The organism is Streptomyces kryoterrae, from assembly GCF_054072135.1.
This window is the reverse complement of the sequence record NZ_CM133358.1, coordinates 1,487,759-1,603,101: the sequence shown is the minus strand read 5'-3', so window position 1 is coordinate 1,603,101 and position 115,343 is coordinate 1,487,759. Positions and strand designations below refer to the sequence as shown.

The following is a 115,343-nucleotide window of genomic DNA, read 5'->3' as shown; positions in this document are numbered from 1 at the left end:
GCCCTGTTCCATCGAGGTGGCGGCGAGGGCCGGGAAGCCGATGACGTCGCCGACGGCGTAGATGTGCGGTACCTCGGTGCGGTAGTGCTCGTCGACGGTGATCCGGCCGCGCCGGTCGGCGGACAACCCGGCTTTGTCGAGGTCGAGTTCGTCGGTGAGGCCCTGGCGGCCCGCCGAGTACATCACCGCGTCCGCGGGGATCTTCTTGCCGCTCTCCAGGACGGTGAGGGTGCCTCGGGAGTGGCGTTCCACCGCCGCGACCGTCTCGCCGAAGCGGAAGGTGACGGCCAGGTCCCGCAGGTGGTACTTCAGCGACTCGATCACCTCGACGTCGCACATGTCGAGCATCCCGGCACGCTTCTCGACCACGGTGATCTTGCTGCCCAGGGCGGCGAACATGGAGGCGTACTCCATGCCGATCACCCCGGCCCCGACGATGACCATGGAACGCGGTACGCCCTCGAGATTGAGCACGTTGTCGGAGTCCATGATCGTGCGTTCGTCGAACTCGACGGTGTCCGGGCGGGCCGGCCGGGTCCCGGTGGCGATGACGATGTGCTCGGCGGTCAACAGCCGTTCGTTGCCGTTGACTTCGTGTACGGCCACGGTGTGGTCGTCGACGAAGTGGCCGGTGCCGGCGAACAGGGAGACGTGGTTGCGGGACAACTGGCTGCGGATGACGTCGACCTCGCGACTGACCACGTGCTCGGTGCGTGCGGTCAGGTCGGCGACGGTGATGTCCTCCTTGAGGCGGTAGCTCTGGCCGTACAGATCGCGCTGGGTGAGGCCGGTGAGGTAGAGCACCGCCTCGCGCAGGGTCTTGGAGGGGATGGTGCCGGTGTGGATGGAGACCCCACCGACCATGTCGGGGCGGTCGATGACGGCGACCCGGCGGCCGAGCTTGGCCGCCGCGATGGCAGCCTTCTGGCCGCCCGGGCCGGATCCTATGACAAGCATGTCGAAGTCGGGCACCCTGGTGAGTCTGTCAGCCCGAGGCCGCCGCCCGAAAGGGTGAACGGGCAACGTTTGGCGTCCGCTTCGGCCTAGGAAGGCCGCGGAGTGAGGCGTTCGAGGCCCTTACGGTCGTAGTAGCGGGCCATGGCGAAGCCGAAGAGCAGCGCGAGCGCGGTGCCGATCGCGATCATGATCCAGGCGCGGGTCAGTCCGGCGTCCCCGCGGGCGTCGAAGTAGAGGATCGCGCGTGCTCCGTCACCGAGTTGGCGCATGGGCTCGAACACGGACAGGAAGCGGTAGAAGCCCGGGACCGCCTGGAGCGGGACCGTGGCCCCGGACGAGGGCAGGCCCAGGACGATGAACACGAACATCGACACGAGCTGTCCGATCCCGCCGAAGGCCGCGTTGATGGCCTGGACGCCGAGGCCGACCGCGAGGGTGGCGCAGTACGAGTACAGCCACAACAGCGGGAGATGATCGGCGTCCATGTCGAGGACGCCGACGGTGGCGACCATGATCAGGGAGACGCTCAGGAGGGTGATTCCGGCGGTCATGCCCATCTTCAGCAGCAGCGTCTGGGTTCGGCTGATGGGCACGGTGGGGCGGCGCGTGTGCCAGGGGCCGATCTCGTTGTCGGCGTAGCCCAGGGAGGTGTCCACGCCGTTGCTGATGACGTTGGCGCCCAGGAATCCGGCCAGCACGAGCAGCAGCGTGTAGTAGAAGGTGCTGAGGCCCAAGCCGCTGTGGGTGCCGATGGGATGGCCGACCTGAGGGGTGACCGTGACCGGGTCGGCCAGCAGCAGCTTCGTCGTGGCGTTCGCCCCCGTCGCGCTCGCCGTCAACTGCTCGCCGATGGTCTGCGAGGCCCGGTGCGCGGCCAGCGTGGTGATCTGGCTGGCGAGGGAGGAACCGAGGCTGCCCTTGCCGGGGTTGGTCAGCACGGTCAGCGCCGGACGGGCGGTGGCGTCGGTGCCGGTCAGCGCGGCGACCGAGGCGGTGAAGCCGTCGGGTACGACCAGCGCGCCGTAGAGCTTGCCCGAGTCCAGCTCGTCCTGGGCGTGGGCGAGGCTCAGTTGACGCCACTCGGCCTTGTCGCCGCCGGAGGTGTCGGTGGTGATCGCCTTGACGATCTGCGCACCCAGGTTCTCCTTCTGCCCGGGCAGCGGCGCGCCCCGGTCCGAGTTGACGATGCCGATGGGCAGGTCGTGCAGATCGCGGTTGGGGCTCACGATGCCGCCCATGTAGAGCAACGACAGCAGCAGTGCCAGCAGCCCGGTCAGGACGGTGGGCAGCAGCCACAGCTTGGGCCGGCCCAGCAGAGCGGTGGCACGCGCCTGGACTCCGCCGGTGGCGGGGGAGGAGGTGGGGGACGGGGATTCGGACGTGCTGTCCTCGGTTGCCATGGTTCTCCGGTGGCTCTGGAGCGGTTCGGGACCGGGTGGGGAGACGGTCGTCGTATCGGCGTGGGACCGGCGGGTTGCCGCCTGCCGGCCCAGGATCGTGCGTACGGCGGCACAGCCGTGTCAGCGACTCGCCGAGCCGGAGACTACGTCCCCCGGGTGAACACCGATCGTGGCAGGGTCCCGCCTCCGTGGGCCGCGGTCAGCTTGGGCCCGCGTGGGCCGTGAGCGGGCAGAGGAATTGCCCGGCCGGCGCGTTCTGCCCGGGGGCCGGGCTCATCGTGTCGCGGGACCACCAGGGGGATCGTGCGTGCCTGTTCGCGCTTCGCGAGGCCGGTCCGTCCTTCGCCGCCGTCCGGTACCGGGCAGGCGTCGGGCATGACGTGGTGATGCCCAGCGCCCCGCACGAAACCCATGCCGCCGAAGCCGCCGTCATCGGCCGGGCGTTCAGCACCACCCCGTACGGCACTCGCCACCGACTGACGCCCGTGACCCACGGAAGAATGGGGTCACATGGCGTCCAGATAGTCCCGCAGCACCTGGGAGCGGGACGGGTGGCGCAGCTTCGACATCGTCTTGGACTCGATCTGGCGGATCCGTTCGCGCGTCACGCCGTACACCTGGCCGATCTCCTCCAGGGTTCTGGTCCGGCCGCCGGACAGGCCGTAGCGCAGGGAGATGATGCCGGCCTCACGGGGGCTCATCTCCGCGAGGATGGACTGAATGGTCTCCTGGAGCAGTAGGAAGGTGACCATCTCCACGGGCGTGACGCTGTCGCGGTCCTCGATCAGGTCGCCGAGTTCGCCGTCGCCGTCCTCGCCGAGGGCGGTGTGCAGCGAGACGGGCTCCCTGGTGTAGGCGGTGAGTTCCGGCAGCCGCTCCACGGGGACGCCCGCCTTCTCCGCCAGCTCCTCCGGTGTGGGCTCCGTCCCGAAGTCCTGGATCAGCTCGCGGCGGGTGCGCGCCACCCGGTTGATGACCTCCACCAGATGGACGGGGATGCGGATGGTCCGGCCCTGGTCCGCCAGCGCGCGCGAGATCGCCTGCCGGATCCACCAGGTCGCGTACGTCGAGAACTTGAAGCCCTTGGTGTAGTCGAACTTCTCGACGGCCCGGATCAGGCCCGTGTTGCCCTCCTGGACCAGGTCCAGGAACAGCAGTCCGCGGCCCGTGTAGCGCTTGGCGACGGACACGACCAGGCGGAGGTTGGCCTCGATGAGGTGGGACTTGGCGCGTTCCCCGTCCGCGGTGAGGACCTCCAACTCCCGCTGGAGCACGGGGTCCTCGGGTGGGTCCTCCAGCAGCTTGTGCTCGGCGTACAGCCCGGCCTCGATCCGTTTCGCGAGGTCGACCTCCTGCTCGGCGCCGAGGAGCCGGACCCTGGCGATGAGCCGGAGGTAGTCCCGCACCTGGTCGACCGACCCTCCGCCGGTGGCCAGCCGGGGGAGAGGAGCATCGCTCTCGTCCTCGGTGGCCGGGTCGAACACATCGGTCACCTCGGTATCGGTCGCCATCGTGCTCACTTCCTCTCCAGGAGTGCACGCAGGAACGTCCCTGTAGGAGAACGAGGCACCGCCGCCACGTGTTCCGGACTCTCCCGGGCAAACACCTGGCCGCCCTCGGTCCCGCCCTCCGGGCTGATATCGCTCACCCGTTCGACCCTAGGATACAGGGGCTGTGAGGTTTCTGAATCTTCAACGAATTCGGCGGGACGGGAATCCGCGTAAACGGATGCACGCGGATGTACGCGGATATGCGCCATTGTCAATTCCCCGGGGAATCCCAATTCCTCTCCCCCATCCCCGGGGAATTGCCGTCAGGTGCGCCGCCCGGCGTGTCAGCAGTCGCGGAACTCCGGTGACTGGTTCAGGACCTGCGAGCGCGGCGAGGTGAAGCGGGCGTAGGTCGCGCCGTTCTGCGCGCCGGGGCGGAAGGCCGCGACCCGGTGGCAGTTCTGGAAGGCGAGCGCGATGCCGAAGTGCCGCTCCAGGCTGCCCCGGATCGCGTCGCTGGCCAGTGCCCGCAGCAGCTGACCACGCTCCTTCTCGGAGGGTGGCGGGGTCTGGTTGTCGGTGAACTCGGCGATTCCGCCCTGGAGTTCGGAGGCCAGGTCGGCGATGAGGCCGTAGGCGTACGGGAGCGAGGTACGTACGGTTTCGACGAGGTCGTCCTCGCGGATGTCACCCTGCTCGGCTTCGGTGAGGAGCTGGGGGGAGACGTCGAGCGACATGTATGGCTGTCCTCTTCTTTGGTTTTCTTCTTTGGTTTTTCCCGCGTTCTCACGGGTGGCGAGTCCGGGGTTCGGCCGAGGCGGGATCAGGCGAGAGCGGCGGGCCCGTGCACGAACTCCGGATCCACCTGCTCGGCCAGGTCCAGGCCCGTCGCCCGGTCAGCCCAGGCGCGGGCGTTGCGCAGATGGAACTCGACGGCGTGCCGCTGGAAGGTGGCCCAGTCCTTGGGGCGGGCGTCGACGGCTTCCCGGAGCTGGTTCAGCGCGTGCAGGTTCTGCGGTTCCAGCTCGCCCTGGTCGCGTCCCTGTTCGGCGGCGCGCACCCAACCGGACTGGACGAGGTGGGTGAGCAGGTCGTCGCCGGTCTCCTCCTTGAGGAAGAGCAGGTCGTCCTCGCCGGTGACCTTGTTGCCGATCACCGCGAGCGGAATCCCGAACTCGCGGGCGTGGTCGCGGTACTGGCGGTAGACGGACACGCCCTTGCGGGTCGGTTCGGCGACCAGGAACGTCATGTCGAACCGGGTGAACAGCCCGGAGGCGAACGCGTCGGCGCCGGCGGTCATGTCGACGACGACGTACTCACCGGGGCCGTCGACGAGATGGTTGAGGTAGAGCTCCACCGCGCCCAGCTTGGAGTGGTAGCAGCTCACGCCCAGGTCGCTCTCCTCGAAGGCGCCGGTCGCCATCAGCGGTACGCCGCCCACGCGTTCGACGTGCCGGGCGTGGATCTCGTCGTCGCCGAGCGGGCGCAGCAGCCGTGAGCCCCGGCCGGCCGGGGTCGTCTTGACCATGGCCTCGCGCGACTCGATGCGCGGGTTGGTGCCGCGCAGATAGTCCTTGATGTCACCGAGACGGGCGCTGAGCGGCGGCGCGGCGAACGCCTCGCCGCCGACCGGGTCGAGCGCCTCGGCCAGGTGCTGGTTGATGTCGCCGTCGATGGCGACCACGGGTGCGCCGGAGCGGGCGAGATGGCGGGAGAAGAGTGCGGACAGCGTGGTCTTGCCGCTGCCGCCCTTGCCGACGAACGCGACGCGCATTACCGGGCCGCTCCTCGTTCTTCGACGGCCGGCAATGCGCCGGCCGTTTTGAAAATGAATGTCATGTGGCAAGTTTTTATGCGGCGTTCGGGACTCTGTCAACTCACCCCGCCGCCAACTGGTCTGTGACTGTCCGGAGTTGGCGATCGTTTGTTCCATCAACCTAAATGCATATAATGTGCAGGTGCGTAACTACGGCATCAGGACGGCGACCCCCGGTGACCTCGACGGCGCGCGAGCCGTCATGCTCGACACCGTCTACCGCGACTTCGGAACGGGCTATGTGCCGCGCTGGCACGGTGACATCGTCGACCCTGCGTCCGCCTATCTCGCGCCCGCCCGCCACACCCTCCTGGTCGCGGTCGACGAACGCGACGCGAGCGTCGCGGCCACCGCCGCCCTCGACTCGCGCGGCCCGCTCCATCCGCCGAACCCGCTCCGCCTCGCCGAGCGCTATCCCTCGGGCACTACCGCGCAGTTGCGTCGGGTGTACGTCCGTCCCGAGCACCGCAGGCGCGGTCTGGCCCGGCGGCTCGTGGCCGAACTGCTGGCCTTCGCGGCGGCCGACGGCGGTTATCGCGCCGCGTATCTGCATACGGACCCGGCGGTGACCGGTGCCGAGGGGTTCTGGCGGTCGCTGGGGAAGGTTGTGCACGACGAGCGCGAGGAGGCGGGTGGCGGGCAGGGTGTTGTGCACTTCGAGGTTCCGCTGACTCGGTGATCGGTGATCGGTGATCGGTGATCGGTCGCGGTCGGTGACGGTCGGCGGGGTCGCCCGGGCTGGCTATTGGAAATGATTATCAGATACGCTCCCGTTCTGTGCGGCCGACCCGTCCCTGTACGGCTCCTTCGTGCTGCCCACCCCTGTGTGAAGCCCCCTGTGTAGACCCCTACGGAACCGAGGATCATGCGCACCCCCCGCCGTCGCCGACTGCTCGTCGGACTGCTGCTCTCCCCGCTGCTCACCGGCTGCTTCGCCTCCGGCGGCGACGACAGCGACTCCTCGTCGGACACCGGGTCCGGCTCCCGGCTGCGGGTCGCGCTCGCCTTCCCGCCCGCCGAGAACCTCTCGCCGTACGGTGCCGACGCCACCCTCCTCAGCCGCCTCGGCGTCACCGAGGGTCTGACCGCCCTGGACGCCAACGGCTCCGCCGCTCCCGCGCTCGCCGAGTCCTGGACCCGCAGGGACGACCGCACCTGGCTGTTCACGCTGCGCGAGGCCACCTTCCAGGACGGCACCGACGTCACCGCGCCCACGGTTGCCGCCGCTCTCACCCGCGCCACCCGGGCCGAGCCCGAACCCGCCGCCCTCACCGGCGTGACCCTCACCGCGAAGGCCGCCGCTGACGGACGTGTATCCGTCACCACCGCCGAGCCCGACCCCGTGCTCCCCCTACGGCTGTCCAGCCCCGGCCTCGCCGTGCTCGCGCCCAAGGCGTTCGCGAAGAAGGGCGCCGTCGACCCGGTCGGCACCGCCACCGGACCCTTCGAGCTGACGAAGACCACCGGCTCGACCGCGGCCACCCTCGACCGCTTCGACGACTACTGGGGCGGACGCGCCCAGGCCGCCGGGATCGACGCCCGCTTCATCGCCGACGGCACCGCCCGCGCCAACGCCCTGCGCACCGGCCAGGTCGACATCGCGGAGGCGATTCCCGTCGCCCAGGCCGCCTTCCTCGACAAGGCGACCCGCCGCGAGACCGCCACGGCCCGCACCACCTCCCTGCACCTCAACACCAGGTCCGGCGTCTTCAAGGACGCGAGGCTGCGAGCCGCCGCCCGTGCCGCCGTGGACACCTCGGCACTCGCCGACGGCGTCTACGAAGGTCACGCCGACGCCGGCCAGGGCATCTACGGCCCGGCGCTCACCTGGGCCGAGGACAAGCACGTCAGGCCCACCGGGCGGCCGAAGGCGACGGCACCCGAGGGCGCTTCCGTCACCCTCGCCACGTACGACAACCGGCCCGAACTCCCGGAAGCCGCCCAGGTGTTGAAGCAGCAGCTGGAGAAGGCCGGGTTCAGGGTGAAGCTGGAGGTGCGGGAGTACTCGCGCCTCGAGAGCGACGCGTTGGCCGGAAGGTTCGACGCCCTTGTCGCCGCGCGCAACACCATGCTCGACTCCGGCGATCCCGTCTCCGTCCTCGCCAGCGACTACACCTGCGACGGCGGCTACAACCTCTCCCTGCTCTGCGACCAGAAGGTCGACCGGGCCGTCGCCAAGGCCGAGGGCATCGAGGACACCGCCGAACGCCAGGACGCGGCCATGGCGGCCGAGGCGCTGATCCTCGGCGACGACGCCGTCGTCCCGCTGGTCCACCAGCGGATCATCACCGGCGTCGACGCCGACGTACAGGGCGTGCTCCTCGATCCGTACGAGCGCACGCTGGTCGGTACCGGAACGCGGCGCTGACCCGTGCGGGGTCGTGTGGGCACGCTCCTTTGGCGTGCCCTGCTCGCCGCGCTCCTCGTCTGCGGGATCGGTCTGCTGCCCTGGCTGACCCGCACCGACCCGGCGTTCACCGTGCTCAGGGCCCGGTCGGCGGAGCGCGAGGCCACCCCGGCCGTGCTGGCCGACATCCGCGACCAACTCGGCCTCGACGCGGGTCCGTTGCGGCTGCTCGGGGACTGGCTCGGCGGGCTGCCGCGCGGGGATGCCGGGCGGTCCTGGATCTCCGGGGCCGAGGTCATGCCCGATGTTCTGCGGGCGCTCGGCGCCTCACTGCTGCTGATGGCCGTGGCGTTGACCGTCGCCTTTCTCGTCGCCGCCCTGGTGTGCGCCCGGACGCTGGGCGGTGGGTGGCGGCGCGGCGGCGGCAGCGGGTCGGCGATGGTCGCCGCGCTGCCCGAGTTCCTCACCGCGTCCGTGCTGGCCACCGTCGTCGGCGTCCAGCTCGGCTGGCTGCCCGCCCTCGGCTGGTACGGACTCCAGTGGACGATCCTGCCCGGCCTCGCCCTCGGTCTGCCCGCCGGGGCGCTGCTCGGACGGCTCCTCGACGATTCTCTGCCCGGTGCCTTCGCCGAGCCCTGGGCACTGGCCGCCGCCGCACGCGGCATCCCGGCCCGGCGCATCGCGGCCCAGGCCGTCCGGCGCTGTCTGCCCGCACTGCTCCCCAACGCCGGGCTGTTCGTCGTCGGGCTGACCGGCGGCTCGGTCGCCGTCGAGCAGATCTTCGACATCCCCGGCCTCGGCCGCACCGCTCTCCAGGCCGCCATCGCGCAGGACCTGCCCGTCCTCCAGGCGAGTACCCTCGCCCTGGTCCTGCTCGCGGGCCTCGCGGCGGGCGCGACCCGGGTCACGGCCCGGCTGCTCATCGGCCCCGCGCTGCGCGACGGCGGCCTCTCCTCCCTGCACCGGCCCGCACCCCCCGCCCGCCGCACGCCGCCCCTGCTGTACGCCGGTGTGCTGCTCGGCGTCGTCGCCCTCGGCCTGCCCCGCGACCCTCTCGCGCTGGACACCCGGGCCCGGCTCCAACCCCCGTCCTGGGCGCACCTGTTCGGCACCGACGCCCTCGGCCGCGACGTTCTCGCCCGCGTCGGGCACGGCGCCCTCGACACGCTGCTGCTCGCCTCCGCGATCAGTGCCGCCGCCCTGCTGGCCGGGCTGCTGCTCGGGCTGGTGCCCCGGCTGTCGGGGCCGCTCGTCGACACCGTCAACGCGATACCGCCCGTGCTCGCCGCGCTGCTGGTCACGGCAGTCGTGGGCAGCGGCGGGGCCACCCCCGCGCTCGCCGTGACCGCCGTCGCCTGGGCGCCGCTCGCCGCGCACACCGCCGCCCTGCTGCGCCAGGAACGGGCCACCCTCCATGTCGCGGCCACCCGGGGTCTGGGCGCCGGCCGCTGGTACGTCCTGCGGCATGAACTCCTGCCCGCCGCACTGCCCCCGGTCACCCGGCACGCCCTGCTGCGGCTGCCGAGTGTCGCTCTGGCCCTGGCCGCCCTGGGCTTCCTCGGTCTCGGCGCCCAACCGCCGTCCCCGGAATGGGGGTTGCTCCTCGCCGAGAACCAGCCGTACGCCGAACGCGCCCCCTGGGCGGTCCTCGCCCCCGCCGCCGTACTCGCCCTGCTCGGTGCTCTCGCCGTCACCGCCGCGGGCCTCACCCTCCGGCGCCCCCGGAATGCAGTGCGAGTGACCCAACCACGCCAGAAGACAAGAGAGTTGGCCTTCCGGTGACCGCCCCCGCACTCGTCGCGGAGGGCAGGGCGCCGACTCGGGTGCGTCTCTTGCCGCTGCCCACGGAGCGGCAGCGGCGGAGGACCGTGCGGGCGGCCCAACCGCGCGGGGAGACAGAAGGGTTGGCCATCCAGTGACCGGCGCCGGAACCGCCGTCGAGAACAAGGCGCCCGCCCGGATGCGGCTCTCGCCGCTGCTGCGACTGCTGATCCTGACCCAACTCGCCTTCAACGTGGGCTTCTTCGCCGTCCTGCCTTTCCTCTCCGAGCATCTGGGGCAGGCGATCGGCATGGCGGGGTGGCTCGTCGGGTTCGTCCTGGGCCTGCGCACCTTCAGCCAGCAGGGGCTGTTCGTCGTGGGCGGCGCGCTGGCCGACCGGTACGGGATCCGGCCGGTGGTGCTCGCGGGCTGCGCCCTGCGTATCGCCGGCTTCGCCTGGCTCGGCTACGCCGACTCGACCGCGACCGTCATCGGCGCGGTCCTCCTCATCGGCTTCGCCGCCGCGCTCTTCTCGCCCGCCGTCGAGTCCGAGGTGGCCCGGCAGGCGGTGGCCTGGGAGGAGCGGGGCAACGGCTCGCGCACCCGGGTCCTCGCACTGTTCACCGTCGCCGGACAGGCGGGCGCCTTCGTCGGGCCGCTCCTCGGCGGTCTGCTCCTGGCCGTCGACTTCCGGGTCGTCTGCCTCGTGGGCGCCGGAATCTTCGTCCTCGTCCTCGCCGGGCACGCCCGGCTGCTCCCGCAGCACATACCCGGCCGGGAGCGCATACGCGCGAAAGGGAGCGTGCGCGTTCTGCTGCGCAACCGTCGGTTTCTCGCACTCTGCTCGGCCTACGGCGCCTATCTCCTCGCCTACAACCAGCTGTACCTCGCCCTCCCCGCCGAGGTGGAGCGCGCGACCGGCTCGCAGACCGCGCTGGCCTGGCTGTTCGCCCTGTCCTCGCTGCTCGTCGTGACCGCCCAACTGCCGGTCACCCGCTGGGTCGGCGACCGGCTCACCCTGCGCCGCTCGATGGTCGCCGGGATGCTGCTGATCTCCGCCGGGTTCGCGGTGGTGGCGCTGGCCAGGCCCGCAGGGTGGACCGGCCCGGCCGGGCTGCTGCCCGCGGCCGGCTTCGTCGTACTGCTCACCTTCGGCCAGATGCTGGTCGCCCCCGTGGCCCGCGCGTGGGTGCCCGACCTCGCCGAGGAGGACCGGCTCGGCCTCTACACCGGTGCCCTTTCGTCGGTTTCCGGCCTGATCGTCCTGGTCGGCAGCTCGCTGACCGGCACCCTTCTCGACACCGGCCTGCCCGCTGCGGTCCCCTGGCTGGTACTGGCCGCCGTACCCCTGGCGGCGACAGCGGTGCTGCCGCGCCGGGCCTGAACCGTGGCCGGGGGAGCACCCCGAGGGTCCGGGCGGCGCAGCCGTGGGGCATGCCGAGTTGGTAGCGTCACTCCACTCGCGCCGACAGGCACGGGTGAGCATCGACCAGCACCACTGAGCAGCACCACCGAGCACGACCATGCACAACGACCACTGATACGCGTACGCGCTTTCGTACAGGGGGGCCCATGGCCACGATTCGCAGGGCAGTCATTCCCGCCGCCGGACTGGGGTCCCGGCTGCTGCCGCTAACCAAGGCGACACCGAAGGAGATGCTGCCCGTCGGTGACAAACCCGTCATCGAGCACACCGTCCGGGAGCTCGTGGCCTCCGGCATCACCGACATCACCATCGTGGTGTCCGGCGGGAAGGGCCTGATCCAGGACCACTTCCGGCCCAACCCCGCCCTGGTCGACCAGTTGCGCGCCGACGGCAAGGCCGCCTACGCCGACGCGGTCGAGGAGGTCGGCGAGCTGTCCCGGCTCGGCCACATCACCTACCTCGACCAGCACGGCCCGTACGGCAACGGCACCCCGGTCCTCAACGCCGCCCGCAACTTCGGCGACGAGCCGATGCTCGTGCTGTGGCCCGACGACGTGTTCGTCGCCGAGGTGCCGCGCGCCCAGCAGCTGATCAAGGCGTACGAGGCGACCAACTCGCCGGTCCTCGCGCTGATGCCGATGGACCCGGGCGACTCGCAGCGCTACGGCGTGCCCGTCGTCAAGGAGGACCTCGACGACGGTCTGCTCCGCATCACCGGCCTGGTCGAGAAGCCGCGCCCGCAGGACGCGCCCTCCTCGTACGCGGCGATCGGCGGCTACGTCATCACGCCGGGCATCATCGACGAACTTCGCGTCCAGACCAAGCGTTGGTACGACCATCGCACCGGCGAGGTCTATCTCACCGACGCCATCAACGCCTACGCCGCGAGCCGGGCCGTCTACGGCCAGGTGATCCACGGCCGCTGGTACGACACGGGCAACCCGCTCGCCTACCTCACCGCCCAGTTCGCGGCGGCGCTCAACGACCCGGAGTACGGGCCGCATCTGCGCCGCCTGGCGAAGGAGCTGGAGGACGAGGAGACCGGCGGTGCCTAGTGACTCCCCGGTCTCATTCCGGGGCTCCGCCCCCAGACCCCCGGGTCGCGCTGAACGCGCTCGTCCTCAATCGCCGGACGGGCTGGATGGTGGCGGGTCGCGCTGAAGGTGCTCGTCCTCAATCGCCGGACGGGCTGGAAGGTGGCGGGTCGCGCTGAAGGTGCTCGTCCTCAAACGTGGGACGGGCTGGATGGTGGCGGGTCGCGCTGAAGGTGCTCGTCCTCAATCGCCGGACGGGCTGGATGGTGGCGGGTCGCGCTGAAGGTGCTCGTCCTCAAACGTGGGACGGGCTGGATGGTGGCGGGTCGCGCTGAACGTGCTCGTCCTCAAACGTGGGACGGGCCGGAGGGTGTCGGGCGGCTCTGAAGAAGTGGCTGGGTCCGACAAGCCCAAGGGCGCGTGGCAAGTGGCCCAGGGCAGGTGAGCGGGGCGAAGCGCGGCCTGGGTGACCCGTCTCGTCGTGCCGTTGTCCGGGCGTGGGAGGATCCCGGCACGATGAGCGCTTCCCCGGTGGTACGGAGTCTGCGCGCCGCGGTGTTCGCCGCGGTGTGCGTCCTGCTGGCCGCCGCGGCGCACGGTCTCGCGACCGGTGGTACGCCGTCGGCGGAGGCGGACGGCGCCGGGTTCGCGGCGGTGTTCGCCGCCGGGTGGCTGCTCGGTGGCCGGGAGCGGTCGCTGCCGGGGATCGGCGCCTTGATGCTGGTCACCCAGGCGGGGCTGCATGTCGCGTTCGGCGCGGTGCGTGGCCGGGCCATGGCGCACGCGCATCATCCCGGGATGCGGATGCCCCACGCCCACCCGCACGCCATGAGCGCCCACGCCGTCTCCGCGCACGTCGTCGCCGCGCTGGTCGCCTCCTGGTGCCTGCGGCGGGGCGAGGCCGCGCTGTGGTCGCTGCTGCGCTGGGCCGTCGCCTTCGTACCGGGTCTCGCCGCCTGGTGGCGGGACGCGCCCGTCGGGCTGCCCCGCACGGCTCCGCGGCGGGTGTCGTCGCCGGTCGCCGGGGTGCGCCGGCTTCTCCTGAGGTACGCGGTGAGCGGTCGAGGGCCGCCGACAGGGATTCCGTACACGCCCTGAAGTCCCCGACACCAGTCACCGGTACGAAAGTACGGAGTTCCGCCCATGTTCCCGACACGCATCACCCTGCGCCGCGCCGGCGTCGTCACCGGTCTCGCCGCCGCCGGTGTCCTCGCCGCAGCGGGCGCCGCCTCCGCGCACGTCACCGTCCACCCCGAGAGCTACGCCAAGGGCGCCACGGACGGTGTCCTGACCTTCCGGGTCCCCAACGAGGAGGACACCGCGAGCACCACGAAGGTCCAGGTTTTCCTGCCCACCGACCACCCCGTCCTCGGCGTGCTGGTCACCCCGGAGGCGGGCTGGACCGCGAAGGTGACGACCACCAGACTCAAGACGCCGATCAAGACGGACGACGGGACGATCACCGACGCCGTCTCCGAGATCACCTGGTCGGGCGGCCGGATCCGGAACGGGGAGTACGCGGACTTCGACGTCGCGTTCGGCCAACTCCCCGACAACACCGACCAGCTGGCCTTCAAGACCCTGCAGACGTACTCCGACGGCAACGTCGTCCGCTGGATCGAGACCGCTCAGGAGGGGCAGGACGAGCCGGAGAACCCGGCCCCGACACTGAAACTCACGGCGGCAGCGGCGGACGAGGATGCCGGTGCCAGTCCCTCGGCGGCGGTTTCCGCGAAGAGTGACGCCGGTCAGGCCTCGGACTCGGCCAGTGACCCGACGGCTCGCGGGCTGGGTGTCGCCGGGCTGATCGTGGGGGTACTGGGCCTGGCCGCGGCGGCGTTCGCGCTGGTCAGGACCCGGACTTCACGTTCGTAGAACAGTCGTCGCAGGAATTGCGGCAGTCGTAGTACACGTCGCCGTACACGCGGTCCGCGCCTTGTCGCGCGGGCCGCACCTCAGCGGGACACGGACTCGGAGACCAGGGCGCGCAGCTGCTGCTCGACCGAGGCGATCGACGCGACGGGCGACGCCGTACGCGGGCGGGACGTGCGGTACAGCCACAGGATGTCCCGGCCGAACGACCAGACCAGCGTCCCCAGGGCCAGTGCGACCACGGCCTGCGTCGCGGCGAGGGGCAGATAGCCGGAGGCGCCGAGCAGCAGCAGGATGCCCTGGAGAGCGGCGACGGTCTTGCGGGCGGTGCTCGGGGGGAGCGGGGCGTTCAGCCAGGGCAGAACGCGGGCGGCGGCCACGAAGGCGTAGCGCATACCGCCGATGAGCAGGACCCACGGGCCGAGCGACATCGACACGTACACGCTGAGCACCAGGATCAGGAACGCGTCGACCTCCATGTCGAAGCGCGCGCCCAGCGTCGAGCAGGTGCCGGTGCGGCGGGCGACCTTGCCGTCCACGCCGTCCAGGATCAGGGCAACCGCCGTCAGACCGACGAACAGCGTGACGGGCGGCGAGCTGACGTAGGAGTCCGCGACCAGCGCCGTCACCCCGCCGACCAGGGTCGCCCGGCCGAGGGTGACCCGGTTGGCCGGGCCGAACGACTTCGACCCGGACCGGTGCAGCGCGCGGGACAGCACGGCCCAGGTCGCGATCGCGAACGCCAGTCCGGTCAGCCAGCCCACCGGGCCCAGGCCGATCGCGGAGCCGAGCAGGACCAGCAGGAGAACCTGCAGGCCCGCCCCCAGAGCGGTCTCCTGCTGAACCAGCCTCGCCTCGTACGTGTTGATCAGGGCCACCGCGAGTCCTCCGCCGTATGTACAGAGTGGATCATGCCGCGTACTGTGCGCGGACTGTGCACCTCGCAGTACGTGAACAACTTCCCAAGCGTTCAGGAGGACTCCGATGAAGCGCGCCGCACGTGCGTTCTGGCTCGGTTCGCCGGACCACGGAGAGATCCGCGACGTCGAACTGCCGGCGCCCGGCGAGGGCGAGGTACTGGTCCGCACCCTGTTTTCCGGAGTGAGCCGCGGCACGGAGACGCTCGTCTTCCGAGGTGGCGTCCCGGTCAGCCAGTACGCGGCCATGCGGGCGCCGTTCCAGGAGGGCGACTTCCCCGGCCCGGTCAAGTACGGCTACCTCAACGTCGGTGTGGTGGAGGAGGGGCCGCACGCGCTGGTCGGCCGTACGGTCTTCTGTCTCTACCCGCACCAGACGCGATACGTGGTTCCGGTGGACGCGGTGACAGTGGTGCCGGACGGGGTGCCCGCCGAGCGCGCGGTGCTCGCCGGGACCGTCGAGACCGCGGTGAACGCCCTGTGGGACGCGTCGCCGCTGGCCGGTGACCGGATCGCGGTGGTCGGCGGCGGGATGATCGGCTCCTCGGTCGCCGCGCTGATCGCCCGGTTTCCGGGGGTACGCGTCCAGTTGGTGGACGCCGATCCCGGGCGCGCGAGGACCGCGGAGGCGCTGGGCGTCGACTTCGCGCTGCCGGGGGACGCCCTGGGGGAGTGCGACCTGGTCGTCCACGCCAGCGCCACGGAGGCGGGACTGACCCGCTCGCTCGAACTCCTCACCGCCGAGGGCACGGTGATCGAGCTGAGCTGGTACGGCGACCGGCGCGTCAGCCTGCCGCTGGGCGAGGCGTTCCACTCCCGGCGGCTCACCGTCCGCAGCAGCCAGGTGGGGACCGTGTCCCCGGCCGCGCGCCCCGGCCGCAGCTACGCCGACCGGCTCGCCCTGGCCCTCGACCTGCTGGCCGATCCGGCGCTCGACGCCCTGATCACCGGCGAGTGCGCCTTCGAGGAACTCCCGGACGTGCTGCCGAGGCTCGCCTCCGGGGAGCTGCCGGCGCTCTGCCATCGCGTCCGCTATCCGGACGCCGGCTGACGGACTCGCCCGGCCTACGAAAAAGTGGATCGGGCACATGAACAAGTCGTTGAACAAGCTGCCGTGGGTAGCCGTACTACTCGGCATGCCCCGGCAGCGATCAGCACGGGGCAAGACGCGCCGCACCTGGAGGGTCGTCCGTTGTTCAGCATCACCGTCCGCGATCACATCATGATCGCCCACAGCTTCAGCGGAGAGGTCTTCGGACCCGCCCAGCGCCTGCACGGAGCGACGTTCCTCGTCGACGCCACGTTCCGCCGTGAACAGCTGGACGACGACAACATCGTCGTCGACATCGGCCTGGCCACCCAGGAACTGGGCGCCGTGGTGAGCGAGTTGAACTACCGCAACCTCGACAACGAGGCCGACTTCGCCGGCATCAACACCTCCACGGAGTTCCTGGCCAAGGTCATCGCCGACCGGCTCGCCGCGCGCATCGAGAAGGGCGCCCTGGGCGACGGGGCCCGAGGCCTGGCAGGCCTCACCGTCACGCTGCACGAGTCGCACGTCGCCTGGGCCAGCTACGAGCGTGCCCTGTGACCGACACGACCCTCGACCGCGCGGTTCCCCTCTCCCCGGCGGCCACTTCGGCAGCCCCGGCCCAGGTACAGGTACAGGTACAGGCTCACGTGACGACGCTCAACTACGTGCCCGTGCAGAACGCGGCCCTCAAGAACGCGGCGATCATCCCCATGTCCCTGCGCTCCGTGCACTTCGTGATGCCGGGCGGTGTCGACGACCCGGCCAGGCCGAGCGGCGGCAACGCCTACGACCGGCGGATCAGCCTCGACCTGCCCGGCTTCGGCTGGCAGGTCCACAAGCACGCCGTCGACGGCGACTGGCCCCGGCCCGGCGCGGACGCCCGCGCGGAACTGGCGCGGACGCTGCGCGAGCTGCCGGACGGCACGGTCGTCCTGCTCGACGGCCTGGTGGCCTGCGGGGTCCCCGAGATCATCGTTCCGGAGGCCGAACGGCTGCGCCTCGCCGTGCTGGTGCACCTCCCGCTCGGTGACGAGACAGGCCTCGACCCGGCCGTCGCGGCCGAGCTGGACGCCCTGGAGCGGGCCACCCTGAGGGCGGTGCCGTCGGTGATCGCGACCAGCGACTGGGCCGTCCGACGTCTCGTCTCCCACCACGGACTCGCCCCGGACCGCGTGCACATGGCGGCCCCCGGCGCGGACATCGCCCCCCTCGCCTCCGGCACCGACGGCGTCTCCCGCCTCCTCTGCGTGGCCGCCGTGACCCCGCGCAAGGGCCAGCACCGCCTGGTGGAGGCCCTGGCCGCGGTGACCGACCTGCCGTGGAGCTGCGTCTGCGTCGGCGGCCTCGAACAGGATCCCGAGTACGTCGCCGATCTGCGCGCCCTGATCGCCAGGCACGGCCTGGAGGACCGGCTGCACCTGGCCGGCCCCCAGGCGGGCGCCCAGCTCGACGCCAGCTACGCCGCCGCCGACCTGATGGTCCTCACCTCCTACGCGGAGACGTACGGCATGGCGGTCACCGAGGCCCTCGCGCGCGGCATCCCGGTGCTCGCCACGGACGTCGGCGGCCTCCCCGAGGCGGTCGGGCGCGCGCCCGACGGTGGCGTCCCCGGCATCCTCGTACCGCCGGAGAACCCGGCGGCGCTCGCGGCGGAACTGCGCGGCTGGTTCGGCGAGGCGGACGTCCGCCGGCGCCTGAAGGCGGCGGCGCGAGGCCGCCGGGCAGCCCTGGACGGCTGGGCGGCGACGGCACGGAGCCTGGCCGCCGTACTGGGCCGGATTCCGTGGGAACCCCGGAGGGCGGCATGAGGACAGCGACGACGATGACGGATGCCGGCATCGCGCCGGTCTCCGCCCGGGGGCTCCGGGCAGCCGCGCTGCGGAGTGCCGTCGGCGTGCGGGGGCCGATTCCCTCGGGAACCCCGGAGAACGGCGGCTGGACCAAGGCGACGACGATGACGGCCTCGGCCGACCCGGCGGCGCCCATGGGCGCCGACATCGAACTGGTCGCCGCCCGGGGACGCCGGGTGGCCGCGCTGCGGAGTCTCGTGGGCGCGCTGGGGCGGACTCCCCGTGGAGCAAGGAGCGCGCGATGAGGAATGCGATGACGATCACTGCTTCGGCAGGGTCACGGACCGCTCGGCGGGCTCTGGTGGTGCTCGTGGGCGTCGACGTCGAGTCGGCGGCGCCGTGGGGACTTTCGCGGGCTCGGGGTCCGCTTCCCCGGCGAACGAGGAGCGCGGCATGAAGAAGACGACGGCCATGACTTCGGCGGCGTCCGACATCCAACGACGGGGACCGGTGACTCCGGTGGACACGAATGCCAAGCCTGCCGCCGGGATTCCGGCCCAGCCGACGCACCGGGACGTGAAGCCCGGTGCCGGGCCGGTGGGCCCGGGGGAGCGGGGCACGGTCCGGCTGCGTGAGGCCGGACCCGACGACCCGCCCCGGTACGCGCCCGACTGGCTGGAGCTGCGTGAGGGGCCCGACGCCGCCGCGCGCGCCGTCGAACTCCTCGTCCCGTTGCGCGGCCGGCTGGCCGGCCTGCCCGGAAAACCGGGCGGGCACGTCATCCACGACCTGGGCTGTGGCACCGGCTCCATGGGCCGCTGGCTCGCGCCCCGGCTCGACGGCCCCCAGCACTGGGTCCTGCACGACCGCGACCCCTACCTGCTGCACTTCGCCGCCGTGGCCTCGCCGCGCGCCGCCGCCGACGGCAGCCACGTGACGGTCGAGACGCGGCGCGGCGATGTCGCCCGGCTGACCTCCGACGCGCTGGCCGGCGCTTCCCTGGTCACCGCCTCCGCGCTGCTGGACGTCCTCACCCGCGAGGAGGTCGAAGCCCTCGCCACGGCCTGCGCCGGCGCCGGCTGCCCGGCCCTGCTGACCCTGTCCGTGGCCGGCCGCGTCGAGTTCGGCACCCCCGACCCGCTCGACGGTGACATCGCCGACGCGTTCAACACCCACCAGCGACGGGCGGGACTGCTCGGCCCCGACGCGGTCACGGCGGCCTGCGAGGCCTTCGACCAGCGGGGCGCCACGGTCCGTGTCCACCCGAGCGCCTGGCACCTCGGCCCTGTGGAGGCCCCGCTCACCGCGGAGTGGCTGCGCGGCTGGGTCGCGGCGGCGGTGGAGGAACGCCCGGCACTGAAGTCCCGCGCCGACACCTACCTCGCCGAGCGCCTGGAGGCCTGCGCGGCCGGCGAGCTCCGGGTGGAGGTCCACCACAGCGACCTCCTGTCCCTGCCGAGGCCGACGGACGGGACAACGTCATGAGCGTGCAGACGGTGGACGTGCGCCGTAAGAGGCGCGGGGCGGTATCGATCAGCGGATCCGCCGCGGGGCACGACCAGCCCCCACCGGCCCGGGGTGTACGAACAACCGCACATCCTCTGGGGCGCTCCGCGTCGGCAGGCCGCGCCGGAGTGATCGGCTTCGTCGGGTCGCTGGACGCCGCCCCGGAGGCATCCACCCCGAGCCGCCTCCGCCGCGCGGCCAAAAGCCTCCGCCCGCATCTGGGAACCGTCGCCGGAGTAACGATTCTCGGCGTGCTGCTCTGGCGCCTCGGCACCGGCGTGTTCCTGGACGGGCTGCGGCGGATCGACGTACCGATCCTGTTCGTCGGCCTCGGGATCGGGCTGCTCACCACCGTGTTCAGCGCCTGGCGCTGGGCCCTGGTCGCCCGGGGCCTGGGGATCAAGCTGCCCCTCGTCCCCGCGATCGCCGACTACTACCGCTCACTGTTCCTGAACGCGGCCCTGCCCGGCGGCGTTCTCGGCGACGTGCACCGTGCGGTGCGGCACGGGCAGAGCGCCGGTGACATGGGGCGCGGCGTCCGTGCCGTCGTTCTCGAACGGGTCGCCGGACAGATCGCGCTGATCACCGTCGGCGGAGTGGTACTGCTCACCCAGCCGTCACCGGTGCTGACCGAGGCCCGCCGGGTCGCCCTGATGGCGGCCTTCGCCGCCGTGGGCGCCGTCGCGGTCGTCGTCGCCGTCCGGATGAACCGCGCCCCGGGTGTCGCGGCCCGCCGGACCCGAGCCCTGCGCGCGACGCTCACCGAGGCCCGTGGCGCCCTGCTCTCCCGCGAGAACCTGCCGGGCGTCGCGCTCTCGTCCGTGGTCGTTCTCTCCGGCCACCTCGGGATGTTCGTGATCGCTGCCCGGGTCGCCGGATCCCACGCCACCGTCGCCGAGCTGCTGCCGCTGGCCGTACTGGCGCTGCTGGCGATGGGAGTCCCGCTGAACGTCGGCGGCTGGGGCCCCCGCGAGGGTGTCACCGCCTGGGCGTTCGGCGCGGCGGGGCTGGGCGCCAGCATGGGGCTGAGCGTCGCCGTCGTGTACGGCGTGCTGAGCTTCGTGGCCGCCCTGCCCGGCGCGGTCGTCCTGGTCGTCCGCTACTTCTGGTCGCCGACCCCGGCCCCGGCCGCAGCTCCGGCAGGGGCAGAGGCATCGACATCGGCAGCTGTGAGCATCGAGAAATACGCCCCGAAGGACTCGGTGAAGCTCGCCAGCAAGGCCTTCCCCTTTTCGGCGGAGCCCAGCGAAGGGCGGCCGATGACACCGGAATCGGTGTAACCGGCCATGCCGAGGGTGAGGAGATGCCGGCGGTCGTCGGCCACGAAATCAGCGGTTTCATAACCGGGACGGAGCAATTCGGGATGAGCGTGCAGAAGGACGGAGGTCTCGATTTCCCCCGCGTGCATGTCGGTGAGCAGCGAGGTCACCACTCCGGCCCGCTCGCGCGCCGTCTCCCAGTCCTCCCCGGCCGGGAACAGCGCGATGCGCTCACCGCGTGCGGAGGATTCCTGAACGACGTTGCCCAGTACGTAGTTTCCGCCGTGTCCGTTGACGACCACCAGGGCGTCCACGCCCGAGCGGCGCAGCGAGTCGGCGATGTCCCGTACTACCGCGTGAAGGGTCACGGAGGAGATGCTGACGGTTCCCGGCCACTTGGCGTGTTCGTGCGAGCAGGCGATGGTCACCGGCGGAAGGAGGTGCACCGGGTATGCGGATGCGATCTCCCGGGCAATGGCACAGGCAACCAGGGTGTCGGTCGTCAACGGAAGGAAGGGACCATGTTGTTCGAAGCTCCCGACCGGAAGAACGGCGACCTGCGTTGAGACGCCTGCGGCTCGTGTCCGTACGTCTTCCGTAGTGTCCACCGGCAACAGGCCGCCAGTGGGCAACGCTACGGACGCCGTCGACCGTATTCCCGAATCATCCATGTTCTCCCGGCCTTTCGTCTCTGCTTAGGAACCAGATCATGACAGAAAAAATTGGCGTACTCGGCAAAGCCTCCCAGGCCTCGGGAGTGGAACGCGTGGTGAATGCGCCGTTGCCCACCGTGTACGGCGATTTCCAGGCGGTCGGATACATGGACCACGATCGCGGTGACGAGCAAGTGGCGCTGGTCTACGGCGAGATCGCCGAGGACGACGTTCTCACCAGGCTGCATTCCGAATGCCTGACCGGCGATGCCTTCGGCTCCCAGCACTGCGAATGCGGCGACCAGCTCGACTCCGCGCTGCGCGCGATAGTCGCCGAGGGCAGCGGCATTCTCGTCTACCTCAGAGGGCACGAGGGCCGTGGCATAGGCCTGCTCGCCAAGCTGCGCGCGATGCAGCTCCAGGCGGAGGGTCTGGACACCGTCGAGGCGAACCTCGCGCAGGGTCTGCCGGTGGACTCCCGCGACTACGGCGTCGCGGCGGAGATCCTCCACGACCTCGGTGTCCGTTCGGTGCGGCTGATGTCCAACAACCCGCGCAAGCGCGAGGCGTTGCTCCGCCACGGCATCAAGATCGCCGAGGATGTGCCCCTGCTGATCCCGCCGTGCGAGAACAACATCACCTATCTGCGGACCAAGCGTGAGCGGCTCGACCACGTCCTGCCGCACCTGGACGCGGTGGCGCACTGGTCCTGACCTGACCGGGAGACCCGGCCGGGAGCCCAGAACAGGGGGCGTGCGTCACTCGGACGCGCGCGGGGGGTGCCAGAGGCCCCGATTCCGGAAAGGAAGAGGGAATGACCGATGACGTCCTCTTCCTCTCCCGGGACCAGGTGACGGCCCTCCTCGACGCCGACACGGCGATCGCCTCGCAGCGCGCGGCGTTCGGCGCGTTGGGTGCGGGTGGCGCGAGTACGCCTGATCTGCCCGGAAAGATCATGCATCCCAGCCGCTTCGACGACAGTGTGGTCTTCGCGTACGTATCCCGGCTGTCCCGGGACACCGGCGCGGTGGCGAAGTTCGGCAGCGTCAACCCCGGCAACGCGGCGTCCGGCCTGCCGACCGTGCACGCCGTCATCACCGCCCTCGACCCGGTGACGGGCGAACTCGTCGCCGTCATGGACGGCACGGCGGTCACGACCCTGCGTACGGCAGCCGCCAGCGCCGTGGCCTTCGACGCGCTGTCCACCGCCGACAGCGCAGAACTCGCCCTGATCGGCTCGGGCACCCAGGCACTCGCGCACGCCCGGGCCGTCGCCCGGGTACGCGATCTGAAGTCCGTACGGGTGTGGAGTCCGAGCCCGGAGCGGCGCGCGCGGGCGGCGGAGCTGCTCGCGGCCGAACCCGGCATCGCCGCCGAGGCGACCGGCACACCCCGGGAGGCGGTGACCGGGGCTTCCCTGGTCGCGGCCTGCACGCTCAGCACCACCCCCGTCGTACGCGGCGCATGGCTCGCGCCCGGGTGCACGGTGGTCAGCGTGGGCTCGTTCGAGCCGACCCGCAGCGAGGTCGACGCAGAGGTCGTACGGCGGGCGGCTGCCGTCGTGGTGGACGACCCGGAGACGGCGGCGGAGCACGCCGGGCCGGTGGTCGACGCGCTGCGGGACCGCCTGCTGGCCCGCGAGGACCTGATCGGCCTCGGGGACGTCCTCACGGGCGCCCGGACCGCCCGGACCGGCCCCGACGACATCGTCTTCTACAACAGCGTGGGGCTCGGCGTGCAGGACGCGGCGGCGGCCTGGGCCGTCGTCCACGCGGCACGGGGAGTGGGGCGATGAGTGCCTCGCGGCGCCGTGGGCGTGGTGGTGATGGGCACGGGCACGGGGGCCGTCCGTACGGGCCTGGACAACATCGTGTCCTACGACAGTGTGGGGTTCGGCGTGCAGGACGCGGCTGCTGCCTGGGCCGTCGTCCACGCCGTACGGGGAGTGGGGCGATGAGTGCCTCGCGGCGGGCTGGCGTGGTGGTGTTCGGGCTCGCGGACGTCCTCACGGGCGCGCGGACAGCCCGTACCGGCCCGGAGGGCATCGTCTGCTGCGACAGTGTGGGGTTCGGCGTGCAGGACGCGGCTGCTGCCTGGGCTGTCGTCCACGCCGCACGTGGGGAGGGGCGATGACCGTGACGCGGGCGGACGTGGTCGTGATCGGCGGCGGGGTGATGGGCACGAGCATCACCTACCAGCTGGCCCGGGCGGGCGTACGGGCCGTGGTCCTCGTCGAGCGTGACGAACTGGCGTCCGGGTCCACCTCACGCGCGGCCGGCGGGGTCCGGGCGCAGTTCTCCGACGAGCTCAACATCCAGCTCGGGGCGCGGAGTCTGGAGGCGTTCGGGCGGTTCGGGGAGGAGATCGGGCACGACATCGGCCTCCACCGGGTCGGATATCTCTTCCTCCTCTCCACGCCCGAGGACGTCGCGTCCTTCGAGGCGGGGGTCGCGCTGCAGAACGGCCTGGGTGTGCCCAGCCGGATGCTCACCCCGGCCGAGGCACACCGTCTCTCGCCGCTGATCAGCACGGACGGCCTGCTGGCGGCGGCCTACTCGCCCGACGACGGCCACTGCACCCCGGAGGCCGTGGTCCAGGGCTATGCCGCTGCCGCCCGTCGGCACGGCGCGACCGTCCTGCGGCACACCGAGGTCACCGGCATCGAACGCGACGGCGACACCATCACGGCCGTGGTCACGGACAAGGGCCGGATCGCCACCGGCACCGTGGTCTGCGCCGCCGGCGCCTGGTCCCGGGCGGTCGGCGCGATGGCGGGCGTGGAGCTGCCCGTGGATCCCCTGCGCCGCCAGATCGCGGTCACCGAACCGGTACCCGGACTGCCGCCGACGCTCCCCATGACCATCGACTTCAGCAGCAGCCTCTACTTCCACACCGAGGGACCCGGCCTGCTCCTCGGCATGTCCGACCCCGACGAGACGACCGGCTTCGCCACCGACACCCACGACCGGTGGATCCCGCGGCTGTACGAGGCGATGGAACACCGGGCGCCCGCCCTGCTCGACCTGCGCCGCACCGGCGGCTGGGCGGGCCTGTACGAGATCACCCCGGACCACAACGCCCTGATTGGCGAGGCGAGTTCACCCTCCCGCTTCCTCTACGCGACGGGGTTCTCCGGCCACGGTTTCCTCCAGGGACCGGCGGTCGGTGAGGTGATCCGCGACCTCTGCCTCGGCCGCGTACCCTTCGTCGACGTCAGCCCCTTGAACGCCGGCCGTTTCGCGGCCGATGCCCTGCGCCCGGAGGTCAACCTCGTATGACCGAGCTCCACTTGTGGCTGCGCCACGAGACCCGTACGACCGAACGCCGCACGCCCGTCGTCCCGTCCGACGCCCGGCGGCTCGTCGAGCAGGGGGTACGCCTGACCGTCGAGGAGTCCCCGCAGCGGATCTTCCCGACCGATGAGTACGAGGCGGTCGGCTGCGGCGCTGCCGCCGCCGGGTCCTGGGTCTCCGCACCCTCCGACGCGGTGATCGTCGGCCTCAAGGAACTCCCCGACCAGCCGGGCGAGTTGCGCCACCGGCACATCTACTTCGGGCACGCCTACAAGGGCCAGCCGGGCGCGGCCGAACTGCTGGGCCGCTTCGTCGCCGGGGGCGGGGCGCTGCTCGACCTGGAGTACCTGGCGGACGAACAGGGGCGCAGGCTGGCCGCCTTCGGCTACTGGGCCGGATATCTGGGAGCGGCCCTCGCCGTGCTCCAGCACCGGGGGAGGCTGGTGACTCCGTTGCTTCCGACCACCAAGGAAGCGCTGGAGGCCGAACTCCGGTCACCCGGAACGCGGATGAGCGCGCTGGTGATCGGCGCCCTGGGCCGCAGTGGCCGGGGTGCGCGGGTCGCGCTCGACGAGGCCGGGGCCGACCCCACCTGCTGGGACCTGGCCGAGACACGGAATCTGGACCGACCTGCCCTGCTGGCCCACGAGTTGCTGGTCAACACCGTCCTCACCACGCGCCCGCTGCCGCCCTTCCTGACCGACCGGGACGTCGACACCCCGGGTCGCCGCCTCCGTACCCTCTCGGACGTCACCGTCGACGTCGGCTCACCCATGAACCTCCTCCCGGTGTACGACACCGCCACCACCTGGGACGCCCCGGTGCGCAGGCTGCGGGACGAGCCGCCGCTCGACCTGATCGCCATCGACAACCTGCCGTCCCTGCTGCCCCGCGAGGCAAGCGTGGACTTCTCGGCCGACCTGGTGCCCCAGCTGCTCGACTTCGAGGTGGGAGGCCCGGGCGGCCCCTGGGGGCGTTGTCTGGAACGGTTCGACGAGACGTGCCGTGAACTCGGCCTGGTCAAGGGCGAGTCGGGGAGTTCGGGGAGTCCGCACAGCTCGGTGGGCGAAGGGGGAGTGGGCGCATGACCGACAGGGTTCCCGCGAGCGGCACCGTCCACTGGATCGGCGCGGGTCTGTCCACGGGCGGTGGACTGGCCGCGCTGTGCGACAGCGACGCCGTGCGCCACGTACGGGTGTGGCACCGCACGGAGGACCGTGCGGCCGAGGCGCTGGCCCAACTGGGCCTCACCGGCCGCGCCGAACCGCGCGCCTTCACCCTGCCCGCGCTCACGGCCGAGCTGGCGCCCGGGGACGTGGTCGTCTCCATGCTCCCCGTGCCCGAGCACGCCCCGCTGCTGGCGGCCTGTGTGCGGGGCGGCGCCCACTTCGCGTGCTCGAGTTATGTGTCGGAGGCGGTACTTGAGCACGTCCCGGCAGCCGAGGCGGCCGGTCTGGTCGTCCTCACCGAGTGCGGGCTCGACCCGGGCATCGACCACCTCTTCGCGCACAGCCTGGTCACCCGCGCCGAGCACGCGATCGGTGCCGGCACGCCGGCCTCGTACCGCCTCACGTCGTACTGCGGAGGCATCCCCGCGGTGCCCAACGACTTCAGGTACCGGTTCAGCTGGGCGCCTGCCGGAGTCCTGAACGCCCTTCGCTCGCCCGCTCGTTACATCGAGGACGGTGCCGAGACCGTCGCCGAGAGGCCTTGGGAGGTCGCGCGTCCGCATGCGATCGACGGTGAGACCTTCGAGGTGTACCCGAACCGGGACAGCGTCCCGTTCGTCGAGCAGTACGGACTGCCGACGGCCTGGCAGGCGCGGACCTTCGTCCGGGGCACCCTGCGCCTGGACGGCTGGCTCGGCGCCTGGGACTCCGTCTTCGAGGAGCTGAAGGTCGGCGACGACGAGCGGATCGGCGCCCTGGCAAGGGAGTTGGCGGCGCGCTACCCGACGACCGACGCCGACCGCGACCGCGTGGTCCTCGCCGTCTCCCTGGACGTCGAAGTGGACGTGGACGTGGAGGGGGGCAGTGATTCCGGGCGGCGGCGGAGCTGGTCCGGCCGCTGCCTCCTCGACCTGGAGGGCGACGCGGCCGAGAGCGCGATGGCCCGCTGTGTCTCCCGCACGCTGGCCCTGGGCATCCGCCACATTCTCGACGGTTCGCTGCCGCCCGGCCTGAGCCGCGCCGCCGAGACAGCACGGCGTTCGGAGGACTGGCTGAGCGAACTCGGCGGGGAGGGACTGGAGTTCAGGCTCACCGTCGGCTGACGGCGGCGCGCTCCCCGCCAACTGTCCGTTACCCGTTATTCGTTACCCGCTACTCGGTGACGATCGCCTCGTGCACCAGACGCTTGAGGTCCTGCCAGTACGACCGACTCGTCCTGTGTCGTACCTGGGTCATGAACTGCACGGTCAGGTCATGGCTCGGGTCGACCCAGAACGTCGTCGTCGCCACCCCGCTCCAGCCGTACGTACCGAGGCCGGCCGGTGCCTGGGTGCGGTCCGGGTCGATCACCACCGAGACCCCGAGGCCGAAACCGACGCCCGCGTTGCCGGGTTCGTCGTGGGGACGGGCGCCGAAGGTGCGCAGGTCGGCGCCGCCCGGAAGGTGGTTGGAGGTCATCAGGGTCACCGTCTCGGACGACAGGACGCGCACGCCGTCGAGTTCGCCGCCCCGGCGCAGCATCTCCATGAACCGGTGGTAGTCGTGGGCGGTGGCGACGATACCGCCGCTGCCGGACAGGAACCGGGGCCGGCTCTTCAGGGGCAGGCCGAGGATCGGCTCGATGCCGCCGTCCTCGGTCTCCCCGTACAACTCGGACAGCCGGGCCGCCTGTTCGCCGTTCACACAGAAGCCGGCGTCCGTCATACCGAGCGGGCGAAAGACACGGTCGGCGACGAACTCGTCCAGCGGCTGACCGGACGCCACCTCGATGACCCGGCCCAGGATGTTCGTGGCGACCGAGTAGTTCCACTGGGTGCCCGGCTCGAACTGGAGTGGCAGACCCGCGTACACCGAACACGTCTCGGCCAGGGTCGAGCCCGGCACCACCGACGACTCCAGGTTCGCGGCGCGGTACAGGGCGTCGACGGGGTGCGAGTGGTAGAAGGCGAAGGTGAAGCCCGCCGTATGGGTCATCAGGTGCTGGAGCAGGAGGGGTTGGGCGGGCCGGGTGTGCACGTCGCTCCCGGAACCGCTCACGTACACCTGCGGATCGGCGAACTCCGGCAGGAAGCGGGACACGGGGTCCGTGAGCGCCAGCCGGCCCTCCTCCAGCAGGATCAGCGCGGCGACCGAGGTGACCGGCTTGCTCATGGAGTAGATCCGCCAGAGCGTGTCGGACTCGACCGGCAGGTCCGCCGCCCGGTCGCGCCGGCCGTGCGTGGTGAGGTGTGCGACGCGGCCCGCGCGGGCCACGGACACGAGGAAGCCGGGCAGCCGTCCTTCGTCGACACAGTGGGCGAAGTGCTGGTCGAGGCGGTCCAGCGCCTTCACGTCCAGTCCGACCTCGCCCGGTTCGACCTCTTGCCGCAGCTGTGCCATCGTTCCCCTCCGGTCGCTTGAAGTGCCGTCCTGTCATACCCGACAGGATCACCTCAGGCCTCAATCCCCCCATGGTGACGTAGGGACCCCGCGGGCGTCGCCCGCAGGTCACCCGCGTCCGGCAGTTTCAGGGCGGCCAGTACACCTACGACTGCCATACCCGCCAGCACGGGCAACGACATCCGAAGCCCGTCGGTGACCGCGGCGAGCGTGGCCGCGGTGGCCACCCCGAGGACCGGTCCGACGTTCATCGCGGTCTGCTGCAACCCGCCCGCCACCCCCGCGGACCCGGCTGAGGCATGCCGTACGACGACGGCCGTCGCGGTCACCATCACGGTGCCGAAACCCGCTCCGAGCAGCAGGAATCCACCGCCGACCGCCTCGGTCCCGGACGCCCGGAACAGCACGAGCACCCCGAGCGCGAGCAGCAGCAGCGCGACGACGGTCGTACGCCGGGCCCCGTACCGACGCAGCAGAACGGCGGCCGGCGGCGCCCCCAGCACCATCGCCACACCGCCGGGCAGCGCGGTCAAAGCGGTGCGCAACGGGTCCATGCCCAGCTCGTCCTGGAGTACATAACTGGCCACGAAGAGTGTGCCGAACATCGCAGCCGACGCGGCCACGAGAATGCCCAGCGCGGCGCCCACGACCGCCGATCCGAGCACGTCGGGCGGCAGCAGCGGGTCGGCGGTGCGCCGCTCATGGCGTACGAGGACGAGGCCCGCGCCCGCCGCCGTGACCAGCCCGAGGGCGGCCGACGCGCTCCAGCCGTGCTCCGGGACATCGACGAGGGTGTGCACGAGGCAGGCGAGGGTCAGCGCGAGCAGGGCGGCGCCGGGGAGGTCGAGCCGTCCGTGTCCGGAAGCCGGGGACCGACGCGGACCGGGAGCGCGGACCAGCAACGCCGCTACGCCCAGCACGAGCGCCGGTACGACATTGAGGAAGAACACCGCGCGCCAGCCCAGGTGGGTCACCAGGACGCCACCCACCAGCGGACCCGCCGCCGCGGCCACCCCGATCGCACTGGTCCGCAACGCGATCGGCATCCCCAGCCGGTCGGGCGGGAACGCGGCCCGCAGCATCCCGAGCGTGGCGGGTTGCAGCAGCGCGCCGAACACGCCCTGGACGATCCGCAGTCCGATCACCCACCCCACCCCGGACGCGCACCCGATACCCGCCGACACCGCCCCGAAGCCCAACATCCCGATGGTGAAAAGCCGTTGGTGCCCGTACCGGTCCCCGAGCCGCCCGGCGAACACCAGCAGACCCGCCACCGCGATCAGATACCCGGTGCTCGTCCACTGGACCTCGGCGAAGGAGGCGTGCAGATCCCGTTGCAGGGCGGGCTGCGCGATGGTCAGCACGGTGCCGTCGAGAGCGACGACCACCGCCCCGGTCACACTGCTCGCGACGGCGACCCGACGATGTGCGGTCAATGCTCCTCCGCCCCGAGGTGCGCGTCGAGAGCCGTACGCAACAGGGGTGCGAAGTCGTCGGCTCCCGTGGTGAGTTGGAGGCTGCCCCAGGTCCACAGCTGGGCGATGCCGTAGAGGTTCGCCAGCAGCGACCCGGCGAGGAGCCGGGCGTCGGCGTCCGGCCGGGCCTGCCCGACGAGATCCGCCAGCAGGGCGAAGACCGGCAGGCTGGCCTCGCGCAGCCCCAACCTGTTGCTCTCCAAAAGGTCGTGACGGAACATCAGCTCGTGCATGCCCTGGTTGGCGAGCGCGAAGTCGAGGTACACGCGCCCGAGTGCGGCGATCCGCTCCCGGGGTCCCGCTGTACCGGGCCCGATCTCCTCGATCGCCCGCGATCCCCTGGCCGCAAGCTCCGTGAAACCGCGGCGCGCGATGGCGCTCAGCAGCTCCAGATGGGTCGGGAAGTAGCGGCGCGGGGCGCCGTGCGAGACGCCGGCGCGACGGGCGATCTCCCGCAGGGTCAGCGCGTGGGCGCCCTCCGCGGTCACCAGGTCGACGCCGGCATCGATGAGCCGGGTACGCAGCGAATCACTCATAGACACTGTCTACCAGTGGTGAGTAGACAGTGTCTACTGGAATGAATGGCCGGTGGTGTCCTGTTGCACGAGACATGACTCAGGACGACGCGCAGGACCCGCTCCTCAAGCTGCTCTCCGAGTACGACGGCGGAGTGCTGACGACCATCAAGGCCGACGGACGCCCCCAGCTCTCGAACGTCAACCACACCTACGACCCCGACGAACGCACCATCCGCGTGTCCCTCACCGACTCGCGCGCCAAGACCCGCAACCTGCGCCGGGACCCGCGGGTCTCCTACCACGTGACCAGCGACGACCGCTGGGCGTACACCGTGGTCGAGGGAGTGGCCGACCTGACACCCGTGGCCCAGGACCCGCACGACGAAACCGTCGAGGAACTGGTCCGGCTCTACCGGGCCGTGCGGGGCGAGCACCCCGACTGGGACGACTACCGCGCGGTCATGGTCCGGGACAGGCGCCTCGTGCTGCGGATCAGGGTGGAGAGGGCGTACGGCATCCCACGCCGCTAGGCCTGTCGTCTCTTGGCCGGGGGTGACTCAGGCCGACACGGCCTCGCGCTTCGCCGTGTTCTCGGCGCCACGCTCACCGAGCCGCTCCGTCGGCACTCGATGTGTCTCGCGTGCCGTGATCGCGGCCAGCACCGGCGGGATGCACAGAGCCGAGGTGAACAGGGCGACGGAGAACCAGTCGTCGCCGTCCGGACCGGCGATCTCCGCGGCGAAGGTCACCGCGAAACCGGCGACGGCGAAGCCGATCTGCGTGCCGATCGCCATGCCCGACAGACGTACCCGGGTCGTGAACATCTCGCCGTAGAAGGAGGGCCAGGTGCCGTTCGCGGCGCTGTAGACCACGCCGAAGGTGACGATGCCGAGGACCATGATCAGCGGGTAGGAGCCCGTGGAGATCGCCCACAGGTACACGAACATCATGACCCCGCTGCCCGCGGCGCCGGCCAGGAACACCGGGCGGCGGCCGATCCGGTCGGACAGCGTGGCCCAGAGCGGGATCGCGGCCAGCGCGACCAGGTTGGCGAGCGCGGCCACCCACAGCATCGACGAGCGGTTCATGCCGACCGAGTCGCTGGTCGCGTACGCCAGCGCCCAGACCGTGAAGATCGTGGAGACCGAGGCGACCAACGCGCCCGCGATCACCCGCAGTACGTCCGCCCAGTGCTCGCGCAGCAGGATCAGCAGGGGCAGCTTCACGACACCCTCGGAGGCGGCCTGCGCGGCGAAGGCCGGGGTCTCCTCCAGCTTGCGGCGGATGACGTAGCCGACGACGGCGACCGCGATGCTCAGCCAGAACGGCACCCGCCAGCCCCAGGACAGCAGTTGGTCCTCGGGCATCGCGGCGATCGGGATGAAGACCAGCGTGGCGAGGAGCTGGCCGCCCTGGGTGCCGCTCAGGGTGAAACTGGTGAAGAAGCCGCGCCGGTCCGGCGGGGCGTGTTCGAGCGTCATGGAGTTGGCGCTCGCCTGTTCCCCGGCGGCCGAGATGCCCTGGAGGACGCGGCAGAGCACGAGCAGCACCGGGGCGAGGCTGCCGACCTGGTCGCGGGTGGGCAGGCAGCCGATGAGGAACGTCGACAGGCCCATCAGGATCAGCGTGAAGACCATGATCTTCTTGCGGCCGAGCCGGTCACCGAAGTGGCCCAGGAAGAGCGCGCCGACCGGGCGGGCGGCGTACGCGACACCGAAGGTGGCCAGCGACAACAGGGTGGCGGTGGCCGGGTCGGAGTCGTCGAAGAAGACCTTCGGGAAGATCAGGGCGGCAGCGCTGCCGTAGATGAAGAAGTCGTAGTACTCCAGGGCGCTGCCGATCCAGGCGGCCGTGGCGGCCTTCCTCGGCTGGCCCCCGGGTGGGGCGCCCAGGGGTGCTGCGGGGTCGTGGGGTGCGACGGAATCCGCCACGGCGTGCTCCTTCGAGGGAACTCCAACGTACGTGGAGTGAGCGGAGGGGAGGGAGAGGTGCCGGATCCCTGGGGTGACGGGACGGCCGTGCCGGGAGCTACCCGGTTAATTAACCCACTGGATAGTTAGTAGCGGTTGGCTACGGATGTTGCGCCCACGTTTCCCGGGTGTCAAGAGGTCGCGGCGGAGGATCTTGCCCTTCACGGGCGTGCGCAGCCGCCCCGTTCAGGCCGTACGGTCCGCCGTCAGATAGGCGATGACCATGTCGCCGAGCATCGCCCGGTAGTGCTCCCGCTGGTCCGGGGCCGTCAGGTCGCGGCCGAACAGTGCGCCGAAGGTGTGCCGGTTGGCCACCCGGAAGAAGCAGAAGGAGCTGATCATGGCGTGCAGATCCACCGCGTCCACGTCGGCCGTGAACAGGCCCGACCTGCGGCCCGACTCCAGGATCCGGTGGATCACCTCCAGTGCGGGCGAGCCGATCCTCCCGAGCTGCTCTGAGGCGGCGATGTGCTCGGCTTCGTGGATGTTCTCGATGCTCACCAGGCGGATGAAGTCGGGGTGCGCCTCATGGTGGTCGAAGGTCAGCTCCGCGAGGCGCCGGATGGCCGCGACCGGGTCCAGATGCTCGACGTCGAGGTCCTGTTCGGCCTGCCGGATCACGGAGTACGCGCGCTCCAGCACGGCCGTGAACAGCTGCTCCTTGCCGCCGAAGTAGTAGTAGATCATCCGCTTGGTGGTGCGGGTGAGGGCGGTGATCTCGTCCACCCGGGCCCCCGCCAGGCCGGCCCGGGCGAACTCCTTGGTGGCCACGTCGAGGATCTCGGCCCTGGTCCGGGCGGCGTCGCGGATGCGCCCGCCTGTGCGTGCCGGTTCTTCGACGCTGGTCATCGGGTTCCTTCGGGCGAGGGGCCAGTCCCGTGATTCTAGAAGCAGCCCTGCGGACACCCCTGCGAGCACTCCTGAGGGCTTCCCCGGTGCCCGGTGGAGCTGATATAGCTAACGTACTAGTTCGTACATTAGTGACCGCAGTCGTACAGGAGGTCCGTCGTGGCCAAGGACTCGTTTCTCGTCGGGCTCATCGGCTCCGGCATCGGCCCGTCGCTGAGCCCCGCGCTGCACGAGCGGGAGGCCGACCGGCAGGGGCTGCGCTATCTGTACCGGCTGATCGACATCGACACGCTGGGCGTCGCGGCACCCGCGGTGGGCGATCTCGTACGGGCCGCCCGGGACCTCGGGTTCGACGGGCTGAACATCACGCATCCGTGCAAGCAGCTCGTCATCGAACACCTCGACGGCCTCGATCCGCAGGCCGAGGCGCTCGGCGCCGTCAACACCGTGGTCTTCGAGGAGGGCCGCGCGATCGGCCACAACACGGACGTGACCGGCTTCGCCGCGTCCTTCGCGCGCGGTCTGCCCGACGCCCCGCTGGAACGGGTCGTGCAGCTCGGGGCCGGTGGCGCCGGCGCGGCCGTCGCCCATGCCACGCTCACCCTCGGCGCCGGCCGGGTCACCGTCGTCGACGCGCTGCCCGACCGGGCCGCGGACCTCGCCGCGTCCCTCAACCGGCACTTCGGCGCCGGCCGGGCGACCGCCGCGACGCCCGACCGGCTGGCGTCGCTGATCGGCCGGGACGGCGGCATCGACGGTGTCGCCGACGGACTGGTGCACGCGACGCCCACCGGTATGGCCGCCCACCCCGGCCTGCCCTTCCCCGCCGAGCTGCTGCACCCCGGTCTCTGGGTCGCCGAGGTGGTCTACCGCCCACTGGAGACCGAGCTGCTGCGCACCGCCCGTGAGATGGGCTGCGCCACGCTCGACGGCGGCGGCATGGCCGTCTTCCAGGCCGCGGACGCGTTCCGGCTCTTCACCGGCCGGGAACCCGACACCGCGCGCATGCTGGCCGACATCGCGGAACTGGCGGGTGCGCTACCGGCACCGAAGTAGACGCGGCGAAGCAGGAGTGCCGAAGAGGAAGCAAAGAGAAGGCAGAGGTACCGACGTGCGTACGTCCATCGCCACCGTGTCGCTCAGCGGCTCCCTGACCGAGAAGCTCACGGCCGCCTCCCGGGCCGGTTTCGACGGGGTCGAGATCTTCGAGAACGACCTGCTCGCCAGCCCTCTCACCCCCGAGGAGATCCGCGCCCGCTGCGCCGATCTCGGTCTCACCATCGACCTCTACCAGCCGATGCGTGACATCGAGGCCGTGCCCGAGGACGAGTTCGCCCGCAACCTGCGCCGAGCCCGGCACAAGTTCGAGCTGATGCGGCGGCTCGGCACCGACACCGTCCTCGTCTGCTCCAGCGTCTCCCCGCTCGCCCTCGACGACGACGCCCTGGCCGCCGCCCAGTTGGGCCAACTGGCAGACCTGGCCCAGGACTTCGGTGTCCGCGTCGCCTACGAGGCGCTCGCGTGGGGGCGGCACGTCAGCACCTACGACCACGCCTGGAGCATCGTCGAGGCGGCCGGCCATCCCGCGCTCGGCACCTGCCTCGACAGCTTCCACATCCTTTCCCGGGGCTCGGACCCGAAGGGCATCGAGGACATCCCCGGGGAGAAGATCTTCTTCCTCCAGCTGGCCGACGCCCCGCTGCTCGCCATGGACGTGCTCCAGTGGAGCCGCCACTACCGCTGCTTCCCGGGACAGGGCGGCTTCGACATCGCGGGGCTTGTCCAGCACGTCGTTCGGGCCGGATACGACGGTCCGCTCTCCCTCGAGGTCTTCAACGACGTCTTCCGGCAGGCCGAGGCCGGACCGACCGCCGTGGACGCCCGGCGATCCCTCCTCGTCCTCCAGGAGAGCATCGGCCTCGCCCCACTGCCGGAGCCCGTCGTCCCCACCGGCATCGCCTTCGCCGAACTCGTCACCGCGGACGCCGAACCGGTCGCCGCGCTCCTCGGCGCGCTCGGCCTCGCCCGTACGGCACGTCACCGCAGCAAGCCCGTCGACCTCTGGGAGCGCGGCGAGGCCCGCATCCTCGTCAACACCGGACCGGCCGCGCGCCGTGACGGCACCGGACTGGCCGCCGTAGGCCTGGAGTCACCGGATCCGGAAGGTGCCGCCCGCCGGGCCGAGGCTCTCCTGGCGCCGGTCCTGCCCCGCCGCCGAGCCCCGAAGGACGCGCCGCTCGACGCGGTGGCCGCCCCTGACGGCACGGAACTCTTCTTCTGCGCCAGGGACAGCGCCGAACTCCCCGACTGGCGAGCCGACTTCGAACCCATCGAGTGCATCGGGACCGCCGGGGACACGGAGGGCGGCGTCGACCGCATCGACCATCTCGCCCTCACCCAGCCCTGGCACCACTTCGACGAAGCCGCCCTCTTCCACCGCAGCGTCCTCGGGTTGAGCGGCCAGGAGAGCGTCGACGTCGCCGACCCGTATGGGCTCTTCCGCAGTCGGGCCGTCACCAACTCCGGTGGCAGCGTACGCATCGCGCTCGCCGTCGGTCCCGCGCCCACCGAGGACGCGACCCGCGCCCAGCACATCGCGCTCGCCACCGACGACGTGGTCGCCGCCGCCCGGCGTTTCCGAGCGGCCGGCGGCAGCCTGCTGCCGATGCCCGCGAACTACTACGACGACCTCGCGGCCCGGTACGAGTTCACCGAGGGCGAGTTGGCCACGTACCGCGAACTCGGCATCCTCTACGACCGCGACGCGCAAGGCGAGTTCAGGCACTGCTACACGCGCACCGTGGGCCGCGTCTTCTTCGAACTCGTCCAGCGAGACGGCGGCTACCAGGGCTACGGCGCTCAGAACGCACCGGTACGGCTCGCCGCCCAGCACGCGCAACAGCCCCTCCGGTGAAAGCAGTTGCCGCCGACCGGGCTCACTGCCGGGTGACGCTCCTGCTCACCCCTGCGATGACGGTCGTAGCCAGGATCCAGCCGGTCAGGATGAGGACGTACGACAGGAACTGGTACCCGCCCGTGGGTGCGAAGGCCTCCTCCTGGCCGAAGGAGATCACCGGGAGGAGCAGGTCCAGGGTGTAGAAGACCGGGTTGAACTCCGGTGCCTCGTCGGGCTTGAGCGGGAGCGGGTGGTGCAGGGCGTACGCGATCGAGCCGGCCGCCAGCAGTGACAGCAGCCAGACGGCGGCGCGCAGCGGACGGAAGCCGTAGCCGACGGCTGTGTCCTGGAGGTGGCCCCACACCCTTCCCAGCCAGGGCAGGGTGGCCCGGTGCCGGCGCTGCTTGGCGAGCTGGACCCGGCGGGCCGCGCCCTCGTCGCCGACGTGGCGGTAGGCGGCGGCCAACTGCTCGTAGGCGTAAGGGACATAGCCGTCGCCGTCGCGTTCCAGCAGAGGCAGACGGCGGTGGGCCGGCTCGTGCGGATTGAGCGCCGTGTAGGTGAGGTTGTTGAAGAGCACCTCGCCCGGTGCGACCTCCGACTCGAAGCCCAGGACGTCGATCCGGGAGCGGCGCAGATGCAGCCGGCCCTCGATCGGCTCGCACCGGTACAGCCACAACTCCCCGATGGTGCAGCTGCTGGCCCGCAGGGCCGTACCGCCGGGGTTGGACAGCCGCGCCCGCGTGAAGTCGAGGGAGCCCGTGATGCGGGAGCCGCGCAGGTCGATGCCTCCCTGGGCGCGCAGGTTCCGCGCCCTTACGTCGGCCCGCACTTCGAGGGACCGCGCGCACAGGGCATGGCCGCCGGGGTTGCTCAGCTCGGCGTCGTCCAGGCCGATCGACCCGCCCACCGTGGCCCCGTCGAGGAGCACCTGGCCCCGTACCCGCAGCCCCGGCGCCGCGAAACCGTCGCCGAGCACCGCCTGATGGAGCTGGAGCACCGGCACGGACGGGTCGGACGTGGTGAGTTCGGCGTCGTCCAGGAAGAGCGCGCCCGCGATCTCCGCGCCGGCCAGCCGCACCGCCCCCCGCACCCGGCAGCGGGTCATGCGCAGCGGACCGTCGATCCGCGTACTCGAGAGGTTGATCGCGGGGAGCACCGAGCCGCGCAGATTCAGCTGGCGCAGCCGGGTGCCGTAGAGGTCGGGCGACTCGTCGAAGTGGCAGTACCGCAGATGGAGCGGGTGGTCCACCACCGCGTACATCAGGTTCAGGTGCCCCGTGATGCGGGCGCCCGAGAGCCTGAGTCTGGGGATCTCGCCGTCCTCCGGGGTGCTGAGCAGCAGGGCCCGCAGCACTGAGGCGCGGATGGTCCGCTCCGGCCCCCAGTCGGCGCCGTCGGCCGCGTTCTCGGCCGCCGCCTCGCGGAAGTCCACGGGCTCGCCCTTGGGGTAGGCCCGCCACACCCGTACTTCGGCCGCCGTCAGATCGTTGATCTCCATCGGGGCGACTCTGACGTGCCCCGGACACACATGTCAATCGGGTCCGGGGACAGAGCCCCGGACCCGATCGTCGGTTCAGTCGCCCAACCAGAACAGGCGGATCAACTAGACGCCTGCCAACGGGAGTTCCACTCCGCGATCACCGGACGATCGTGCTCCGTGGAGAGCCTGCTGACCGTACCCGTGGCGAGCTGGAACAGCCGTCCGTCCGCGGGCGGCAGCCCGAGGTAACGGGCCGTCAGCACGCGCAGGAAGTGCCCGTGCGCCACCAGGACCACGTCACCCTCCCCGAGCGCGTCCTCAATGTGGGCCAGGGCGCGGTCCGCGCGCCTGCCCACCTCCTCGGGCGACTCGCCCGGGTGCCCGTCCGGACCGGGCACCACCCCGTCCGTGAACAGGAACCAGTCGGGCCGCGTGCGCTGGATCTCGGCGGTCGTCACACCCTCGTACCCGCCGTACTCCCACTCGCGCAGGTCCGGATCGGCCGACGCACCGGACAGGCCCGCGAGTTCGGCGGTGCGGACCGCGCGGGTGAGGGGGCTGGTCACCACTCGTGCGAAGGTCCGTCCGGCGAGGAGCGGGGCGAGGGACTTGGCCTGCTCCTCACCGTGCGGGGTGAGGGGCAGGTCGGTCCAGCTGGTGTGCTGTCCCGACGCGCTCCACTCCGTCTCGCCGTGGCGGACCAGAAGAAGGTCACCCACGGCTTTCTACTCCTTGGACTCGACGGCGTGACCGCCGAACTGGTTGCGCAGTGCCGCGATCATCTTCATCTGCGGGGAGTCGTCCTGCCGGGACGCGAACCGCGCGAAGAGGGACGCGGTGATCGCGGGCAGCGGCACGGAGTTGTCGACGGCCGCCTCGACCGTCCACCGGCCCTCGCCGGAGTCCTGCGCGAAACCGCGCAGCCGCTCCAGGTGCTCGTCCTCGTCGAGGGCGTTGACCGCCAGGTCGAGGAGCCAGGAGCGGATGACCGTCCCGTCCTGCCAGGACCGGAAGACCTCGCGTACGTCCGTGACGGAGTCGACCTTCTCCAGCAGCTCCCAGCCCTCGGCGTAGGCCTGCATCATGGCGTACTCGATGCCGTTGTGGACCATCTTCGAGAAGTGCCCGGCGCCCACCTTGCCCGCGTGGACATAGCCGTACGGGCCCTCGGGCTTGAGCGCCTCGAAGATCGGGTGGAGCCGCTCGACGTGCTCCTTGTCGCCGCCGACCATCAGGGCGTAGCCGTTCTGGAGCCCCCACACACCGCCGGAGACACCGGCGTCGACGAAGCCGATGCCCGAGGTGGCGAGCTCCTCGGCGTGCTTCTCGTCGTCCGTCCAGCGGGAGTTGCCGCCGTCGACGACCGTGTCGCCCGCGCCCAGGAGGCCGCCGAGTTCGTCGACGACGGACTGGGTGGCGGCGCCGGCCGGGACCATCACCCAGACCACACGCGGCGCTTCGAGCTTCTCGACCAGTTCGGCGAGGCTGCTCACGTCGGAGACCTCGGGGTTGCGGTCGTAGCCGATGACGGTGTGGCCGGCGAGGCGGATGCGCTCGCGCATGTTGCCGCCCATCTTGCCGAGACCGATCAGACCAATCTGCATGTCAGTTCACTTCCTGAGTGTCACGAAGAGTGCGGTAGGCGGCCACGAGGGCGGCGGTGGAGGAGTCGAGGCCCGGCACGTCGGCCCCCTCGGTGAGCGCGGGCTCGATACGCCTGGCGAGGACCTTGCCCAGCTCGACGCCCCACTGGTCGAAGGAGTCGATGTTCCAGACGGCGCCCTGGACGAACACCTTGTGCTCGTACAGCGCGATCAACTGGCCCAGTACGGAAGGAGTCAGCTCGCGCGCGAGGATGGTGGTCGTCGGGTGGTTGCCCCTGAACGTCTTGTGGGCGACCAGCTCCTCCGGCACTCCCTCGGCCCGCACCTCGTCCGGTGTCTTCCCGAACGCCAGCGCCTGGGTCTGCGCGAAGAAGTTGGCCATCAACAGGTCGTGCTGCGCCGCCAGTTCGTCACTCAGTTCCGCGACCGGCTCGGCGAAGCCGATGAAGTCCGCCGGGATCAGCTTCGTCCCCTGGTGGATCAACTGGTAGTAGGCGTGCTGCCCGTTCGTCCCGGGGGTGCCCCACACCACCGGCCCGGTCTGCCACTCGACCGGGTTGCCGTCACGGTCGACCGACTTGCCGTTGGACTCCATGTCCAGCTGCTGCAGGTATGCCGTGAACTTGGAGAGGTAGTGGCTGTAGGGCAGTACGGCGTGCGACTGGGAGTCGAAGAAGTTGCCGTACCAGATGCCCAACAGGCCCAGCAGCAAGGGTGCGTTGGACTCCGCCGGAGCCGTCCGGAAGTGCTCGTCGACGAGTGCGAACCCGTCGAGCATCTCCCGGAACCGGTCCGGGCCGATCGCGATCATCAGCGACAGGCCGATCGCCGAGTCGTACGAGTAGCGTCCGCCGACCCAGTCCCAGAACTCGAACATGTTGTCCGTGTCGATGCCGAAGTCCGACACCTTCCCGGAGTTCGTCGACAGGGCCACGAAGTGCCTGGCGACCGCCTTGTCGTCGCCGCCCAGACCCGCGAGCAGCCAGGAGCGGGCCGACGTGGCGTTCGTGATGGTCTCGATGGTGGTGAACGTCTTCGACGCGACGATGAACAGCGTCTCCGCCGGGTCCAGGTCGCGGACCGCCTCGTGCAGGTCGGCGCCGTCGACGTTCGACACGAACCGGAACGTCAACTCCCGCGCGGTGAAGGCCCGCAGGGCGTCGTAGGCCATCGCCGGACCGAGGTCCGAGCCGCCGATGCCGATGTTGACGACGTTCTTGATGCGCCTGCCCGTGTGACCGGTCCACTCGCCCGAGCGCACCCGGTCGGCGAAGCCGGCCATCCGGTCCAGGACCGCGTGCACGGCCGGGACGACGTTCTCGCCGTCGACCTCGATCACCGCGTCGCGCGGTGCCCGCAGCGCGGTGTGCAGGACAGCGCGGTCCTCGGTGATGTTGATCCGGTCCCCCCGGAACATGGCGTCCCGCAGCCCGAACACATCGGTGGCGGTGGCGAGTTCCTGGAGGAAGGCGAGGGTCTCGTCCGTGATCAGGTGCTTGGAGTAGTCGATGTGCAGGTCGCCCACCCGCACGACGTACCGCTCCGCGCGTCCCGGATCGGCGGCGAACAGTTCCCGCAGTTGCGGATGGAGGAGCGCGTCGGCGCGGTGGTCCTCCAGCGCGGTCCACTCGGGACGCCGGGTGAGCCTGGGGGAGTCAGACATGACGGGGGGTCTCCTTGGTGCTGTCGCCCCGCAGAGCGATGGCGTACATCTCGTCGGCGTCGAGGCGCCGCAGTTCCTCGGCGATGAGTTCGGAGGTGGGCCGCACCTTCAGCGCGAGCGTGCGCGAGGGCTGGCCCGGCAGGGTGAGGGTGGCGAGCGGGCCCTCGGGGCGGTCGATGACGATCTCGCCCCTGTCGGTGCCGAGGCGGACGGCCGTGACGACCGGCCCCGCGGTGACGACGCGGTCCACCTTCACCGACAGGCGGGCGCCGAGCCAGCGGGCCAGCAGTTCGGCGCTCGGGTTCTCGGCCTCGCTCTCGACGGCCGCCGAGATGATCTTCGTACGGGCCTGGTCGAGGGCCGCGGCCAGCATCGAGCGCCACGGGGTGAGCCGCGTCCACGCGAGGTCGGTGTCGCCGGGCGCGTAGGAGCGCACCCGGGCCTCCAGCGCGACGAGCGGCTGCTCGACCGCGTACATGTCGGTGATCCGGCGCTGGGCCAGCGCGCCCAGGGGGTCCTTGGCGGGCACCTCGGGGGCGTTCACCGGCCACCAGACGACGACCGGCGCGTCCGGCAGCAGCAGCGGCAGGACGACGGAGTCGGCGTGGTCGGACACCTCGCCGTACGTCCGCAGGATGACCGTCTCGCCGGTGCCGGCGTCGGCGCCCACCCGCACTTCGGCGTTGAGGTGGGACTTGGTCCGGTCGCGCGGGCTGCGGGCGTGCCGCTTGATGACGACCAGGGTGCGCGCGGGGTGCTCGTGCGAGGCATCCTCGGCCGCCTTGATCGAGTCGTAGGCGTTCTCCTCGTCCGTGACGATCACCATCGTCAGGACCATGCCCACGGCAGGGGTGCCGATGGCGCGCCGCCCCTTCACCAGTGCTTTGTTGATCTTGCTTGCCGTGGTGTCGGTGAGGTCGATTTTCATGGCCTGCGCCAGCTCCGTCCGTCTCGTGCGAGCATCTCGTCGGCTTCCTCCGGGCCCCAACTGCCCGAGGCGTACTGCGCGGGCCTGCCGTGCGTGCCCCAGTACTCCTCGATCGGGTCGAGGATCTTCCAGGACTCTTCCACTTCCTGGTGACGGGGGAACAAATTGGCGTCGCCGAGCAGGACATCCAGGATGAGCCGTTCGTACGCCTCCGGGCTGGACTCCGTGAAGGACTCGCCGTAGGCGAAGTCCATCGTGACGTCCCTGATCTCCATCGAGGTACCCGGGACCTTGGAACCGAAGCGCACGGTCATGCCCTCGTCCGGCTGGACGCGGATGACGATCGCGTTCGCGCCGAGTTCCTCGGTGGCCGTCGAGTCGAACGGGGAGTGCGGGGCGCGCTGGAAGACGACCGCGATCTCCGTCACGCGCCGCCCGAGCCGCTTGCCGGTCCGCAGGTAGAAGGGGACGCCCGCCCAGCGGCGGTTGTCGACCTCCAGCCTGACGGCCGCGTACGTGTCCGTGCTGGACTGCGGGTCGATGCCGTCCTCTTCGAGGTAGCCGGACACCTGTTCGCCGCCCTGCCAGCCCGCCGCGTACTGCCCGCGCACGGTGTGCTCGCCCAGGTTCTCGGGCAGCTTCACCGACTTCAGGACCTTGAGCTTCTCGGTCAGCAGCGACTCGGCGTCGAAGGCGATCGGCTCCTCCATGGCCGTCAGGGCCATCAGCTGGAGAAGGTGGTTCTGGATCACGTCGCGCGCCGACCCGATGCCGTCGTAGTAGCCGGCCCGGCCGCCGATGCCGATGTCCTCGGCCATCGTGATCTGGACGTGGTCGACATACGACCGGTTCCAGACGGGCTCGTACATCTGGTTGGCGAACCGGAGCGCCAGGATGTTCTGGACGGTCTCCTTGCCGAGGTAGTGGTCGATCCGGAAGACCTGCTCCGGGTCGAACACGTCGTGCAGGACCCGGTTCAGCTCACGCGCGCTCTTCAGGTTGTGCCCGAACGGCTTCTCGATCACCCCGCGCCGCCAGGAACCCTCCGGCGCGTTCGCCAGCCCGTGCTTCTTCAGCTGCTGGACGACCTTCGGGAAGAACTTCGGCGGTACGGAGAGGTAGAAGGCGTAGTTGCCGCTCGTACCCCGGGACGCGTCCAGCTCCTCGACGGCCGCGCGCAGCTGCTTGAACGCCGCGTCGTCGTCGAAGTCACCGGGGATGAACCGCATGCCCTCGGCGAGCTGCTGCCAGACCTCCTCGCGGAACTCCGTACGGGCGTGGTCGCGCACCGAGTCGTGGACGATCTGTGCGAAGTCCTCGTCCTCCCAGTCCCGGCGGGCGAAGCCGACAAGCGAGAAGCCGGGCGGGAGCAGGCCCCGGTTGGCCAGGTCGTAGACGGCCGGCATGAGCTTCTTGCGGGACAGGTCACCGGTCACCCCGAAGATGACCAGCCCGGACGGGCCCGCGATCAGGGGGAGACGGCGGTCGCCGGGATCGCGCAGCGGGTTGTCCCAGTCGCCCTCGGCGGTAGCTTCCAGCAGGGTCGGTTCGGCGCTCATTCCCCGTCAACTCCCTTGCTGCCCACACTGTCCAGCGACTTCGTGACGGCGGTCAGCAGGTCGTCCCAGGCGATCGCGAACTTCGCGACGCCCTCGTCCTCCAGCAGCTTCACGACCTCGTCGTACGAGATCCCGAGCCCCTCGACGGCCGCGAGGTCGGCGCGGGCCTGGGCGTAGCCGCCGCTCACCGCGTCGCCGTGGATGTCGCCGTGGTCGGCGGTCGCGTTGAGCGTTGCCTCCGGCATCGTGTTGACGGTGCCGGGCGCGACCAGCTCGTCGACGTACAGCGTGTCCTTGTACGCCGGGTCCTTGACGCCGGTCGAGGCCCACAGCGGGCGCTGCTTGTTGGCGTGGGCGCCGCCGAGGGCGGTCCAGCGCTCACCGTCGAAGACCTCCTCGTACGCCTCGTACGCGAGCCGCGCGTTGGCCAGCGCCGCCCTGCCCTTGAGAGCGAGGGCCTCGTCCGTGCCCAGCAGGGTCAGGCGCTTGTCGATCTCGGAGTCGACACGGGAGACGAAGAAGGAGGCGACGGAGTGGATGGTCGCGAGGTCGATACCCGCGGCCTGCGCCTTCTCCAGGCCGGCCAGATAGGCGGCCATGACCTCGCGGTAGCGCTCCAGGGAGAAGATCAGCGTGACGTTGACGCTGATCCCGAGGCCGATGACCTCGGTGATCGCGGGCAGGCCCGCCCTGGTCGCCGGGATCTTGATCATCACGTTGGGTCGTTCGACCAGCCAGGCCAGCTGCTTGGCCTCGGCGATCGTCGCCGCGGTCTCGTGGGCGAGACGCGGGTCGACCTCGATGGAGACCCGGCCGTCCCGGCCGCCCGTGGCGTCGTACACCGGGCGCAGGATGTCGGCGGCGGCGCGGACATCGGCGGTGGTCATCATGCGTACGGCCTCGTCGACCGTGACGCCGCGCACGGCCAGATCGGCGAGCTGCTCCTCGTACCCCTCGCCGGAGCCGATGGCAGCCTGGAAGATGGAGGGGTTCGTGGTCACGCCGACCACATGCTTGGTGTCGATGAGTTCGGCGAGGTTGCCGGAGGCGATGCGACCCCGGGAGAGGTCGTCCAGCCAGATCGAGACGCCCTCGTCGGAGAGGCGCTTGAGTGTTCCCGCGGTGGGGGTTGCTTCGGTGGTCACTGTGGTCATCTTCCTTCTGGCGTGCGGATCAGTCACGGGCGGCGGAGAGAGATTCGCGCGCGGCCCGGGCGACGTTCTCGGCGGTGAAGCCGTACTCGGCGAAGAGGGTCCCCGCGTCGGCGGAGGCGCCGAAGTGTTCGAGGGAGACGATGCGTCCTGCGTCACCGACGTAGCGGTACCAGGTCAGACCGATGCCCGCCTCGACCGCCACGCGCGCCTTCACGGACGGCGGAAGGACACTCGCGCGGTACTCGGCCGACTGCTCCTCGAACCACTCGACGGACGGCATGGACACCACACGCGTACCCACACCCTCGGCCTCCAGCGCCTCACGTGCCGCGACGGCGAGCTGGACCTCGGAACCGGTGGCGATCAGGACGACGTCCGGGGTGCCGGTGGAGGCGTCCCGCAGGACGTAACCGCCCTTCGCGGCATCCTCGTTGCGGGCGTACGTCGGTACACCCTGCCGGGTGAGCGCCAGACCGTGCGGGGCCGGGTTCGAGGCGTGCCGCTTGAGGATCTCGGCCCAGGCGACGGCCGTCTCGTTGGCGTCGGCCGGGCGGACGATGTTCAGGCCCGGGATGGCGCGCAGGGAGGCCAGGTGTTCGACCGGCTGGTGCGTCGGGCCGTCCTCGCCGAGGCCGATGGAGTCGTGCGTCCAGACATACGTCACGGGCAACTGCATCAGCGCCGCCAGACGTACGGCGTTGCGCATGTAATCGGAGAACACCAGGAAGGTACCGCCGTAGATACGGGTGTTGCCGTGCAGCGCGATGCCGTTCATCTCCGCGCCCATCGAGTGCTCGCGGATGCCGAAGTGGATCGTGCGGCCGTAAGGGTCCGCCTCCGGCAGCGGGTTGTCCGCCGGGAGGAAGGAGGACGTCTTGTCGATGGTCGTGTTGTTCGAGCCGGCCAGGTCGGCCGAGCCGCCCCACAGCTCCGGGATGACCGGGCCGAGGGCCTGGAGGACCTTACCGGAGGCCGCGCGGGTGGCGACGGACGTGCCCTCCTCGAACACCGGCAGGGCGTCCTCCCAGCCCTCGGGCAACTGACCTGCGACGACCCGGTCGAACAGCTTCGCCCGCTCGGGCTGTACGCCGCGCCACTCGGTGAGCCGCTTGTCCCAGGCGGCGTGCGCCTCGGCGCCCCGGTCGAGGGCCTGACGGGAGTGGGCGAGCACCTCGTCGGCGACCTCGAAGGTCCGCTCCGGGTCGAAGCCGAGGACGCGCTTGGTGGCCGCGATCTCGTCGTCACCGAGAGCCGAGCCGTGCGCGGCCTCGGTGTTCTGGGCGTTCGGGGCGGGCCAGGCGATGATCGTGCGCATCGCGATGATCGAGGGGCGCGCGGTCTCGGCCTGCGCCTCCTTGAGCGCCGTGTACAGCGCGTGCACGTCGATGTCGCCGCCGGGTTCGGGCTCGATCCGCCGCACATGCCAGCCGTACGCCTCGTACCGCTTCAGCACGTCCTCGGAGAACGCCGTCGCCGTGTCGCCCTCGATGGAGATGTGGTTGTCGTCGTAGACGAAGACGAGGTTGCCGAGCTTCTGGTGCCCGGCCAGCGAGGAGGCCTCGGCGGAGATGCCCTCCTCCAGGTCGCCGTCGGAGACGATCGCCCAGACGGTGTGATCGAAGGGCGACTCGCCCTCCGGCGCCTCGGGGTCGAACAGGCCGCGCTCGTAGCGGGCGGCCATCGCCATGCCGACCGCGTTGGCGACACCCTGGCCGAGCGGACCGGTCGTCGTCTCGACTCCGGCCGTGTGGCCGTACTCGGGGTGTCCCGGCGTCTTCGAACCGTGGGTGCGGAACGCCTTGAGGTCGTCCAGCTCCAGCTCGTACCCGGACAGGAACAGCTGGGTGTAGAGGGTCAGCGAGGTGTGTCCGGGGGAGAGGACGAAGCGGTCACGGCCGGTCCACTCGGGGTCCGCGGGGTCGTGTCGCATCACCTTCTGAAAGATCGTGTACGCGGCGGGGGCCAGGCTCATCGCGGTGCCGGGGTGGCCGTTGCCGACCTTCTGCACGGCATCGGCCGCGAGTACACGGGCCGTGTCGACGGCACGCCGGTCGAGATCGGTCCACTGGAGGCTGTCGGATGTCTGCGTACTCATCTTCAGGAAGTCCTCGATAGAGGGGGATGAACTGCTCGGACGTGTTCAAACTTAAAAGTCTGACTTTTACGGGGCCAGGTGCCTGTGTGTCACCCTTTGGTGAAAGTGGGACACGGACGGCGGGGACCGGACGGCAAGAGAAGGACATGGCGGACAGAACCATCCAAGACACCATCCAAGGCCTCCCGGACGGAGACGGCATCAGGACGTTTCCCTTTCCGGTCGATCTGAGCGTCCTGGGTGTGGGTATGCAGGTCGGCCCGATGTCACCCGACCGCACCTGGCACGATGACGCCCCGCTGGAACGCGTCCACCGCATCGACTTCCACATCGTGATGCTGTTCGACGACGGCCCGGTCACCCACATGGTCGACTTCGCCGAGTACGAGGCGACAGCGGGCGACCTCCTGTGGATCCGCCCGGGTCAGGTGCACCGCTTCTCCCGCACCACCGAGTACCGCGGCACCGTCCTCACCATGCAACCCGGTTTCCTGCCGCGGACCACGGTCGAGGCGACCGGCCTGTACCGCTACGACCTGCCCCCGCTGCTGCGCCCGGACGCACCCCAGTTCGCCGGCCTGCGAGCGGCCCTGGCCCAGCTGGGCCGCGAGTACGAGGACACGGCCACCCTCCCGATCGGCCTGCACACCTCGGTTCTGCGTCACTCCCTCACCGCGTTCCTGCTGCGGCTGTCCCATCTCGCGACGAGTTCGGTGGAGGCGGCGGGGGGCCGGACCGACACCACGTTCACCCTTTTCCGGGACGCGGTGGAGAAGGGCTTCGCCACCAACCACAGCGTCAGCGCGTACGCCGACGCCCTCGGTTACTCCCGACGCACCCTCGTCCGGGCGGTGCGCGCGGCGACCGGTGAGACACCCAAGGGCTTCATCGACAAGCGCGTGATCCTGGAGGCCAAGCGTCTGCTGGCGCACACGTCCCTGCCGATCGGGCGGGTGGGTGCGGCTGTCGGCTTTCCCGACGCGGCGAACTTCTCCAAGTTCTTCCAACTGCACACGGGGGCCACGCCGGTGACGTTCCGGGCTGAGCTGAGCTGAGCCAGCTGAGACGTCAGGAGGGGCGGGCCGTCCGGGCCCGCCCCTCCGTCAACGCCGTACAACACCCCTGTCAGTGGCCGAAATTGAACCAGTTCACGTTCACGAAGTCCTGCGCCTGGCCGCTGGTGAAGGTCAGGTAGACGTCATGGGTGCCGGTGACGGAGCTGATGTTCGCCGGAACCGTCCGCCAGCTCTGCCAGCCGCCCGTGTTGCCGATCGAGAAGCTGCCGATCGGTGTGCTCGTACGGCTGTCGAGGCGCACCTCGACCAGTCCGCTCACGCCCGAGCCGGCCCCGCTCGCGACCCTGCCGACGAACTGGGTGGCGGCCGTGGAGCCGAAGTTGACGCTCTGGTAGAGCGCCCAGTCACCGTTGGCGAGCGAGCCGATGTCCTGACCGCCACCGGTGTCGGTGGTGGTCTCCGTGCCGGTGCCCGACTGACTGTTGTAGGACTCGGCCTGGATGGCGCTGTACGCGTCCCGGGTCCCGGTCGGCGGGGGCGTGGTCGTGCCGCCGCCGGTGGTCGACTGGAGCACCTGCACGTAGTCGACGACCATCGGGCGCCCGGAGACCGTGCCCGCGTCCGGGCCGCCGCCGAACGCCGCCGGGAAGGCGCCGCCCATCGCCACGTTCAGGATGATGAAGAAGCCGTGGTTCGTGGCGTTCGCCCAGGTGGTCGCGTCGACCTGGTTCGCGGTCACCGTGTGGTAGTTGGTGCCGTCGACGTAGAAGCGGATCGCCTCCGGGCTCACCGAGCGGTCCCACTCCATGCGGTACGTGTGGAAACCGGCCTGACAGGTGGTGCCGGCGCAGCTGGTGGTGCCGCCGATGCCGGTCGTCTCGTTGCAGGCACCGCCCGGGCTGGTACCGCAGTGCATCGTGCCCCAGATGGTGTTGAGACCCTGGGTGTTCTCCATGATGTCCAGCTCGCCGACGCTCGGCCAGTTCTGGTAGTTGCCCCGGTAGGGCGCCCCGAGCATCCAGAAGGCGGGCCAGTAGCCGAGGGCCGACGCGCCGGTGACGTTCGGCACCTGGAGTCGGGCCTGGACGGCCAGCTTGCCGCCGGCCGGGGGCTGGAAGTCGGTGCGGTTGGTCTCGATGCGGCCCGAGGTCCAGTTGCCGGCCGAGTTCCGTATCGGGGTGATCCGGAGGTTGCCGCTGCCGTCGAGCGAGACGTTGCTCGTGCTGTTCGTCATGGTCTCGATCTCGCCGGTGCCCCAGTTGGCGGGGCCACCGGGATACGAGGTCCCGGTCGCGTACTGCCAGTTGGTGGTGGAGACGCCGGTCCCGGCGGTGCCGTTGAAGTCGTCGAGGAAGACCTGCGTCCAGCCGGTCGGCGGCGTCGGCGCGTCCGCCTGGGCCACGGTCACGGCGGCTGCCGCGAGGCTGAGGACGGCGCCGACGGCGACGAGCACGCGACGGAGGGGGCCGCGTCCGGCGGGTGGGCCTGAAGTGAGCGAAGTGCCTGAAGTGTCCCTCATGGGTGCCTCTTCGGGTACGGAGTGGGGGTGCGGGGTGCCTTCGAGTGCGCTTGAGAGCGCTCTCAAAGTGGGCCCAATGTGCTCCCGGTGGCTCCGGCCGTCAAGAGGTGAAACCCGGAATTTCCTTCCGTCGCAGGTGAGTTCACCCGATGAAGACATGAATGTGCTAGGTCCTATCGGTCGGACAGGCCCTGCAGGGCGCTGCCCGCCTTCCGTCCGCCCAGGACAGATTCCATCCGTTGAGCCCGTTCGCCGGATCGACCGTCTCCTCGCCCGAGTTCTCGACGATCACCACGTACAGCGGCCGACACGGCCCCGAGCATGGCGAGGATCCCGCGCTGGGACTGCCTCGGCGACTGCTGCCCGTCCTGCTCGGATGGGTTCGACATGTGTGGGACGCCCACGGCACGCCTTTGTCAGCGACCCGAGAATGAACTCCCAGGCTTGCAGCTCGTGATCATCACTGGCGGTGATGGGCCCGGCCGCGTCCAGAACTCACGCGATGAGCGTGAGTTCAGGGGTCGCTGACTGGACCCCGCAGACCCACGCCATCCACCCACGGTGGGCGATGTTGTGGGACGAGTTATGGTCCGCGTGATCAACGAATCCGCAGGACCGGCAGGCGAACCGGGCTTGTGAGGGGCGGTTGCCGCGTGCGATGTGATGACATTGGGAGCATTCCTGGCTGGTGTACGCCGGATCGACGTAGACCAGCGGCACCCCGGCCTTCCTCGCCTTGTAGGCGATGAAGGCGCCGAGTTGCGCGAAGGTCCAGGAGTGGAGCGTGGTGCGTTGGGGCTTTCTCAGCCGGGCCCGCTCGCGAATGCCCTTGAGGTCTTCCAGGGCTACTCCGCGACCGGTGCGTTGAGCCTCCGCCACGATCCGTTTCGAAATCTTGTGGTTGATGTCCTTGTTCCGGCGGGCCTCTTTACCCGCGTACTTCCTTGCCCGCCGCTTGGCCGACTTGGTCTGCTTCTGCTGCAGCTTGCGTCGCAGTTTGCGGTCGTTCTCCCGTTTCCGGTTGATCCGGCGCCCGCAGTGGCGTTCACCGTCGCTGGTGGCTGCGATGTTCACGATGCCGAGGTCCACGCCGAGGAAGGCGACCGGGTGGGCGTTCAGCGCGGCTTCGGGGATCTCGCAGGTGGCGATCAAGTACCACTTCCCGCCTTGGTGCAGCAGGTCGGACTCGCCCTGGCGGTGCTGGGCCAGGACCTCCAGCTGTTCGGCTTGTCCGGTGAAGGCGAGGTTTTTCATCCGGCCCACCGTGGTCCAGATCGACACGGTGCGGGCCTCGTGCTGCCAGGACAGCATCCGGTCGTCGTAGGGCTGGGCGGCCTCCGGGCGAAAGGCGACCGGTTTATCCGAGGCGCGGGTATGGCGTTTCGATCCCGGTTTGCCGTACCGGCCAGCCCGCAGATTCGCGGTCAGGGTGGTGTAGGCGTCGCAGGTCTTCTTGATCGCGTGCTGGGCGGCCTGCGCCCCCAGCCCCCACCGGGTCTTGATGTCCTGGTAGGCCAGCTTTCGCAGGGCCAGGTTCTTGCGCGCGCCCTCCTCGAAGGCGACGGACGCGGCCCAGGTTGAGGCCTCGTTGCAGGCGGTCAGCGTCGCCTCAAGTGCCGCCGCCTGCCCGGGCGTCGGCAGCAGCCTGACCCGCACCACCAGCTTCATGAGGCCGACCCTAAAGTCCTGGGCATACCATCCGCCCCACCGCGTAGATACCCGACACGATCAAGCGATCGGGCGCACACATGTGCGCCCCATGCCCTTTTTTGGCTCCATCGAACAGTGATACGGGCGATTCCGGTAAGGACGGCTGTGGGGCGGCCCCTCCAGGGACCGCCCCACTCCTCCAGATCAGGCGTTGGTCGGCACCCGGGACTCCGCTGGCGCTTCCTCGTGCAGCCCGAAGCGGTCGTGCACGCGTCGCAGCGGCGGCGCCCACCAGGTCCGGCGTTCCAGGAGCGCCATGGTCGCCGGGACCAGCAGCATCCGTACGATCGTTGCGTCGACCAGCACGGCCAGCGTCAGACGGAGCCCGATCTGCACGATGGGTGCGAAACCGCCCGTCATGAAGGCGCCGAAGACGACGGCGGGCAGCAGGGCGGCGCAGGTGACCACTGGGCCGGAGCGGCGCAGACCGGTCACCACAGCCTCACGGTCGTCGCCGCTCTGCAGCCGGGCCTCGCGCATCCGGGCCAGGATGAACAGCTCGTAGTCCATGGCCAGACCGAACGCGATCGCGATGATCAGCGGCGGCGCGGTCAGATTGGGCGAGCCCAGCTCCTCTGAGCCGAGGAGACCGGCCAGATGCCCGTCCTGGAACACCCAGACCACCACACCTAGCGCGGCACCGAGACTCAGCAGGGTCGTGGCGATGATCCGCAACGGGATCAGCACCGATCCCGTGAAGGTGAACAGCAGGGCGAAGATGCCGATCGGAACGGTGACGGCGGCCCAGGGCGCCCGGTCGCCGAGCATCTCCCGGAAGTCGACCAGCTGGACGGCGGGGCCAGTTATCTGGACGGGTTCGTCACCGCGTACGTCCCTGATCCGCTGGACGAGGTCGGTCGCGGCCTTCCCGTCGACGCTGCCGCTCGGTTGGAGTTCGAGCACGGTCGTCCCACCGGGCAGCGTACGGACCTGGGTGGTCGGCGAGAGGGCGCTGATCCGGTCGCCGGGTCGGTGCCCGGCTTGACGACGACGGTGATGGGCGTGACCCCGGTACCGGGCGGGAAGTGCGCCCGTACGGTGTCCTGCATTCTGCCGTGCCTCGCTGCTGGTCGGCAGCTGGGTCGCGCCCCTTTGGGGCGCAGTCGTACCGCACGAGACTTCGCCATGCCCGCTCAGTGCCTGGCCGGCTGCCAGCCCAGCGCCCGTGAGATGCCTCGTGCCGCCAGCCGCACAGCGGGCACCAGCGCCGGTACCTGGGCGTCGGCCTGGGGCACCACGACCGACACCGCGGCGATCACCGCGCCGCCCGGGCCGTGGACCGGGGCGGCCACCGACAGGGCGTCGTCGGTGACCTGACGGCTGCTCACCGCCACGCCTGTGCGCCGGACTTCGGCCAGGACGCGGCGCAACTTGGCCGGGTCGGTGATCGTGTGCGGGGTGAAGGAGGCCAACGGGCCCTCGCAGTACTGCTGTTGCAGCACCGGGTCGCCGTGGGCGAGGAGGGCCAGGCCGACGCCCGTGGCGTGCAGCGGCCAGCGGGCCCCGACCCGGATGTGCACGCCGACCGCCGAACGGCCCGACAGCCACTCGATGTAGACGACCTCGCCGCCGTCCCGTACCGCCAACTGCACGTTCTCGTGCGTCGCTTCGTACAGGTCCTCCAGATAAGGCAGTGCGATCTGCCGCAGCGCGAGCCCGCGCGGGGCCAGGGCCGCGACCTCCCACAGCCTGAGGCCGACGTGGTAGACGCCGTCGTCGTCCCGCTCCAGGGCGCCCCAGTGGGTGAGGGCGCCCACGAGCCGGTGCGTGGTGGTCAGGGTCAGCCCGGCCCGCCGGCTGATGTCCGTCAGGGACAGCGCCGGGTGCTCGTGGTCGAAGGCGCTGAGCACGGACAGCAGCCGGTCGGGCGCGGAGCGGGTGGTCATGGGCGGGCAGCTCCCCGGGGTGACGTCACGTCCTTGTACGCGTCCCTGTATACCGAGGACCGGTACGGCATCCGTGTGCGGCGGACGCCCGTGTCCGTGACGGGAGTGCGGGAGTTCACGGGTGGATGCCTTCGGGGGCGGGGGTTTCCCGGGGGAGGGCCGGGGCGCCGAGCGTTTCGGTGTGTGTCTCGGGCATCCGCCACACGGTGACCGCGGTGATCAGCGCGCCGCCGCAGAGCAGAAGCGACACGGGCGTACTGCCGCCGCCGTTCGAGGCGAGCAGGCTGGTCGCGATCAGCGGCGAGAACCCGGCGCCGACGAGGGTCGCCGCCTGGTAGCCGAGCGAGGCGCCGGTGTAGCGCACCTTGGTGCCGAACATCTCGGAGAACAGGGCGCCCAGCGGTCCGTACATCGTGGACTGGGCGATGCCGTGACCGAGGACGAGGGCGAGGATCAGCAGACCGGGCGATCCGGTGTCGACCAGCCACAGCACGGGGAAGGCGAGTACGGCCGAGAGGACGGCGCCGGTGAGGACCACCGGGCGGCGGCCGACGCGGTCGGTGAGCGCGGAGGCGGTGGGCAGGACGACGAGCGCCACGCAGGAGGCGACGGTCACGGCGGTGAGGACCTGTGGGCGGCTGTACCCGTTGCCGGTGGCGTAGGAGATCATGAAGCCGGTCAGCAGCGACTGGGCGGTGAAGGCGCCGATGCCGACGCAGCAGGCGAGCAGCACCGGCTTGGGCCGGCGCAGCACCTCGAGGATCGGCGGCCTGGCGGACTTCTCCCGCCTGCCCTCGGCGAACAACGGGCTCTCCGCGATCCGTAGCCGGACGAACAGGCCGACGCCGAGCAGTACGAAGCTCAGCAGGAACGGTATGCGCCAGCCCCAGGAGCGGAACTGGTCGTCGGGGAGCGTGGAGACGAGGGTGACCACTCCGGCGGAGATCACGGAGCCGAGCGGGGCACCGAGCTGGGTGGAGCTGGACCACAGGCCGCGCCGGGCACCCTGGGTGCGCTCGGCGTGCTCGACGACCATCAGGGTCGCGCCGCCCCACTCGCCGCCGATCGCGAGGCCCTGGACGACCCGGAGGGCGACCAGCAGGACCGGGGCCCAGACGCCGATCGTGTCGTACGTTGGCAGCAGCCCGATGAGGAAGCTGCCGCAGCCCATCAGGGTCATCGTCAGCAGCATCATCGACTTGCGGCCGAGCCGGTCGCCGAAGTGGCCGAAGACGATGCCGCCGAGCGGCCGGGCGACATAGCCGGCGGCGAAGGTGCCGAAGGCGGCGATGGTGCCGACCGCGGGGTCGGCCTGGGGGAAGAACAGCTCGCCGAAGACGAGCGCGGCGACCGTGCCGTACACGAGGAAGTCGTAGAATTCGACGGTGGTGCCGAGCAGTCCGGAGAGGGCGACGCGGCGCAACTCCCTTGTGTCCGGGGAGGGTTGGGGGGCGGCGCCGGAGGACGAGCGGGATGGCTGCACGGGGGAGCTCCCTGATGCCGATGTCGTGGGGGACGTCACCGGTTGGGGGACCGCACCGGTGCCAGGGTGAAATTAGGCACCAATCAAGCGACAGTCAAGAATGTGCCCAACATTGGTTGGCGCGTATCACCCGAGCCCGTCCTCCGTGAGCCGCTGGAGCAGGGTGTGCAGCGACTCCCGTTCGGCCTGGTCGAGAGGGTCCAGAAGTTCGTTGGTCACGCGCTGGCCGGCCTCGTCGGTGTCCCGGAGGAAGGCGCGGCCGTTCCCGGTCAGGGCGACGATCCGGCTGCGGCGGTCGTCGGGGGAGGGGCGGCGTTCGACGAAGCCCAGCTTCTCCAGGTCGTCCACCAGGCCGACGATCGCGCTCGGGTCGTATCCGAGCGAGGTGCTCAGTTCGCGCTGGAGCGCACCCGTGGAGGTGGTCAGGAAGCGGAGCACCGCGTAGTGGCGCAGCCGTAGCCCCGACTCCTGGAGGAAGGTGTTGAACAACTGGCCGGAGCGCAGGCCCAGCCGGTACAGCAGGTAGCCGGTGTCCGCGTGCAGGCCGCGCATCCAGGGCTCGTGCGCGTCGATGGGGGCGGGATTGTGGACGTCCTGCTGGCGGGCGATGGCGGGCTCCCTCGTCGAGGCCCCGGGCGGGGCGGTTCCATGTGCTGATTCCAGCATGGCGCACGCATCTGATGGCAACAACTATTGACGTCAACAATTATTGCTCTTAGCTTCGATCTCGAGCAGTCGTCTTGAGATGTCGTCCTGAGTTGTCGTCTTGTGAAGGGACCCCCCTCGTGCCCAGCATCGATCTGACCGGCAAGGTCGCCGTCGTCACCGGCAGTGGCCGTGGCCTCGGCCTCGCCTACGCGCACGCTCTCGCCGCCGCCGGCGCCTCCGTCGTCGTCAACGACATCGACGAGACCGTGGCCGAGCAGGCCGTGAAGTCCATCACCGCGGCCGGCGGCACCGCCGTGGCCGAGGTGGTCCCGGTCGGCACGACGGAGGCCGCCGAGCGGCTCGTGAACCGCGCGGTGGAGGAGTTCGGCCGGCTCGACATCCTGGTCACCAACGCGGGCATCCTGCGCGACAAGGTGCTGTGGAAGATGACCGACGACGACTTCGACGCGGTGATCACCACCCACCTCAAGGGCACCTTCACCTGCGCCCGCGCCGCCGCCGTACGCATGCGCGAGCAGGGCGAGGGCGGCACGCTGATCCTGGTCGGCTCGCCGGCCGGCCAGCGCGGCAACTTCGGGCAGACGAACTACGCCGCCGCCAAGGCCGGCATCGCCGCCTTCGCCCGCACCTGGTCGATGGAGCTGGGCCGGGCGAACATCACCGTCAACGCGATCGTGCCGGTGGCCGCCACCGCCATGACCGAGACGATCCCGGCCTTCGCCCCGTACGTCGAGGCGCTGAAGAACGGCGAGCCGTTCCCGGCCTTCCTGCGCAAGGGCGAGGGCTTCGGCACCCCCGAGGACTGCGCCGCCCTCGTCCCCTTCCTCGCCTCCGAGGCCGCCCGGGGCATCACCGGCCAGGCCATCGGCATCGGCGGCGACAAGGTGGCACTCTGGTCGCATCCGCAGGAGGTCAGGGCGGCGTACGCGGACGGCGGCTGGACCCCCGAATCCCTGGCCGACGCCTGGCCCACCTCGGTCGGCGCGGAGCTCCAGTCGGTGGGCATCCCCGCCCCCAAGTTCCCGGAGGCGTAACCATGGCGCACCTCAACGTCGAGGAACTCGTCGCGATCGACGTCCACACCCACGCCGAGATCTCCTCCAAGGGCACCTCGTCCCTGGCCGACGACCTCCACGACGCCTCGTCGGCCTACTTCAAGGTCGAGGGCAAACGGAAGCCGACCCTGGAGGAGACCGCCGCGTACTACCGCGAGCGGAAGATGGCCGCCGTCATCTTCACCGTGGACGCGGAGTCCGCGACCGGCACCGCGCCCGTCCCGAACGAGGAGGTCGCCGAGGCCGCCGCGGCCAATCCGGACGTGCTGATCCCCTTCGCCTCCATCGACCCCTTCCGGGGCCGGGCGGGCGTCAAGCAGGCCCGTCGGCTGGTCGAGGAGTACGGGGTCAGGGGCTTCAAGTTCCACCCCAGCATCCAGGGCTTCTTCCCCAACGACCGCTCGGTCGCGTACGAGCTGTACGAGGTGATCGAGGAGACCGGCACGATCGCGCTCTTCCACACCGGCCAGACCGGCATCGGGGCAGGGGTGCCCGGCGGCGGCGGGATCAGGCTCAAGTACAGCAACCCGCTGCACGTGGACGACGTCTCCGCGGACTTCCCGGAGATGAAGATCATCCTGGCGCATCCGTCGTTCCCCTGGCAGGACGAGGCGCTCGCCGTCGCCACGCACAAGCCGGGCGTGCACATCGACCTGTCCGGCTGGTCACCGAAGTACTTCCCGCCGCAGCTGGTGCAGTACGCCAACACGCTGCTCAAGGACAAGGTCCTCTTCGGCTCGGACTACCCGGTGCTCACCCCGGACCGCTGGCTCGCCGACTTCGAGAAGCTCCCGATCAAGGACGAGGTCAGGCCGAAGATCCTCAAGGAGAACGCGGCCCGGCTGCTCGGGCTGACAAAGCCATAGGTCATGTCAGTCATGTCTCGTAACTCGTAACTCGTAGAGGGGCGCAACGATGCGCAACGAGGGACTGGGGTCTTGGCCCGCCCGCCGGGCCCGCAAGACCCCCCAACGCACCGCCCTGATCCACGGTGACACCACGCTCACCTACGCACAGCTGTACGAGCGCACCACCCGGCTCGCGCACGCTCTGCGCGACCGGGGCGTGCGCCGCGGCGACCGGATCGCCTATCTCGGCCCGAACCACCCCTCCTACCTGGAGACACTGTTCGCGGCGGGCATGCTCGGCGCGGTCTTCGTACCGCTCAACACCCGCCTCGCCGGCCCGGAGATCGCCTACCAGCTCGCCGACTCCGGCGCCAAGGCCCTCGTCTACGGACCCTCGCACGCCGGCCTCGTCGCCGGACTGCCCGGCAACACGGACGTGCGCGCGTACGTAGAGGTCGGCGCCGAGTACGAGGAGGCACTCGCCGGTTCCTCCGCCGAACCGATCGACGCGCCGGTCACCGCCGACGACACCTGCATCATCATGTACACCTCGGGCACGACGGGCCGCCCCAAGGGCGCCATGCTCACGCACGGCAACCTCACCTGGAACGCCGTCAACGTGCTCGTCGACCAGGACGTCATCACCGACGAACGCGCCCTGGTCTCCGCCCCGTTGTTCCACACGGCCGGGCTGAACATGCTCACCCTGCCCGTGCTCCTCAAGGGCGGTCTGTGCGTCCTGGTCGAGTCCTTCGTCCCGGAGGCCACCTTCGACCTGATCGAACAGCACCGGATCACCTTCATGTTCGGCGTGCCGACCATGTTCGACCAGGTGGCCAGACACCCGCGCTGGGCCGACGCCGACCTGTCGTCGCTGCGCATGCTCTCCTGCGGCGGCTCACCGGTGCCGACCCCGCTCATCGCCAGGTTCCAGGAGCGCGGGCTCACCTTCCTCCAGGGCTACGGCATGACCGAGGCCTCGCCCGGCACCCTGTTCCTGGACGCCGAGCACGCGGTCAGCAAGGCCGGCTCGGCGGGCGTACCGCACTTCTTCAGCGATGTCCGGGTGGTACGGCCGGACCTGACTCCCGCGGAGATCGGCGAGCCCGGCGAGATCGTGGTCCGCGGGCCGCACGTCATGCCCGGCTACTGGGGCCTGCCCGAGGAGACGGCCGCCTCCTTCACGGACGGCTGGTTCCGCAGCGGGGACGCCGCCCGGATCGACGAGGACGGGTACGTCTTCGTCGTCGACCGCATCAAGGACATGATCATCTCGGGCGGGGAGAACATCTACCCCGCCGAGATCGAGGACCTCCTCCTGGCCCACCCCGACATCGTCGAGTGCGCGGTCATCGGCGTCGCCGACGAGAAGTGGGGCGAGGTGCCGCGCGCGGTCGTCGTGCCCCGCGAGGGCGCGGCCCTGGACGCGGACGAGGTGCTGGCCTCGCTGTCCGGACGGCTCGCCAAGTACAAGATCCCGAAATCGGTCGTCATCGCGGACGAACTACCGCGCACCGCCTCCGGGAAGCTCCTCAAGGCCCGGGTGCGCAAGGCCTTCGGCGCGGGTTCGTAGCCCGCTCCGGCGCCCGACCACTTTCTCTTCAACTCCCAGTTAAGGAACGCGACATGAGCATCACGGTCAACGGCATCGACGAACTCAGGAAGCTCTCCGGCAGCGACCTCGGCACCAGTGAGTGGATCGAGGTCACGCAGGAGCGCATCAACACCTTCGCCGACGCGACCGGCGACCACCAGTGGATCCACGTGGACCCGGAGAAGGCCGCCGAGGGCCCGTTCGGCGCCCCGATCGCCCACGGATACCTCACCCTCTCCCTCTTCATCCCGCTCTTCACCGAGCTGCTGGACGTCCAGGGCGTCAGCACGAAGGTCAACTACGGCCTCAACAAGGTGCGTTTCCCCTCGCCCGTGAAGGTCGGCTCGAAGATCCGGCTGATCGGCAGGCTGGCCGACGTCGAGGAGGTGCCGGGCGGGGTCCAGATCACCGTCGACGGCACGATCGAGATCGAGGGCGCCCCGAAGCCGGCGGCGGTGCTGCAGAGCGTGATGCGGTTCTACGTCTGACTCCTCGCGCGCGGGCACGAGGTCGAGCAGGCGTCCCCAGGCATCCTGGGCGGGCGGCGTGAGCCGTTCGTGCACCACCCGGAACGTCTTCTCGACCCGTTCCGCCGGCCAGTGGTCCGGGCCCCGCAGCGCCCAGCCGGTTCGGGCAGTTCCCAGGTCTTCTCGATCATCGCGTCGATGTCCATGCCCGAGTCGGCGTGCGCCCGGAACACCTTCACCTGGGCGGACAGGCCGAGTTCGGTCACCAGGGCGGAAACGTCGACCTCGCCGGGCGCGATCCACCGGCCGTCGAACAGCGGGCCGAAGCCGCTCCAGGTCAACTGCGAGCGCAGATCGTGGCGTTGGCGCTGCCAGGACTCCGGTAGGCGAAAGCCGGGCAGGGTCCAGGTGTCGTCCCGGTGCCGGTTGACCGCGCCGGTGTGCCAGACACGCCGCTCCCCGTCCGGCAGCACGGCGGCCGAACGCCCGGTCAGCCCGAAGTACATCCGGCGGCCCTCGCGTTGACGGCGCAGCAGACCGCGGCTCACCATCCGGGTCAGCGTCGAGCGGGTCGCCTGTTCGCCGACGCCCACGCGCGCGAACACGTCGATGACACTGCCCGAGTGCACACAGACGTCGCGCCCGAGCATCTGGTCGCCCAGGAGCGTCAGCATCAGGGACTGCGGCCGCGGCGACTCCTCGGTGGTCACGCGGCCCACGGTGTGCCCCGGGCGATCAGCCCGTCAGCCCGTGACCTGCCGGTACGAGTACACGGTGGTCGCCAGTGCGCAGATGCCCGGCTGGACGACCTCGGCGCGCAGGGTGCCGGTGTTCGTGTCGTAGTCGACGCCCTCCGCCTCGTACGCCGTCCCCGCGCAGGTGCTGCGCTGCGGGAGGGCGAACAGGCTCGTGACGTGTCCCGTGACCGCCTTGCCGTCCACCGCGCGTTCCAGGTCGACCTGGAGCAGCGGGCGGACCTGGGGGAACAGAGTGCCCGAGTCGTCGTCCGAGGCGCACAGCAACCGGGTCGCGGTGACGAAGTCACAGCCCTGGATGTCGCGCACCGTCCTGTCCAGGGTGATCTGTCCGGCCTGCGGCAGCACGCCGCCCGTGGCGGGGGTCGACGTGTTGAGGAGCGGGGCCGGGAACACCTGGAGGCGGGACTGGTCGCCCCACTCGCCCGAGACCAGCCACTGGTTGTCCGGCGAGACGGTGGCGAAGGAGTTGTTCAGTTTCTCGCCCGAGTCGAGCTGGTGAACGTACTGGTAGCGCTGCCCCGCCGGGGTGGTGACCGCGAACATCTTGGACGTGGCCGTGTCCGACCCCTGATAGGCGTCGAACACATACCCGTTCATGATGTCCGGGTCACCGATGTGGTTCCAGCCGGCGATGCGCAGGTCCAGCGGGATGGAGGTGAGACCCCGGTACAGGAGCGTGCCGTCCGCGCGGGAGGCCAGCCCCTGACCGCTGCCCAGGGAGTCGACCTGGGCCGAGCCCGTCTCCGTCCACTGTGCGTCGGCGGCGGACACGGTTCCGCCGACGCCGAGCACCAGCGCTCCCGAAAGGCCTAATAATGCGCTGAGGGACAGGAGTTGACGCTTCATCAGTCAGCCACCTACGACGTCGACGAACACCGGGTTGGAATAGAACCACGTATCGGCCCACGGGTCACCGTTTCCGGGCTCGTGCGTGATCGGACCGTGCGGGTCGACCGAGGCACCGAGGTATCCGGCACCGTGCCGGTTGCCGTCGCTGCCCCGCAGCCTGACGTAGAACGACTCGTCGCCGGCGGTCAGCGGCACGCGCAGGGTGTACGTCCCCGTGCGCCCCGTCACGTCCTTCGACTGCACGACCTTCGTGTCCGGCGCCTTCCAGGTGTCCCGGTCGGCGACCCGGCCGCGCACCGCGCCCCGGATCACGTCGACGTGCGCCAACTCGGGCAGGATTCCCTGGGGGTTGAGACGCGAGGCGGTGGTCACGGTGATGTTCAGCGTGAGCTTCTCGCCCCTGCGGACCCGGAGCCGGCCGCCCAGCGTGACACCCCGGCCGAAGTCGCAGTCACGCGTCAGCCGTACGTCGAGCCCGTCCAGCAGGTGGCCGTGGTCCAGCCAGACCCGGCCCGCGCGCATACCCGCCATCACCGCGCGGTAGCCGTAGCCCGTGACGCCCACGTGGGTGCGGCTGAACTGGCCGGGCCAGAAGTCGCTGCCGGGCTGCGGGGTGTCGGTGTTCACCGGGTCGGGCAGCTTGCCGGTGTTGTCGAAGTTCTGTCCGGCCGGCCAGTCGCCGTTCTTCCAGGTGTCGAAGACGATCCGGTGCGCGTCGGAGTTCGTGGTGATCGAGAACAGGCTGCCTTCTGCCAGCATCGAGTCCCACAGCCCGCCGACCGTCGCGGTCGCCCAGTCGAAGCCGCCGTACGTCCGGTACCCGTCCGCCGGATAGCCCTGCCAGGACTGCGCCGAGGGCTTGTTCTCGTACTCGCCGCGGATCGACGTGGCCCCGCGCCAGCCGGGGATGGCCGCGCCCTGGGCGCCGGGCGCGCCCTCCATGCCGATCATGATCTCGGGGGCCGCGTCCCGCCAGTTGCGGATCTCGTGCGGGGAGTCGATGCCCAGGCGCATCGGGTGGTTGGCGAGGACCAGCACGTCGTCGACGTAGCCGGTGCGGCGCTGCTCGGCCAGCCACTGGATGCCCTTGACGGCGTGTGCCTCGTTGCGGGCGGTGTCCGCGGCGCCGGCCGAGCCCTCGGTGTAGCCGAGGAGCTTGCCGTCGTAGGCGCTCTCGAACCGGGTGAGCAGGTCGACCTCGTGGCGGCCGGGCGGCGAGAACACCGTGCAGTGCTCGGCGCCCGGGATGTACCACTCCAGGCCCTGGAAGATCAGCTGACGCGGGTTCTCGGCGCGTGCCTTGAGGATCTCGGCGTGCTCCAGCGGGGCGCCGAACTGGGCGTGCCCGAAGTTGGAGTGCTCGGTGAACACCATCCAGTCGAGGCCGAACTTCTCGCCCGCCGCCGCCAGTTGGGAGAACGTGTACTTGGCGTCGTGGCTGTACACGGTGTGGATGTGATGGTCGCCGACGAGGTAGGCGAGGCGCGGGTCGCTGCCGCCGAGCCGTCGCGGGCCCGTCGCGGCGGAGGCAGGCGTCGCCAGCGATCCGGCGGCGAAGGCCGCGCCGAACAGGCCCGCCCGGTGCAGGAGTTGACGCCGGGAGACGCCTTGCGCGTCGAGGCCGGCGGGGGAGACGGCGGGGTCGGCCCAGGCAGGCAGCTGCTGCTCTGTCATGGTCTGTGGGTCCCTTGGGATCTGGTGTGATCTGGAGAGTTGTGGAGTCCACGAGGCTTGGCGGAGCCCGACGGGGTGTGTCAGCGGGTGACGGTGTGTGTCAGTGGTTCATGAACGCGCTGACGGGCAGCGCCCGTTCGACGATCCGTACGTCGCCCAGGCGGCCGTGCAGGATCTGGTCGATCTTCCCCGCGTACTCGTAGCCGCCGAGCAGCCACGGCAGCCCGACCGAGGTGAGCCCGACCGCGGTGGCGTGCGGATTGCGGGCCACCGGGCAGCCCTGGACGTACAGCGTGGTGTGCCGGCCGTCGTTGACCACGGCCACGTGCCACCACACCTCCCGGGCGGTCTCGTCGCCCCAGTTGGTCGCGATGCCCTGCTGGTTGAGCGGCCGTACCGCCCACTGCGGGCCGGGCCCGTCGGAGAGCGACAGCGTGGCCAGCGGCTCGTCCGGGTCGTCCACGGTCTTGCCCGCGGCCCCGCCCGTGCCGGTACGGCTGACCAGTCCGGCCCAGGCGTGGTGCGCGGGGTCCCAGTCGGCAGGCAGGCGGTAGAACGCCTCGATGGTGTAACCGGCCTTGAACGTCGCCGAGTTGAGGGGCGCGCCGTCGACCGTGCGCAGATAGGCGCCCTTCAGCGGGGACTTGTAGCCCTGGAACTCCAGGCTGCCGTGGCCCGGCTGGTCCGGGTGGTGGTCGGACGACCAGGTGAGGGCGGACGCGCCGACCGTGACCAGGCTCAGGTCGTTGCCGTGGCCCGACTGGTCGCGGACCGTGCCGGTCACGGCCGCGCCGTCCCGCTGTCCGTCGAAGCGCCAGTAGGCGACGGTCCCGGGAACCAGCATCTTCTTCGCCGGCCGGGCCGGTCGCGGTGCCACCGGCGCGAAGCCCGAGAACCGCTGCTCGAAGTCGATCTCCACGGAGAAGCGGTCCGCGTCGCCGGACAGCTCCATCTCCTCGCGCTCCAGCTCGTTGAGTCCCCTTGCCGCCCGCCCCAGGATCCACGGCGAGACCGTCTCGACGTCGATGGTGTCGCGGTCGAGGTCGAAGTGGTAGAGGCGGATCATCGCCGCACCACCGTAGTAACGGTTCTGATAGTTCGTCAGATGCAGGTGGACGTCGTTCCCGGCCGCGTTCTCGCGGGTGGCGCGGGCGGCGGGCCAGTAGTGCCCGTTGAGGGTGAGGAAGATCTGGTCGTGGTTCTTGACCAGCTTGTCCCACAGCTGCTGACCGTACGCGGAGAGCGTGTCGTCCTCGTAGACGAGTTCGTGCGTGGTGAGGATGACAGGGAGTGTCGGGTGCTGGGCGATGACGCTCTCGGCCCAGGCGTACCCCTTGTCCGACAGCCGCCAGTCCAGGGCGAGGACGAGCCACTCGCGGTCGGCCGCCCTGAAGACGTGGAAGGTGTTGTAGCCGTCGGCCGAGGCGCCGCCGAAGGTCCGCTTGGACCGGAAGCGGTCCGGGCCGAAGACGTCCAGGTAGGGGGTGGCCCCGCGCTGGTCGGTGGTGGACGAGCGGATGTCGTGGTTGCCCGCGAGGACGCTGTAGCCCACACCGCGCCGGTCGAGCAGCTCGAACGCCTTGCCCGCGGCGTCGACTTCGGCCTGTGCGCCGTTCTCGGTGATGTCGCCCAGATGCGTGAGGAAGACGATGTTCTCGTCCCTGCCGTGCTCCAGCAGATAGCGCAGCGAGGCCTCGATCGGCGCCGGGTTGATGCTCGGCCCGTCGAAGAGGTACTGGGTGTCGGGCATCACGGCGAGCGTGAACCGGCGGCTCTCGGTGTCGGGCCGCCACGACGAACGCGTCTGGTCCGTCAGGGCCTCGGCGGCCGTCGGCAGGGCGACGGACGTGGTCGCGGCCGCCCCGATGAGCGCGGTCGCCCGCAGGAAGGTACGCCGTCCGGCGCCCGCCTGGGGTGCTTCGAGGGCAGGCTCGTGCCCGGACTCGTGCGAGGTGCACACAGCTGACTCCGTAAGAGGTTCTTTGAGGTGAGAGGAGGTGTGGGGGGAGCTAGAGCGTGCGAAGAGTCCAGGCCCAGCGGTGGGTGCCCGGCTGCAGGAGGTAGGAGGGGGAGGTGTCGGGGCCGCACGACGCCGTGCCGAGCCCCCGGTGTGCCGCGTCGATGTGGACCACGCAGCCGGGCCGTGGCGTCAGCTGGTCGTGGTGTGTGGCGGCGGCCAGATCCTCGGCGCGGAACCGGGTCACGGAGACCTGGCGCGGCCGGTCCAGCACGACCGAGAGACCGGTGGCGTCCGGCGCCGACAGCCTGAACCGTCGTACACCGTGCCGTCCGCCGCTCTCCTGCGGCCGCAGATAGGGGGTGAACAGGGAGTCCACGGGGGCCGAGTGATGCCCGACGGGCGCTCCCGCGGCGCGGTCCGGATAGGACTCCCAGGGGCCCTGTCCGAACCACTCCAGCAGGTCGAGCCCGGACACCGTCTCGAACACGGAGCCGACGCGAGCCACATCGGCGTACGCGTCCGGCAGTTCGGCGCTCTCCTCGACGCGGATACCGCCCTGGACAGGGGTGAACACCTGCTGGTGACGGATCACGCCCGCGTTCGCCGCGTACTCGGCGAGCACGCTCACGCTCCCGCCGTCGCGCCGCACGTCGACGGCCTTGCGCACGAGGGTGTCGAGGCCCCAGTCCTGCCAGCTGGCCGCCATGCCGCCCAGCTCGTCGTTGTCGGTCGGGGCCCGCCACAGGGACAGCACGGGCGCCGACGTCAGCAGCGGGTGGACCAGCAGCCCGTCCGCGTCGACCGTGACACGCGGTCCCGCGACCGCCGCCTCCGGCACGGCCGACGCGGCCCGCAGCAGCAGCTGGGGCACGCAGATCTCGGTGCCGCGCGGCGCCCACGGCTCGTCGCCGGCCGTCGTCACCCGCAGGGTCACCCAGGCCTCGCCGCCGTCCATGGGCAGCTCGATGGGCAGCGGCACGGCCGCCGTCTCGCCGGGGCGCAGATCGGGCAGTTCGGCGGGCGCGGTCAGCGTACGGCCGTCCGCGAGTGTCAGTTCCCAGGTGGCCGCGAGCCAGTCCAGGCCCCGGAAGCTCTGGTGGTTGGCGACCACGAGCCCCTCGTGCCGGTAGGCCTCCAGGCGCACCGGGGCCGCGATCTCCCGGTGTTCGTACATGACGGGCTTGGGCGTGCGGTCGGGGAAGACGACACCGTCGGCGATGAAGGCGCCGTCGTGGATCGTCTCGCCGAAGTCGCCGCCGTACGCCCAGCGCAGGCCGGGGGCGGCGACACCGTTGTCATGGAGCCCGGCGCCCGGGCGTCCGAGAGGTCTGCCGCTGTTCACGCACTGAAGGATTCCGTGGTCCCAGAACTCCCAGATGAACCCGCCCTGAAGTCCCGGAGTTGACTCGATGGCGGCCCAGTGGTCCGCGAGCGTGCCGTTGCTGTTGCCCATGGCGTGCGAGTACTCGCACTGGATGAGCGGCTTGGTCTGCTCGCCGGACAGCGCGTGCGCGACACAGTCCTCCAGCGGCGCGTACATCGGGCAGGCGATGTCGGAGGCGACCGCCGGATCGGCCCAGCCGAGCTTGGCCGCGCCCTCGTACTGGAGCGGCCGGGTCGGATCGTGCCGGCGCAGCCAGCCCGCCGCCGCGTCGTGGTTCGCGCCGTAGTCGGACTCGTTGCCCAGCGACCAGATGATGACCGAGGGGTGGTTCTTGTCCCGCAGGACCATCCGCGAGACCCGGTCCACGAAGGCGTTCAGATAGCGCGGGTCGTCCGCGATCTCGTGGGCGTGGTCGTGCGACTCGATGTCCGCCTCGTCGACCACGTAGAGACCGAGCTCGTCCGCGAGGTCGTACAGCGTCGGGTCGTTGGGATAGTGCGCGGTCCGGATCGCGTTGAACCCGAACCGCTTCAGCAGGACGAGATCGGCGCGCATGTCGTCGTACGACACGGACCGCCCGGTCAGCGGATGGAAGTCGTGCCGGTTGACGCCCCGCACGTAGATCCGCTCCCCGTTGACCAGCAGGTCCCGCCCGACGATCTCGACGTCCCGGAAACCGATGCGCCGCCGCGAGGTGTCGGCGACCGTTCCGTCGGTGCGGTGCAGCCGGACGGTCAGGTCGTACAGCTCGGGCGTCTCGGCGTTCCAGGTGCGTACGTCGGACACCTGCGCGCCCAGCCGGGGCTCGCCGAGGAAGTCGGAGACCCGGTCGTCCTCGGCGTTGAGGCGGTCGAACTCGGCGTCCTGGAGCAGGAGTTGACCGTCGATCTCGCCGGTGACGTACCACCCCTCGGGCAGTGCGCCGCCCGCGTCCCGCACCCGGCAGTCCACCCGCAGCTCACCGGAGGCCGGTGCCCGCACGGTGACGTCCGCGAGGTGCAGCGGGTCCGTCGCGTACAGGAGCACCGAACGGGTGACGCCGCCGTGCCACCACTGGTCCTGGTCCTCGATGTGGGTGGCGTCGGACCACTTGACGACCGTCAGTCGCAGGGTCGCGGAAGCGCCGGGGCGTACGAGGCCGGAGAGGTCGAACTCGGCCGCCAGATGGGAGTCCTTGGAGACGCCGGCCGGCCGCCCGTCGACGTGCACGAGCAGCACGCTCTCGGCGGCGCCCACCTGGAGCACGATCCGCCGGCCCGCCCACTCGGCCGGAACGTCGAACTCACGCTCGTACACGCCCGTCGGGTTGGCCGCGGGCGACGCGGGCGGGAAGTCGGGCCACGGCATCCGGACGTTGGTGTACCAGGGCAGGTCGTCGGTGTCCTGGAGGGTCCACGCGCCGGGGACCCGGGCCGAGGACCAGTCGTCGCCCACCTCGGCCGTCGGCGTCGGGAGCAGCTGGAAACGCCAGTCGCCGTCCAGGGAGAGCGCCTGGGCCCGCCGGTCGACGGCGTTCATGGGCAGCCGGTTCCAGGAGGTCACCTCGGGTGACTCCCAGGGGCGCAGGGCCAGCAGCGGGTCGCTCGTCATCCGCGGACAGCTCCCTTCGCCAGGTCGCCGATGATCTGCTTGGCGCCGACCGCGAACACGATCAGCAGCGGGACGAGGGCGAGCAGGGCGCCGGTCATCACGATCCCGTAGTCGGTGGTGCCGTGGGTGCCGTTGAGCTGGGACAACGCGACCTGAAGGGTCACGTTGTCGGGGTTGGTGAGGGAGATCAGGGGCCAGGCGAAGTCGTTCCACTGGCCCATGAAGGTGAAGATGCCGAGGAAGGCGAGACCGGGACGGACCACCGGCAGGGCCACGTGCCAGTACTGGCGCAGGAAGTTCGCGCCGTCGAGCCTGGAAGCGTCGAGCAGCTCGTCGTGGATGGCCGTCCTCATGTACTGGCGCATCCAGAAGATACCGAAGGCGTTGGCGGCGGCCGGCACGATCAGCGCGGTCATCGAGCCGATCCAGCCGATCTTCGCCATGACGACGAACTGCGGGATGACCGACAGCTGCGCCGGGACCATGAAGATGACCATGAGCAGCCCGAACAGCAGCCCCTTGCCCGGGAACTCGAACTTGGCGAAGACGAAGGCCGCCAGCGAGTCGAAGAGCAGGACCAGGAAGGTCACCGACACCGCGACCAGCAGCGAGTTCCACATCGACCCGAAGAAGTCGATGGCGTCGAAGAGATTGCGGACGTTCTCCAGGAAGTGCGTGCCCGGCAGCAGCTTCGGCGGGTACGAGAAGATCTCCGTCGAACTGTGCGTCGACATGATCACGGCCCAGTAGAACGGGAAGGCCGAGACCAGCGTGCCGACGATCAGCGGGAGGTGCAGCGCGAGCCCTCTGCGGCGGGAGCCCTTGATGGATGCCATGATGCGGGCCCTTCCTAGTCGCCCCGGCGCTGCACAAGGCGCCAGTTGATGATCGAGAAGAGGACGACGACGAGGAAGATGCCCCACGCCACCGCGGCTCCGTACCCGAAGTCGTTGTTGTCGAAGGTCTGCTGGAAGAAGTAGAGGACCATGGTCTGGCCCGAGTGGCCCGGACCGCCCGCGAACGTCGAGTCGTTGGACGAGGTCTGCAGCAGGACCTGTGGTTCGGAGAAGCTCTGCAGGCCCGTGACCGTCGAGACGACGAGCACGAACAGCAGCGTGGGCCGCAGCAGCGGCAGCGTGATCCGCAAGAAGGTCTGGACGGGGCCGGCGCCGTCCATGCGCGCCGCCTCGTACAGCTCGCCCGGGACGGTCTGGAGCCCGGCGAGGAAGATGATCGCGTTGTAGCCGGTCCACTGCCAGGTCATCAGGGCCGCGATGGTGACCTTGATGCCCCACGGTGTGTTCAGCCAGGCGATCTGGTCGATCCCCACCGCGTTGAGGACGGCGTTCACCATGCCGGCGTTGGTGGAGAAGATCGAGCCGAAGACGATCGCGATGGCGACGACCGAGGTGATGCTCGGCAGGAAGTACGCGACGCGGTACAGGCTCTTGAACCGGACCGCCGAGTTGAGCATCACGGCCGTGACCATCGCCAGGAGGATCATCGGGAAGGTGGCCATCGCCCAGATGATGATCGTGTTGCCGATCGAGTTCCAGAAGTCGCTGTCGCTCAGCAGGTACTGGTACTGCGAGAGCCCGGCCCACTCCATCGAGCCGAGGCCGTCCCAGCGGTGGAAGGACAGGTAGAGCGAGAAGCCGACCGGGAACAGGCCGAAGCCGAGGAAGATCAGGTAGAAGGGGGAGATCGCGGCGTAGAGGTGCCAGTACTTGCGCAGGCCCTTCTTCGGCCCGGCCGCGGGAGGCCGTGTCACCACGGGTGAGGTGCGCTCGATGACCGCCATCAGTAGCTCACCCCCAGGTGCTTCGCGATCCGACGGCACTTGCTCATGGCGTCACTCCAGGCCTTCTCCGGGTCCTTGCCGAGGACGCCGACGTTCTTGATCTCGTCCTTGATGGGTGTCCCGAGCGCGATGTCGTACGGGCTGTTGTAGGCGACCACGATCTTCTGCGCGGCGGGCCCGAAGACGTCGGTGGTGACCTGGCCGCCGAAGAAGGGGTCGGGCTCCCGGAGCTGCTTCAGGTCGTAGGAGGCGGGCGTGGAGGGGAAGAGGCCGGCGTCGACGTAACCCTGGGCCTGGTTGGCCGCGTCGAGGAGCCAGGTGATGACCTGGAACGCCTGCTCGGGCTCCCGGCACGCCTTGGTGACCGACAGGAACGAGCCGCCGTTGTTGGCGGGCCGCACCGGCATGTCGGCGACCCGCCATCTGCCCTTGGTCTTCGGATTGCCGTTCTTGATGTCGAAGCTGGCCCAGGAGGCGCCGAGCTGGCTCGGCAGCTTGCCCTCCTCGATGGCCGACAACTGGTCCGGGGTGCCGCTGACCAGGTCCGAGACGATCCTGCGCCGCTTGGCCTCCACGGCAAGTGCCCAGGCCTGGCGCACGTGTTCCTGGTCGCCGATGAAATGGCGGTCCTTGTCGACGTACCGCTTCGCGCCCTGCTGTACGACGTTCTCGAAGACGGAGTTGACGTCGGTGAGCAGCTTGGCCCCCGGGACGCCCTTGCCGAGCCGCACGCCCGCGTCGAAGTACTTCTCCCAGGTGTTCAGCTCCTTCGACACGTCCTCGGGCTCGTACGGCAGCCCCGCCCTGCGGAAGACGTCGTACTGGTAGTAGTGCGCGACCGGCCCGCAGTCGATCGGGAAGCCGACCATCGTGCCGTCGTCGGCGATGCCCTGGTCCCACTTCCAGGACAGGTACTGGCTCTTGTGCTTCTCCGCGCCCAGCGTCCGCAGATCGATGAACTGATCGGCGTTCGGCAGGTAGGCGGCCATGTCCTCACCCTTGAGCCCCGCGATGTCCGGGATATGGGCCTGGCCGGTGATGGTGGTGATGAGCTTGGAGCGGTACTGGCCGCCGATCTGGATGGCCCGGAGGTCCATCGACCTGTCGAAGCGGGCCTTGGCGTTCTTGACGACGGTGTCGCTCAGGCCGCCGCTCCAGTACCAAAGGACCATGTCGCGCCCGGTGGAGCCGGTCGGAACGGCGCAGCCGCTCGCCAGGCCCCCGAGCGCCGTGGCGGCCGTGCCGGCCAGGCCCGCGCGCAGGAGGCCTCTTCGTGAGAGCTGCACAGCTCCCACCGCCTTTCGGATCTGTTCGGTGCGTAAGTGCGTAAGTGCGTAAGGGCGTGAGTGGGTAAGGAGCAAAAATCGGGGGGACAGGGGGAAAGTCAGGGTGTGACAGGCGCGAACCGCACCGGCGGCCCCGGATCGGCCGGCAGCCGGTCGGCCAGGAAGCCGTAGGCGCGCCGCAGTTCGGGGTCCTCCAGCGTGTGCCACCAGCGGTGGACGTGGTACCAGCCGGGCGCGGCCAGCGCCCCGCCGCGCTCCCGTACGGACAGGGAGGCGGCCAGTACGGCGAACCGCAGCCGTTCCTCCAGCGGCCAGCCGCCGAGCGAGGCGGCGACGAAACTGGCGCCGAACACGTCCCCGGCGCCCGTCGGGTCCACGACGTCCACGGCGAGGGCCGGGACCGTGGCGTACTCGCCGGTCGTCTGGTCCACGGCGATCGCGCCGTCACCGCCACGGGTGACGACGGCCACCGGGACGAGCTCGCTGAGCGTGCCCAGCGCGGCGACCGCGGTGTCCGTGCGGGTGTACGCCATCGCCTCGGTCTCGTTGGGGAGGAAGGCGTGGCACAGGGCGAGCTGGTCGAGGAGGTCCGAGGACCACACCTGGGTGGGGTCCCAGCCGACGTCCGCGTAGATCTGCGTGCCGTTGGCCGCCGCCTTGGCCAGCCACCGGTGGGGCTCGGCCTCCAGGTGCACGAGGGCGGTGCGCGCCTCGGGCGGGTCGCCCAGCAGGGTGTCCTGGGAGTACGGGGGCGGCTGCCCGTGGGTGATCAGGGCGCGGTCGCCGTTGTAGGCGAGCGAGACGGTGACGGGGGTGTGCCAGTCGTCCGCGGTGCGCGAGAGCGAGAGGTCGACGCCCTCCTGGCCGGCGAGGACGTCGCGGCAGTGAGTGCCGTAGGCGTCGTCCCCGAAGACGGTGGCCAGGGAGGTTCTCAGACCGTAGCGGGCGGCGGCCACGGCGAGGTTCGCGATCCCGCCGGGGCTGGTGCCCATCCCCGACGTCCAGATCTCCTCGCCGGGCGTCGGGGGCTTGCCCAGGCCGGTGAGGACGAGGTCGAAGAAGAGCAGCCCGGTCAGCAGCACATCGGGCCGTTCGTCGTCCACGCGCGCATCCTCTCGTCAAAACTCGTCAGTTTGATGAGTTTGATGACCGGAATCGTGCGCGCCTTCAGAAGATTTGGCAAGAGTCGAGCAGAAGCAAGCATAGAAATGATTGAAGATGACGAGTACTGTTCACGGCGTGCTGGCAGAACGACGACATCAACTCATCCTGCGGGCCCTGCGTTCAGGGGGCCCCGCAGCAGTGACCGATCTCTCCGAGCAGCTGGGCGTGAGCCCCGCCACCGTCCGGCGTGACCTGGTCCGACTGGAGGAGGAGGGCCTGCTCACACGCGTACACGGCGGCGCCGTGGTCGAGGAGGGTGACCAGCCCTTCGCCGAGGTCGCCGAGGTGCGCGTCGCCGAGAAGGACGCGATAGCCGCCAAGGCCGCCTCCCTCGTCGAGGACGGCTCCTCCGTGCTGCTCGACATCGGCACCACCGCCTACCGGCTGGCCCGGCAGCTGCACGGCCGCCGGCTCACCGTGATCACCAGCAACCTGGTGGTCTTCGAGGAGCTGCTGGACGACGAGGGCATCGAACTGGTGCTCCTCGGCGGCATGGTCCGGCGCGAGTACCGCTCCCTGGTCGGCTTCCTCACCGAGGACAACCTGCGCCAGCTGCACGCCGACTGGCTCTTCCTGGGCACCAGCGGCGTCCGGCCCGGCGGCCAGGTGATGGACACCACGGTGGTCGAGGTGCCGGTCAAGCGCGCCATGATCAAGGCCGCCGACCGGGTCGTCCTGCTCGCCGACCGGGCCAAGTTCCCCGGCACGGGCATGGCGAAGGTCTGCGGTCCCGAGGACCTGGACATGGTGGTGACGAACGCGCCGGTGGACCCGGCGACGCAGTCCTCTCTGCAGGAGGCCGGGGTGCAGGTCATCACGGCAGGAAAGGTGCAACCTTGAAGCTGACGATTCTGGGCGGCGGCGGATTCCGCGTGCCGCTCGTGTACGGGGCGCTCCTGGGCGACCACGCCGAGGGCCGGGTGACGCACGTCGTGCTGCACGACCTCGACGCGGGCCGCCTCTCGGCGGTCACCCGGGTGCTCGCCGAGCAGGCGGCGGGGGTGCCCGACGCCCCCGAGGTGAGCGCCACGACCGACCTCGACGAGGCGCTCACCGGCGCCGACTTCGTCTTCTCCGCGATCCGCGTCGGCGGTCTCGAGGGCCGGGCCGACGACGAGCGGGTGGCGCTGGCCGAGGGCGTCCTCGGCCAGGAGACGGTCGGCGCGGGCGGCATCGCCTACGGCCTGCGCACGGTCCCGGTGGCCGAGGACATCGCGCGGCGCGTGGCGCGGGTCGCCCCCGACGCCTGGGTCATCAACTTCACCAACCCGGCCGGCCTGGTCACCGAGGCCATGTCCCGCCACCTCGGCGACCGCGTCATCGGCATCTGCGACTCCCCGGTGGGCCTCGGCCGCCGTATCGCCCGGGTGCTCGGCGCCAACCCCGGCGAGGCGTGGATCGACTACGTCGGCCTCAACCACCTCGGCTGGGTACGCGGACTGCGGGTCAACGGCCGCGACGAACTCCCGCGACTGCTCGCCGACCCCGACCTGCTCGGCTCCTTCGAGGAGGGCAAGCTCTTCGGCACCGACTGGCTCCAGTCCCTGGGCGCCATCCCGAACGAGTACCTGCACTACTACTACTTCAACCGCGAGGCCGTACGCGCCTACAGCCAGGCCGAGAAGACCCGCGGCGCCTTCCTGCGCGACCAGCAGGCCGGCTTCTACGACGAGATGAAGCTGCCGGGCACCGCCGCCCTCACCGCCTGGGACCGCACCCGCGCCGAGCGCGAGGCGACCTACATGGCCGAGGCCCGCGAGACGGCGGGCGCGGGCGAACGCGACGCCGACGACCTCTCCGGGGGCTACGAGAAGGTCGCCCTCGCCCTGATGCGGGCCATCGCCCGCGACGAGCGCACCACCCTGATCCTCAACGTCCGCAACCGCGGGACGCTCTCGGTGCTCGACACCGAGGCCGTCATCGAGGTGCCCTGCCTGGTCGACGCCAACGGCGCCCACCCCGTCACCGTCGACCCGCTGCCCGACCACGCCTCCGGCCTGGTCTGCTCGGTCAAGGCCGTCGAGCGCGAGGTGCTCACCGCCGCCGAGTCCGGCTCCCGTGCGACGGCGGTCAAGGCGTTCGCCCTGCACCCGCTCGTCGACTCCGTGAACGTGGCCCGCAGACTGGTCGACGGATACACCGCCGTCCACCCCGGCCTGGCGTACCTTAAGTAAGCGCTTTCCCGCTCGGATCCGGCTGCTCGTATCCGGTCTGATCACATCTGGTCTGGAGACTTCTCATGCACGACGAACGCCGGCGGATCGAGGAGCGCGTCCAGCGCCTCCACGACCAGCGGATCAAGGCGGCGATCTACGCGGCCACGGTTCCCTTCGAGGTCGAGGCCTGGCAGGCGCCGGGCGAGCCGGTCTCCTTCGAGGAGGCGGCGGCGGCGAAGTACGCGCCCTTCGCCATGGACACCCTCTGGGGCCCGCCCTGGGGCACCACCTGGTTCCGGATGCGCGGCCGGGTGCCCGCCGAGTGGGCCGGCCGGCGCGTCGAGGCGGTCATCGACCTCGGCTTCGTCGGCGACTGGCCCGGCAACCAGGCCGAGGCCCTGGTCCACCTCACCGACGGCACCCCGCTGAAGGCGGTCAACCCGCTCAACCAGTACGTGCCGGTCGCCAACCCGGCCACGGGCGGCGAGGAGATCGACTACCTCGTCGAGGCGGCCTCGAACCCGGACATCCTCGCCGACAACTTCTCCAAGATCACCCCCATGGGTGACATCCTCACCGCCGGCGACAAGCCGATCTACACCTTCCAGCGCGCCGACCTCGCCATCCTCGACGAGGAGGTCTTCCACCTCGACCTCGACGTCCAGGTACTGCGCGAGCTGATGCTGGAACTGGGCGAGCACGACCCGCGCCGCCACGAGATCACGCACGCCCTGGACCGTGCCCTCGACCTCCTCGACCTGGACGACGTGGCCGGTTCGGCGGCGGCGGTACGAGCGGCTCTGGCCCCCACGCTGGCCAAGCCCGCCAACGCCAGCGCCCACAAGATCTCGGGCGTCGGCCACGCGCACATCGACTCGGCGTGGCTGTGGCCGATCCGGGAGACCAAGCGCAAGACGTCCCGCACCTTCTCCAACGTCACCTCGCTCGCCGACGAGTACGAGGACTTCGTCTTCGCCTGCTCGCAGGCCCAGCAGTACGAGTGGGTGCGCGACAACTACCCCAAGGTGTGGGCCCGCATCCAGGAGTCGGTGAAGAAGGGCCAGTGGGCGCCGGTCGGCGGCATGTGGGTCGAGGCCGACGGCAACCTGCCCGGCGGCGAGGCGATGGCCCGCCAGCTCATCCACGGCAAGCGGTTCTTCATCGAGCACTTCGGCGTGGAGACCAAGGGCGTGTGGCTGCCGGACTCCTTCGGCTACACCGCGGCCTACCCGCAGCTCGCCAAGCTCGCCGGCAACGAGTGGTTCCTCACCCAGAAGATCTCCTGGAACCAGACCAACAAGTTCCCCCACCACACCTTCTGGTGGGAGGGCATCGACGGCACCCGCATCTTCACGCACTTCCCGCCGGTCGACACCTACAACGCCCGTTTCAGCGGCGAGGAGATGGCCCGCGCGACGCGCAACTACCAGGAGAAGGGCGTCGCGAACCGCTCGCTGGCCCCCTTCGGCTGGGGCGACGGCGGCGGCGGCCCCACCCGCGAGATCATGGAACGGGCGCGCAGGCTCGCCGATCTGGAAGGCTCGGCCACCGTCGAGATCGAGCACCCCGACGCGTTCTTCGCCAAGGCCCGCGAGGAGTACCCCGACGCCCCGGTCTGGGTCGGCGAGCTGTACCTGGAGCTGCACCGGGCCACGTACACCTCCCAGGCCCGCACCAAGCAGGGCAACCGGCGCAGCGAACACAGGCTGCGCGAGGCCGAGTTGTGGGCGACGACGGCCGCGCTGCACGCTCCGGGCTACGCGTACCCGTACGAGCACCTGGACCGCCTCTGGAAGACGGTCCTGCTCCACCAGTTCCACGACATCCTGCCGGGCTCGTCCATCGCCTGGGTGCACCGCGAGGCGGAGGCCGAATACGCCCGCGTGGCCGAGGAGTTGGAGGCGATCACCGCCGAGGCGGTGGCCGCGCTCGGCGGCGGCGAGTCCCGCGCCTTCAACACCAGCCCGTACGACCGGTCCGAGGTGGTCCGCACCTCGACGGGCGTCCCCATGTACGTGGAGGTCGCGGCGAACGGCAGCGCCCCGCTGGCCGTCGCGGAACCCCCGCAGCCGGTGACGGTGACCGAGGGGCGGATCCTCGACAACGGTCTGGTACGCGTGGAGTTGGCGGTGGACGGCACGCTGGCGTCGGTCCGCGACCTGAAGGCGAACCGTGAGGTCCTCGCCGACAAGGGCAACCTGCTCCGCCTGCACACCGACCTCCCGAACTACTGGGACGCCTGGGACATCGACAAGCACTACCAGAACCGCTACACGGACCTGCTGGAGACGTCCTCCGTCACGGTGACCGACGAGGACCCGCTCCTCGGCGCCATCCGCGTGGAGCGTGACTTCGGCAAGGGCTCGAAGATCGTCCAGACGATCACCGTCCGGGCCGGCAGTCCCCGGATCGACTTCGAGACGGAGATCGACTGGCACGAGGCCGAGAAGATCCTCAAGGCGGCCTTCCCGGTGGACGTGCGCGCTGCCCACTCCAGCGCGGAGATCCAGTTCGGCCACGTCCAGCGGCCCACGCACACCAACACCACCTGGGAGTCGGCCCGCTTCGAGGTCTCCGGCCACCGCTGGGTGCACATCGCCGAGCCCGGCTACGGCGTCGCGGTCCTCAACGACTCGACGTACGGCCACGACGTCTCCCGCACGGTCCGCGAGGACGGCGGTACGACGACCACGGTCCGCCTGTCGCTGGTGCGCGCCCCGCGTATCCCCGACCCCGGCGCCGACCAGGGCAAGCACCGCTTCACGTACTCGCTGCTGCCCGGCGCGAGCATCGAGGACGCGGTCGCCGAGGGCTACTCCCTCAACCTGCCGCTGCGTGTCGCGGACGCCGCGGGCGCCCCGGAGCCGGTGGTGTGGGCGGACGGCGACGGTGTGACGATCGAGGCGGTGAAGCTCGCCGACGACGCGTCCGGCGACGTCGTCGTCCGCCTCTACGAGTCGCGCGGCGGCCGTGCGGAGGGTGCGCTGTGCACGGGGTTCCCGTTGGCGGGCGCCAGGATCACCGACCTGCTGGAGCGGCCTCTCTCCGAGGCACCGACGGACGGTGACTCGGTGCCGGTGACGCTGCGGCCGTTCGAGGTGCAGACGCTGCGGCTGACGCGCGGCTGACGAACTGCTCACGCATGGTGACGGGGCCCGGCCGACCGGCCGGGCCCCGTCACGCTGCCGGTCAGCCCGTGAAGCCGGCCGTGATCGAGGTGAACTGCCAGGTGCTCTGGCTGATGCCCGAGCAGTTGCTCACCACTCCGCCGCCGGGGCACGGCCGGTCACGGTTGACCGCCCAGTAGGCGAGGCGGGCGATGTGGTGGGAGTTGGACCAGTCGCGGATCTGCGTCCAGGTCGTGGGGCTGGTCAGCTCCTGCTGGTCGGACAGGCCGTTCATACCGGAGATGCCGATGTGGGCGTACGCCGTGGCGTCGTCCCAGCCGAACGCCGACCGCAGTTTCGTCTTCAGTCCCTCCGTGGCGTTCACGGTACTGGTGTACATGTCGGAGCCGCCGCCGAAGTCGAACGGCATGATCGTGAACACGTCGATGTTGGCGCCGAGGGCAGAGGCGCGCTCGATGAGGCGGTTGCCCCAGTAGTTCGGGCCGGTGGTCGACGTACCGAAGGTCAGGATCGTGCGCAGGCCCGGGTTGTTCGCCTTGACGATCTTCAGAGCGCCCAGGATGCGGTCCTGCACCACCTCGTTCTCGAATTCGTCCGAGTTCTCGATGTCGACGTCGATCGCCTTCAGCCCGTACGCGTCGATCACCTTCTGGTAGGCGCCCGCGAGCGCCTCGGGCGTCGAGCAGTTCGGGCCCAGCTTGTTGCCGCTCCAGCCGCCGATCGACGGGACGATGTCACCGCCCGCCGCACGGATGGAGTTGATGACGCTCTGGTCGTTGCCGCCGGTCAGCGCGCGGGTGCCGTCCCAGGCCGGGTTGCAGCCGCCGGAGGAGAGGATGAACGCCATCGTGAACCACTTGACGCCCGTCGCGCTCATCACCGAGGTCGCGCTCGGCGGGTCGCCCCAGCCGAGGTAGAGGTAGGGCGCCGCCTGCTTGAAGCCGGTCGTGCCACCACCCGCGTCCGTCGTGACGCTGACGGAGTTGGAGGCCGCCGAGACGTTGCCCGCCGCGTCCCGCGCCTTCACCGAGAAGGAGTACGCGGTGCTCGGCGAGAGTCCGCTCACCGTGGCCGTCGTACCGGAGACGCTCAGCACCTGGCTCGATCCCCGGTAGACGTCGTACGCCGTGACGCCGACGTTGTCGGAGGAGGCGTTCCAGGCCAGGGAGACCGTCGAGGAGGTCTTGGCCGTGGAGCGGAGAGTGCCGGGCGCGGTGGGCGCCTGGGTGTCGGAGCCGCCACCGCCCGGGCCGTCGAGGCTGATGTCGTCGGCCTGGTAGGTGCCCTGGCCGTACCAGCCGTGGGTGTAGACCGTGGCGGTGGTCTGCGCGGCGCCGGTGGTGAAGGGGACGGACAGTTGCGCGTACGCCGAGGGGGATGTCGTCCAGGTCGAGGGCCCGCCGTCGACGCCCAGGTAGACGTACGAGCCGCGCACCCAGCCACTGAGCGTGTAGGCGGTGTTCGGGCGGACGGTGACGGTCTGGGCACACTGGGCGTTGTCGCTCGAACTGGCAGCCCCCGCAAGGGACTTGGTGCCGCCGTGGACGGGGGAGGAGACGATCTGGCCGAGGTTGCCGGTACAGGTCCAGGGGGAGAGGGAGCCCGATTCGAAGCCGGGGTTGGACAGGATGTTGGCCGCCTGGGCCGTGCCGGGCAGGGCGACCGCCCCGGCGAGGGCCAGGGTGGCGGAGCCGAGCAGGGCGAGCAGTCGGTGTCTGGTGAGTGTGAAGCGCACGCGATCTCCCTGAAGCGATGGGGGTGTTCGGGAGTGCAGAGGGATGCACGAAGGTGCAGAGGGGTGCGCAACAAAGTTGGTCTGGACCAGTCGGGCTGTCAAGATGCTCAGCGCCGATTGGTCCAGACCGATGTGAACGAGCCTGGTGGAGAAGGGCTCCGGGAGGGGCTCCTACGCGGTGGCCGCCGCCGGGGCTCCCGCGGATGCCTCCGCCGCCGCTTCCGTGACCGGCTCCTCGACGGCTGCCGGCGCCGGTACGGCGGGCAGCGTGGACGTGTGCGCCGGGACCTCGTCCGCGTGTGCCGACACCGCGCGCACCGGGCGCGGCGCGGAGATCACCGCGTAGTCCTGGCCGAGGAACGGCGGCACCAGGTCGCCCGGGTCCTCGCCGAGAGCCAACTGCACTGCCGCCCAAGGGGCGTTGATGCCACACAGCTGGAGCTGGTGCAGGCCGCCGGCCGGACGCGTGTTGACGTCCATCAGCACCGGCCGGTCCTCGTACATCCGGAACTGGATGTTGCTCAGGTGGTGCAGACCGAAGCCCTCGGCGATGAGCCGCGCGGGCTGCAGCCAGGCCTCGTCGAGGGTGAAGCCGCGCCGCCGGCCGTTCTTGGTGCGGCCGATCGCCATCCGGATGCGCGAGTCGGGGCCGGTGAGGCAGTCCACCGACACCTCCGGCTGCTCCAGACGGGGCATCACCAGCCAGTCGACGTCCTCGTCGGTGTTCCGCAGCACGTCGAGGACCATGTCCAACTGGACGTAGGGGGTGGGGAACCCGTTGAGGTGCGACATCGAGAAGGGGGTGCGCGTGATCACGCGGAAGCCCACCCCGCCCGCGCCCGCCGCCGGCTTGAAGCACGCCTTGTGGCCGTCGGCCTCCAACTGCTCGACCGCGACGAGGAGTTCGTCGGCGGTCCGTACCCGCCACCACGGCGGCACCGGAACCCCGACCGCCTCGACGGCCTGGTACGCGGTCGCCTTGTCCTGGAAGACGGCCACCGCCTCGGGCGTCGGCGCGAGCAGCTTGGTGCCCACGGCCTCGAAGTCCGCGCGGTGCTCGACGATCGCGTCCTGGTGCAGACGCGGCACGAACACGTCGATCTCGCGGCGGTCGCACTGGTCGAGCGCGTACTCCACGTACGCGGCGGGGGACAGGCCCTCGGGCTCCATGGCGGCGGTGTCGGCGGCGGCCAGGACGGGGGAGTCGGCGTCCCCGTGGGTGGCGTGGATCTCGACCGCGCGGTCGCTGGGATTTCTCCGCAGCTGTTCCATGAAGAACACGTTCTCCGCGTACGTGCGGTTGAGCCAGACGCGTACGCGAGAGACCATGCAGGGCCACCTTTCAAGGTTCACGGGCACGGCAAAACAGGGCCGAGCCCGGCCAGGGGAGAGTTGGGAACACCACAAGCCACCCGGGTGCGAACCGGGTTTTTGGCGGAAGTGTTGAGGCGATCATAAGGCTCCGCAGACCCTGTTACTGCTACGCGCGTGTTACGGAATCGACAGCAGTACCCCGTGTGTTGTGTTGTGCACCACCAGTGGTCACCTGTAATGATCTTCGGCCCGCCCGGTGAGCTGCGCGGAAGGGGCGTCCGGAGGCCCGGAAGCCGTACTTGTCCGGCTGTCGGGGATGTGTTCTTGTTGATCCGAACGCGCGCCCGCGGGGGCGGAGTTCCGATGCGGAAGGGGCTGGGGTGGAGACGACGGCCGGCGGTGCCGGACAGCTGCTGGCGATCAGTGATCTCCACATCGGCTACCCGGAGAACCGTGCCCTGGTCGAACAGATGCGCCCGGGGACGGACGACGACTGGCTTCTGGTCGCCGGCGACGTGTCGGAGTCGGTGGCCGACATCCGCTGGGTCCTCGAAACCCTCGCCGGCCGGTTCCGCAAGGTGATCTGGGCGCCCGGCAACCACGAGCTGTGGACCCACCCCAAGGACCCGGTCACCCTGCGCGGAGTCGCCCGCTACGAACACCTGGTCGATCTCTGTCGCGAGCTGGGTGTGACGACGCCCGAGGACCCCTACCCCGTGTGGGAGGGCCCCGGCGGCCCCGTCGCCGTCGCGCCGCTCTTCCTCCTCTACGACTACTCCTTCCTGCCGCGGGGCTGCGCGACCAAGGAGGAGGGGCTCGCGTACGCGGAGGGCACGGGCATCGTCTGCACCGACGAGTACGTCCTGCACCCCGACCCCTATCCGACCCGTGAGGCCTGGTGCCGGGCCCGGGTGGCCCAGACGGAGCGGCGGCTCACCGAGCTGCCCGACGATCTGCCGACGGTGCTCGTCAACCACTATCCGCTGGACCGGCATCCGACGGACGTGCTGTGGCACCCGGAGTTCGCGATGTGGTGCGGCACCACACTGACCGCCGACTGGCACCGCCGGTTCCGCGTCACGACCATGGTCTACGGCCATCTGCACATCCCTCGGACCACCTGGCACGAGGGCGTCCGCTTCGAAGAAGTGTCAGTGGGCTACCCCCGCGAATGGCAGAAGCGCCCGGGAGACCCGGGAAGGCTGCGCCGCATACTGCCGATGGAGGTCGGATCCGATGATCGAGGAGCTGCTTCCGGCCACGGTGGTGGCCGTGGAAACGTACGGTGACGAGACGCCCGACGGAGCGTACGGGGCCGGCGGCCTCGGGGCCGGGACGCTGTACCCCGCGGAACAGGAGCTCGTGAGCCGGGCGGTGCCCAAGCGCGTCCGCGAGTTCACCCTCGTCCGGGCGTGTGCCCGCCGGGCCATGGAGAAGCTCGGCGTGCCGCCGCAGCCCGTGCTGCCCGGTGAGCGGGGCGCCCCGCAGTGGCCGGCCGGCCTGGTCGGCAGCATGACCCACTGCGAGGGCTACTGCGCCGCCGCGCTGGTCCGCGCCACCGACCTGGCCTCCGTCGGCATCGACGCCGAACCCCACCAGCCGCTGCCCGAAGGCGTCCTCGAGTCCGTGGCCCTGCCGACGGAACTCGCACACCTGCGCGCACTGACGGCGGACGGCCCCGGCACGCACGGAAACCGCGTGCACTGGGACCGGCTGCTGTTCAGCGCCAAGGAAGCGGTCTACAAGGCGTGGTTCCCGCTCACCGGCAAGTGGCTGGACTTCAGCGAGGCCGACATCGCGTTCTCGGCCGGGCCCGGCCCGCACCCGTACGGCACCTTCCGGGCCCGGCTGCTGGTCCCCGGACCGGTCGTCGACGGCCGGGAACTCGGGTACTTCGACGGGCGCTGGACCGTGCGGTACGGGCTGCTGGCGACGGCGGTCAGTGTGCCGCACCGGCCTGTCTGAGCAACCGGAAGAACCTCTCCTCGTTGCCCGTCAGACCCGCCTCCGCGAGGGCCGCCTCCGCCTCCGCGAGGACGGTGGGCGGCACGACGGGTGGCCGGTGGCTCCCCGGCGGTACGTCGAAGGCTGCGCGGACGGTGTGCAGCAGCCGCAGGTAGGCCTGTACGGCGGTGCGCTCACGGTCGGTCAGTACGGCGGTCGGCATCGGACGGCTCTCCCCATGTCGGCGTCATCTCTGCTCATCCCTGCACCTCCCAGCTTGCCGCCCGCCACTGACAATCCCGTTTCCGTGCACGTCGGTTCGCTCGGTTAGCGGAGGCGAAACCTTCTCGAAACGCCTGGTGAGAATGGGGTTCTACGCTGAGGGGAAAGGGTTTTCGGTACGGAGTTCATGGCACTGGAAGCGGGGAGGTGAGCGGTGTGTCGGACATCCCGCGTCACGGACCGGCACGCGCCGTACGGCTGCGACCGGTCGGCGACGACGAACTGGAACTGCGGTACCGCGTCGTGCACGGGTACCGCCGGGCCTTCCGCATGGCCGGCGAGGGCCCCGCACTCGTCCTGATCCACGGCATCGGGGACTCCTCGGCGACCTGGGCCGGGCTGATTCCGGACCTGGCCCGCAGCCACACCGTGATCGCCCCCGACCTCCTCGGCCACGGCGCCTCCGACAAACCACGCGCCGACTACTCGGTGGCCGCCTACGCCAACGGCGTGCGCGATCTGCTCACCACCCTCGGCATCGAGTCCGCGACGCTCGTCGGACACTCCCTCGGCGGCGGGGTGGCCATGCAGTTCGCCTACCAGTTCCCCGAGCGCACCGAGCGGCTCATCCTGGTCAGCGCGGGCGGCGTGGGCCGCGAGGTCAACCCGGTCCTGCGGGCGGTCTCACTGCCCGGCGCCCATCTCGCGCTCTCCGCCCTGCGGTTGCCCGGGATGCGGCTCCAAGTGGGGCTCGTCGTGGGACTGATGAAGCTTCTGGACACCGATCTCGGGCGGGACGCACCCGAGTTGCTGACACTGGTGGACGCGTTGCCCGACGAGACCTCGCGCAACGCCTTCATCCGTACGCTGCGTGCGGTGGTCGACTGGCGGGGGCAGGTCGTGACGATGCTCGACCGGTGCTATCTCACCGAGGGCATGCCGACGATGTTGCTGTGGGGGGACCGGGACAGCGTGGTGCCGGTGCGGCACGCGTACGGGGCGCACGAGGCGATGCCGGGGAGCCGGCTGGAGATATTCGAGGGGGCGGGCCATTTTCCGTTCCACAGCGATCCGGCACGGTTCGTGGCACTGGTGGAGGAGTTCACCGGCGGGAGTGCGCCGGCGGCGTGGAGTCGCGAGCACTGGCGGGAGCTGTTGGTGGACGGGCGGCCCGCGCAGGTGAGGGAACAGGGGTTGCGGGAGGTCAGCGAGCGTAGTGCGACCTAGTTCTTCGGGTGCGGGTCCGTCGTGGCCGGCTGCGCCCACGCGGCGGGGCCGCGCATCGACACCGCTCCGCGCCCTTCAGAACCCCCGCCCCTCCCGTATCTCCGCGACCACCGGTGATGTGCGCAGGGCGTGGGACATGCCCACCAGGTCACGGGGGCCCTCGGTCGCCGACGGAGGCCCGCCGTTCGCTGTTGCCGCCGCGCTGATCACGGTGCCCTCCGGGTCCGCCGTGCGGGCCCGTAAGGCGGCCGTCACCATGGCCGCGTCCGCCTCCGCCCGGGCGGCGTCGGGGGAGGAACCCGCTGTGCGGGCGGCTTCGTAGGCCCGCGTGCGGACGGTCGGGTCGAAGTACGGGTACAGGCTGAGCATGCCGTCGTGGATGTCGGACTCCCGCTGGGTGACCTGGAGTTCGGCCGGGGACCACCAGGCGATCCGGACCGCGCGCTCGCCGTGGTCCGACAGGGGTGCGAGCTCGCGCCACAGCGGGCTCAGCCGGCGGTACGTCGACCAGGTGCTCCACACGTCCCCGACGCGCTGGAAGGCCAGCGGGATGCAGAAGCCGGCCGCGGTGACGACCTCCGCGGCGGCGGCCATCGCGGGGGCGACGTAGGTGCTCAGATAGTCGAGGTTCCCGCCGTTCCAGCGGGCGATCACGGCCGTCAGCTTGGCCGCCGCGAAGGCGATGTTGCAGAAGAAGCCGGCCACGATGACGAGCAGCCCCACCCGCAGCCAGCCGTGCACCTGGAGCGCCCACGGCCAGCACACCATGTTCATCGCGACGTTCGAGACGGCGAGCGCGACGAGATACAGCACGATCATCTCGCGGATGAACGGGGTGTTGGCGTAGTGCGTGTCGAAGTCGCGCAGGCGCTGCTCGGGCGCGTCCCCGAGGGCGAACAGGACGGCCGTGGCCACGATCACCGCCGCGTACCCGGCGATCCAGCGGCGCGAGGCGCGCCGGGTGGCCTCGGGCGGGCCGCCGCGCCAGTTGATGATCAGCACCAGACAGGAGGCGCTGAACGCGCTCAGCAGGCAGTACACCAGCGGCGCCGAGAAGTTGGGCACGGCGGTGACGCGGTTGACCCACGCGATGGTCGGCGGGGCCGCGAAGAAGAACACCAGCACGGACAGCAGGAGCAGCGCGTAGACCGACCGCAGCAGCGGGTCACGCCAGGCGCGCAGCACCGCCCGGCCCTTGAGGAGGAGGACGATCACCATCGCGGCGGACGGCACGTAGTAACTGGAGTCGTTCACGGCGGACGCCGCCTCAGCTCTGCGGCCCGCGATAGCCCAGGGAGGCCTCGATCCGGCCCGCGAGCTGGTCACGCCGTAGCGGCCGGCGTGCCGAACCGGCCAGCCACGTACGGCACTTGCTGGCCAGCAGCAGGCCGAAGCTCTCGGCGTCCTGCTCGTCGGCGAGGTCGGAGCGGGTGCGCGCGGCCACCTTGCGGACCGTGGCCTGGAGGTCCGCGGTGTCGCTGAGCAGTCGGGCGGCGACCGCCGCTCCCTCGACGTGGTGGCCGCAGTGCCCGGCCTGCATGTGCCACAGCTCGTGCCCCAGGATCACCAACTGGTGGTCGGGCGCGGTGCGTTCCTCGACCACGATGAGGTCCTGGTCGGCCATGTCGAGCCACAACCCGCTTGCCGTGCCGGGCGGGAAGGGAGCTGCGCGGAACACCACGGGGCGGCCGCGGCGTCTGCTCATGGCGTCGCACAGCGCGGCGTAGAGGTCGGCGGGTTCGGCCGGTGCCGGGAGCCTCAGCTCGGTCACCAACTCGCCGCACAGCTGGCGCATTTCCTTGCCGATGTTCACAGTCATCCCTCGGATCACGACTCCGGCCGCTTGACGCTCTCCAGAAGCATGTCCAGCCATTCGGCGACCTTGTCGCGGTGCTGGTCGGAGGGCAACTGCGCGGCACGCCAGGCGATTCCGCGGACGCCGTGGTCCTGCAGCAGCCGCTCCAGCGGGTCGCTGGTGGTTTTCGCCGCCTTGCGCTCACGGTCGGCGAGTTGCTGGAGAAGCTCCTGTTCGGAGCGCTGGAGGGCGCCCGCGAGCGCCTCGGGATCCTCCGCGGTGAGGAATCCGGCGTGCACTCTGAAGAAGCGCTGGATGGCGTCGCAGTGCTCCATGGTGGGGCGCCGGTCGCCGTTGATGAGGGCGCCCGCCTGCTGGCGCGACATGCCGGCGCCGTCGGCGATCTCCTGCTGCGTGTACTTGCGGCCGTTCGGCTTGAGGCGGGTGCGGCGCAGCAGGTCCAGCCGCTGGAGGAAACGGGCCTGGAGGTCGGGTTCGCCGGCGCTCTGCCCGCTCAGCAGAACCTTGACGACGCTCTCCGGAACGCCGGACGCGACGGAGAGCCGCCCGGTGTGGAAGACCTCGGCGTGCGACACACCGAGCCGGTCCGCGAGTGCGGTGACCCGGACCACGACGGCGGACAGCAGAACCGTCGCCGTGGCGCCCGGAACCTCGTAGCCATCCGTCACCGACAGGTCTCCTACCGTCTTCTGGGTCTTTGTGTCTCTGTGTGCGTCATCCATGACGTGTACGCCGTCCATGACGTGTGCGTCGTCCGCGACCTTGTCAGGCGTTGTGAACTGCCCGGAGAGAGTAGCGGGTTGTTCGAACTCACATCCAGCTCTCGCCACATCTGTGGCCAGATTCAGCCGTCAACAGGCATGAAATGCCACGATAGTTGACACGGCTCGTCCCAGGGCAGCAGGATCAGGGCGCCGCGTGAAGGCCGCATAGGCAAGAGGGGTGACCTCCCGATGGCATTTCAGGCAGGAGGGCAGCGGCCGGCGCCGCGGCCCGTCCCCGAGGGGCCCGAGGCCCAGGCGTACCTGCGGGACTACGCCACGCTTCTGGAGGCGGTGACCTTTCCGTCGGTCGTCCTCGACCACCGCTGGGACGTGGTCCTCTCCAACACCGCGTTCGAGACACTTTTCCGCGCCGTCGGTCCGCATCCCACGGCCATGCCCGGCGACAACTTCCTCCGTTTCGTCCTCTTCCATCCGGACGCGGGCACGGTCCTCGGCGAGCACGAGTCGAGTTGGTGTCTGCCGATGCTCGCGCACTTCGCCGCCGCCGTGGAGCGGCACGGCCAGGACCGAGGCATTCAGGCCATCCGCCGGGACATCGCCCAGGACCCGATCATGGAGGCCGCCTACCGGCAGGGCCTGCCGCACTGGATCCGGGCGGTCGGCGCGGAGGCCGTCCAGGACGACGGGGCCGTACGACCGCTGCTGCACCCCGACCCGCGCTGGGGCGCCATCGAGTGCCGCGTTGTGGGCGAGACCCCCGAGTCCCTTGAGAACATGGGCTACACGAGGCTGACGCTGGTGTTCCGCGAGCCGCGGCGCCCGGCGGACGCCCCACGCGGACCACGCCGCCCGCGGCGCTCGGCGAGCCACCTGAGCGTGGTGCCGGCCCCGGAGGCGTGAGACGGGACCTGGCCCCGGAACCGTCGGCGTTCAGGTCGTCGACGGCACCGGGGCCACCGCCCGTCCACCGGCCCGGGTCCTGTCCTTACGTCCTGTCGGTCGGGCCCGGCGCGGGTGTCGCGCGCTTGGCCGCCTGGATCTGCTCGTACACACGCGTACGGAGTTGGGCGAAGCGGGGGCGACCCGGGTGTGCAACTGGTCGCGCTCGTCCGGCAGATCGATCTCCAGCTCCTCCCTGACGACGGTCGGGGACGCGGACAGGACGATCACCCGCTGACCGAGATACACGGCCTCGTCGATGTCGTGCGTGACGAACAGGATCGTGATCCCATGCTCCCGCCACAGCCCCCGTACGAGATCCTCCAGATCGGCGCGCGTCTGGGCGTCGACCGCCGCGAACGGCTCGTCCATCAGCAGTACGTCGGGCTCGTAGGCGAGCGCGCGGGCGATCGCGACCCGCTGCTGCATACCGCCGGACAGCTGCCAGGGGTAGGCCCCGGCGGCGTCCGCGAGGCCCACCGAACGCAGCGCGTCCGCGACCAGCTCGCGGCGCCGGGTCCTGGTCAGCTTCTTCTGCCTGAGGGGGAGTTCGACGTTGTCGCCGACACGCATCCAGGGGGAACAGACTGCGGCCGTACTCCTGGAAGACGAAGGCCATTCCGGGCGGCGGTCCGTTCACCGGCCGCCCCGCGAGCGTCACTTGGCCCGCCGTCGGTGCCAGCAGTCCGCCCACACACTTCAGCAGCGTCGTCTTGCCGCACCCCGACGGCCCGACCAGACAGACCAGTTCACCCGCCTCGACGCCGAAGGTGAGGTCCCGCACCGCCTCGACCCGGCGCCCGGAACCGTCGTAGACCTTGTTCAGGCCGGTGACATCGAGAAGCGTGCCCATGGATCGCCCTTTCAGGTTCACGAGGTTCACGGCGCCCGCCGGTCCGAGGCGCGCAGGCCGTGGTGCCGGCCGAGCAGACCCGGGACGAGGTTCACGACGGCGATGCCGGCGCCCACCGCGACCGCCGGCGATCGGGGCGACGGGCGGGAGATACGCCTCCTCGACGAGACCGGGCCGTACCGAGCAAGGCGTTCGCCCCCCTCACGGCAGCAGCTTGTCCAGGTCGGGGGACTGCTTGAAGAGACCGTCGGCCTCGCCCAGCTTCTCCAGTGCCTCGATCGACGCACGGTTCGCCTCGGCCGGCCACTTCGGCAGGGTCACCTTCGCCAGCACGTCCGCCGGGATCTTCGTGTACGTCGTGACGGCCTGGCGGGCCTCGTCCGGGTGGGCGTCGGCGTAGGCGAGGGACTCGGCGGTGGCCTCCTGGAACCTCTTCACCAACTCCGGGTTCTTCCGGGCGTACTGGGTCGAGGTGAAGTACATCGCGACGGTGCAGTTCGGCGCGACGTCCACCAGCGGCCAGGCGATCTCACGGCCCCCTTGGCTCTTGACCGTCGCGAGGGCGGGCTCGACGACCTGGGCCGCGTCGATCTGCCCGCCGTCGAGGGCGGCGGGCATCTGGTCGAAGGCGAGCTCGACGAACGTCACCTTGTCCGGGTCGCCGCCGGCCTTGCGCACCGACTCGCGCACCGTGGTCTCGTTGATGTTCTTGAGGGTGTTGACGGCGACCTTCTTGCCCTCGAGGTCCTTCGCCGACTTGATCGGGCTGTCCTTCTTCACGGTGAGGGCGCTGAAGTCCTTGCCCTGCACACCAGTTGATGCGATGCCGTTGGCGACGGCCTCGACGGGCACGCTGTTGGCCTGGGCGATCATCAGTGACGTCACGTTGCTGAAGCCGAACTGGAACTGACCGCTGACGACACCCGGCACGATCGCCGCGCCGCCCTGCGCGAGGGTCAGGGACAGCTTGAGCCCGCGCTCGCTGAAGAAGCCCTTCTGCTGGCCGAGATAGAGGGGCGCGACATCGACGATGGGGATGATGCCGACCTTGAGAGTGGTGGTGCCGCCGGACGGCGTGGTGCCGTCCGGTGAACCGGAACCGTCCGACGACCCACAGGCCGTCGCGGTGACCAGGAGCGTGACGGCCGTGAGACCGGTTAAAAGACGACGCAAGACTCCTCCTGTGGGACCGATCGTGGTACTCCGACAGGTTGTGCCAGGTGGTGGCGAGTTGTGCGCGGACAGCGCGGACGTACGCAGTCGTTCGCAGCCGTGCTCGGTCGTGCTCGGTCGTACTCGGTCGTGCTCAGCGGGAACGTAAAGCCCCGGGTGAAGCAGGGTCAATGCCTTTGCCGTGTGAGTCGCCGCCCCGGCGGGACCGGGACGGCGGGACGGTGGTTCTAGAGGTCGAGGACGAGCCGCGGACCACGGCACCGGGACACACAGATGAGCATGGTCTCGCCCGCCTCCCGCTCCTCGTCCGAGAGCACTGAGTCCCGGTGGTCCGGGGTGCCTTCGAGCACGTCCGTCTCACATGTGCCACAGGTGCCCTCGGTGCACGAGAAGAGCACCTCGACCCCCGCGCCGCGCACGGCGTCCAGCACGGACACCTCGACGGGCACGGTCAGCGTACGACCGCTGCGCTGCAGGACGACCTCGAACTCGGTGTCGACACCGCCCTGTTGGGCCTTGGGAGCGAACCGCTCGACGTGCAGCGCACCGGCCGGGCAGACCGACTCCACCGCGTCCAGGAGGGCCCCGGGACCACAGCAGTAGACGAGGGTGCCTTCCGGCAGCCGCCCGATCTCCGAGTCGAGGTCCAGGAGCCCTGTCTCGTCCTGCGGAGCGAACCTGACCTTGTCCCCGTACTGCCCCAACTCCTCCGTGAACGCCATGGAGTTACGGGTGCGCCCGCCGTACAGCAGCGTCCACTCCGCGCCCGCGGCCTCGGCGGCGGCGAGCATCGGCAGAATCGGCGTGATGCCGATACCGCCGGCGACGAAGCGGTAGCGGGGTGCCGGCTTGAGCGCGAAGTGGTTCCGGGGCCCGCGTACCCGCACCTTGTCACCGAGCCCCAACTGCTCGTGCACGTACGCCGATCCACCACGCCCGGCCGGCTCGCGCAGCACCGCGATCCGCCACGCCGACCGGTCCGCGGGGTCGCCGCACAGTGAGTACTGCCGCTCCAGCTCCGGCCCGAGCACGACATCGACGTGCGCGCCCGGCTCCCAGCCCGGCAGCTCGTCGCCCAGCGGGTGCCGCAGGGTGAGCGCCAGCACGCCGTCGGCGGCCGACTCCCGCCGCTCGACGACGAGTTCGGCCTCGTACACGCTCATGAGCTGTTTCCCTGCGTCTGGTCCGCCTGCGGCTGATGTCCCTGCGGGTGGGCGAGCATCCACTCCCACATCTCGATGGGGTCCTGCGAGCTGTGTTCGCGGCCGCAGTGACAGGTGCCGTGCAGGACGTCCGTGCCCGGCAGCCAGGCGATGCGGTAGATCTCGCCTGTGGGGCTGCCGCTCACAGGACCTTCTCCACCGGCTTGTCGCCCTCCTCGACCAGCCGGGCGAGAATACGGCGGGCGGCGAGACCGCCGGTGTCGATGTTGATGCTCAGCTCCTGGTATCCGGACCGCTCCGAACCCAGCGTCCGCTGAAGGAGGTTGAGCGCGTCGACGTCCTGCATGACGACGGTGTGGTTGTTGCCCCGCAGGAACTCGGTGACCTCGTCGTCGTCCGTCGCCCAGTCGCGCGAGACCATCCAGAAGTCGTACACCTTCCCGTCGGCCGACGGCGTGATGGCGTACGTGATCTCGGTGTGGAAACCGTTCGGGTCGCTGCCGTCGGCCTCGGGCAGGACACCCACCGGCGCGATCCGGCTGTGCAGCAGATACAGGCAGGGCGCGTGGTACTCGATGTCCTGCCAGCGCGTGATCCGCCCCTCGATGCCGGTCGACCTGGCGTAGAACGGCGGGCACTCGGCGTCGTCCATGTGCCGGCTCACCCGGACGATGCCCGCACCCTCGTCGACCTCCGTGGTGATCGGCGTCTCGGCGACCTCCGGGGTGCCGATGTAGCCGCCGTGGAGGTAGGTCTCGTGGGAGAGGTCGAGGAGGTTGTCGACGAGCAGGCCGTAGTCGGCGTCGATCGGCTCCATGCCCTTGACGGTGACCCAGCCGGGGGAGTCCAGATGCCGGGCCCGCGGAATGGTGCCGGCGTCGGCGAGGGCCGGGTCGCCGATCCACACCCAGATCAGGGCGTCCTGCTCGACCACCGGGTAGGAGGCGACGCGGGCGGTGCGCGGGACGCGCTTCTGCCCGGGCACGTACACGCACATACCCGTGGTGTCGTAGGTGAAGCCGTGGTATCCGCACACGATCCGGTCGCCGTCGAGTCCGCTCTCGGAGAGCGGGTAGCGCCGGTGCACACAGCGGTCGTGCAGGGCGACGGGCGTCCCCTCGCCCTCGGTCCGGTAGAAGACGAGGGGCTCACCGAGGATCGTGCGGCCGAGCAGTTCCCGGCCCACCTCGTGACTGTAGGCGGCGACGTACCACTGGTTCCTGGCGAAACTGGTCGTGTGCGGCATGGGTGCGACTCCCGTCGGTCTGCGGTGGTGACATCGTCGGGAAGGGCGTCACAGCGCCGCAACATCCCTTCCGTCTGACGGAAGGGATTCGGTACGCCCAGAGTGCGGTGGTCCGGCCCGCGCTGTTGGGCCCGAGTGGCGCCACGACGTCTCCGGGCGCCGCACCCACCTCAGCGGTATCAGCGCCAACCGCCTGGACGCTTCCGTGGGGGTTTCCTGGGCCGGCCTTGGCCCGCCCCACATCTCACGTACCGATGACCTTCACGCGGATGCCACCGGACCCTTCCGTGCCGTTCGGTACCCCTGGGAAACTCCAGGCGCGCGCATTCCGTCACGTTTTACCCAATGCCGTCATCAGGACGAGAGGCTCCTCCCCCATGCCCGAAGTCAACCGGCGCCACTTCCTCCAACTCGCGGGCGCGACCACGGCGTTCACCGCGCTCTCCAGCAGCATCGAGCGCGCTGCCGCCCTCCCCGCGCACCACCGCACCGGGACGATCAAGGACGTCGAGCACATCGTCGTCCTCATGCAGGAGAACCGGTCCTTCGACCACTACTTCGGTTCGCTGCGCGGAGTCCGGGGCTTCGGCGACCCGCACCCGGTCACCCAGGTGAACGGCAAGTCGGTGTGGCACCAGTCGGACGGCACCAAGGACGTACTGCCCTTCCGCCCGGACGCCGACGACCTCGGGCTGGCCTTCATCCAGGACCTCCCGCACGGCTGGAGCGACGGGCACGTCGCCTTCAACAACGGCAAGTACGACAAGTGGATCCAGGCCAAGTCCTCGACGACGATGGCCTACCTGAACCGCAAGGACATCCCGTTCCACTACGCGCTGGCCGACTCCTTCACCATCTGCGACGCGTACCACTGCTCGTTCATCGGCTCCACCGACCCGAACCGCTACTACATGTGGACGGGCTACACGGGCAACGACGGTAAGGGCGGCGGGCCCGTCCTCGGTAACGACGAGGTGGGGTACAGCTGGACGACGTACCCGGAGCGTCTCGAAAAGGCGGGCGTGTCCTGGAAGATCTACCAGGATGTCGGTGACGGGCTCGACGCGGCCGGCTCCTGGGGCTGGATCTCGGACGCCTACCGGGGCAACTACGGCGACAACTCGCTCCTCTACTTCGACCAGTACCGCGACGCGAAGCCCGGCGACCCCCTCTACGACAAGGCCCGCACCGGCACCGACGCCCGCAAGGGCGAGGGCTTCTTCGACCAGCTCAAGGCAGACGTGTCAGGGGGCAAGCTGCCGCAGGTCTCCTGGATCGTCGCCCCCGAGGCCTTCACCGAGCACCCCAACTGGCCCGCGAACTACGGCGCCTGGTACATCGCCCAGGTCCTGGACGCGCTCACCTCCGACCCCGAGGTGTGGGCGAAGACCGCCCTGTTCATCACGTACGACGAGAACGACGGCTTCTTCGACCACCTCGTGCCGCCGTTCCCGCCCCAGTCGGACGCGCAGGGCAAGTCGACGGTCGACGTCGGCCCGGACCTGTTCAAGGGCGACAGCCGTCACGCGGCCGGTACCTACGGGCTCGGGCAGCGGGTGCCGATGCTGGTCGTCTCGCCCTGGAGCAAGGGCGGGTTCGTCTGCTCGGAGACGCTCGACCACACGTCGATCATCCGGTTCATGGAGAGCCGCTTCGGCGTGCACGAGCCCAACATCTCGCCCTGGCGGCGCGCGGTCTGCGGCGACCTGACGGCCGCCTTCGACTTCGCCCGCAAGGACACCAGGCCGGTGGCCCTCCCCGACACCGACGGTTACCAGCCGCCGGACAAGGACCGCCACCCGGACTACGTCCCGGTCCCGCCCGCCAACCCCGTCCTGCCCCGGCAGGAGCGCGGCCTGCGCCCGGCCCGTCCGCTCAAGTACGTCCCGTACGTGGACGGTTCGGCAGACCTGGCGGCCGGAAAGTTCACGCTCGCCTTCGCCTCCGGAGCCCACGCCGGCGCCTCCTTCCTCGTGACCTCCGGCAACCGCACCGACGGCCCGTGGGCGTACACCACCGGCGCCGGCAAGACCGTCTCCGACACCTGGAACTCGGCGTACTCGAAGGATGCCTACGACCTGACGGTGCACGGCCCGAACGGCTTCCTCCGCGTCTTCAAGGGCCGGGGCAAGGGCGCCGCCGGCCCCGAGGTGACCGCACGGCACGTCGGGGACGACCTTGAGCTGACCCTCAGCAACAAGGGCTCCAAGACGGTGGAGTTGAAGCTGAGCAGTGGGTACGGGGGACACTCGCGCAGGATCAGGGTGCGGGCCGGGGCCACCGTGCGGCACCGGGTGGACCTGGGGGCCAGCAAGCGGTGGTACGACGTGACGGTCACCTCGGACGCCGACGCGTCGTTCCTGCGCCGGTTCGCCGGCCACGTGGAGAACGGCCGGGCGGGTGTGAGCGATCCGGCGATCGTGACCTGCTGAGAGGGTGAAGCGGGCCCGGGGTGCTTTGACCGGGACATGGTTGTCAGCCAGCCACGTCACGGTAGTGTGCCCCGGTGACCACGCAATCGAACATACCTGCAGGTTGGTACGCGGATCCGCATGGAGCGCCCCAGACGCTCCGGTACTGGGACGGTTCCCAGTGGACCGACCACACCAACACCGACCAGCAGCAGGCACAGCAGTCCCAGGCCCCGCAGCCGCAGGCGGCGCCGGTTCAGCCGCCCCAGCAGGGATTCGGTCCGCCCCAGGGGCAGCCCCAGAAGGGGGTCGGCGCCCCGCAGCCCGCCGCCGGTGCCGACGCGCGGGTGCAGCGGCAGGTGCAGCAGCAGGCCGGGGTCGCGGCGGGGGCGGGCGGCGGCACGCTGTTCACCGAGCCGGTGCTGGTGGTCAACCAGAAGGCCAAGCTGATCGAGCTGACCAACGAGTACAAGGTCATGGACCAGCAGGGCCGGGAACTCGGCTCGGTCGTCCAGGTCGGACAGAGCGCGCTGAAGAAGATCCTGCGGTTCGTCTCCAGCCTCGACCAGTACATGACGCACAAGCTGGAGATCCGGGACGCCCACGGACAGCCGGTGCTGCTGCTGACGCGCCCCCGGAAGTTCTTGAAGTCGCGCGTGATCGTGCAGCGTCCGGACGGTTCGCCGGTCGGTGAGATCGTCCAGCAGAACATGATCGGGAAGATCAACTTCGCGATCAACGCGGGTGGCCAGCAGGTCGGCGCGATCAAGGCGGAGAACTGGCGGGCCTGGAACTTCGCGATCGTCGACCACGCGGAGAACGAGGTCGCCCGCATCACCAAGACCTGGGAAGGTCTGGCGAAGACGATGTTCACGACCGCGGACAACTACGTCCTGCAGATCCACTACCAGCTGCCCGAGCCCCTGCTGAGCCTCGTGGTGGCGACGGCGCTGACCGTCGACACGGCGCTGAAGCAGGATTCACGGGGCCTGGGCTGACAGATCGGTTCACAGAGGACGGGTCGGTTCACAGAGACCGACCGAGGCCCCTGTACACAAGCGTGTTCACAGGGGCCGGTCGGTTCACAGTGATGTGAGGTGTCCCGGCTCCGACGGCTGCCGGGGCATCAACGACGGTTCGACGGGTGCCGAATGGGCCTCCAGGGCGAGAACCCACGCCACCGGATGCTCCTCGTCGGCCAGGACCGAAGCCGCTGCCGAAGCTGAAGCCGCCGCTGCCGCAGACGGAATCACGACGCGCTCCGGAGACACCGGGACGGACACCGGAACCGGCTCCGGTGTCGCCCGCGACAGCGTCACCACACCCCACCCCGCGAGCCCCGCGCCCGCCAGCGCCAGAAGCAGACCCGAGGCCCCGCCCTGGAGCCGCTCGCCTAGCAGCGTCAGGCCGATCACCGCCGCGGCGACCGGATTGGCCAGCGTCACCAGGGCCAGCGGACCGCCGAGGCCGCCCCGGTAGGCGGTCTGGGACAGGATCAGGCCGCCCGCCGCGAACGCCGCGACCAGCAGCGCCACCCCGATCACCTGCCAGCCGATCAGCGGACCCGAACTGTTCGTCGCCGCGACCGTGACCGTCTGGGTGAGCGCCGAGGCGACCCCGGACGCGATGCCGGACGCGCTCGCGTGCCGCAGGCCGGGCCGGGCGCCGGGGCGGGCCAGCACCCCGATCAGGACCATCGTCGTACCCGCGACCGCCAGGGCCTCCGGGAGACTCAGGACGTCGTCGGGCTCCGGACCGGACGCGGTGACCAGGATGGCCGCCAGGCCGAGCAGCGTCAGGGCGGTACCGCGCCACTCCACCGCGCTGACCCGGCGCCCGGCGACCCGCGCGCCCAGCGGCACCGCGGCGACCAGCGTGAGCGCGCCGAGCGGCTGCACCACGGTGAGCGGGCCGTACTTGAGGGCGACCACATGCAGCAGCGCACCCCCCGCGTTGAGCAGCACCGAACCCCACCAGGCGCCGGTCGCCAGCAGCCGCCGTATCCCCGCGTCGGCGTTGCGGGAGGCGAGCCGTTCCTGGGCGACCGCCGCGCCGGCGTAGGCGACGGCGGAGAAGAGGGAGAGGACGACTGCGGCGAGCGTCGCGGCGTTCATCGGGCCGCTCCCACGAGGACGGGCTCGTCGGCCGGGGCGAGCCTGCTGCTCTCGCCCGCCGTCGACTCGGTGCGGTGGGGTGCGTGGACGACCGCGAGGGCGATACCCAGCAGGGCCGAGGCCACGATCGCGTCGAGCCAGTAGTGGTTCGCCGTACCGACGATCACCAGCAAAGTCACCAGAGGATGCAGCAGCCACAGCCAGCGCAGGCGGGAGCGGGTCGCGACGATCAGACCGACCGCCACCATCAGGGCCCAGCCGAAGTGCAGCGACGGCATGGCCGCGAACTGGTTGGACAGGGTGTCGGCCTCGGGCGAGGCACCGTAGACCGTCGGACCGAACACCTGGCCGGTGTCGATGAGGCCCGCCTCGCCGAGCAGCCGCGGCGGGGCCAGCGGGAAGGTGAGATGGATCACGAGGGCTGCCCCGGTGACCGCGGCGAGGATCCGGCGGGCCCAGACGTAGTGGGCGGGGCGCCGCAGGTAGAGCCAGACCAGGAAGCCGACGGTGGCCGGGAAGTGCACGGTCGCGTAGTAGGTGTTCGCGAAGTGGATCGCGGTGTCGCTGTGCAGCAGCACCGACTGCACGGCGCCCTCGCCGGGGAGGTGCAGGGCCCGCTCCCAGTCCCAGACGTGCCGCGCGTTCCGGAAGGCCTCGACGGTGTGCCCGGTCGCCAGCTGCCGACCGAACTTGTAGACGAGGAACAGCCCTGCTACCAGCAGGAGTTCACGGACGAGCGGCGGCCGTCGTATACCGGCGGGTTCTGCCTTGGCAGGCTCGGTGCTGGCTTTCATCCCCCGGCCCTTTCGCTGAGGTGGCGCGTGTGCGCACGTGGTGCGTGATGGGCGGGAACTCGTCTGTACGGGCGCTCGTCTCATCGATACGTTGGTGTACCGATACGAGAGTGTACCGAAACGAATCCGTACCGGTACACTGGCGTATCGATGGACTTACACCACACCGGAATCGGGAATAAGCCACAGAGCCGCCCGGCAAGGAACGACAACCGGGACCACGGGAACCACGGGGACAGGGAGCGCAGTCATGACGTCGCAGGCCGCGGAGGGACCGGAACCGGTCGTCGCCTCGCGCCGCTCCAGAATCACGCCGGAGCGTGAGCAGGAGTACTTCGACGCCGTGCTCGTCCAGATCCGCGAGTGTGGATACGAGGCGCTGACCATGGAAGGCGTCGCCGCCAGCGCGCGCTGCAGCAAGTCGACGCTCTACCGGCAGTGGAAGACGAAGCCGCAGTTCGTGGCCGCCGCGCTGCGCGCCAGCCGGCGTGCCCGCTTCGCCGTCGACACGGGGTCCCTCGCCGGGGACCTGCGTGCGGCGGCGCGGGCGCTCGGCGAGGCGTCGGGGCACGACACCCAGCTGCTGCAGGCCCTCGGTCATGCCGCCATGCAGGACCCGGAACTCCAGGAGGCTCTGCGCGACGCGATCGTCGAACCGGAGCTGGCCGCGTTCCGCGAGATGATCCGCCGCGCGGTCGAGCGTGGCGAGGTCCCCGCCGGCCATCCGGCGCTGGAGTACGTACCGGCGCAGATGATGGGTGTGCTGCGAGCCCGCCCGGTCCTGGAGGGGACGTACGCGGACTCGGACTACCTCGTCGGATTCGTGGAGGCCGCGGTGCTGCCCGCACTCGGCATCACCTGAGACGCAGGCCGCCGTCCGTGACTCGTCCGGACGGTGACCTGTCCGCGCCGACCCGTGGGGACGGGGGCGGCGCGCACCCCCCCGGCCGGGTGGGATTCCTCTTGAGCGGAGAGGCGTCCCACCCGGCCGATCCACATCCACCGTGCCGGGGTGCGGATCGGCGGATCAGACGTCCTGCCCGCTCCCGCCGGCCGAGGAGACCTTGATGCCGGAGGTTATCTGGTCGATCACCGACTCCTTCTGGTCGGCGTCGACACCGAAGCGGACCACGACCATCTGCTGGGGATTCGACGGCGCGGGGAAGGCCAGGGACTCGACGATGCCGTCGACGCCCTTGCTCGTGACCGCCTTCCAGCGGACCAGATAGCCCTTCTGCCCGGCCACGGTCACCGCCTTCGAGGCCAGTACGTCGTGCGAGGTGATCTTCCCGTACGTCGTACCGCCGTAGGAGTCCTCGGCGTTCGCGGCGATGTCCGCCTTGGCGACCGCCTCGGCCGTGCTGCCCGACGTGCCCAGCGCCAGCGCGGGCGCCGAGTACGCCCCGCCCTTGGTGCAGGTCTTCGTCGTGTCGCCCGGGCACTTGTACGAGCTGTCCGAGGTCACCTGCCCGCCCACGGTGATCGACTGGCCGTACCAGCCGTCGGGGATCGGGATGCTGATCCCGTTGGTCGAGTCGGGCACGGAACCGCTGTCGATCTTCGGGCTCTCGGAGGGCTCGGACTGCTGCGGGTCCGGCGTCTGCCCGCCCGTGCCGCCGCCGGGGCCACCCCCGGTGCCGCCACCGGGACCGCCCTGGCCGCCGCCGTCCTGCCCGCCGGTGCCGCCCTGGCCGCCCGGTATCTGCGAACCCACGTTGCTGCCGCTGCCGCCGTCGTCCTTGGTCAGCGCGTACACGCCGCCGCCTATGCCGGCGAGGACGGCGATGGCCACCGCGACGGCTATGCCCGTGCGCAGTCCGCGCCGGGTGCCCGTCGGCGATTGGTCGGGATACGCCGGGTACGCTCCGCCGGCGGCCAGCACCGGTGGACCCCAGGCGGGGGCCGAGCCCTCGGGACGGGTCTGTTCCGTCCATGTCCTGCCGTCCCACCAGCGCTCGGTGGCGGGGCCGTCACTTGTCTGCCCGGGGTCGGAATACCAGCCGGGAGGAGTCTCCTGCGTCATGCCCCCACCGTATGAGGCTCGCGTGAAAGGCGGATGAGAGGAGTCCCCTTTCCGCCGGGAAAGGCGCAGAAAAGCGGGCCGAGATGCCCAGATAGCGGGATACGGGAGGTCGAGCGCCCTCCCTCACCAGCCGCACCGGCACCTCCTCGCCACCGACGGCAGCCGCAGCATGTCGGAGGAGACGGCGCCACCCCCGAGGCTGCGCCCCCTCGGGCGGGATGGGAATAGCAGTACGAGGTACGCATGCGCTTTCACCAGCGCCTCGGCCTCGCCGCCATCCGTCGAGGTGAAGGGGCGGGGCCGAGATCACCGGAGTGAAGCCGCCGTGGACACCGGACTCGTACCACCCGATGAACTTCCCCGCCGCGCCCGTGAACGCAGCCCTGCGGGAGTGCGCCGGTCGGAGGGTCCGCAGGTGGGGGCCGTGCGTGGGCGCACGCGGGGAGGTCCCCGTCCGGGTGCGTGGACGGGACGGCCCGAGAGGGCGTGCCGCGGGCGGACGCGCACCCGCCGATGACGGAAAACAAGCTTCGTTTCAGGGGCTGTTGACCGTCGACAGCTTTCACGACGGCTGGTGGCGGGCCCGCCACGTCGCCCTGCCGCACTCCCTGTCACTCGTCCCGGCAATCCTGCGCGGACCCGCCTCCACTGCGGCAGCCGGACGGCTACTCTCGGGTTCTGTACGTCGTTCAGGCGACTTGGGGAGGTAGCGGGATGACGGAGGAACGGCCCGGGACGGCCGGCTCTGCCGCCCTGTGGGAGCGCGACACACAAGTCGCCGCCGTGGAACGGGCGATCGAGGCCTTACGCGTCGACAACTCCTCCTCGGGCAGTCTGCTGCTCTTCACCGGCGAGGCGGGTCTCGGCAAGACCGCGCTGTTGGCCGAAACCCGGCGCATCGCCGACCGGCGCAACTGCACGGTGTGGTCGGTGCGCGGCGGCGAGACCCTCAAGTCCGTCCCCTTCAACGTCGTGCGCCAGCTGCTGCAGCCCGCGCTCCTGTCGCTGATGCCGGAGGAGGCCCGAGAGTACCTCGGCGACTGGTACGACATCGCCGGCCCCGCCCTCGGCATCACGGAACCCGGCGACCGCCTGGCCGACCCGCAGGGCGTGTGCGACGGCCTGGTCGCGGCCGTACGGCGGCTCGCCAAGCGCGACTGGCCGCTCGTCCTGCTCATCGACGACGCCCAGTGGGCCGACCAGGAGAGCCTGCGCTGGCTGGCCGCGTTCGCCGAGCGGCTCGACGACCTGTCCGTCCTCGTCGTGGTCGCCCGCAGGCCCGGCGAGGCCACCGGCGGCCGTGCCGACCATCTGGAGGCGATCGCCCGGGCGGCAGGCCCCGTCGCCACGCTCGATGCCCTGACTCCGGCAGCCGCCGCCGGCCTCACCCGCACCACCCTCGGCCCGCACGCCGACGCCCCGTTCTGCCGCGAGGTGTGGGCGGTCACCGGCGGCAACCCGTACGAGACCGTCGAACTCCTCGCCAAGGTCCGGGACGCCGGACTGGCCCCGGTCGAGGCGTCCTGCGGCCGACTGCGCGAACTCAACAACGCGGCACGCGGCGGTGGTCTCGTCGCCCGCCTGGAGGACCTGGGCGTCGAAGCCACCCGCTTCGCCTGGGCGGCGGCCATTCTCGGTACGGGTATCTCCGTGGACCTCGTGGCCCGGCTGGCCACCCTCAGCCACCACGAGGCCGACCACTGCGCCAACCTCCTGTGCACCGCCCGCATCCTCACCGAACCCCAGCTGACGGCCGGTCAAGTCACCGACAGCGAGCTGGAGTTCGTCCACCCGCTGATCGCCACCGCCGTCTACGACTCCATCCCGGACGGCATGCGCACCGCCATGCACGGCATCGCCGCACAGGTCGTCACCGAGTCCGGGAAGGGCGCCGCCGCGGCCTCCCGCCACCTCCTGCACGTCTATCCGGACGACGACGAGGAACTCGTCGACCAGCTGCGCGAGGCCGCCCGTGAGCACCAGGCGGTCGGTGCCCCGGACGCGGCCCGCCGCTGTCTGGAGCGCGCCCTGCTGGAACCGCCCCGGCCCGAGAGCCACGCGCACGTGCTCTTCGAACTGGGCTGCGCCACCCACCTCACCGCGCCCGCCACCACCATCGGACATCTCCAGACCGCCCTCGCGATGCCCGGCCTGGAAGGCGACCAGCGCGTCGACGCGATCGTCCGGCTCTCCCAGGCCCTGCTGCACAACGACCAGCTGGAGGAAGCCGTCCGCACGGTCGAGGCGGAGGCCGCCCGGCACCAGCCCGGCCCTGCCCGGATGCGCCTGCAGGGCGTGCACTTCATGCTGGAGGGCATCCACGGCGGCGATGTGACGGCGCCGGGCCGCTCCGAGCGCCTCGCCGACCTCGCCCGCCCCTGCACCGGCCGGGACAACTCCGAGCGCGCGCTGCTCATCCTGCGCGGCTTCGACGCCATGACCCACGGCGAGAACGCCGAGGAGGTCGTGGAGGTGTGCGACCGCGCCCTCGTCAACGGCCGCCTCGCGCCCGGCCTCGGCTGGACCGACCCCGAGTGGGGCATCGAGCTGCTGATGATGCTCGCCTGCGCGTACGCCTACACCGACCGTCTCGACCGCGCCGAGTCCCTCTACATGGAGGCCCTGCGCGCCTATGAGACGGCGGGCTGGAGCGGCGGCCACCTCTCCCTCGCCCATGCGTACGTCGGTCTCGGGCACCGCAGGCGGGGCCGCCTCAGAGAGGCCGAGACGTCTCTTCGCGAGTCTCTGCGGCTGGCCGAACGCGTCGGGCGCGGTCTGCCCCTGTACTGGTCGGCGACCTGCAACCTCGTCGACACACTGCTCGCCCGCGGCCATGTCCAGGAGGCCTGGGCGATCGCCGAGCAGTACGGCTTCGCCCCGCCCTACCCGTCCACCATCCTGCTGCCCGAACCCCGCGCGGTGCGCGGCCGGTTGCTCATCGCCGTCGGCCGCACCAAGGAGGGCATCAACGAACTGGAGGCCGCGGAGAAGGCGGCGACCGGGCGAGGCTTCCACAACCCGGTGCTCGCCACCTGGGCCGTCGACCTCGCCCGCGCGCTGGCCGTGGAGGACCCGCTCCGGGCCGCCGTGCTGGTCGCCGACGCCCGTCGGTACGCCGAACGCTTCGGTACGGACACCGCCATCGGCGAGGCCCTGCGCTGCGCGGCGGCCCTGGAGACCGGCCAGCGGGCGGTACGCCTGGCCGCCCAGGCGGTCGCCTATCTGGAGGCGTCACCCTGCCAGTACGAACACGCCGCGGCCCGCGTCGAGTACGGCATCGCCGCCCGCTCGGTCGCCGAGATCCAACGCGGTCTGACCCTGGCCAAGTCGTGCGGCGCCGACGGCCTGGTCGCCAAGGCACGGGACGTGCTGGACAACGGACGGGGGCTGCGGTGACCCGCGGGGGCGCCGGGTGCGGGTGGTCAGACCCGGCGCAACCGCTCCGCGGCCTCCTCCGGGTGTTCCGCAACTGGTCGTCGTAGGTCTCCCCGTGCGCCCGCGCCCGGCTCGTGCAGTCGAAGTGGCCTCCGCTCCCCGACCTCCGGGTCACCAGCGCGAGGACGGCCGCCGTAGCGTCGGCGACGCCCGGTCGACGCCGCGGGGCGCCTGGCGGGCCGAGTCGACGTGCACGATCCGCGAGAGCGCGCGACGACCGTCGCGAGGGGGTCCCTGCCAGCCGCAACTCGCGCCCGTCAAGGCTCGGTGCAGGGCCGGAACCCCACGCGCGACGTCACTGGGGCCCCGACCGGCAGGGTTCACTCTTCCGAACCGTCCTCCTCCGCCAGTACGCGCTGGGCTGCCGCGAACGCCGAGTTGGCCGCCGGCACCCCGCAGTACACGGCCGTCTGGAGCAGCACCGCGCCGATCTCCTCGGGGGTCAGCCCGTTGCGGCGGGCCGCGCGGACGTGCATCGCCAGCTCGTCGTAGTGGCCGTGGGCGACCAGGGCGGTGAGCGTGATCATGCTGCGCTCGCGCCGGGTGAGCGTCGGGTCGGTCCAGATCTCGCCCCACGCGTAGCGCGAGATGAAGTCCTGGAAGCGGGCCGTGAAGGGCGTCTGCCGCGACTGCGCCCGGTCCACGTGCGTGTCGCCGAGCACCTGCCGACGCACCTCCATGCCCCGCCGGGGCGCTGCCCCGAAGTGCGGGCGCAGCGCGGCCAGTACGGCCTCCGGGCACTGCGCGACCGCCAGGTGCGAGGCGCCGGGCAGTTCGACGAGCGTGGCACCCGGTACGGCGTCCGCGATCTCCCGCAGATGGGCCGGGGGAGTGGCCGGGTCCTGCCGCCCGGCGACGAGCAGCGTGGGCACGCCGATCCCGGCCAGCCGGTCACGCAGGTCGAAGGCGCCCAGCGCGTCACAGCAGGCGGCGTACGCGTCCGGATCGGCGTTCCGGTGGTCCGCGACCAGCTCCGGCACGGTGAACCCGGGTGTGAACCAGCGTGCGTCGGCGCTCTCCGCGAGCCCGGCCAGCCCCTCGCTCCGCACCAGCGCGGCCCGCTCCTCCCACGCCTTGCTGCCGTTGAAGTGGGCCGAGGAGCAGAGAACGGCGAGCGACGACACCCGCTCCGGGTGGTGGACGGCCAGATGCAGACCGACCGCGCCGCCCAACGACACACCCGCGTAGGCGAATTGGCCGATCCCGAGCGAGTCGGCGAGCGCCAGCACCAGCGCGGCCAGATCACCGACGGTGGCCCCGGGCCCGATCAGACCGGGCGCCGAACCCCCGTGCCCGGGCAGGTCCCAGCGGACCACCCGGTGCGTGACGGACAGCTCGGGCGCCACCTTGTCCCAGAGGGCGTACGACGTCCCGAGCGAGGGGCCGAGCAGCAGCGGGGGAGCGGTGGCGGAGCCCTCGACGCGGTGGTGCGGCAGCTTGTCGGTCACGATCGCTCCAGGGCACGGTCGGTGAGGGAGCCGGCGGAGCCGGTGTAACGGGCGGGGTCGGTCAGGTCGTCGAGGGGCAGGTCCTTCAGCTCCGGCTCCTCGGCGAGGAGTTCGGCGAGTGACCGACCCTCGGTGTGGGTACGGGCGGCCACTTCGGTGAGCAGGGCCTTCGCGCGGGCCCGGCCCAGTACCGGCGCGAGTTCGGCGGCCAGCCGCTCGGAGACGATCAACCCGTGGGTGAGGCCCAGGTGTTGGCGCATGGTGTCCGCGTGGACGCGCAGCCCCTCGGTCAGCTCGACGGCGTCCCGGGCGGCGCCCCCGGTCACCCGGAGCAGTTCCCTGAGCGGCTCCCACTCGGCGTGCCAGGCACCGGCCGGCCGCTCGTCCTCGGCGACCATCGCCCCGTACAGCGTGGCCGCGAGCTGTGGCGCGCGCCGGGCCGCTGCGGCGATCAGCGTCGACCGTACGGGATTTGCCTTGTGGGGCATCGCCGACGAACCCCCACCGCTGCCCTCGGACACCTCGGCGATCTCGGTACGGGCCAGCGTCAGTACATCGGCGGCGATCTTCCCGAGGGCACCGGCCGTGAAGGCGAGCGCCCCGGCGAGATCCACGACCGGGGTCCGCAGGGTGTGCCAGGGCAACACCGGTTCGGCGAGGCCGAGTTCGCGGGCGAAGGCGGCGACGAGGGCCCGGGTGTCGACAGTGCCCGCGGTCGTGCCGAACACGGTGAACGCGGCCAAGGTGCCTGCGGCGCCCCCGAGTTGGGCGGGGAGACTGTGGCGTACGGCGGTCAGGCGGTCCCGTGCGTCGAGGACCAGGGAGCGCCAGCCCGCCGCCTTCAGCCCGAAGGTCGTCGGCACGGCGTGCTGGGTGAGCGTGCGGCCCGGCAGCACGGTGTCGCGGTGGTCGGTGGCGAGCCGGGCGAGGGCCAGCGCGGTGCGGTCGAGGTCCGCGAGGACCAGGTTCAGGGCGCGGGCGGCGATCAGCATCGTCGCCGTGTCGAGGATGTCCTGGCTGGTCGCTCCCCGGTGGACGTAGGGCCCGTACTCCGCGCCGACCGCCGCCGTCAGGTCCGCGACCAGCGGGATCACCGGGTTGCCGCCGGCCCGGGCGCGCAGCGCGATCGACCGCACGTCGAAGGCAGCGGCCTCGGCGGCTGCGGAGTCGACCGCCGTGGCCGCTTCCTCCGGCGCCAGCCCCAGCCCGGCCTGGGCGCGGGTCAGCGCGGCCTCCGCGTCGAGCAGCGCCCGCAGATACGCCGTGTCGCTGGTCGCGGAGGCAGCCGGGGAACCGGCCCACCCGGGGGAGAGCAGACCGGTGTCGGCATCGGACTCGGCATCGGCAGGTGGTGTCACTCGAACTCCAGGAAGACCGTTTCGCCCTCGCCCTGAAGGCGGATGTCGAAACGGTACGTGCGCCGCTCGCCCTCGGCGGCGACCAGCGTGGCGCGCCGTTCGGCAGGCAGGGAGTCGAGCAGCGGATCTGCGCCGTCCGTCAGATACGCGCGCGTGTACAGGTGGGTCAGCAGACCGCGCGCGAACACGCACACGCTGAGGTACGGCAGGCCGGCGTTGCCCGGGGGCAGCGTGTACAGCGCGTAGTGCCCGTCGGCGTCGGTGGCGACCCGCCCGAAGCCCGTGAAGTCGGTGCCGTTGCGCCCCAGGTAGCCGCCCGTCACCGGGTCGCGGCGCAGTGATCCGGGGGCACCGGTCAGGGACCCGTCGGGCGCCGCCTGCCAGAACTCCAGCAGGGCGTCGGGGATCGGGGCGCCCTCGCCGTCCAGGACGTAACCGTGGAGGGTGATCGTGTCCGGGTGGCCCTTGGGCGCGACCTGCTCGCCCTCGGGGAAGGGGAGGGCATAGCCGTAGAAGGGGCCGACGGTGTGGGACGGGGTGGGGAGAAGGTTCTCCGGGGACTTCGGGGAGACGCTCATCAGTCGCGGCCTTCTTCGATCCAGGTGGCGGAGGGACCGTCGAGGACGATGTCCCACTCGTAGCCGAGCGAGAACTCGGGCTGGGACAGGTCGTGGTTGTACTCGGCGACCAGACGGTTTCGGGCGGCCTCGTCGGTCACCGAGCGCAGGATCGGGTCGTAGCGGAAGAGCGGGTCGTTCGGGAAGTACATCTGCGTCACGAGCCGCTGGGTGAACGCCGTGCCGAAGACCGAGAAGTGGATGTGCGCGGGCCGCCAGGCGTTGGTGTGGTTGCGCCACGGGTACGCGCCCGGCTTGATCGTGGTGAACCGGTACCGTCCCTGATCATCCGTCAGAACCCGTCCCACGCCGGTGAAGTTGGGGTCGAGTGGCGCCGGATGCTGGTCCCGCAGATGGGCGTACCGGCCGGAGGCGTTGGCCTGCCACAGTTCGATCAGCTGGCCGCGCACGGGCCGCCCGTCCCGGTCGAGGAGCCGTCCGGAGACGGTGATGCGCTCGCCCAGCGGTTCGCCCAGGTGCTGGATCGTGAGGTCGCTGTCGATGTCGGTGATGTCGGTGACCCCGAACACCGGCCCCGACAGCTCGACCGTCTCCGGGTCCCCGCCGCTCACCGCGACCAGCGGCTGCTTCGGGTGGCGCAGCACCGAGCTGCGGTACGGGGCGTAGTCGCGCGGCGGATGGTTCTGTACGGGCGCGCCTTCGGCGACCGCCTTGTCGTAGGCGTCCTGGAGGTCGCCGACCTCGACGTCGATGTCCGACTGGGTGAGAGCCATGAGGAGTTCCTAGTCTCTTCCGAGCCCAATTACTCAGGGCACTGAGTATTTCAGCAAGGTTTCCCTCACGCTGTCACTCACCGGTCTTGTCGTCAAGGGTGATAGTAGAACCGCTGGTAGAGGCTGTGTGAGGCGGCTGAAGACACGGCGGCCGGTGGGCTGTATCGTCAGTACACCAACGAAATTCTATGCTCTGAAGCAGACGACCCCAGGAGCGGACATGGCCGCGGTGGATCTCTCCACCCACCCCGGGCACCTCGCCCGGCGACTCCAGCAGGCGCACTACCTGCTGTGGAACGCGATGGTCTCCGAGGAGATCACCTCGCCGCAGTTCGCGGTCCTGAACGCGCTGGTCGCCGAACCGGGCCTCGACCAGCGCACGGTCGGGGAGCGGGTGGGCCTCGACCGGTCCACGGTCGCCGAGGTCGTCAGCAGGCTCGGCCGCCGCGACCTGATCGACAAGGTGCGCGACCCGGAGGACGGCCGCCGCTCCCTGCTGCGCCCCACGGACGACGGGGTGCGCGCGCACCGCAAGCTGACCGTGCGGACGGCCCGGATGAACCAGGTCTTCCTGGCCCCGCTCTCCGCCGGTGAACAGACCGTCTTCCTCGACCTCATCCAGCGCGTCGCCGACGCGGCGGAGGGGCTGCGCAACCCGGCGGAACCACTCGCCGCCCCGCGCTGAGCGCACTTCCGCCGTTGGGCCGGGTCCGCTCAGCGGACCGGCAGCGGATAGCGTGCGGGGGCGAGACCACCGCCCGGATCACGGTGGCGGTCCGGAGCCGAGGAGGGAACTGGGATGGCAGCCGGAGGATCCGGGGCAGGGACCGGAGGCGAGCCCGAATCCGCGGGGATGCGTACCGTCCAGCGGGCCATCGATGTTCTCGGGCTGTTCGACGAGGTCCGTCCCGCGCTGTCCCTCCGCGAGATCGTCAGCGCCTCCGGGCTGCCGAAGACCAGCGTGCTGCGGTTGCTCCAGACCCTGCGGCTCAACGGACTGCTCTGGGTCGACGAGCACGGCCGCTACCTCGCCGGCCCCGCGCTGCTGCGCTGGTCCCGGCTCGCCGAACAGGCCTGGCGGCTGCCGCCCGCGGCCCGGATGCTGCTGCGTGACCTCGCCGCCGAGCACAAGGAGACGGTTCATCTGTATGTGCGCCGGGACATCCACCGCGTCTGCATCGCCCAGGAAGAGGGCCCGCAGGCACTGCGCCAGGTCGTACGGGTGGGCGACGAACTCCCGCTGTGGGCGGGCGGTGTGGCCAAGGCGCTGCTGCTGGACGCCCCGGACGGGCTGCTGCTTCGGGTCGCGGAGGCCTCGCCGTACGGGGCCGGTCATCTGGCGACCCTGCGGAACTGGATCGAGGAGTCCCGCGACCACGGGTACGCCGTGAGCCACGGCGAGCGCGAGGAGGGGCTGTCGGCGGTGGCCGTACCGGTGCGAGGGAGGAGCGGGGCGGTGCTCGCCGCGCTGTCCTTCGGCGGGCCGAGCACGCGGTTCACGCCGGAGCGGGTGACACGGTTCGCGGCGGCGCTGCGCGGGGCGGCGGGGGAGCTGGCGCGGGCGGGGCTGCCGTTCGAGGCGTAGGCGCTGCGTTGGGTGCGCGGTGCGGCCACTGCGGGCCCGGAGAGGGTGACACGGTTCGCGGCGGTGGGTGACTGGCGCGGGCGGAGCCGTCGTTGGAGGCAGCGTGATGCGGCCACCGCAGGTCCCCTGTTGCTGGTCGTGCCCGCGTGGCGGAACCGCAGGTGCCGGCCCCGCGCCCGTCGTGGAGGTGAGGGTGCCGCGCACGGCGCGGCCCGGGCACCGCTCCGCACATCGGGTGTCAGGCCGTACCCGTCACGCCGTCGCGAACACCACCCACACCTGCCCCTTCGCGAAGTTCACCGGCGTACCGTCGGCCGTCGTGAAATCCGTCCCCTCCGTAGCCGACCCGCGCCGCCACCCCACGTCGAACGCCCGCCCGTCGCGCAGCACTTGAGCCCGGCCCGAGCCCACGGACTGGGTGTACGGCGAGTTGTTGCCGAGGACGTCGTGGAACCGTGACTCACGCACCTTCACGTACTGCACGACGACCGTCGCCGCGGCGACCCGCCTGCCGTCGGTCGCGACGGTCGGGGTGCCGTCCATCGACACCAGCCACCCGTGCCGGTCCGCGGACCAGGTGAACGTGAAACGTGCCGACGGGAAGCGGACGGTGCGCGACTTCTCGGGGGTCCCGCCCTCGGGAGCGGCGCCGTAACGGAAGCCGGTCGTCAGCGCGTCCGCTCCCGGTGCGGTGCCGATCAGCCGCGGCGGCCTCAGGTACAGGTTGTGCGGCGCCGCCCTGTCCGTGCCCCGGTAGTAGGCGTCCGAAGCAGCCGACTCCGGGGACTCGGCGTTCAGCGGTGCCCGGTCGATCAGCGGCAGCAGCTTGCGCTGGGCCCCGGAGAAGGCGAGCGTCGGCTCGTCGAACTGACGCAGCAGTTCCAGGTCGGACTCGCGTGCGCTGCGCACCGGTCCGACAGCCTCCGGCAGCCGGGTCGCGTAGACCGCCATCAGCCGGCTCAGACCACCCTCGACCTGCTCGGCGTACACGATGTCCGCCGCGTCCAGACCCGTCTGGGGGCGGGCCGCGCGGACGTTGTCGATCTTCACGGCGAGGACCGGGCCGACGCTCTTCGGAAGGGGCGACTCGCTGTGGTCGGGTTCCTGGCTCCGGCTGTGGGTCTGTCCGCGCCCGTCGTCGGAGGGGCGGTCGTCCGTCGTACAGCTGGCCATCAGGGCGGCAGTCACGGCGCCGGCCACCAGCGCCGCCGTGGCCACTCCGCGCCGCCGCGTCCGTGTCGTTCGCGCCATCTGTCCCATGCCCACCGTCGCCACCAAGTCCGTATCTAGGATTGTGTGCTTATCGGATCAATGGTGGCCATACCCGATCGGTTCTCTGCGCGCACCTGGAAAGGGCCGAACGGCCCACGCGGGGGTGTCCGAAGGGTGACCTCAGCCCTGCGGGCCGAGGATTTCCGCGAGGTCGTACCCAACCGGCTCGTCCAGCTGGTCGTACGTGCAGCTGTCGGCCGTGCGGTCCGGGCGCCAGCGTCGGAAACGGGCCGTGTGCCGGAAGCGCACCCCGTTCTCCATGTGGTCGTACGCCACCTCGGCCACCAGTTCGGGACGCAGCGGAATCCACGAGAAGTCCTTCTTCGCCGACCAGCGGCTCGGCGCCCCCGGCAGCCGCGCCGCCTCGTGGGCCGCCTCGTCCGCCCAGGCGGCCCACGGATGCTCGCGCACGTCCGCGAGCCGCAGCGGCTCCAGCTCCTCGATGAGCTCGGCCCGCCGCTTCATCGGAAACGCCGCGCTCACCCCGACATGCTGGAGGGTGCCCCGGGCGTCGTACAGCCCGAGCAGCAGCGAGCCCACGATCGGGCCGCTCTTGTGCAACCGGTACCCGGCGACCACGACATCCGCCGTCCGCTCGTGCTTGATCTTGAACATCACCCGCTCGTCCGGCCGGTAGCGCAGGGTGAGCGGCTTGGCGATGACACCGTCGAGGCCCGCCCCCTCGTACTGCTCGAACCAGCGCCGCGCCACCTCGATGTCGGTGGTCGCCGGCGCCACATGAACAGGTGGGGTCACGTCGGACAGCGCCATGGTGAGCAGCGCGCGCCGGTCGGTCAGCGGGACGTCGAGGAGCGACTCGTCGCCCAGTGCCAGCAGGTCGAACGCGACGAACGAGGCGGGGTTCCGCTCGGCCAGCGTCCGTACCCGGGACTCGGCGGGGTGTATACGCTCGGTGAGTGCGTCGAAGTCGAGACGCCCACCGTGCGCGATCACGACCTCACCGTCCACCACACACCGCTGGGGCAGCCGCTCCCGCAGGGCCGCCACCAGCTCGGGAAAATACCTGGTCAGCGACTTGCCGGTACGGCTACCGACCTCAACCTCGGCGCCGTCCCGGAACACGATGGCCCGGAAGCCGTCCCACTTCGCCTCGTACTGCATGTCCGGAGGGATCTTGGCCACGGACTTGGCGAGCATCGGCTTCACGGGGGGCATGACCGGTAGATCCATGATTCGATTCTGCGCGTCCGCGAGCGTAATCGCCCGGTGTGCGAGCTATGCGCGGTACGCCTACCGTGGCTCGCATGGGTGAAGCGGTGGAGCTGGAAGCGTTCGGTCGGACAGTGCGGCTGTCCAGCCCGGGCAAGGTCTTCTTTCCGGAGCGCGGGTTCACCAAGCTCGACCTCGCCCAGTACTACCTCGCCGTCGGCCCCGGCATCCTGCGCGCGCTGCGCGACCGGCCGACCACTCTGGAGCGCTATCCGGACGGGGTGGGCGGTGAGAACTTCTTCCAGAAGCGGGCGCCCAAGAACATGCCCGACTGGATTCCGACCGCCCACATCACCTTTCCCAGCGGTCGCAGCGCCGACGAGATGTGCCCGACCGAGGTCGCCGCCGTGCTGTGGGCAGCCCAGTTCGGCACCCTCACCTTCCACCCCTGGCCGGTGCGCCGCGCCGACGTCGACCACCCCGACGAACTGCGCATCGACCTCGACCCGCAGCCCGGTACGGACTACGGCGACGCGGTGCGCGCGGCGCATGAACTGCGGTCCGTGCTCGACGAGTTCGGCGGTCTGCGCGGCTGGCCCAAGACCTCCGGCGGGCGGGGACTGCATGTCTTCGTGCCGATCGAACCGCGCTGGACGTTCACGCAGGTGCGGCGGGCGGCCATCGCCGTCGGACGGGAACTGGAGCGGCGGATGCCGGAGCAGGTGACCACCAGGTGGTGGAAGGAGGAACGCGGGGAGCGGATCTTCGTCGACTACAACCAGACCGCACGCGATCGCACCATCGCGTCCGCCTACTCCGTACGTCCCCACCCACACGCTCCCGTCTCGGCGCCGCTGAAGTGGGAGGAGCTCGACGACGCGCGGCCCCGCGACTTCGACCTCGCGACCATGCCCGGCCGGTTCGCCCGACTCGGCGACGTCCACGCGGACATGGACGACCACGCCTTCTCCCTCGACGCCCTGCTCGAACTCGCCACCCGCGACGAACACGAGCACGGACTCGGTGACCTGCCGTATCCCCCGGAGTACCCGAAGATGCCGGGCGAGCCCAAGCGCGTCCAGCCAAGTCGGGCCCGGAAGGACTGACCTGAGCAACCTGGCGGGGTCACCTCCCGTGCGGCGCCGCTACGCCACCGGACGGGAGGCGACCCCGCTGGTCAGGACAGTTCCTTGATCCGGATGTCCCGGTACGAGACCACATCGGTGGTGCCGTGCACCTGGAGGCCGATGTACCCCGACGCGAACCGCCGCCCGTCCGTGCCCGGGTCGTCCGAGCGCGGCGGAGTGAAGTCCTGGCCGCCGGTGTTGTCGAACTCGTTGATCAGCACGCCGTTGCGGAACACCGAGTAGTGCTGGTCGACCACCCTGATCTCGTAGTCGTTCCAGGTGCCCTTCTGCGTGACACCGGCCCCGGCGAGCCCCACCCGGTCGAAGCCGTAGACCGAGCCCGTCTTGTACATGTCGCCGTCGGGCCGGTCGAAGACCTGCACCTCGTGCCCGTACTTGATGGCGGCCCACTCCGGCCGTGCCTCCTCCGCGTGGCCAAGGATCCACGGGAAGCGCACGAACACACCGGAGTTGGCGTTGCCCGTGCCCGGCGCGTCGTCCCGCCACTGGAGTTTCAGGGAGAAGTCGCCGTACTTCCGCTCCGGGAACCACAGCATGCCCAGACCCTCGACCGTGGTGCCGCTGGTGAGCGACCCGTCGCCGTTCAGCGTGAACGAACCGCCGCCCACCTGCTGCCACTTGGCGAACGACGCGGGCGTGCCGTCAAGGATCGTGCGGTAGCCCTCGGTCTCGCCCGGCCTGCCGATTCCGGAGGCGCGGGCCGCCTCGTCGATCGCCGCGTCCTCACGCTCGTCGACGGCACCGTCCTTGACGAGCCGGTCGAGAACGGTCCGCACGTGCTTGAGGAACAGGGCGTGGGACGTCCACTCCCGCTCGTCCTCGATCAACTCGCCTATCCGGCAGCGGTTGTTGGTGACCCGATTCGGCACCCCCGAGTCGACCGTGCCGACGATCACCGTCAACCGCTCGTCGTACTCCGGGCAGTTGGGCGCCGGAACCCCGCCGCCCGCCACGACCGTGAGGCTCACCGAACGAGCGTCGCTGGTGTTGCCCGCCTTGTCGCTCGCCCGGTACGTCACGGTGTGCGCGCCCGCCCGGTCGACCACCACCGGTGCGGTGTACGCCAGGTAGGGCCCGCCGTCGAGCGAGTACTCGACCGCGGCGACACCCGAACCGCCGTGGTCCGTAGCGCTGACGGTCACCTTCGCACTGTTGACGTAGGCGCCGTTCGCGTTCCGGGTGCCCTCGACGGTCACCCCGGTCACGGGCGGGACGGTGTCCTCGGCGGGCTGGGCCACGACGGTGAACGCGACGCTCTTCTCGGCGGAGACATTGCCCGCCTTGTCGGTGGCCCGGTAGCGGACGCTGTGACCGCCGACCTGATGCACCATCACCGGGCCGCTGTACGGCTGCCAACTTCCGCTGTTCACCGCGTACTCGACCGTGTTGACCCCGGACCCGGTGTCCGACGCGGAGACGGTGACCGTCGCCATGTCGAGATACGCCCCGTCCGCGTTCCGCGCGCCGCTCACCGTCGCCGAGGTCTCCGGCGGCGCCGTGTCGTCCGTCGGCGGCGCGGCCACCGTGAACGTGACGCTCTTCTCGGGGGCGGCGTTGCCCGCCTTGTCGAACGCCCGGTAGCGCACCGTATGGCTGCCGACCTGGTCGATCACCACCGGCGTGGTGTACGGCTGCCAGGCGCCGTCGGAGCCGATCGCGTACTCGACCCGGTCGACGCCGGAGCCCTCGTCGCTCGCCCCGATCGCCACGCCCGCCGAACCGACGTACTGGCCCTGCGAGTTCCGCGCACCGGTGACGTTCGCGGAGGTCTCCGGGGCTGTTGTGTCGGCGCCGCCGCCCTCGGTCACCACGAGGATGCCCTGCATCTGGCCGTGGCCCGGGATCGTGCAGTGATAGCGGTAGCGGCCGGGGGCGAGCGTGACCTCGGCGGTGTGCCGGCCGCCCTGGTCGTCGTTCGGGTTGGCGAGGATGTTCAGCGGGACGTCGTTGTTGTACTCCGGGTCGGAGACGTCGAACGTCAACGTGTGCGGCATTCCCATGGTGTTGCCGGTCGCCGCGCTGTTCTCGAAGACGATCGTCGTCGTACCAGCCACCGCCGTGGCCGGTACGGAGGCGTACTTGGTGATGTCGTCGCCCGCCGTCCAGGTGAGGACCTGAGCGGCGGCCGACTCGGCGCCGGCGGTGGTGGGTTCGGTGGCGCCGCGCGCTCCTGCCACCGACGTCAGTCCGAGAACCATGAACAGGGACGCCAGCAAGGCCGTCCAGAGCTGCCTGCGTCTGCGCACTGTTCGCACTACTCCGCTCCCCTCGCGAGGTCGCCGACCGCGGGCGTCGGGCCGCCGCCGGTGTAAGTGACCCGCCACAGCGCCGACCTGGCGTCCGAGGTGAAGAAGCCCCGGCCGTAGTCGAGGACGTAGAGCGAGCCGTCGGGGCCGAACTTCCAGTCCATGAGGTTCTTGATGCCGTCGTTCCCGATCGGCACGATCTTCTTCAACGACTCGGAGTGGACGGGCAGTCCACCGTCACCCTGGGTCTTCGGGTCGGTGAGCACGGCGTTGCGCGGCTGGTCGGCGTCGTAGAAGTCGCCCACGAACCACTTGCCGTCCCAGTAGGCCGGCCACTTGGTCGTACTCGCGTTCGCCGCGTCGTAGCGGTACACCGGACCGTTCATCGCGGCCTGACCGCCGCCCTTCAGCCACGGCAGCAGATACGTGCTCTCCGACTCCTTGTAGGACGGGACACCGTTCGCGTCGCGCGGGAAGTCGGGGCCGCCGCCCTGGGGCGAGTACCAGATGTTGTTGCCGGTGACGGGCGGCAGGTTGACCAGGCCGTCGTTGTTCGGCGACTCGTTCTTCGGGTGGTCGCAGTCGTACCAGCCCAGCGGCTTCGACGGATCGGGCAGATTGCGGTCACGATAGGGCTGCTTGTTGCCCATGCAGTACGGCCAACCCCGGTTGCCCGCCTGGGTGATGACGGCGAACGTGTCGTACTTCGCCGGACCCCAGGTCGTCGAGGGCGCGCTCGCGTCCGGTCCGACCCAGCCCGCGTACAGGGTGTCGGTCGCCTTGTCGACGGAGATGCGGGCCGGGTTCCTGACCCCCATGACATAGATCTCGCCGCGCGTCTTGCCGCCGCCCTCGGCGGTCTCCCGGCCGGTGAAGAGGTTGCCCTCGGGGAGTGTGTACGTGCCGTCGGACTCGGGGTGGATGCGCAGGATCTTGCCGTTGAGGTTGTTGGTGTTGCCGGCGGTGCGCCGGGCGTCGGCGAACGACACGCCCTTGTAGGCGGGTTGGGGGTTGTTGCCGGAGTAACCGTCGCTGAACTGGCTGGAGTTGTTGTCACCGGTGGCGATGTACAGGTTGCCCTTCGAGTCCCAGGCCATCCCGCCGCCCGAGTGGCAGCAACTGTGGATCTGCACCGGCCACTTGAGCAGCACCTTCTCGCTGTTCAGGTCGAGCCGGTTGGTCGCGAGGTCGAGCGTGAAGCGGGAGACGTACCGCTCGGCCATTCTGGTGTCACGGTTGATCCGTCCGTGGGGCGTGTAGTGGAGATACACCCAGCCGTTGCGCTCGAAGGACGGATCGAGCTCGATGCCGAGCAACCCCTCCTCGACCTTGACGAGTTCGTCCCCGCCGCCCTTGTTGCCGAAGACCGTCAACTCGCCCGCCAGAGTGACCTTCCTGGTCCTCGGGTCGTAGACGTGGATCTGGCCCCTGCCCTTGCCGATGTCCGGGTTGTTCCAGTCGGTGACCACCGGCTGGGAGGAGTCGGCGCCGCCGCGGCCGATGTAGAACACCCGCCCGTCGGGCGCGGTCACCAGCCCGTGCGGCTCACCGATCTGGTCGCTCTGCCCCGGCTGGTTGGGCTGCGTCAGCCGCTCCGCCTTGTAACTGGCGTTGATGGTGGCCTTGCAGTCGGCCTGCGCCAGCCGGGTCGTCCACAGCAGCGCCCCGCGCAGATGGGTGCGGAAGTCCGTCTCGTCGTACGACGACACCGTGCCGCCCATCGCGGTGTAGAAGGAACGTCCGCCGTCGTAGTCCCGGCACCAACTCACCGGGTGGTCCCAGCCGTTGGCACTCGCACCGGGTTTGTACGTCGACTCGCGCACCCGGGCCACGGTGTGCACATCGCCGGAGGGGTTCTTCACCCAGTTCAGCCACTGGTCCGGCCGCTTCCACTGCACCGGCAGCTCCCTGGTGGCCGGATGCCGCCGGTCACCGACCTCAACGGTCGCACGCTGTACGGCCGTTGGGCTGGTGGACGCGGGCCGGGCGCCCACCAGGCCGGTGAACCAGTCGGAGTACGGTTCCGCCCGGGCCGCGTCATGGATGCCGACGAAGCCGCCGCCGGCCTCCATGTACGTCTCCAGCCCGGCTTCCTCCTCCGGGTCGAGGACGTCACCGCCCCCGGTCAGGAAGACGATCGCGTTGAAGGTCCCGAGCCGGGGTCCGTCCGTGAACACGGAGGCGTCGTCCGTGGCCTCGACGCCGAAGCGCTGTGCCGCCGGGCCGGACAACCCGATCCGCTCGATCGCCTCGATGCCGGCGTTGACGACCGGCGACTCGTCCCCGGCAGCCGCCGAACCGTGGAAGACCAGTACACGTACACCGCTACCGCCGGGCG

General features: G+C 70.7%; 95 protein-coding genes and 4 pseudogenes (2 of these 99 running past the window's edge). 42 read left to right on the top strand and 57 right to left on the bottom strand.

Annotated features, from left to right (window positions below):
* The 5 genes from sthA to ACW4TU_RS06565 form a co-directional block, all read right to left on the bottom strand.
* Positions 1-972, bottom strand: partial view of a Si-specific NAD(P)(+) transhydrogenase gene (gene sthA / locus ACW4TU_RS06585; RefSeq protein WP_457425550.1) — the 5' portion only. It extends 432 nt beyond the left edge of the window; only the first 972 of its 1,404 coding nucleotides appear in the window; its start codon is at positions 970-972; the stop codon falls past the left edge of the window.
* Between the two features lie 71 nt (positions 973-1,043).
* Positions 1,044-2,357 (bottom strand): YhgE/Pip domain-containing protein, encoded by a 1,314-nt coding sequence (locus ACW4TU_RS06580; RefSeq protein ID WP_457425548.1) that lies wholly within the window; start codon positions 2,355-2,357, stop codon positions 1,044-1,046.
* Between the two features lie 506 nt (positions 2,358-2,863).
* A complete protein-coding gene (locus tag ACW4TU_RS06575) occupies positions 2,864-3,868 on the bottom strand; it encodes an RNA polymerase sigma factor (RefSeq protein ID WP_457425546.1) in 1,005 nt (334 codons plus the stop codon).
* Positions 3,869-4,191: 323 nt separating this feature from the next.
* Entirely contained in the window at positions 4,192-4,584 is a 393-nt protein-coding gene (locus tag ACW4TU_RS06570; RefSeq protein ID WP_457425544.1) for an SCO5389 family protein, read from the bottom strand.
* A gap of 86 nt (positions 4,585-4,670) precedes the next feature.
* Positions 4,671-5,621: an ATP-binding protein gene (locus ACW4TU_RS06565; protein WP_457425542.1), complete on the bottom strand. Its 951-nt coding sequence runs from the start codon at positions 5,619-5,621 to the stop codon at positions 4,671-4,673.
* 184 nt (positions 5,622-5,805) lie between these two features.
* On the opposite strand from ACW4TU_RS06565, the gene ACW4TU_RS06560 reads away from it, so the two are divergent.
* From ACW4TU_RS06560 to ACW4TU_RS06530, 7 genes are all read left to right on the top strand, one after another.
* The gene (locus ACW4TU_RS06560) at positions 5,806-6,342 is read left to right on the top strand and encodes a GNAT family N-acetyltransferase (RefSeq protein ID WP_457425540.1); all 537 of its coding nucleotides are present in this window, start codon (positions 5,806-5,808) and stop codon (positions 6,340-6,342) included.
* A 186-nt stretch (positions 6,343-6,528) separates the two neighbouring features.
* Positions 6,529-8,031, top strand: coding sequence for an ABC transporter substrate-binding protein (locus tag ACW4TU_RS06555; protein WP_457425538.1), 1,503 nt, complete (start codon positions 6,529-6,531; stop codon positions 8,029-8,031).
* Between the two features lie 3 nt (positions 8,032-8,034).
* Positions 8,035-9,792 (top strand): ABC transporter permease subunit, encoded by a 1,758-nt coding sequence (locus ACW4TU_RS06550; protein WP_457425536.1) that lies wholly within the window; start codon positions 8,035-8,037, stop codon positions 9,790-9,792.
* Between the two features lie 178 nt (positions 9,793-9,970).
* Positions 9,971-11,155, top strand: a complete 1,185-nt coding sequence (locus ACW4TU_RS06545; RefSeq protein WP_457429951.1) for an MDR family MFS transporter — start codon at positions 9,971-9,973, stop codon at positions 11,153-11,155.
* A 188-nt stretch (positions 11,156-11,343) separates the two neighbouring features.
* Positions 11,344-12,252, top strand: a complete 909-nt coding sequence (locus tag ACW4TU_RS06540) for a UTP--glucose-1-phosphate uridylyltransferase (protein WP_457425534.1) — start codon at positions 11,344-11,346, stop codon at positions 12,250-12,252.
* Between the two features lie 495 nt (positions 12,253-12,747).
* Positions 12,748-13,329, top strand: coding sequence for a hypothetical protein (locus ACW4TU_RS06535; protein ID WP_457425532.1), 582 nt, complete (start codon positions 12,748-12,750; stop codon positions 13,327-13,329).
* Between the two features lie 45 nt (positions 13,330-13,374).
* Positions 13,375-14,106, top strand: a complete 732-nt coding sequence (locus ACW4TU_RS06530; protein WP_457425530.1) for a YcnI family protein — start codon at positions 13,375-13,377, stop codon at positions 14,104-14,106.
* A gap of 80 nt (positions 14,107-14,186) precedes the next feature.
* On the opposite strand, the gene ACW4TU_RS06525 is transcribed toward ACW4TU_RS06530, so the two are convergent.
* Positions 14,187-14,981 (bottom strand): CDP-alcohol phosphatidyltransferase family protein, encoded by a 795-nt coding sequence (locus tag ACW4TU_RS06525; protein WP_457425528.1) that lies wholly within the window; start codon positions 14,979-14,981, stop codon positions 14,187-14,189.
* 106 nt (positions 14,982-15,087) lie between these two features.
* Between ACW4TU_RS06525 and ACW4TU_RS06520 the strand changes: the two genes are divergently transcribed.
* The 6 genes and pseudogenes from ACW4TU_RS06520 to ACW4TU_RS06495 all read left to right on the top strand — a co-directional run.
* Positions 15,088-16,071 carry a zinc-dependent alcohol dehydrogenase gene (locus tag ACW4TU_RS06520; RefSeq protein WP_457425526.1) on the top strand — a complete coding sequence of 328 codons (984 nt, stop codon included), beginning with the start codon at positions 15,088-15,090 and terminating at the stop codon, positions 16,069-16,071.
* A gap of 141 nt (positions 16,072-16,212) precedes the next feature.
* Positions 16,213-16,611 carry a 6-pyruvoyl trahydropterin synthase family protein gene (locus ACW4TU_RS06515; protein ID WP_457425524.1) on the top strand — a complete coding sequence of 133 codons (399 nt, stop codon included), beginning with the start codon at positions 16,213-16,215 and terminating at the stop codon, positions 16,609-16,611.
* Positions 16,608-17,861 carry a glycosyltransferase family 4 protein gene (locus tag ACW4TU_RS06510; RefSeq protein WP_457425522.1) on the top strand — a complete coding sequence of 418 codons (1,254 nt, stop codon included), beginning with the start codon at positions 16,608-16,610 and terminating at the stop codon, positions 17,859-17,861. The genes ACW4TU_RS06515 and ACW4TU_RS06510 overlap by 4 nt, the downstream gene beginning before the upstream one ends.
* The gene (locus ACW4TU_RS06505; RefSeq protein WP_457425520.1) at positions 17,858-18,148 is read left to right on the top strand and encodes a hypothetical protein; all 291 of its coding nucleotides are present in this window, start codon (positions 17,858-17,860) and stop codon (positions 18,146-18,148) included. The genes ACW4TU_RS06510 and ACW4TU_RS06505 overlap by 4 nt, the downstream gene beginning before the upstream one ends.
* Positions 18,149-18,296: 148 nt before the next feature.
* Positions 18,297-19,328 carry a class I SAM-dependent methyltransferase gene (locus ACW4TU_RS06500; protein WP_457425518.1) on the top strand — a complete coding sequence of 344 codons (1,032 nt, stop codon included), beginning with the start codon at positions 18,297-18,299 and terminating at the stop codon, positions 19,326-19,328.
* Positions 19,325-20,365 (top strand): annotated as a pseudogene (locus ACW4TU_RS06495) (lysylphosphatidylglycerol synthase transmembrane domain-containing protein); the annotation flags it as partial. The gene ACW4TU_RS06500 and the pseudogene ACW4TU_RS06495, both read left to right, overlap by 4 nt.
* 83 nt (positions 20,366-20,448) lie before the next feature.
* Here ACW4TU_RS06495 and ACW4TU_RS06490 read toward each other — a convergent pair.
* Positions 20,449-21,279 carry a creatininase family protein gene (locus ACW4TU_RS06490; RefSeq protein WP_457425516.1) on the bottom strand — a complete coding sequence of 277 codons (831 nt, stop codon included), beginning with the start codon at positions 21,277-21,279 and terminating at the stop codon, positions 20,449-20,451.
* A gap of 38 nt (positions 21,280-21,317) precedes the next feature.
* On the opposite strand from ACW4TU_RS06490, the gene ribA reads away from it, so the two are divergent.
* The 7 genes from ribA to ACW4TU_RS06455 all read left to right on the top strand — a co-directional run bounded on the left by ribA (position 21,318) and on the right by ACW4TU_RS06455 (position 26,826).
* Positions 21,318-21,974 carry a GTP cyclohydrolase II gene (ribA, locus tag ACW4TU_RS06485; protein WP_164313289.1) on the top strand — a complete coding sequence of 219 codons (657 nt, stop codon included), beginning with the start codon at positions 21,318-21,320 and terminating at the stop codon, positions 21,972-21,974.
* Positions 21,975-22,075: 101 nt separating this feature from the next.
* Positions 22,076-23,056: an ornithine cyclodeaminase family protein gene (locus ACW4TU_RS06480; protein WP_457425514.1), complete on the top strand. Its 981-nt coding sequence runs from the start codon at positions 22,076-22,078 to the stop codon at positions 23,054-23,056.
* Complete coding sequence (locus ACW4TU_RS06475; protein WP_457425512.1) at positions 23,057-23,218, top strand: hypothetical protein; 162 nt, start codon at positions 23,057-23,059, stop codon at positions 23,216-23,218.
* A complete protein-coding gene (locus tag ACW4TU_RS06470; RefSeq protein WP_457425510.1) occupies positions 23,215-23,394 on the top strand; it encodes a hypothetical protein in 180 nt (59 codons plus the stop codon). Before ACW4TU_RS06475 ends, ACW4TU_RS06470 begins: the two co-directional genes overlap by 4 nt.
* A complete protein-coding gene (locus ACW4TU_RS06465) occupies positions 23,391-24,539 on the top strand; it encodes an NAD(P)/FAD-dependent oxidoreductase (protein WP_457425508.1) in 1,149 nt (382 codons plus the stop codon). The genes ACW4TU_RS06470 and ACW4TU_RS06465 overlap by 4 nt, the downstream gene beginning before the upstream one ends.
* Entirely contained in the window at positions 24,536-25,642 is a 1,107-nt protein-coding gene (locus ACW4TU_RS06460) for a saccharopine dehydrogenase (protein ID WP_457425506.1), read from the top strand. Before ACW4TU_RS06465 ends, ACW4TU_RS06460 begins: the two co-directional genes overlap by 4 nt.
* Complete coding sequence (locus ACW4TU_RS06455; protein WP_457425504.1) at positions 25,639-26,826, top strand: saccharopine dehydrogenase family protein; 1,188 nt, start codon at positions 25,639-25,641, stop codon at positions 26,824-26,826. The genes ACW4TU_RS06460 and ACW4TU_RS06455 overlap by 4 nt, the downstream gene beginning before the upstream one ends.
* A gap of 49 nt (positions 26,827-26,875) precedes the next feature.
* Here the strand turns inward: ACW4TU_RS06455 and ACW4TU_RS06450 are convergent, their stop codons facing one another.
* From ACW4TU_RS06450 to ACW4TU_RS06440, 3 genes are read right to left on the bottom strand one after another with little or no spacing between them, the layout of a single operon-like run.
* Positions 26,876-28,102 carry a serine hydrolase domain-containing protein gene (locus tag ACW4TU_RS06450; RefSeq protein ID WP_457425502.1) on the bottom strand — a complete coding sequence of 409 codons (1,227 nt, stop codon included), beginning with the start codon at positions 28,100-28,102 and terminating at the stop codon, positions 26,876-26,878.
* 53 nt (positions 28,103-28,155) lie between these two features.
* Entirely contained in the window at positions 28,156-29,538 is a 1,383-nt protein-coding gene (locus tag ACW4TU_RS06445; protein WP_457425500.1) for an MFS transporter, read from the bottom strand.
* The gene (locus ACW4TU_RS06440; RefSeq protein ID WP_457425498.1) at positions 29,535-30,113 is read right to left on the bottom strand and encodes a TetR/AcrR family transcriptional regulator; all 579 of its coding nucleotides are present in this window, start codon (positions 30,111-30,113) and stop codon (positions 29,535-29,537) included. The genes ACW4TU_RS06445 and ACW4TU_RS06440 overlap by 4 nt, the downstream gene beginning before the upstream one ends.
* 74 nt (positions 30,114-30,187) lie before the next feature.
* Between ACW4TU_RS06440 and ACW4TU_RS06435 the strand changes: the two genes are divergently transcribed.
* The gene (locus ACW4TU_RS06435; RefSeq protein ID WP_457425496.1) at positions 30,188-30,625 is read left to right on the top strand and encodes a PPOX class F420-dependent oxidoreductase; all 438 of its coding nucleotides are present in this window, start codon (positions 30,188-30,190) and stop codon (positions 30,623-30,625) included.
* A gap of 27 nt (positions 30,626-30,652) precedes the next feature.
* Here the strand turns inward: ACW4TU_RS06435 and ACW4TU_RS06430 are convergent, their stop codons facing one another.
* Positions 30,653-32,026 carry an MFS transporter gene (locus tag ACW4TU_RS06430; RefSeq protein ID WP_457425494.1) on the bottom strand — a complete coding sequence of 458 codons (1,374 nt, stop codon included), beginning with the start codon at positions 32,024-32,026 and terminating at the stop codon, positions 30,653-30,655.
* Positions 32,027-32,251: 225 nt separating this feature from the next.
* Positions 32,252-32,914: a TetR/AcrR family transcriptional regulator gene (locus ACW4TU_RS06425; RefSeq protein WP_457425492.1), complete on the bottom strand. Its 663-nt coding sequence runs from the start codon at positions 32,912-32,914 to the stop codon at positions 32,252-32,254.
* 159 nt (positions 32,915-33,073) lie between these two features.
* Here ACW4TU_RS06425 and ACW4TU_RS06420 point away from each other — a divergent pair, with 159 nt between their 5' ends.
* Complete coding sequence (locus tag ACW4TU_RS06420) at positions 33,074-33,970, top strand: shikimate dehydrogenase (protein WP_457425490.1); 897 nt, start codon at positions 33,074-33,076, stop codon at positions 33,968-33,970.
* Between the two features lie 55 nt (positions 33,971-34,025).
* Positions 34,026-35,828 (top strand): sugar phosphate isomerase/epimerase and 4-hydroxyphenylpyruvate domain-containing protein, encoded by a 1,803-nt coding sequence (locus tag ACW4TU_RS06415; RefSeq protein WP_457425488.1) that lies wholly within the window; start codon positions 34,026-34,028, stop codon positions 35,826-35,828.
* Between the two features lie 22 nt (positions 35,829-35,850).
* Here the strand turns inward: ACW4TU_RS06415 and ACW4TU_RS06410 are convergent, their stop codons facing one another.
* The 8 genes from ACW4TU_RS06410 to tkt all read right to left on the bottom strand — a co-directional run bounded on the left by ACW4TU_RS06410 (position 35,851) and on the right by tkt (position 46,296).
* Positions 35,851-37,311 carry a membrane-associated oxidoreductase gene (locus ACW4TU_RS06410; RefSeq protein ID WP_457425486.1) on the bottom strand — a complete coding sequence of 487 codons (1,461 nt, stop codon included), beginning with the start codon at positions 37,309-37,311 and terminating at the stop codon, positions 35,851-35,853.
* Between the two features lie 101 nt (positions 37,312-37,412).
* Complete coding sequence (locus tag ACW4TU_RS06405) at positions 37,413-38,012, bottom strand: histidine phosphatase family protein (RefSeq protein WP_457425484.1); 600 nt, start codon at positions 38,010-38,012, stop codon at positions 37,413-37,415.
* Between the two features lie 6 nt (positions 38,013-38,018).
* Positions 38,019-38,897, bottom strand: a complete 879-nt coding sequence (gene gnd / locus ACW4TU_RS06400) for a phosphogluconate dehydrogenase (NAD(+)-dependent, decarboxylating) (protein WP_457425482.1) — start codon at positions 38,895-38,897, stop codon at positions 38,019-38,021.
* Position 38,898: 1 nt separating this feature from the next.
* A complete protein-coding gene (gene pgi, locus ACW4TU_RS06395; protein ID WP_457425480.1) occupies positions 38,899-40,560 on the bottom strand; it encodes a glucose-6-phosphate isomerase in 1,662 nt (553 codons plus the stop codon).
* The gene (opcA, locus tag ACW4TU_RS06390; protein ID WP_457425478.1) at positions 40,553-41,488 is read right to left on the bottom strand and encodes a glucose-6-phosphate dehydrogenase assembly protein OpcA; all 936 of its coding nucleotides are present in this window, start codon (positions 41,486-41,488) and stop codon (positions 40,553-40,555) included. Before opcA ends, pgi begins: the two co-directional genes overlap by 8 nt.
* Positions 41,485-43,047: a glucose-6-phosphate dehydrogenase gene (gene zwf / locus ACW4TU_RS06385; RefSeq protein ID WP_457425476.1), complete on the bottom strand. Its 1,563-nt coding sequence runs from the start codon at positions 43,045-43,047 to the stop codon at positions 41,485-41,487. The genes opcA and zwf overlap by 4 nt, the downstream gene beginning before the upstream one ends.
* Entirely contained in the window at positions 43,044-44,201 is a 1,158-nt protein-coding gene (tal, locus tag ACW4TU_RS06380; protein WP_457425474.1) for a transaldolase, read from the bottom strand. The genes zwf and tal overlap by 4 nt, the downstream gene beginning before the upstream one ends.
* Before the next feature lie 19 nt (positions 44,202-44,220).
* Positions 44,221-46,296: a transketolase gene (gene tkt / locus ACW4TU_RS06375; RefSeq protein WP_457425472.1), complete on the bottom strand. Its 2,076-nt coding sequence runs from the start codon at positions 46,294-46,296 to the stop codon at positions 44,221-44,223.
* A gap of 146 nt (positions 46,297-46,442) precedes the next feature.
* On the opposite strand from tkt, the gene ACW4TU_RS06370 reads away from it, so the two are divergent.
* Positions 46,443-47,351 carry a helix-turn-helix domain-containing protein gene (locus ACW4TU_RS06370; RefSeq protein ID WP_457425470.1) on the top strand — a complete coding sequence of 303 codons (909 nt, stop codon included), beginning with the start codon at positions 46,443-46,445 and terminating at the stop codon, positions 47,349-47,351.
* Positions 47,352-47,421: 70 nt separating this feature from the next.
* Here the strand turns inward: ACW4TU_RS06370 and ACW4TU_RS06365 are convergent, their stop codons facing one another.
* The 6 genes and pseudogenes from ACW4TU_RS06365 to ACW4TU_RS06340 all read right to left on the bottom strand — a co-directional run bounded on the left by ACW4TU_RS06365 (position 47,422) and on the right by ACW4TU_RS06340 (position 54,576).
* Positions 47,422-48,831 (bottom strand): glycoside hydrolase family 16 protein, encoded by a 1,410-nt coding sequence (locus ACW4TU_RS06365; protein ID WP_457425468.1) that lies wholly within the window; start codon positions 48,829-48,831, stop codon positions 47,422-47,424.
* Positions 48,832-49,326: 495 nt separating this feature from the next.
* Positions 49,327-50,499, bottom strand: coding sequence for an RNA-guided endonuclease InsQ/TnpB family protein (locus ACW4TU_RS06360; RefSeq protein WP_457425466.1), 1,173 nt, complete (start codon positions 50,497-50,499; stop codon positions 49,327-49,329).
* Between the two features lie 186 nt (positions 50,500-50,685).
* Positions 50,686-51,627, bottom strand: a pseudogene (locus ACW4TU_RS06355) (MMPL family transporter); the annotation flags it as partial.
* Between the two features lie 47 nt (positions 51,628-51,674).
* Positions 51,675-52,427 (bottom strand): IclR family transcriptional regulator, encoded by a 753-nt coding sequence (locus tag ACW4TU_RS06350; protein ID WP_457425464.1) that lies wholly within the window; start codon positions 52,425-52,427, stop codon positions 51,675-51,677.
* A gap of 115 nt (positions 52,428-52,542) precedes the next feature.
* Positions 52,543-53,910, bottom strand: coding sequence for an MFS transporter (locus tag ACW4TU_RS06345; RefSeq protein ID WP_457425462.1), 1,368 nt, complete (start codon positions 53,908-53,910; stop codon positions 52,543-52,545).
* A gap of 126 nt (positions 53,911-54,036) precedes the next feature.
* The gene (locus tag ACW4TU_RS06340; RefSeq protein ID WP_457425460.1) at positions 54,037-54,576 is read right to left on the bottom strand and encodes a MarR family winged helix-turn-helix transcriptional regulator; all 540 of its coding nucleotides are present in this window, start codon (positions 54,574-54,576) and stop codon (positions 54,037-54,039) included.
* A 119-nt stretch (positions 54,577-54,695) separates the two neighbouring features.
* On the opposite strand from ACW4TU_RS06340, the gene ACW4TU_RS06335 reads away from it, so the two are divergent.
* Genes ACW4TU_RS06335 through ACW4TU_RS06320 form a run of 4 tightly spaced genes read left to right on the top strand, consistent with a single transcriptional unit; the run spans position 54,696 to position 58,564 of the window.
* Positions 54,696-55,613 (top strand): SDR family NAD(P)-dependent oxidoreductase, encoded by a 918-nt coding sequence (locus tag ACW4TU_RS06335; protein WP_457425458.1) that lies wholly within the window; start codon positions 54,696-54,698, stop codon positions 55,611-55,613.
* 2 nt (positions 55,614-55,615) lie between these two features.
* Positions 55,616-56,500, top strand: coding sequence for an amidohydrolase family protein (locus ACW4TU_RS06330; protein WP_164313318.1), 885 nt, complete (start codon positions 55,616-55,618; stop codon positions 56,498-56,500).
* Between the two features lie 49 nt (positions 56,501-56,549).
* A complete protein-coding gene (locus ACW4TU_RS06325; RefSeq protein ID WP_457425455.1) occupies positions 56,550-58,055 on the top strand; it encodes an acyl-CoA synthetase in 1,506 nt (501 codons plus the stop codon).
* Between the two features lie 53 nt (positions 58,056-58,108).
* On the top strand, positions 58,109-58,564 hold the full coding sequence (locus ACW4TU_RS06320; protein WP_457425453.1) for a MaoC family dehydratase: 456 nt from the start codon (positions 58,109-58,111) through the stop codon (positions 58,562-58,564).
* On the opposite strand, the pseudogene ACW4TU_RS06315 reads toward ACW4TU_RS06320, so the two are convergent.
* The 9 genes and pseudogenes from ACW4TU_RS06315 to ACW4TU_RS06275 form a co-directional block, all read right to left on the bottom strand.
* A pseudogene (locus tag ACW4TU_RS06315) lies at positions 58,562-59,253 on the bottom strand (PaaX family transcriptional regulator); the annotation flags it as partial. The gene ACW4TU_RS06320 and the pseudogene ACW4TU_RS06315 overlap by 3 nt on opposite strands.
* A 33-nt stretch (positions 59,254-59,286) precedes the next feature.
* Complete coding sequence (locus tag ACW4TU_RS06310) at positions 59,287-60,147, bottom strand: hypothetical protein (protein WP_457425451.1); 861 nt, start codon at positions 60,145-60,147, stop codon at positions 59,287-59,289.
* A 3-nt stretch (positions 60,148-60,150) separates the two neighbouring features.
* Positions 60,151-61,824, bottom strand: coding sequence for a PHP domain-containing protein (locus ACW4TU_RS06305; protein WP_457425449.1), 1,674 nt, complete (start codon positions 61,822-61,824; stop codon positions 60,151-60,153).
* A 100-nt stretch (positions 61,825-61,924) separates the two neighbouring features.
* A complete protein-coding gene (locus ACW4TU_RS06300) occupies positions 61,925-63,784 on the bottom strand; it encodes a LamG-like jellyroll fold domain-containing protein (protein WP_457425447.1) in 1,860 nt (619 codons plus the stop codon).
* 49 nt (positions 63,785-63,833) lie between these two features.
* On the bottom strand, positions 63,834-66,758 hold the full coding sequence (locus ACW4TU_RS06295) for a glycoside hydrolase family 2 TIM barrel-domain containing protein (protein ID WP_457425445.1): 2,925 nt from the start codon (positions 66,756-66,758) through the stop codon (positions 63,834-63,836).
* Positions 66,755-67,594, bottom strand: a complete 840-nt coding sequence (locus ACW4TU_RS06290) for a carbohydrate ABC transporter permease (protein WP_457425443.1) — start codon at positions 67,592-67,594, stop codon at positions 66,755-66,757. Before ACW4TU_RS06290 ends, ACW4TU_RS06295 begins: the two co-directional genes overlap by 4 nt.
* Before the next feature lie 14 nt (positions 67,595-67,608).
* A complete protein-coding gene (locus tag ACW4TU_RS06285; protein WP_457425441.1) occupies positions 67,609-68,559 on the bottom strand; it encodes a carbohydrate ABC transporter permease in 951 nt (316 codons plus the stop codon).
* Entirely contained in the window at positions 68,559-69,845 is a 1,287-nt protein-coding gene (locus ACW4TU_RS06280) for an ABC transporter substrate-binding protein (RefSeq protein ID WP_457425439.1), read from the bottom strand. The genes ACW4TU_RS06285 and ACW4TU_RS06280 overlap by 1 nt, the downstream gene beginning before the upstream one ends.
* A 98-nt stretch (positions 69,846-69,943) precedes the next feature.
* Positions 69,944-70,948 carry a carbohydrate kinase family protein gene (locus ACW4TU_RS06275; RefSeq protein WP_457425437.1) on the bottom strand — a complete coding sequence of 335 codons (1,005 nt, stop codon included), beginning with the start codon at positions 70,946-70,948 and terminating at the stop codon, positions 69,944-69,946.
* 136 nt (positions 70,949-71,084) lie between these two features.
* Here ACW4TU_RS06275 and ACW4TU_RS06270 point away from each other — a divergent pair, with 136 nt between their 5' ends.
* The 3 genes from ACW4TU_RS06270 to ACW4TU_RS06260 all read left to right on the top strand — a co-directional run bounded on the left by ACW4TU_RS06270 (position 71,085) and on the right by ACW4TU_RS06260 (position 76,293).
* Entirely contained in the window at positions 71,085-71,849 is a 765-nt protein-coding gene (locus tag ACW4TU_RS06270; RefSeq protein WP_164411015.1) for a DeoR family transcriptional regulator, read from the top strand.
* Entirely contained in the window at positions 71,846-73,183 is a 1,338-nt protein-coding gene (locus tag ACW4TU_RS06265; RefSeq protein ID WP_457425435.1) for a 6-phospho-beta-glucosidase, read from the top strand. The genes ACW4TU_RS06270 and ACW4TU_RS06265 overlap by 4 nt, the downstream gene beginning before the upstream one ends.
* 65 nt (positions 73,184-73,248) lie before the next feature.
* Positions 73,249-76,293, top strand: coding sequence for an alpha-mannosidase (locus ACW4TU_RS06260; protein ID WP_457425433.1), 3,045 nt, complete (start codon positions 73,249-73,251; stop codon positions 76,291-76,293).
* 61 nt (positions 76,294-76,354) lie between these two features.
* On the opposite strand, the gene ACW4TU_RS06255 is transcribed toward ACW4TU_RS06260, so the two are convergent.
* Both ACW4TU_RS06255 and ACW4TU_RS06250 read right to left on the bottom strand, forming a co-directional pair.
* On the bottom strand, positions 76,355-78,028 hold the full coding sequence (locus ACW4TU_RS06255) for a carbohydrate binding domain-containing protein (protein ID WP_457425431.1): 1,674 nt from the start codon (positions 78,026-78,028) through the stop codon (positions 76,355-76,357).
* Positions 78,029-78,199: 171 nt separating this feature from the next.
* A complete protein-coding gene (locus tag ACW4TU_RS06250; protein ID WP_457425429.1) occupies positions 78,200-79,357 on the bottom strand; it encodes an ATP-grasp domain-containing protein in 1,158 nt (385 codons plus the stop codon).
* A gap of 365 nt (positions 79,358-79,722) precedes the next feature.
* Here ACW4TU_RS06250 and ACW4TU_RS06245 point away from each other — a divergent pair, with 365 nt between their 5' ends.
* Both ACW4TU_RS06245 and ACW4TU_RS06240 read left to right on the top strand, forming a co-directional pair.
* Positions 79,723-80,631 carry a metallophosphoesterase family protein gene (locus tag ACW4TU_RS06245; protein WP_457425427.1) on the top strand — a complete coding sequence of 303 codons (909 nt, stop codon included), beginning with the start codon at positions 79,723-79,725 and terminating at the stop codon, positions 80,629-80,631.
* Positions 80,579-81,307 (top strand): 4'-phosphopantetheinyl transferase family protein, encoded by a 729-nt coding sequence (locus ACW4TU_RS06240; protein ID WP_457425425.1) that lies wholly within the window; start codon positions 80,579-80,581, stop codon positions 81,305-81,307. Before ACW4TU_RS06245 ends, ACW4TU_RS06240 begins: the two co-directional genes overlap by 53 nt.
* Here ACW4TU_RS06240 and ACW4TU_RS06235 read toward each other — a convergent pair.
* A complete protein-coding gene (locus ACW4TU_RS06235; protein WP_457425423.1) occupies positions 81,282-81,509 on the bottom strand; it encodes a hypothetical protein in 228 nt (75 codons plus the stop codon). The two genes, ACW4TU_RS06240 and ACW4TU_RS06235, sit on opposite strands and share 26 nt — an antisense overlap.
* 215 nt (positions 81,510-81,724) lie before the next feature.
* Here ACW4TU_RS06235 and ACW4TU_RS06230 point away from each other — a divergent pair, with 215 nt between their 5' ends.
* Positions 81,725-82,735, top strand: a complete 1,011-nt coding sequence (locus ACW4TU_RS06230; RefSeq protein WP_457425421.1) for an alpha/beta fold hydrolase — start codon at positions 81,725-81,727, stop codon at positions 82,733-82,735.
* Positions 82,736-82,810: 75 nt separating this feature from the next.
* Here the strand turns inward: ACW4TU_RS06230 and ACW4TU_RS06225 are convergent, their stop codons facing one another.
* From ACW4TU_RS06225 to ACW4TU_RS06215, 3 genes are read right to left on the bottom strand one after another with little or no spacing between them, the layout of a single operon-like run.
* The gene (locus ACW4TU_RS06225; protein ID WP_457425419.1) at positions 82,811-83,989 is read right to left on the bottom strand and encodes an MAB_1171c family putative transporter; all 1,179 of its coding nucleotides are present in this window, start codon (positions 83,987-83,989) and stop codon (positions 82,811-82,813) included.
* Between the two features lie 13 nt (positions 83,990-84,002).
* Positions 84,003-84,530, bottom strand: coding sequence for a toxin-antitoxin system, toxin component (locus ACW4TU_RS06220; RefSeq protein ID WP_457429949.1), 528 nt, complete (start codon positions 84,528-84,530; stop codon positions 84,003-84,005).
* A gap of 32 nt (positions 84,531-84,562) precedes the next feature.
* A complete protein-coding gene (locus ACW4TU_RS06215; protein WP_457425417.1) occupies positions 84,563-85,219 on the bottom strand; it encodes a helix-turn-helix domain-containing protein in 657 nt (218 codons plus the stop codon).
* A 285-nt stretch (positions 85,220-85,504) separates the two neighbouring features.
* On the opposite strand from ACW4TU_RS06215, the gene ACW4TU_RS06210 reads away from it, so the two are divergent.
* Complete coding sequence (locus ACW4TU_RS06210) at positions 85,505-86,176, top strand: MmyB family transcriptional regulator (RefSeq protein WP_457425415.1); 672 nt, start codon at positions 85,505-85,507, stop codon at positions 86,174-86,176.
* A gap of 85 nt (positions 86,177-86,261) precedes the next feature.
* On the opposite strand, the pseudogene ACW4TU_RS06205 reads toward ACW4TU_RS06210, so the two are convergent.
* The 5 genes and pseudogenes from ACW4TU_RS06205 to ACW4TU_RS06185 form a co-directional block, all read right to left on the bottom strand.
* A pseudogene (locus ACW4TU_RS06205) lies at positions 86,262-87,068 on the bottom strand (ABC transporter ATP-binding protein).
* Between the two features lie 201 nt (positions 87,069-87,269).
* Positions 87,270-88,241 carry an ABC transporter substrate-binding protein gene (locus tag ACW4TU_RS06200; protein WP_457425413.1) on the bottom strand — a complete coding sequence of 324 codons (972 nt, stop codon included), beginning with the start codon at positions 88,239-88,241 and terminating at the stop codon, positions 87,270-87,272.
* Positions 88,242-88,468: 227 nt separating this feature from the next.
* Complete coding sequence (locus ACW4TU_RS06195; protein ID WP_457425411.1) at positions 88,469-89,404, bottom strand: PDR/VanB family oxidoreductase; 936 nt, start codon at positions 89,402-89,404, stop codon at positions 88,469-88,471.
* On the bottom strand, positions 89,401-89,589 hold the full coding sequence (locus ACW4TU_RS06190; RefSeq protein WP_457425409.1) for a hypothetical protein: 189 nt from the start codon (positions 89,587-89,589) through the stop codon (positions 89,401-89,403). Before ACW4TU_RS06190 ends, ACW4TU_RS06195 begins: the two co-directional genes overlap by 4 nt.
* A complete protein-coding gene (locus ACW4TU_RS06185; protein ID WP_457425407.1) occupies positions 89,586-90,650 on the bottom strand; it encodes an aromatic ring-hydroxylating dioxygenase subunit alpha in 1,065 nt (354 codons plus the stop codon). Before ACW4TU_RS06185 ends, ACW4TU_RS06190 begins: the two co-directional genes overlap by 4 nt.
* A 377-nt stretch (positions 90,651-91,027) precedes the next feature.
* On the opposite strand from ACW4TU_RS06185, the gene ACW4TU_RS06180 reads away from it, so the two are divergent.
* A complete protein-coding gene (locus ACW4TU_RS06180; RefSeq protein ID WP_457425405.1) occupies positions 91,028-93,082 on the top strand; it encodes a phosphocholine-specific phospholipase C in 2,055 nt (684 codons plus the stop codon).
* A 74-nt stretch (positions 93,083-93,156) separates the two neighbouring features.
* Positions 93,157-94,059, top strand: coding sequence for an LURP-one-related family protein (locus tag ACW4TU_RS06175; RefSeq protein WP_457425403.1), 903 nt, complete (start codon positions 93,157-93,159; stop codon positions 94,057-94,059).
* Positions 94,060-94,143: 84 nt separating this feature from the next.
* Here the strand turns inward: ACW4TU_RS06175 and ACW4TU_RS06170 are convergent, their stop codons facing one another.
* Positions 94,144-95,175: a DMT family protein gene (locus ACW4TU_RS06170; protein WP_457425401.1), complete on the bottom strand. Its 1,032-nt coding sequence runs from the start codon at positions 95,173-95,175 to the stop codon at positions 94,144-94,146.
* Positions 95,172-95,969, bottom strand: a complete 798-nt coding sequence (locus ACW4TU_RS06165) for a phosphatase PAP2 family protein (protein WP_457425399.1) — start codon at positions 95,967-95,969, stop codon at positions 95,172-95,174. Before ACW4TU_RS06165 ends, ACW4TU_RS06170 begins: the two co-directional genes overlap by 4 nt.
* Before the next feature lie 250 nt (positions 95,970-96,219).
* Between ACW4TU_RS06165 and ACW4TU_RS06160 the strand changes: the two genes are divergently transcribed.
* Complete coding sequence (locus ACW4TU_RS06160; RefSeq protein WP_457425397.1) at positions 96,220-96,831, top strand: TetR/AcrR family transcriptional regulator; 612 nt, start codon at positions 96,220-96,222, stop codon at positions 96,829-96,831.
* 165 nt (positions 96,832-96,996) lie between these two features.
* Here the strand turns inward: ACW4TU_RS06160 and ACW4TU_RS06155 are convergent, their stop codons facing one another.
* Positions 96,997-97,992 (bottom strand): DUF2510 domain-containing protein, encoded by a 996-nt coding sequence (locus ACW4TU_RS06155; protein ID WP_457425395.1) that lies wholly within the window; start codon positions 97,990-97,992, stop codon positions 96,997-96,999.
* 714 nt (positions 97,993-98,706) lie between these two features.
* On the opposite strand from ACW4TU_RS06155, the gene ACW4TU_RS06150 reads away from it, so the two are divergent.
* Positions 98,707-101,388 carry an ATP-binding protein gene (locus ACW4TU_RS06150; protein ID WP_457425393.1) on the top strand — a complete coding sequence of 894 codons (2,682 nt, stop codon included), beginning with the start codon at positions 98,707-98,709 and terminating at the stop codon, positions 101,386-101,388.
* Positions 101,389-101,747: 359 nt separating this feature from the next.
* Here ACW4TU_RS06150 and pcaDC read toward each other — a convergent pair whose 3' ends face one another.
* From pcaDC to pcaH, 4 genes are read right to left on the bottom strand one after another with little or no spacing between them, the layout of a single operon-like run.
* The gene (gene pcaDC / locus ACW4TU_RS06145; RefSeq protein ID WP_457425391.1) at positions 101,748-102,875 is read right to left on the bottom strand and encodes a bifunctional 3-oxoadipate enol-lactonase/4-carboxymuconolactone decarboxylase PcaDC; all 1,128 of its coding nucleotides are present in this window, start codon (positions 102,873-102,875) and stop codon (positions 101,748-101,750) included.
* Positions 102,872-104,233, bottom strand: coding sequence for a 3-carboxy-cis,cis-muconate cycloisomerase (gene pcaB, locus ACW4TU_RS06140; RefSeq protein ID WP_457425388.1), 1,362 nt, complete (start codon positions 104,231-104,233; stop codon positions 102,872-102,874). The genes pcaDC and pcaB overlap by 4 nt, the downstream gene beginning before the upstream one ends.
* Complete coding sequence (pcaG, locus tag ACW4TU_RS06135; RefSeq protein WP_457425386.1) at positions 104,230-104,811, bottom strand: protocatechuate 3,4-dioxygenase subunit alpha; 582 nt, start codon at positions 104,809-104,811, stop codon at positions 104,230-104,232. Before pcaG ends, pcaB begins: the two co-directional genes overlap by 4 nt.
* Positions 104,811-105,584 (bottom strand): protocatechuate 3,4-dioxygenase subunit beta, encoded by a 774-nt coding sequence (pcaH, locus tag ACW4TU_RS06130; RefSeq protein ID WP_457425384.1) that lies wholly within the window; start codon positions 105,582-105,584, stop codon positions 104,811-104,813. The genes pcaG and pcaH overlap by 1 nt, the downstream gene beginning before the upstream one ends.
* Positions 105,585-105,804: 220 nt before the next feature.
* On the opposite strand from pcaH, the gene ACW4TU_RS06125 reads away from it, so the two are divergent.
* Both ACW4TU_RS06125 and ACW4TU_RS06120 read left to right on the top strand, forming a co-directional pair.
* Positions 105,805-106,269: a MarR family winged helix-turn-helix transcriptional regulator gene (locus ACW4TU_RS06125; RefSeq protein WP_457425382.1), complete on the top strand. Its 465-nt coding sequence runs from the start codon at positions 105,805-105,807 to the stop codon at positions 106,267-106,269.
* A 114-nt stretch (positions 106,270-106,383) separates the two neighbouring features.
* Positions 106,384-107,169 carry an IclR family transcriptional regulator gene (locus ACW4TU_RS06120; RefSeq protein ID WP_457425380.1) on the top strand — a complete coding sequence of 262 codons (786 nt, stop codon included), beginning with the start codon at positions 106,384-106,386 and terminating at the stop codon, positions 107,167-107,169.
* A 252-nt stretch (positions 107,170-107,421) separates the two neighbouring features.
* Here the strand turns inward: ACW4TU_RS06120 and ACW4TU_RS06115 are convergent, their stop codons facing one another.
* Together ACW4TU_RS06115 and ACW4TU_RS06110 are read right to left on the bottom strand one after the other, a co-directional pair.
* Positions 107,422-108,420 (bottom strand): DUF3048 domain-containing protein, encoded by a 999-nt coding sequence (locus tag ACW4TU_RS06115; RefSeq protein WP_457425378.1) that lies wholly within the window; start codon positions 108,418-108,420, stop codon positions 107,422-107,424.
* 141 nt (positions 108,421-108,561) lie between these two features.
* Positions 108,562-109,632: an ATP-dependent DNA ligase gene (locus ACW4TU_RS06110; RefSeq protein WP_457425376.1), complete on the bottom strand. Its 1,071-nt coding sequence runs from the start codon at positions 109,630-109,632 to the stop codon at positions 108,562-108,564.
* A 74-nt stretch (positions 109,633-109,706) separates the two neighbouring features.
* On the opposite strand from ACW4TU_RS06110, the gene ligD reads away from it, so the two are divergent.
* Positions 109,707-110,717: a non-homologous end-joining DNA ligase gene (gene ligD / locus ACW4TU_RS06105; protein WP_457425374.1), complete on the top strand. Its 1,011-nt coding sequence runs from the start codon at positions 109,707-109,709 to the stop codon at positions 110,715-110,717.
* Positions 110,718-110,788: 71 nt separating this feature from the next.
* Here the strand turns inward: ligD and ACW4TU_RS06100 are convergent, their stop codons facing one another.
* Positions 110,789-112,957, bottom strand: a complete 2,169-nt coding sequence (locus ACW4TU_RS06100) for an OmpL47-type beta-barrel domain-containing protein (protein WP_457429948.1) — start codon at positions 112,955-112,957, stop codon at positions 110,789-110,791.
* Between the two features lie 56 nt (positions 112,958-113,013).
* On the bottom strand, positions 113,014-115,343 hold the 3' portion of the coding sequence (locus ACW4TU_RS06095; protein WP_457425372.1) for a ThuA domain-containing protein. Its footprint extends 100 nt past the window's final position; 2,330 of the gene's 2,430 nt are visible here — the last part of the coding sequence; the start codon falls outside the window, past its right edge; the stop codon is at positions 113,014-113,016.

Bases quoted from the DNA above. Each gene is read 5' to 3' on its own strand.
- ACW4TU_RS06110 (WP_457425376.1), bottom strand. From the start codon at position 109,632: ATGGATCTACCGGTCATGCCCCCCGTGAAGCCGATGCTCGCCAAGTCC.
- ACW4TU_RS06480 (WP_457425514.1), top strand. From the start codon at position 22,076: ATGACCGATGACGTCCTCTTCCTCTCCCGGGACCAGGTGACGGCCCTC.
- ACW4TU_RS06260 (WP_457425433.1), top strand. From the start codon at position 73,249: ATGCACGACGAACGCCGGCGGATCGAGGAGCGCGTCCAGCGCCTCCAC.
- ACW4TU_RS06450 (WP_457425502.1), bottom strand. From the start codon at position 28,102: ATGGCACAGCTGCGGCAAGAGGTCGAACCGGGCGAGGTCGGACTGGAC.
- ACW4TU_RS06425 (WP_457425492.1), bottom strand. From the start codon at position 32,914: ATGACCAGCGTCGAAGAACCGGCACGCACAGGCGGGCGCATCCGCGAC.
- ACW4TU_RS06240 (WP_457425425.1), top strand. From the start codon at position 80,579: ATGATCGAGGAGCTGCTTCCGGCCACGGTGGTGGCCGTGGAAACGTAC.
- ACW4TU_RS06540 (WP_457425534.1), top strand. From the start codon at position 11,344: ATGGCCACGATTCGCAGGGCAGTCATTCCCGCCGCCGGACTGGGGTCC.
- ACW4TU_RS06520 (WP_457425526.1), top strand. From the start codon at position 15,088: ATGAAGCGCGCCGCACGTGCGTTCTGGCTCGGTTCGCCGGACCACGGA.
- ACW4TU_RS06360 (WP_457425466.1), bottom strand. From the start codon at position 50,499: ATGAAGCTGGTGGTGCGGGTCAGGCTGCTGCCGACGCCCGGGCAGGCG.
- ACW4TU_RS06570 (WP_457425544.1), bottom strand. From the start codon at position 4,584: ATGTCGCTCGACGTCTCCCCCCAGCTCCTCACCGAAGCCGAGCAGGGT.
- ACW4TU_RS06235 (WP_457425423.1), bottom strand. From the start codon at position 81,509: ATGCCGACCGCCGTACTGACCGACCGTGAGCGCACCGCCGTACAGGCC.
- ACW4TU_RS06370 (WP_457425470.1), top strand. From the start codon at position 46,443: ATGGCGGACAGAACCATCCAAGACACCATCCAAGGCCTCCCGGACGGA.
- pgi (WP_457425480.1), bottom strand. From the start codon at position 40,560: ATGTCTGACTCCCCCAGGCTCACCCGGCGTCCCGAGTGGACCGCGCTG.
- ACW4TU_RS06410 (WP_457425486.1), bottom strand. From the start codon at position 37,311: ATGGAGATCAACGATCTGACGGCGGCCGAAGTACGGGTGTGGCGGGCC.
- pcaG (WP_457425386.1), bottom strand. From the start codon at position 104,811: ATGAGCGTCTCCCCGAAGTCCCCGGAGAACCTTCTCCCCACCCCGTCC.
- ACW4TU_RS06115 (WP_457425378.1), bottom strand. From the start codon at position 108,420: ATGGCGCGAACGACACGGACGCGGCGGCGCGGAGTGGCCACGGCGGCG.
- ACW4TU_RS06500 (WP_457425518.1), top strand. From the start codon at position 18,297: ATGAAGAAGACGACGGCCATGACTTCGGCGGCGTCCGACATCCAACGA.
- ACW4TU_RS06120 (WP_457425380.1), top strand. From the start codon at position 106,384: ATGGCAGCCGGAGGATCCGGGGCAGGGACCGGAGGCGAGCCCGAATCC.
- ACW4TU_RS06565 (WP_457425542.1), bottom strand. From the start codon at position 5,621: ATGCGCGTCGCGTTCGTCGGCAAGGGCGGCAGCGGCAAGACCACGCTG.
- ACW4TU_RS06210 (WP_457425415.1), top strand. From the start codon at position 85,505: ATGGCATTTCAGGCAGGAGGGCAGCGGCCGGCGCCGCGGCCCGTCCCC.
- ACW4TU_RS06435 (WP_457425496.1), top strand. From the start codon at position 30,188: ATGACTCAGGACGACGCGCAGGACCCGCTCCTCAAGCTGCTCTCCGAG.
- ACW4TU_RS06160 (WP_457425397.1), top strand. From the start codon at position 96,220: ATGACGTCGCAGGCCGCGGAGGGACCGGAACCGGTCGTCGCCTCGCGC.
- ACW4TU_RS06170 (WP_457425401.1), bottom strand. From the start codon at position 95,175: ATGAACGCCGCGACGCTCGCCGCAGTCGTCCTCTCCCTCTTCTCCGCC.
- ACW4TU_RS06195 (WP_457425411.1), bottom strand. From the start codon at position 89,404: ATGAGCGTGTACGAGGCCGAACTCGTCGTCGAGCGGCGGGAGTCGGCC.
- ACW4TU_RS06465 (WP_457425508.1), top strand. From the start codon at position 23,391: ATGACCGTGACGCGGGCGGACGTGGTCGTGATCGGCGGCGGGGTGATG.
- ACW4TU_RS06165 (WP_457425399.1), bottom strand. From the start codon at position 95,969: ATGAAAGCCAGCACCGAGCCTGCCAAGGCAGAACCCGCCGGTATACGA.
- ACW4TU_RS06575 (WP_457425546.1), bottom strand. From the start codon at position 3,868: ATGGCGACCGATACCGAGGTGACCGATGTGTTCGACCCGGCCACCGAG.
- ACW4TU_RS06250 (WP_457425429.1), bottom strand. From the start codon at position 79,357: ATGGTCTCTCGCGTACGCGTCTGGCTCAACCGCACGTACGCGGAGAAC.
- ACW4TU_RS06285 (WP_457425441.1), bottom strand. From the start codon at position 68,559: ATGGCGGTCATCGAGCGCACCTCACCCGTGGTGACACGGCCTCCCGCG.
- ACW4TU_RS06440 (WP_457425498.1), bottom strand. From the start codon at position 30,113: ATGAGTGATTCGCTGCGTACCCGGCTCATCGATGCCGGCGTCGACCTG.
- zwf (WP_457425476.1), bottom strand. From the start codon at position 43,047: ATGAGCGCCGAACCGACCCTGCTGGAAGCTACCGCCGAGGGCGACTGG.
- ACW4TU_RS06125 (WP_457425382.1), top strand. From the start codon at position 105,805: ATGGCCGCGGTGGATCTCTCCACCCACCCCGGGCACCTCGCCCGGCGA.
- ACW4TU_RS06290 (WP_457425443.1), bottom strand. From the start codon at position 67,594: ATGGCATCCATCAAGGGCTCCCGCCGCAGAGGGCTCGCGCTGCACCTC.
- ACW4TU_RS06155 (WP_457425395.1), bottom strand. From the start codon at position 97,992: ATGACGCAGGAGACTCCTCCCGGCTGGTATTCCGACCCCGGGCAGACA.
- tkt (WP_457425472.1), bottom strand. From the start codon at position 46,296: ATGAGTACGCAGACATCCGACAGCCTCCAGTGGACCGATCTCGACCGG.
- ACW4TU_RS06555 (WP_457425538.1), top strand. From the start codon at position 6,529: ATGCGCACCCCCCGCCGTCGCCGACTGCTCGTCGGACTGCTGCTCTCC.
- ACW4TU_RS06490 (WP_457425516.1), bottom strand. From the start codon at position 21,279: ATGGATGATTCGGGAATACGGTCGACGGCGTCCGTAGCGTTGCCCACT.
- ACW4TU_RS06305 (WP_457425449.1), bottom strand. From the start codon at position 61,824: ATGACAGAGCAGCAGCTGCCTGCCTGGGCCGACCCCGCCGTCTCCCCC.
- ligD (WP_457425374.1), top strand. From the start codon at position 109,707: ATGGGTGAAGCGGTGGAGCTGGAAGCGTTCGGTCGGACAGTGCGGCTG.
- ACW4TU_RS06545 (WP_457429951.1), top strand. From the start codon at position 9,971: ATGCGGCTCTCGCCGCTGCTGCGACTGCTGATCCTGACCCAACTCGCC.
- ACW4TU_RS06580 (WP_457425548.1), bottom strand. From the start codon at position 2,357: ATGGCAACCGAGGACAGCACGTCCGAATCCCCGTCCCCCACCTCCTCC.
- pcaH (WP_457425384.1), bottom strand. From the start codon at position 105,584: ATGGCTCTCACCCAGTCGGACATCGACGTCGAGGTCGGCGACCTCCAG.
- ACW4TU_RS06295 (WP_457425445.1), bottom strand. From the start codon at position 66,758: ATGACGAGCGACCCGCTGCTGGCCCTGCGCCCCTGGGAGTCACCCGAG.
- ACW4TU_RS06185 (WP_457425407.1), bottom strand. From the start codon at position 90,650: ATGCCGCACACGACCAGTTTCGCCAGGAACCAGTGGTACGTCGCCGCC.
- ACW4TU_RS06325 (WP_457425455.1), top strand. From the start codon at position 56,550: ATGCGCAACGAGGGACTGGGGTCTTGGCCCGCCCGCCGGGCCCGCAAG.
- ACW4TU_RS06340 (WP_457425460.1), bottom strand. From the start codon at position 54,576: ATGCTGGAATCAGCACATGGAACCGCCCCGCCCGGGGCCTCGACGAGG.
- ACW4TU_RS06220 (WP_457429949.1), bottom strand. From the start codon at position 84,530: ATGCGCCAGCTGTGCGGCGAGTTGGTGACCGAGCTGAGGCTCCCGGCA.
- ACW4TU_RS06530 (WP_457425530.1), top strand. From the start codon at position 13,375: ATGTTCCCGACACGCATCACCCTGCGCCGCGCCGGCGTCGTCACCGGT.
- ACW4TU_RS06100 (WP_457429948.1), bottom strand. From the start codon at position 112,957: ATGGTTCTCGGACTGACGTCGGTGGCAGGAGCGCGCGGCGCCACCGAA.
- ACW4TU_RS06455 (WP_457425504.1), top strand. From the start codon at position 25,639: ATGACCGACAGGGTTCCCGCGAGCGGCACCGTCCACTGGATCGGCGCG.
- opcA (WP_457425478.1), bottom strand. From the start codon at position 41,488: ATGAAAATCGACCTCACCGACACCACGGCAAGCAAGATCAACAAAGCA.
- ACW4TU_RS06320 (WP_457425453.1), top strand. From the start codon at position 58,109: ATGAGCATCACGGTCAACGGCATCGACGAACTCAGGAAGCTCTCCGGC.
- ACW4TU_RS06330 (WP_164313318.1), top strand. From the start codon at position 55,616: ATGGCGCACCTCAACGTCGAGGAACTCGTCGCGATCGACGTCCACACC.
- ACW4TU_RS06180 (WP_457425405.1), top strand. From the start codon at position 91,028: ATGCCCGAAGTCAACCGGCGCCACTTCCTCCAACTCGCGGGCGCGACC.
- ACW4TU_RS06460 (WP_457425506.1), top strand. From the start codon at position 24,536: ATGACCGAGCTCCACTTGTGGCTGCGCCACGAGACCCGTACGACCGAA.
- tal (WP_457425474.1), bottom strand. From the start codon at position 44,201: ATGACCACAGTGACCACCGAAGCAACCCCCACCGCGGGAACACTCAAG.
- ACW4TU_RS06350 (WP_457425464.1), bottom strand. From the start codon at position 52,427: ATGACCACCCGCTCCGCGCCCGACCGGCTGCTGTCCGTGCTCAGCGCC.
- gnd (WP_457425482.1), bottom strand. From the start codon at position 38,897: ATGCAGATTGGTCTGATCGGTCTCGGCAAGATGGGCGGCAACATGCGC.
- ACW4TU_RS06535 (WP_457425532.1), top strand. From the start codon at position 12,748: ATGAGCGCTTCCCCGGTGGTACGGAGTCTGCGCGCCGCGGTGTTCGCC.
- ACW4TU_RS06505 (WP_457425520.1), top strand. From the start codon at position 17,858: ATGAGGACAGCGACGACGATGACGGATGCCGGCATCGCGCCGGTCTCC.
- ACW4TU_RS06310 (WP_457425451.1), bottom strand. From the start codon at position 60,147: ATGAAGCGTCAACTCCTGTCCCTCAGCGCATTATTAGGCCTTTCGGGA.
- ACW4TU_RS06150 (WP_457425393.1), top strand. From the start codon at position 98,707: ATGACGGAGGAACGGCCCGGGACGGCCGGCTCTGCCGCCCTGTGGGAG.
- ribA (WP_164313289.1), top strand. From the start codon at position 21,318: ATGACAGAAAAAATTGGCGTACTCGGCAAAGCCTCCCAGGCCTCGGGA.
- ACW4TU_RS06470 (WP_457425510.1), top strand. From the start codon at position 23,215: ATGAGTGCCTCGCGGCGGGCTGGCGTGGTGGTGTTCGGGCTCGCGGAC.
- ACW4TU_RS06365 (WP_457425468.1), bottom strand. From the start codon at position 48,831: ATGAGGGACACTTCAGGCACTTCGCTCACTTCAGGCCCACCCGCCGGA.